This is a genomic window from Leminorella grimontii ATCC 33999 = DSM 5078 (assembly GCF_000439085.1).
Taxonomy (GTDB): Bacteria; Pseudomonadota; Gammaproteobacteria; order Enterobacterales; family Enterobacteriaceae; genus Leminorella; species Leminorella grimontii.
Genome location: NZ_AUUA01000013.1, coordinates 1 through 114505, shown reverse-complemented (window position 1 = coordinate 114505; position 114505 = coordinate 1). Strand labels below are relative to the sequence as shown.

The window sequence follows — 114505 nt, the reverse complement described above, 5'->3', positions numbered from 1 at the left end:
CGCTGCGCCTGACGACCGGCGATCGGGTGCCGGTCGACGGTGAAATGCTCCAGGGCGAAGTCTGGGTGGACGAAGCGATGCTGACCGGCGAAGCCATGCCGCAGCCAAAAGCCGCAGGAAACGCGCTGCACGCGGGTACGGTCGTACAGGACGGCAGCGCCCTGTTCCGCGCTAACGCTATCGGCAACCAAACCACGCTGGCGCGCATCATCAAGCTGGTGCGTCAGGCGCAGAGCAGCAAGCCGGAAATCGGCCGGATGGCGGATCGTATTTCAGCCATCTTTGTACCGGTCGTGGTCGCCATTGCGTTAATTAGCGGTCTGATTTGGTATTTAGTCGGTCCGCAGCCTCAGCTGGTCTATACGCTGGTTATCGTCACTACCGTCCTTATCATCGCCTGCCCCTGCGCGTTAGGGCTGGCGACGCCGATGTCGATCATTTCGGGCGTCGGGCGCGCGGCCGAAATGGGTGTATTAGTCCGCGACGCGGACGCGCTCCAGCAGGCAAGCGCGATAGACACCGTCGTTTTTGACAAAACCGGGACGCTCACCGAAGGCAAACCGCTGGTCAGCGCCATCTACGCCTTTAATCGATACCATGAGTCGCAGATTCTCCAATATGCCGCCGCGCTGGAACAGGGCGCCAGCCACCCTCTGGCCCACGCCATCATGACGAAAGCCCAGGGAATGGCGCTGCCTGACGTTAGCGACTTCCGGACGCTGCGCGGGCTGGGCGTTACCGGCAGGTCTGGCGACGCGTCTTTGCTGCTAGGTAACGAACGCCTGCTGCAGGAACAGCAGGTCGACACGCAGGCCGCCGCCGACGCTATCGCCAAAGAAGCGGCGATGGGCGCAACGCCAGTGCTGCTGGCGGTTAACGGCGCGTTAGCCGCCGTACTGGCAATCCGCGATCCGCTGCGAGAAGACAGCGTTTCCGCCCTGAATCGGCTGCACCAGCAGGGCTATCGGCTGGTCATGCTGACCGGAGACAACCCGGTCACCGCCAATGCGATCGCACAACAGGCCGGTATTGACGAAGTGATCGCCGGCGTATTGCCGGACGGAAAGGCGGAGGCCATCGCGCGCCTGCAGCAGGACGGCCATAAAGTCGCCATGGTCGGCGACGGCATTAACGACGCCCCCGCGCTGGCTCGCGCCGACGTCGGCATCGCCATGGGCGGCGGTAGCGACATCGCCATCGAAACGGCGGCTATCACCCTGATGCGCCACAGCCTTGAGGGCGTCGCCGACGCGCTCGCGCTGTCTAAAGCGACGCTTCGCAACATGAAGCAAAACCTGCTGGGCGCGTTTGTGTACAACTCGCTGGGCATCCCGATCGCCGCAGGCATTTTGTACCCGCTGACGGGAACGCTGCTTAACCCGGTGGTCGCCGGCGCGGCGATGGCGCTCTCGTCGATTACGGTGGTCAGTAACGCGAATCGACTGTTGAGGTTCAAGCCCAGACAATAGCCGTTTTTTACTTCCCGCGGCGCGCTCGTTCTTGAGTGCGCCGCTATTACCTGCTAATACTCTTAGCTATTCACGTAACGACAACTTTTAGGCCTTCAATGAAACGCATTCTGCGGCGTCTGGCCGTCATTCTGGGGCTTACGCCCTCGCTGCCGTACGCCTACCCGGCATTTGACGTCGTCACTGACGGCGGCAGCCGCTTTCATCTGGTCGGCAGCATTCATATGGGCAGCCGGGAGATGGCTCCCCTGCCCCCTTTATTGCGCCAACGAATGGCGCAGGCCGATGCGCTTATCGTTGAGGTCGACATTTCTCAGCCCGTTCGCTTTGACGTTCAGCCCGCCGACGCGCGCCTGACGGAAAGCCTCAGCGGGCAAGAGTATCAGCAGCTTCTTAAACGCAGTCGACAGGTAGGACTTAGCGAAGACAGTCTGGAAAGCAAGCCGGCGTGGCACGTGGCCTTAATGCTGCAGGCGATGCAGGCCGAACGTTCCGGGCTGAAAAGCGAGTTTGGCATCGACTATCAAAGCATTCTGGCCGCCCGCGAGGACGCGCTTTCCGTTATAGAGCTTGAGGGCGCGGAGAAGCAGATGACGCTGTTAAAACGGTTGCCCGCCGAAGGGCTCCCCCTGCTGCGCGACACGCTGGCGCACTGGCAGGACAATCAGCGGCTGATGTTAATCATGGTTCGCTGGTGGCTTAACGAAAAACCGCAGCGCGAAACGCTGCGCCTCCCCTACGGCATGGGAGACGACATTTATCGCATCATGATAACCGAACGAAACCGGGACTGGGCGCAAAAGCTTAAAGCGCTGCCAAAGGGCGACTATGTGGTGGTGGTCGGCGCGCTGCACCTGTTTGGCGAGCATAATTTACCGGCGCTGTTAGGCCGAGCGCCTTAGCCCTTCGTATTTTTAGCGTTGGTGAAAAATTAAAGACCGTTCCCGGCGAGAAAACGCCGCGCCAACGCGCTATCATAACGCGTCCCGATTTGACGATACGCCACTCACACCAAGCAAAAACAGAAAGAGGAAACCGTAATGACGCCGGCCGTTCGCCTGCTGAAACAGCAAAAGGTAAACTACGTTCTTCATCCCTATGACCACGATCCCAACGAAACCAACTTCGGCGACGAGGCGGTAAAAAAACTCGGTCTGGACGCCAGCCGAGTCTATAAAACGCTGCTAGTGAGCCTGAACGGCGATGAGAAGAAGCTGGCGGTCGCGGTGGTGCCCGTTTCGGGCATGCTGGATTTGAAAAAGATGGCTAAGGCGCTGTCAGTCAAGAAAGTCGACATGGCCGACCCGACGCTGGCCCAACGCGTTACCGGCTATCTGGTGGGCGGCATCAGCCCGCTGGCACAGAAAAAGCGGCTGCCTACCGTTATTGACGCAGACGCCGAAAGTTTTGAATCCATGTATGTTTCAGGCGGCAAGCGCGGGCTGGACATTGAGCTGGCGCCTGCCGATCTTTGCCGCATGACGTCCGGGATTTTTGCGCCGATTGCGGCGCCTTAGAAATAAAAGTTACAGCTTCTCACACACACGTCTTTCAATGCGTTGAATGACCACGCTATACTAGGCCGTTTCGCCGATTTTATGGGCAAAATACTTCCGTTTTGCCCGTTTTATTCTATCCGCCGCTCGTAAACACCATTTATCGCCATGACAAACCAGACTAGCAATACGGCCCTGCCCTCGGTCGCTGATAACTCACGCAAAACGTCTTTTCGCATCCTCAGCGCGATCAGCGTTTCCCATATGCTAAACGACATGACGCAGTCCCTGATCGTCGCTATCTATCCACTGCTGCAGGGCGAATTCTCGCTGACGTTTGGCCAAATAGGCCTGATTACCCTGACGTATCAACTCACCGCGTCGCTGCTACAGCCCCTTATCGGCCTGTACACCGATAAGCACCCTAAACCCTACTCTTTGCCTATCGGTATGGGGTTCACTCTTGTAGGGCTGATACTGCTGGCCTTCGCCAGTAACTTCCACATGGTACTGCTGGCCGCCGCGCTGGTAGGCACCGGCTCATCGGTATTCCACCCTGAGTCATCGCGCGTAGCGCGCATGGCCTCCGGCGGAAAGCACGGCATGGCGCAGTCGCTGTTTCAGGTAGGCGGGAACCTCGGCTCTTCGCTGGGGCCGCTGCTGGCGGCAGCGTTTATTACGCCTTACGGCAAGGGTACGCTGACCTGGTTTGCCGTAGCTCCGCTGCTCGCCATCGTCGTTCTGCTGCAAATAGGCCGCTGGTATCAGGCGCAGCAACGTAGCAACGGCGGCAAGCCGTTTAAAGCCGTTGCCGTAAATCGCCTGCCTAATCGCACCATCGTCTTCTCTCTGGGCGTTCTGTTAGTGCTGATATTCTCAAAATATTTCTATTTGGCCAGCATTAGCAGCTATTACACCTTCTATCTGATACATAAGTTCGGCGTAACCGAGCAAAATGCACAGATCCACCTGTTCGTCTTCCTGTTTGCCGTTGCGGCGGGAACCTTTATTGGCGGCCCCGTGGGCGACAAGATAGGGAGAAAATATGTTATTTGGGCCTCAATTCTCGGCGCAGCGCCTTTTACCCTTATTTTACCCTATGCATCCCTCTACTGGACCGGCGTTTTAACGGTAATTATTGGTCTTATCATCGCGTCAGCCTTTTCCGCCATACTGGTCTACGCTCAGGAGCTGATCCCCGGTAAAGTCGGTATGATATCTGGGCTGTTCTTCGGGTTATCCTTCGGCATGGGAGGGCTCGGCGCAGCCGCTCTGGGCTATGTTGCAGACCATAGCAGCATTGAAACCGTTTACCATATTTGTTCTTTCCTGCCACTGCTCGGCATTCTTACCGCTCTATTACCAAATATTGAACACAGCGCGCGATAACTAACGCTTTCCTCGGGGAGAAAAAATTTTTCTCCCCGAGGAAATCCCTTAATCCATCTAACAATAGCCTCTCATTTTTGTAAAAATGCCCTCCTTTAATCGATTCAGTAATGAATGCGCGTTATTTTTCAAAAAAAGCAAATTTTCCCAAGCAAAAAGACGATAAATACCATAAAATTAACTTATTCCCCCAGTCCTAAAGCTAGAAGGAGCATTGATGGATCACGCTACTCCCTTGATAACCACCATTGCCGGCGGCCTCGTTCTCGCCTTTTTGTTCGGTATGATAGCCAATCGCCTGAAGATTTCGCCGCTTGTCGGCTATCTCATCGCGGGCATCGTAGCGGGTAAACATACGCCGGGTTTCGTCGCGGATGAAGCGCTGGCAAACCAGCTGGCAGAAGTGGGCGTGATCTTGTTGATGTTCGGGGTGGGGCTTCATTTTTCGCTAAAAGATCTGCTGTCGGTAAAAAAGATTGCCATTCCGGGCGCTATTGCGCAGATTGCTGTGGCAACGCTGCTGGGGATGGGATTGGCGCATCTGTTAGGCTGGGGTTTATTTAACGGTATCGTCTTTGGCCTGTGTCTTTCCACCGCCAGTACCGTCGTGCTTTTACGCGCGTTAGAGGAGCGGCAGCTGATTGAAAGCCAGCGGGGGAAAATCGCCATTGGGTGGCTCATCGTCGAAGATTTGGCGATGGTCATGGCGCTGGTTCTGCTGCCTGCGGTCACCGGCATTATGCAGCAGGGGCACAGCGATTTCTCTAATCTGGCGATTTCGATGGGCATCACTCTTGGAAAGGTCATCGCCTTTATCGTGCTGATGATTGTCGTCGGACGCCGCGTGGTGCCGTGGCTGTTGGCAAAAAGCGCCAGCACCGGCTCTAACGAGCTGTTTACCCTGTCGGTGCTCGCCATCGCCATGGGCATTGCCTACGGTTCAGTGCAGCTGTTCGGCGCGTCGTTCGCGCTGGGCGCATTCTTTGCCGGTATGGTGCTTAACGAATCGGAACTGAGCCACCGGGCTGCGCAGAACACCCTGCCGCTGCGCGACGCTTTCGCGGTGCTGTTCTTCGTCTCCGTCGGCATGCTGTTTGAACCCATGACGCTTATCGAACAGCCGCTGGCCGTTCTGGCGACGCTGGTTATTATCGTCTTAGGCAAATCGCTGGCGGCGTTTTTTATCGTGCGCCTGTTTGGCCACTCCAAGCGCACCGCGCTGACCATCTCCGCCAGCCTGGCGCAAATCGGTGAATTCGCCTTTATTCTCGCCACGATGGGCGTCGCGCTGGGCGTGCTTGACAGAGACGCACAGAGCCTGATCCTGGCCGGCGCGATTCTGTCAATTCTGCTTAACCCGCTGGTCTTTAATCTGGTCGGTAAGTACCTGAGTAAAACCGAAACCATCGAAGACCAGATTGTCGAAGAGGTGGTGGAAGAGGAAGTGGCGCAGGTGCCGGTGGACATGTGCAACCACGTTATTCTGATAGGCTACGGCCGGGTCGGCAGCATCCTGTGCGAACGCCTGCACATCCTCGACGTGCCGCTGGTGGTGGTGGAAAACTCGCTGTCGCGCGTGGAAATGCTGCGCGAGCGTGAAATCAGCACCGTGCTGGGCAACGCGGGCAGCCACGACATCCTAAGCCTGGCCCGCCTTGACTGCGCCCGCTGCCTGTTCGTCACGACGCCAAACGGCTACGAGGCGGGAGAGATCGTTTCCTACGCCCGCGCTCAGCGCCCTGACCTGCTCATCATCGCCCGCGCCCACTACGATGACGAAGTGGAATACATCTCCGAACGCGGCGCCGACCATGTGATCATGGGCGAACGCGAAATCGCCCAGACCATGCTGGACGAGATGTACAACGGCATTTTAAGCGGCGACAGGAAGGAGCCGGAGGGATGCCCGGTGTAGGCTAGCCTCGCTGGATAGGAAAATACCGAGCATTAGCTCGGTATTTTTTATGGGGAAAGGGGTAGCCGCCGCCGGGACTATTTTCTAAGCCGCCTATGCGGCGGTCAAGATATAGCTCCGCCAGAACCGATCCGTGGTGGATTTTCTAAGCCGCCTATGCGGCGGTCAAGTAGAACAATACCCCACTATCCCCTTGCCGTTAATCACTTTTTCCATTTCTAAGTCCCAAAACCCTTTTTTAAGAGGGTCGATAAGGCCATTTAAAATCAATAGATTATAAACGGCCTTAAAAAAGGGTCTGCACGATGGAGCTACAGGTATGCTTCAACCAGCGCCTGCATTAACTCGATATGTGCCGCAGAATCATTTAACGCGGAAATATAATTAAAGCTTTCTCCTCCCGCCTCCATAAAAAATTCCCGGTTCTGCTTATCGATCTCTTCGATAGTTTCCAGGCAGTCGGCGGAAAAGCCGGGGCAGATGACCTGAACGCGCTTAACGCCCTGTGAGGGCAACAAATGCATGGTTTCATCCGTATAGGGTTGAAGCCATACCTCTTTGCCAAAGCGCGACTGGTAGGTCATTTTGTATTGCGCATCCGTAAGCCCTAGCGCCTTTACCACCGCGTTGGTCGTCGCCTCGCAGCGCTGCGGATAGTCATCGCCCTCGGCGGCGTAGCGTTGGGGAATGCCGTGATAGGAAAACAGCAGCAGGTCAGGCTCTCCGTGCTGAGCAAAAGAGGCCCGAATGGAGTCCGCCAGCGCGGCGATATAGAGCGGGTGCTCCGCATAGTCGCGGATAAAAAACACCTGAGGCAGGTCGCGACGGTGAGAAAACGCCGCCGACAGCGCGTCCCAGGCGGCGGCCGTGGTTGAACAAGAGTATTGCGGGTAAAGCGGCAGCACGATAAGGCGCTTAATGCCCTTGGACTGAAGTCGGGTTAACGCCTCATCGACGGAAGGCGAGCCGTAGGTCATCGCCAATTCAACCGGTACGTCAGGCAGGCGATCGGCCAGCGCCTGCCGCTGGCGACGACTGTAGGCCAGCAGCGGGGAGCCTTCCGGCGTCCAGACTTCCTGATAAAGCTTGGCGACGCGCGGAGCCCGACGCGGCAGGATCACGCCGTTAAGCAGAAAGAACCACAGCAAGGGGTTTGTATCGACTACCCTTCGGTCTTGTAAAAACTGGGAAAGATAGCGCTTTACCGCCGACGCCGTCGGCGCATCGGGAGTGCCAAGGTTAACGAGAAGAACGCCGGTGCTTTGCTGTGACATAGTTGCTTCTATCGCCGCTTTTTCAATAAGTAACATAGCAACAATACTAGCAGCTTGCCGCCAGCCTGCCTACGCCAGAGACGGACGAATGCGCCAAACGATGTGATTAGCCAAGGCTATTAAAAAAGAAATATGACATTGGCTGCAACCAGCAAAGTCAGCTCCCTCCCTGGAGCTAACCTGGGCTATCAGGACGATGGTAATGTCAAAGGAATCGACATTTCATGATGGAAAATATTACTCGGATCTACCGCCTGCTTTGTGGCCACCAAGGCCGCCGCTTTACTTCCATAATATAAAGTCAGCCATCGAGGGTCGACCGCTGCGTGCGTGGAATCGGTGTATTTCATGTCTATATCCGGGTAGTTGATATAGCATCCTTGATAACGACCGCTGCCATCGTCAAACGGTTTTCCGCCCGTCTCGGCGAAATAGGCGGAATACAGGTTCGCCATCCACGACACGCAAAAATCGTCGTCTTCGGCATTGTTCCAGTGAAGCTGGAACTGTGATTTCAGCAAGGAACCGCGTTGATAAACGGCGGTAGGATTAGTGTTCTCATCGTTACTGTTGATACATCCCCCATAAGAATCAACCTGTACCCAAGCCTGGGTCAGCCTGACATCCTCGCTGGCATTCAGATAATTCCAAAGCGCGGTAATTTGCGTATCTGTAAAATCGGCAACGTGATAGGCCGATTTATGCTTATTGCGCATGTTTCCGCCGGAACCGTTAATGGTTTCGGTGAGCCATAGCCAGTCCATCAGTTGAGCATCGCCAACGGGGTCACGCAGCGCTTCCTGCCGATCCTCTGTGCGTGCGACGGCGCCCTGCCACACCGGCTGAGCCTCAATCCTTGGCGCTACGCCAACGATTTCCGTCATTGTCTCAACAAAATCAATGAAGGGTTGATCCTGAGAGCCGCCTACGGTGCCGTCCAATCCGGTGTATTGGATAGTCATCACCACGTCTCCCGTTGAACGGTGCTGCAATTTCAGCAGGGTGAAAAGCCCGCCGTTCGCCAGCGTAGGATCGGTACTGTTCCATTCTCCATCGTGATCGGAGAACCATTGCCAGTAGGTATGCAAGAAATCACCAAACGCAGCCTTTCCCGCATCCCCCGTGCCGAAACTGTCCCACGGCCAGGAAAGCGACAGCAGATACGCCTTCTGAGGCGCCAGAGGAAGATCTTCATAGTAATAATTAAGGATAATACCGTAGTTGCCGCCACCGCCGCCGCGGCAAGCAATGAACAGATCGCGATCGCTGCCTACGCTATTCAGATTAACGTGCTTCACAACAAGGCTACTGCTGCCCGCCGCCTGAGGGACAAGAATATCTACGCCGGAAAGCCAGTCTACCGTTAGGCCATACAGGCGGGACAACAGCCCATATCCCCCGCCAGAAACGTGCCCGCCAGACCCCACAGAGTAACAGGAACCACCGGGAACCGTTTTACCTGACAGTTTGTATAAGCTGACGTAGCCATCCCAGTTCTGGTTTCCGGTAGCGGCGGAAAAACGATAAGAAACGGAGCTGTCCCATGGGGAAACGATACCGCCGGTTGCGCTGTATTGCATTCCTGTCATTAGCCCAAGGTCGATTATCGCCATAGGCCGGCTGCCGTCGCTACTGAGCTTATTTGATACAAAGCCCTCATAGCAGTGTCCACCGCTGCGAACGGTCAGTCGATATCCGGCCTGTAAAGCGCTATTGGCGGCATCGATAACCTCCTGCGCCGTTTTGCATATGTAGATAAAATCCGTACCTTCTCCGACATCCGGAAAGCGCAAATTAAACCCTTTCTTTAAGGTATCGTAACGGGGATTCTGATTATCAATTACAATAAAATCTGACATATTTACGTCCTTATATTCATTTGAATAAAATAACATTATTTATATGCGTATATGATATTAATTAATAGTGGCGCATAGATCACAAATTTGCGAAAACAATAACTTCCATTACATCGCAGAAAATAAATATCTATGCAATTTAAATTTGGTCAAGTAACTTAATCATGTCAATGTTGCTCTTATACTAAAAGTTAATAACATTGATATATAAAAATAATATCAAGCATTCTATAACTAGATTATTACGAATAAGGAAAAACCCCACTCTACGTCTAAATAAATAGAGCCCTTTAAAAAACAGTGAATAGCACTGATATTTTTTCATCCACCATGGGCCTTCCCATCGCTGGGAAAGGCCTATATATTTACCTGGCGACTATAAAAAACCCATTTATTAATAATGAATTATAAAAAATAAAATAAAGTTCTTCTTCAATGAATACTAAGGTGTAATTAGAATTCTTTTTAATTATAAAACTTTAAAACCTAGTAATTTTTACAGCACATATATAGACAAGAGGCCATGAACATCCTATCTGAAGATTCGTGATTTATACGCGAAAATATAAAATCAGTATTTAATATATTGTTACTCGGCTATTTTTAAATTAAAACCCTCATTTACACCTAGCATATTTAACAGTCTTTAATTACCATTAAAATCAAGAAATGCAATAGATATCATAAGCCTTACCATTACTAAATCACATTATTAAAATGCAAATAGTGATATATCGTAATAGAATAAAAACGCTGGAGGGTTCATTAGCGCTTGACTCTTTTTAGTAAAAAACTCAGAGCTTACCGCCACAGCATCTCGGCAATAAATGCTAATCTTATCTCCAGAATTTAGCGCATTTTCCTACGTTAAAATTATCCCTTAGACAAAAATTAGAAATAACCGCAAATTTCTAAATATTAGTTACGGTAAAGCCAGGCAATCATTTAGATATTCCATATAACCTCGCCTATACCTGTCAAACTTACCATATTACAGGACAGTCAAGAAACTTGGCCTTTATATTATAGAAGACGTCCATAGAGATATGTTCAGAGTAAGAAATCTCAAATTTGGAATGATTGAGGGTCTTTCTGCTTTTCGTCATGCAAAACTGATACCCGCTGTCATCGACTCTTTTGAGCGTTATAAACGCATTGCCAAAGGTATCCGATAAAGAAAACTCGGCGTCGTTGTTTTTAAAAGAAGAGATAAAATTACCCAGCTCGCGGTTCGGGATCCATATGTTTCCCTTATATTCAGTAGAATACATCAGGTGGTTTACCCCGATATAGAGATCGAAATTAACGGACGGAATGCGATCGTCAATCTCTATTTCGTTTAGCACTATCTTTACCGGTTCTTCAATAACGATTGCCATAATATCGCTCTCCTTTCGCGAAATGGCCGTAAAAATAGCCCTTTACTGCCCGCTTTCACTTAAAACGCCGAAGGCGAATTATATTCCATAAAGTTTCATGTTGAAACCATATAGTTGTTTACTTTCTCTTTGAGTGCAATCACCGATAAAAAATAAGGCGACCTCTCGGTCGCCTTAAGTTCAACGCTTAATCAGGCCTTAGCCCAAAATCTTCGCCAGCTCTTCGCTAACTTCAGACACTTTACGCGTGCCGTTGAGCTTCACGTACTGGGTGTTGCCGTTTTTGGCTTCGGCGCTGTAGTATTCCACCAGCGGCTTGGTCAGCGTATGGTACTCAACCAGGCGCTTGCGCACGGTTTCTTCCTGATCGTCTTTACGCGTCGTCAGCTCTTCGCCGGTGACGTCGTCTTTGCCTTCTACCTTCGGCGGATTGAACGTGACGTGATAAACGCGGCCTGACGGCGCGTGTACGCGGCGGCCTACGATGCGTTCAACGATAACTTCATCAGGCACGTCGAATTCCAGCACGTAGTCAACCTGAATGCCCGCTTCCTTCATGGCGTCCGCCTGAGGAATGGTGCGAGGGAAACCGTCCAGCAGGAAGCCGTTTTTGCAGTCCGGCTGTGCAATACGCTCTTTGACTAACGCAATAACCAGCTCGTCGGTCACCAGCTTGCCAGCATCCATCAGCGATTTCGCCTGTTGCCCCAGTTCGGAACCGGACTTAACCGCCGCACGCAGCATGTCACCCGTGGAAATTTGCGGGATACCGTACTTCGCCATGATAAACTGAGCCTGTGTGCCTTTACCGGCGCCGGGAGCGCCAAGCAGAATGATACGCATTGCGTAAATCCCCTAGAAATTTTGCTTTTTGTATGTCAATGAAAGAAAACCTGTGAACCTTATCACTCAATGCGTTAATGCTCAAGTGGGAGATGGCTCAAGGCCTGTGTCGGCAGGGATAGTTCGCCCCGCGAATAAACTCCAACGTCGCCGATGGTGCAAACCAACGCATCGATTACTTAGACAATATTTGCAGACGCCATTTGTTAATTTAACAAAACCGACAACGACTTATCTTTTAACACTATCTCAAAATATATAAAAACCGGGAGAAGCTCCCCTCTCCCGGCTTAGACCTATCCCAAACGGCTTACTTAATCAGCAGCTTGTTCATGCGGCGGATAAACTGGTTAGGGTCTTCCAACCCGCCTTTTTCCGCCAAAAGCGCCTGATCGAGCAGCAGTTCAATCCACTCGACGAACTCGGCTTCGTCAGTCACGTTAGACGCCAGCTTAACCAGCGCGTGGTCCGGGTTGAGTTCGAAGACGTATTTGATCTCCGGCATCTTCTGCCCGGCCGCAGCAAACAGTTTGGCCATCTGCGTTGTCATTTCGTCCGCATCGGTGGTCACCACAGCCGGAGTGTCCGTCAAACGGTGGGTCAGGCGAACCTCTTTGATTCGTTCGCCCAGCAGCGTTTTCACTCGCTCAACGAACGGCTCAAGGGCTTTATCCGCTTCTTTTTGCTCATCGCTGTCGGCGTCCGCCAGTTTGTCCAGTGACTCGTCCGCCTTGCTGACGGACTGGAAGGCCTTACCGTCAAACTCGGTCAGGTAGCTCATCATCCACTCGTCGATGCGGTCTGACAGCAGCAGAACCTCAATGCCCTTCTTGCGGAACAGCTCCAGCAGCGGGCTGTTTTTAGCAGCGGCATAGCTGTCGGCGGTAATGAAGTAAATCTTCTCCTGACCTTCCTGCATGCGGCTAACGTACTCTTCCAAAGACACCGTCTGCGCGTCGCTGTCGCTATGCGTTGAGGCAAAGCGCAGAAGCTTGGCGATCGTTTCGCGGTTGGCGCCGTCTTCCGCCGGCCCCTCCTTCATCACCAGGCCGAATTCGCGCCAGAAGTCCTGATACTTTTCGGCGTCGTCTTTAGCCAGCTTCTCCAGCATTTGCAGCACGCGCTTGGTGCAGGCGCTGCGCAGGCTTTGCGTGATGCGGTTATCCTGCAAAATCTCGCGAGAAACGTTGAGCGGCAGGTCGTTGGAATCAATCAGGCCGCGAACAAAACGCAGGTAGTTGGGCATGAACTGCTCGGCGTCGTCCATGATAAAGACGCGCTGCACGTAGAGCTTCAGGCCGTGCTTGTGGTCGCGGTTCCACAGATCCCACGGCGCGCGGGCGGGAACGTAAAGCAGGCTGGTGTATTCTTGCTTGCCCTCAACGCGGTTGTGGCTCCAGGCCAGCGGATCGCTGAAGTCGTGGGAAACGTGCTTATAAAACTCTTTGTACTCGTCTTCGCTGACGTCGGCCTTGTTGCGGGTCCACAGGGCCTGCGCCTTGTTAATCTTCTCCCAGCTCTCGACCGGCTCTTCGCCCTCTTTCTCTTCGGTTACTAAAATTTCAACCGGCAGCGCGATATGGTCGGAGTATTTGCTGATAACGGAGCGCACGCGCCAATCGTCGAGGAATTCGTCCTCGCCGTCGCGCAGGTGCAGCGTAATTTCGGTACCGCGACCGGGCTTGTTGATATCGGCGATGGTGTACTCTCCTTCGCCGGCGGACTCCCAAAATACGCCTTCGTCGGCGCTAGCGCCCGCCGCGCGGGTGCGCACGGTGACCTTATCGGCCACGATGAAGGCAGAATAAAAGCCGACGCCGAACTGGCCGATGAGCTGGCTGTCTTTCGCTTGATCGCTGCCGAGAGACTCTAAAAACGCCTTGGTGCCGGATTTAGCGATGGTGCCGAGGTTATCAATCACCTCGTCGCGCGTCATGCCGATACCGTTATCGCTAAGCGTCAGCGTACGCTTTTCTTTATCAAACGAAACGCGAACGCGCAGCTCGCCGTCCCCTTCGTAGAGATCGGCGTTAGACAGAGCGCGAAAGCGCAGCTTGTCCGCCGCGTCGGACGCGTTGGAAATCAGTTCGCGCAGAAAGATCTCTTTATTGGAATACAGGGAATGAATCATCAGGTGCAGAAGCTGCTTCACCTCAGACTGAAAACCGCGGGTTTCTTGGCCTTTCATACTCATCGCTTACCTCAGTGTGTCGATTTATTCGGGCGGAATACGCTACGCGCCCTTTACGTCAATAGGGAATGGTAAACAGATGGGGATAGAGGGATACAATTTCAAGCGTTAGAAATAAAAAAGGCACCTGAATCAGGCACCTTCATATAAAAAATCAGGTAAACGCGCGATCAGATCCTTATCTGCTGCCGCCCCGCCAGAGAATGAGAGAGCGTCGTACCGTCGACCATTTCTAACTCGCCGCCGACCGGAACGCCGTGGGCGATGCGGCTGGCCATCACGCCGTAAGAGGCGCACATTTCGGCGATAAAGTTAGCCGTCGCGTCGCCTTCTACCGTCGGGTTGGTGGCAAGAATAACCTCGCGGATAGTCTCGTTCGCCAGGCGCTCTTCCAGGCGGTCCAGGCCGATGTCGTTCGGCCCGATGCCGTCCAGCGGGGACAGGTGCCCCATCAGAACAAAGTATCGGCCGGCGAACTGGCCGGTTTGCTCAATCGCATGAATGTCCGCCGGGCTTTCCACCACGCATATCTGGCCGCTGCTTTGACGGCGCTGGTTGCTACAGATGGTGCACACGTCCTCTTCGGTGAAGGTGCGGCAGTCGCGGCAGTGGCCCACCTCCGACATGGCGCGCGTCAGCGCCTGCGCCAGACGCATTCCGCCGCTGCGATCGCGCTGCAGCAGTTGAAACGCCATGCGCTGCGCGGACTTAGGCCCTACGCCGGGCAAGCAGCGCAGCGCCTCCATCAGAGATTCAAGCAGAGGACTGGTTTGCATCAGAACGGCATCTTAAAGCCAGGAGGCAGCTGCATACCGCCGGACACCTGCGCCATTTTTTCTTTCTGCGTTTCTTCAATGCGGCGAGCCGCGTCGTTAAAGGCTGCTGCGATCAGGTCTTCCAGCATCTCTTTATCGTCTTCCAGCAGGCTGGGGTCAATCTCTACCCGGCGGCAGTTGTGCGCGCCGTTGATCGTCACCTTAACCATGCCGGCCCCGGACTCGCCGGTGACTTCCATTTTCGCAACCTCTTCCTGCATCTTCTGCATTTTTTCCTGCATCTGCTGAGCTTGCTTCATTAAGTTGCCAAGTCCACCTTTACCAAACATGTTCGTCTCTCTCTTTGCTAAGGGATTATAGTTACGTTAAACCAAACTCTGCCTCAGACGGGCCGGATGCTGTCTTCATCCAGCTCGGCATCAAAATAGCGGCAAAGCGTTTGAATATGGCCGTCTTCGATAATAGACGTCTTGGCCTGCGCCAGCTTCTCTTCGTAGATTGCCTGGCGGCACTCGAGAGGCGTCTTTATCGAACGATCGTCGTCTTCAACGATCGTCAGGGTAATGGCATGCCCCGCCCGCTGGCTCATCGCTTCGGCCAATGCTTGCTGGGCCGACGCCGAATTGAGATGCCGCTGCCCCGGCCTCAGGTGAAGACAGACTTCACTTTCTGACACCTGCTGTTTGAAAGCGTTCAGCGCCAGCTGCTGCACCAGTTTCGGCAGCGTAAGCTCGGCAACCTCCGCCGCCCAGGCATCGCGCGTCAGGGACTCTTCCACCAGCTTCGCGGCCAGTTCGGGCGTTTTTTCGTGCTCAAGCGCGGAGCGCAGCGCCTTTGGCGTGGCCACCTGCTGGCTTACGGCCTCAAAGTCGTGCTGGGCCTTCCAGCGATAGCTCTCTTTTTTTCCTTCAGGCTTGGACGACTTCACCGATCGCGTCGGAGATTCGCCCTTATTCTCTGTTGCTGCCGCCAGACGTTCGAGCACAGAGGATGCCGGCTTCACTCCCGCAGGCGTGGCCGGCTTACTCTTTTTTGTTTCGCTGCTCTCCTGCTGACGCCGCAGCTGGCTGCGCGCCTGAAGCATCTGGGCCGTCGCCGGCGGCAGATTGGCCGCGCCGTCGTTTCCGACCGGCGCCTCACGAGGCGGCGGCTCTATTAGCCTAGAATTTGCGTAGGCCTCAGGAGCCGGCGCGGGAGGACGTTCGTCGACAAAGGGCACTGCCGCCGCTCTATGCGGCTGCGGCGCCGATGAAGCGTGATTGACTGGCGCAGCGCCGCTTACGGGAGGCGCAGAAATAGAGGTCGGAACCGGCTGAGGAACGGCTTCGGCCAGCGTACCGACGCTTTTCGGATGAAACGCCAGCGCGCGCAGCAGCGTCATTTCTACGCCCATGCGGCCGTCCGGCGCGTAGGGCAGTTCCTTTCTGCCGACCAGCAGGGTTTGGTAATAAAGCTGTAAATCCTGCGGCGCTATCTGCCTGGCCAGCTCGCGCATGCGCGACTCGTTATGCTTTAGCGGATCGAGCGCTGAGGGCAACAGTTGAACCATGGCGATTTGATGCAGCAGCGCCAGCGTCTCTACCAGCAGGCTTTCCCAGTCGATGCCTTTAGCCGCTATCTGATTGACCTGAGCCATCAGGGCTTCGCCGTTGGCATGCACCAGCGCTTCAATCAGAGAAAGCGTGTATTCTTCATCCAACGTCCCGAGCATCGCGCTGACCGATTCGGTCTCCACTCGGCCATCGCCCATGGCGATAGCCTGATCGGTCAGGCTTAGCGCGTCGCGCATACTGCCCTGGGCCGCTCGAGCCAGCAGGCTCAGCGCCTTCGGCTCCGATGGGATTTTTTCTTCCTGCAGGACCTTCTCTAACTGCCCCTTAATCTGCTCAACATCCAGCGCCTTCAGATGAAACTGCAGGCAGCGGGAAAGGATCGTGACGGGCAGCTTTTGCGGATCGGTAGTCGCCAGCAGAAACTTAACATGTTCGGGTGGCTCTTCCAGCGTTTTCAACAGCGCGTTAAAGCTGTGGCGGGAGAGCATGTGAACTTCGTCGATAAGATAAACCTTAAAGCGGCCCCTGGCCGGCGCATACTGCACGTTGTCCAGCAGTTCGCGGGTATCTTCGACCTTAGTGCGGGAAGCGGCGTCGATCTCTAGCAGGTCGACGAATCGCCCTTCTTCAATTTCGCGGCAGTTGGCGCACTTGCCGCAGGGGGTCGCCGTCACGCCGCTTTCGCAGTTTAGCCCCTTCGCCAGCAGGCGGGCGATCGAGGTCTTCCCCACGCCGCGCGTGCCGGAAAAAAGATATGCGTGATGAATTCGCCCGAGCGAGAGGCCGTTGGCGATGGCGGTCAGGACGTGCTCCTGGCCGACAACGTCTGCAAAGCTTTGAGGGCGCCACTTACGCGCCAGGACTTGATAGCTCATCGATATAAGGCAAAGTCAGTTAACACGGTTAGACGCATCTTACCACAGGCCGCCTTTGAACGACGACCTTTGTCGTCAATTAGCGACCGTGGATCAGTGACCGTCAAAAGAGACCAGGCTATAGCACTCGATGTCCAAAGAGGCCAAACGCTCGCGCCCGCCCAGTTCAGGAAGCTCGATAACAAATGCCGCATCGTGAACGATGCCGCCAAGGCGTCGAATCAGCTTGGCCGTCGCTTCAATCGTACCGCCGGTAGCCAACAGGTCGTCAATCACCAGCACCTTTTCATTAGGCTTAATGCTGTCGGCGTGAATTTCCAGCACGTCGGTGCCGTATTCCAACGCATAGGTTTCGCTCAGCGTTTCACGCGGCAACTTTCCTTTTTTGCGTACCGGAACAAAGCCCACGCCCAACGCTAACGCTACCGGCGCGCCAAACAAAAAGCCGCGCGCTTCAGTGCCGACGACCTTAGCGATGCCTTTATCTTTAAAACGCTCGACGATAAGCCGAATAGTCGCAGAAAAGGCGGCCGGATCCTCCAACAGCGTAGTGATATCGCGAAACAGGATCCCCGCCTTGGGGTAGTCGGGGATAGTGACAATGCTGTCCTTAATTAATTGATGCTGTTCAATTGTCGTCATAAATTCAGTGTCCGTGTACTCATTAACCGCAGGCTTCGGGTAGCCGTTTATTAATCACACGCGGTTACCAACGAAAAACGCTCAAATCTATGCAAAGGCGCAGGGAAATGCAACCGCTAGTTATCACAATTGATAAATTATTCCGGAGGGATCCCGCCGTCGTTCTCCGACGCCGCGGGCTGCTGCTTTTTCACATCCACAACCGGCAGGCGCAGCATAAACGTTAGCAAAACGACGAGGATCGCCATCAAAAGTACGCGCACCCACAGCATTGAAACCAGCCACAGAGAAACGGCGAACGTACAGATAATCAGCAAAATCGCCTTGCTTTTTGCGCCGGGCGGCAGACCGCGGTAGGTTTGCCAGTGCCTAAGATAGGGACCGAACCAGGAACGATACAGCAGCCAATCGTGAAAACGCGGGGAAGAGCGGGCAAAGCACCAGGCGGCCAGCAGTAAAAACGGCGTAGTCGGCAGTATCGGCAACAGCACGCCAAGCGCGGCAAGGCCGATAGATAGCCATCCAAGACAGAGAAGAAAAAGCTTATACATAGCGCCGCATCGTCGTTAACCGCAGTCCTTAAATCATATATCCGATCGCGTATCTGAATTATACGCAAGCTACGCGCATCATGATGCCTAGCGTAATCAAAAACCAAGGCCCATACCAGTAAATGATTCTCAATCCGCCCGTAAAAATATCCGCCCTTTCTCCATCCTTGCCGTCTGGGATATGATAACCGATACCTTTATCACTCGCCTTGGCCGGAGCCTCATGAATACCGGAGCCCTATTACAGACGCTGCAAAAACAGGTTCATCAGCTGGCGGCCGCCGTTGCCGCCGCGCCGGCCGCCGCCGTTCTACAGCCTCGCTTTGATGATCGCTTGTTTAATACCCGCGATACTCGCTTAAACCACTGTCTGGCGGAAGTAGAGAACAATCTTGCCCTGCTCACTCAGGCCGCGGAAAAGCGCGCGCTGCAGCAGGTCGCCTTTCTTGCCGAACGTATCGTAGACCAAATTAGCGCCCTGCAAAGAGAGCTGGCGACGCTGCCCGTTCGCGAGCGAAACGCCTTTAACGTCAAGGTAGAACAGGATATCTACCAAACGCTGGCGCGCCATCAGGACTATGAGCGCAGGCTAGTTGCCATGCGGCGCGATAAGGAAAGCCTGCTGGGTAGGCAAACCACCCTCGCAGCCCAGCAGCAGATCCAGAAGGAACTTGCCGCGCTGGAAGGCCGCCTGATGCGATGCAGACAGGCGCTGACCAAGATAGAAAGACAAATAGCCCAGCGTGAGAACGGCGGATAGCCCGTGCCGTTTACGCGACATAATTTACATTTTGTTACATCTTGATGCATGAAACAGACAACTCGAAACATCATTGCCCAATAATGACGGAGCACCCTCAATAAAAGGAGTTATATGATGAATCTGAAATATCTGCTGCCCTCGTTGGCCATGCTGTCCGCTTCGGCCTTTGCCGTCTCTCCCGTACCGCTTCACGTTAACGTGACAACCGAACTGGCGTCGCCGGTCATCTTAGAAAATAGCAAAGAGAACAACTATCTGAAGGTGTCCCTTACCGGATATACGCGGGATGCCTCCAAGCGCACGCCAATCAATCTGGCGCTGGTGATTGATCGTTCAACCTCCATGAGCGGCGACAGGATAGAAAAAGCCCGAGAAGCGGCCATTCTGGCCGTCAACATGCTGCAGGATGACGACATCATTTCTATCATCGCCTACGATAATGATGCTCACGTACTTATCCCTGCCACCAAGGCCACCGATAAAAAGAAGCTTATCCAGATAATCAACGATAAGGTCACGCCTCAAGGATGGACCGCGCTGTTCGCCGGAGTGAGCAAGGGCATAAAGGAGGTCAACAAGAACCTGAAGAAGGATCAGGTTAACCGTATTATTCTACTGTCCGACGGGCAGGCCAACGTCGGCCCCAGCTCAACCAAAGAGCTGGCCGATTTGGGCGTTGTCGCCGCCAAACAGGGTATCGCCGTCACGACCATTGGCCTGGGCACCAGCTACAACGAAGACCTGATGGCCGCGCTGGCAAGCTACAGCGACGGCAACCACGCGTACGTGGAGAAATCCTCCGATCTGGAAGCGGCCTTTATTAAAGAATTTAAAGACGTCATGTCCGTCGTCGCGCAGGAAGTGACCGTCACTATTCGCCTGCAGGAAGGCGTCAAGCCTCTGCGCCTGCTGGGCCGCGAAGGCGACATCACCGGCAATCAGGTCACCGTCAAGCTCAATCAGCTTTACTCCAACCAGGAAAAGTACGTTCTGCTGGAGCTTGAGCCCCCCAAAGGCAAAGAGAATGAGAAAAAGCCGGTTGCTGACGTCTCCGTCACCTACGACAACCTGCAAACCAAGCAGAAAGATAGCGTTAACAACCGCGTCGATATCGCTTACAGTAAGTCCGAGAAGGCCGTAAAGGCGGCAATGCAGGAAGAGATCGTCGTTGACTCCGCCATTCAGAAGGCCAATCTGGAAAACGAGCGCGCCATCAAGCTGCTAGACGCAGGTAAGAAGGACGAGGCCAACCAGATCCTGCAAAGCAACGCCGCCAGCATGGGCGCGTTGTACGACTCCGTCAGCAGCCCGGCGGCCAAAAGCAAAGCGCTGACCAATCAGGAAGACAACAAGCGCCTGGTAACTGAACTGGAAAGCAAAGGCGAAGCGGCCTCGCGCAAGAGCCTGAAGGAAAGCACCTACAAGACGCAAAAACAGCAGTCGAAGTAGCGTTGAGCGAACGACGGGCTTAGCTGGCCCGTCGTTTTACGCGTGGAGAAGGAATGAAAGCCAAACGCCCCTTTTATTTGTTTATCTTTATCACCCTGCTGCTGACGGTACTTATCGGCGGCGTTGGCTTTCGTACGCTCAATCAGGAACAAACCGTCAGCGCCTATCAGGCCGAGCAGCTGGCCAGAAGCCGCGTCGCGCAGACTGAGGGCTTCATCCTGCAGCAGTTGGACCACAAGCAGGTTCGTCTAAGCGCGATGCTGGCCTATTTGAGCCAAGATCCCGATGCGCTTCGCGCGCTGATAGCCCAAGACAGCGACATCGAGGCGATTTTTATACTCAAAAACGGCAGGCTGGCCTTTCCTGACGTTCATTCACCCATCAGCCAAAAAGAGTCTCGCTTTATTGAATCCCTGACGCCGGTGCTTCAGGACCCATCGCAGCTCATCGGCAAACAGCACCGCTCAGACGATAAAACGCCGGACGCAGGCTGGTACCTGATGCAGGAAAACGGCCATCCGCTGCTGCTCTACTGGCAAAAAAACGCAGATGAGACGATTGGCATCAAGCTCAGCTACGCCAAGCTGCTGGCAGACGTTATCGCCAACGTTGACTTTAACTATGCGCCGGACGGATTCACGCTATCCGACAGCGGCCAGCTGTTATACCAATACGCCCCCAGTGGAGAGCTAAACCGGCAGACGCAGCCAACCTATAGTCAGGCGCTCCCCTTCCCCCTGCATAACTGGAAGATAGACTACTACGCCGCGGCGGAAGACCGTTCCGGGCTGTTTTACGCGGGATTGGCCCTCATCGCTTTTATCGTGGTGACCGTCATCGCCGTGGCGTTTCTTCTGTATCGCGAATTTAACCGAGCAACGCTGCTTGCGCGCCAGCAGGTCAGCTTCGTCGGGCAGGTTTCCCATGAGCTGAAGACGCCGTTGACCAACATTACGCTCTACGCAGAGATGCTTAAGGAAATCGCACAGGAAGAAGAGAGTCCGCACGTCCATTACGTTGACGTCATCGTCAGCGAAAGTCGGCGGCTCTCCCGGCTAATTCAAAACGTGCTGACCTTTACTAAAGCGCCCAAGCTCAACCGACAGGAAGTCGACGTCAATCGTCTGCTGGAGCAGGTTAAAGAAATTTTCACGCCGGTCTTTGACGCTAAAGGCATTGCGCTGCATCTGTACGCTGAAGGCGACATCCGCGTTTACAGCGACGTCGACCGGATAACTCAAATTATCAGCAACCTGCTCAGCAACGCCGAAAAATATGCCGCCAGCGGCAAGCGCGTTGAGCTTCGCGTAAGGCAGGACGATGAATACGTTTACCTGTGCGTCAGGGACTACGGCAACGGCCTGCCGGAGCGGGAGCTTAAGGCTATTTTCCAGCCGTTTTATCGCGTGAAGTCCACCATTACGGAGGGCGTAAGCGGTACGGGGATCGGTTTGACCATCGCCCGGCAGCTGGCTGAAAGCCTGTCCGGCACGCTTGAGGCAGAAAATCTGGATGCGGGCATGGCGTTTATACTTACCCTGCCGCGCCGCGGCACGGAGGCATAGCGTGAAAATACTTATTGCAGAAGACGACCTTCACATTCGCAACGGCCTGAAAGACATGCTGTGCCGAGAAGGCTACGACGTACTTACGGCTGAAAACGGCAAAGTCGCGCTGGAGTTATACCGAAACGAGCGGCCGGACTTCGTCATTTTGGACATCATGATGCCGGAAATGGACGGCTACTCGGTGTGTAAGGCCATCAGGGAGCAGGATGAACACACGCCGGTCGTCTTTTTATCAGCCAAAGGAGAAGAGATAGATAAGGTGCTGGGCCTTGAGCTGGGCGCCGATGACTACATCAATAAGCCCTTTGGCATTCACGAAGTCCGGGCAAGGATAAAAACCATCGCCCGCCGCTGCCTGAGGGCAAAGCGCTTCGCACCGGACATCCCCTTTCTCTTTGGCGATTTGGAGGTGTTTCCTTCCGAGCTGTGCGCCAGGCGGCAAAGCCAAACGATTGAGCTTTCCCTAAGAGACATCAAGCTTCTTACCTACCTGTACCAGCATAAAAACCAGGCTGTCGGGCGAGACGCGCTAATTGACTGCGCCTGGGGCTGCGACCACATGCCCAATAGCAGAACGCTGGATCAGCACATATCGCGGCTGCGTAAGCTCATTGAGCCTGACCCGGCAGCCCCAACGCTGATCAGAACCGTTCACGGCTCCGGCTATCGCTATCAGGAGTAACGATCGTCATTGAGATCGGTTAATATGCCCTTCTGTCCGCAATTTGAGATATACCGATGAATCCATCGCCCACACCGCTGGAGCAGGCGCCGGAAGAAGTGAAGCTGGCCGTTGATCTGATTTACCTGCTGGAAACGCACGATATCGCGCCGACTACCGTGCTGGCGGCGCTGAAGATCGTGGAAAAAGACTTTCAGGACAAGCTTAAGGCCGGCAAATAATCCAAAAGCGTCGCCTACAGAACGGGTCGACGGAAGCGAGCGAGCAGGACACCCGCCGTAAACAGCACGTAGGTTAAAAAGGCCATTAGCGCTAAAAGCGTCGGCTCATAGAAAAAGGCATGGCGCCAGAAAAACGGCAGCAGAGCAGCTTCGATCGCCTCCTGCTTCAACGAGCCGAAAACCCCGACCGAAAGCCCATAAATCACGGCGCTATAGCCAATAAACGCCGCAAACGGGCCGTAGCAAAGCCAGCGGCGTACGGGCAGCGCCGCATGCTTACCGTACAGGCTCCCCATAAAAAGCACGCCCAGGCAAAAAATCACCAGGCAGAACCACTTGGTCAAATCTACCTGCGTATCGCGGCTTAACAAAAGCGTCGCGTCATAGGTTAAATCACGACTAAACCAGCAGCTGGAATCCACCAGCATAGAACACAAGAACGCCAGCGCCTGACTGCACAATGGCAATAACAGCACCAGTACGATAATAATGTGCGCCAGCTGACTAAGCGCCGTTCTGGCGGGAGTCGCGTGATTCATCCATGCTCCTGAACGCCTGGGCTCAGCCGGCGTTAAAACGTCAAGACTTTATCGGCTTCCAATGTCCACTGCGCCAGCTCGACCAGCGTACCTATCTCCACGCCGTCAATCAGAGGAAGCGCGCTTATGCCGCGGGCGTCGGTACAGGTTTTACACAATTTTATCGCCACGCCCTGCGCAGTAAGAATTTCCAACATCTGTTGAAGATGATAGCCCTCATGGGGACGCTGATTACAAAGCCCGGCGCTGACGGCGTCAGACATTAAAAAGACCTTCAGCTCACATCCGGCGGTCTGTTCTTTTAGCGCAATAGACAGGCGCAGCGCGTTAAACAGCAGTTCACTGCCGTAAGGCGCGCCGTTGGCGATAACTAAAATACGTTGCATTGAGCTACTCCTGGTATAGGCCAAACGCGATGGCCTCTTATTCTGTCACTACTCGTTTCAGCGCGCTACTTTGTCTTAGAGAATCCAGATAGGCATCGACCAGCCTGGGCGCCTCTTTTTCAAGGCTATAGGCCTGCGGCATGAACAACCAACTGCCGATAAGCCCCCAGATATAGGCCCTCATGGAAATAGCGGCCAAGCGCAGGTCCAGCGTATCGGACAATTGTCCACATTCAACGCATTCCGCAAGCGCCCTTTCAATCTTCTCTTCGTTTTGTAAATAAAGGGATTGATGTATTTGTTGTAGCGAAATAAGTTCGCCAACAAACTCGCACTTATGGAATAATATTCCCAGTAAAATTTTACGACGAGCGTCGGTTTCCGTGAGCTGCAAAACGTAGATTAACGTTTGCCGCAGCGCCTGCATTGGGTTTGAAGAAAACTCATTTCTATATCGCAGGGCTACGTCATCAATGCTAGACTCTACCTGAGCCCACATCGCCGTGAAAATATCGACTTTATTCTTGAAATGCCAATAGATCGCACCGCGCGTGACGCCAGCAGCCAGAGCGATATCATTAAGAGACGTGCTGGTGACCCCCTTGCGGGAAAACTCCTGCATGGCGGCATCAAGGATGTGCTGTCGGGTCTCCAATGACTGCTGTTTTGTATTGCGGCTCATTATTTTATGCTTTTGTGCGGTGTGGTTTTGCCATGTCTTACATACATACATGAATGTTTGTATTATAGCACGCTGAAATATTTATCCTAACTATGTGGTTACCCAAGCATACTTGCCTATATTTACGGTAACTGATATTGAAAATTTGAGGTTAATCTATGAGTAAATACAGAGGACTGAAGCCTCTGGCAGCAGCGCTAATGCTCTCAAGCAGTCTGGCGCTCGTGGGATGCGATAACCAGTCGGGAGATGGCGCTCAGAGGGCTGCACCTAAAGTTGAGGTTGTGACTATCGCATCGCAGCCCGTCAATATCACTACTGAACTTCCAGGACGCACCGCGGCATACCGCATTGCTGAAGTCCGCCCGCAGGTAAGCGGAATCATCCTGAAGCGTCAGTTTACCGAAGGCAGCATGATCGAAGAGAACCAGTCTCTGTATCAAATCGATCCGGCAACCTATCAGGCAACCTACGACAGCGCAGCGGCCGATTTAGCCAAGGCGCAGGCGCAGGCCAATATTGATAACCTGACGGTTAAACGCTACAAGCCGCTGGTCGGCACCAACTTTATCAGCCGTCAGGATTACGACACTGCCGTAGCCAAAGCCCGTCAGAGCGACGCGGCCGTGCTGGCGGCGAAAGCCGCGCTGGACACCGCTCGCATCAATCTCGAATACACCAAGGTGATGTCGCCAATTAAGGGACGCATCGGTAAATCCAACGTGACGGAAGGCGCGCTGGTCAACGCGAACCAGACGACTGCGCTGGCGACCGTTCAGCAGCTTGACCCGATTTACGTTGACGTTACGCAGTCCAGCAATGACTACATGGCGCTGGAAAGAGAGCTCGCCAACGGCACTCTGACGAAGGATAAAGGCGCTAAAGCTCAGGTCAGCCTGGTCTTTGACGACGGCACCGTTTACGAACTTCCGGGTAAGCTGGAATTCGAAGACGTCACGGTTGACGAAACGACCGGTTCAATCACTATGCGCGCGGTTTTCCCTAACCCGAAAAACCAGATCCTGCCGGGCATGTTCGTTCGCGCCAAGGTTGAACAGGGCCTTCGCCCCGACGCTATCCTGGTTCCTCAGCAGGGCGTAACCCGCAACCAACGCGGTGAAGCGACGGTGCTGGTGGTAAATAAGGATAACAAGGTCGAGCAGAAAGTCATTACTACCGGCCAATCCGTCGGCAGCAACTGGCTGGTCACCGGCGGGCTCGATCGGGGAGAAAAAGTGATCGTTACCGGTCTGCAGAAGATTCGAGTAGGGGTAGAGGTCAGCGCATCGGAGTTTTCCGATAAGCCAAATACAGGCGAAGCTCCTAAAGGCGACGCTAAGCCCGAAGCGAAGTAATAATTCATATTGAGTGTAGCAGATGGCCAAATTTTTTATCGATCGCCCAATATTTGCTTGGGTAATCTCCATAATCATCATGCTGGTGGGCCTGCTGGCGATCATACAGTTGCCGATCGCCCAGTATCCGACCATCGCCCCTCCGGCGGTGTCGGTCTCCGCCAACTATCCAGGCGCTGACGCCCAAACGGTACAGGATACCGTGACTCAGGTTATCGAACAGAACATGAACGGTATCGATAACCTGATGTACATGTCCTCAACCAGCGACTCGTCCGGCAGCGCTACCATTACTCTGACTTTCGAAGCCGGTACCGATCCGGACATCGCGCAGGTTCAGGTGCAAAACAAGCTTCAGCTTGCGATGCCCCTGCTACCGCAGGAAGTACAGCAAATGGGTATCAGCGTTGAAAAGGCCAGCAGCAGCTTCCTGATGGTCGCCGGTTTTATTTCTAAATCCGGCGATATGACTCAGGAAGACATCTCTGACTACGTAGGTTCAAACGTCAAAGATACCGTCAGCCGGACCTCCGGCGTAGGTGACGTTCAGCTGTTCGGTTCTCAGTACGCCATGCGCGTCTGGCTGGATCCCAACAAGCTCAACAGCTACTCGCTGACGCCGATTGACGTCAACAACGCCATCAAGATCCAGAATAACCAGATCGCCGCAGGCCAGTTAGGCGGTACGCCGCCGGTCAAAGGCCAGCAGTTGAACTCCTCCATCATCGTTCAAACGCGCCTGACGTCGCCTGAAGAGTTCGGCAAGATTTTGCTGAAAATCAATCAGGATGGTTCTCAGGTTCGTCTGAAAGACGTGGCTGAAATCGAGCTGGGCGGGGAAAGCTACAACGTTATCGCACGCTTTAACGGGCAGCCGGCTTCCGGTCTGGGCATTAAGCTCGCTACCGGCGCAAACGCGTTGGATACCGCTAACGCGGTAAAAAGCGAACTGGCCAACATGTCGAAGTATTTCCCGGCTGGGATGGAAGTTGTTTACCCTTACGACACGACGCCGTTCGTTAAGATCTCTATCAACGAGGTGGTAAAAACGCTGGTTGAGGCCATCCTGCTGGTGTTCCTGGTTATGTACCTGTTCTTACAGAACCTGCGCGCCACTCTGATCCCAACCATCGCCGTACCGGTCGTTCTGCTAGGTACCTTCGCCATATTGTCGGCCTTCGGCTACTCGATAAACACCCTGACGATGTTCGCCATGGTGCTCGCGATAGGCCTGCTGGTGGACGACGCCATCGTGGTGGTGGAAAACGTCGAGCGGATCATGGCGGAAGAAGGCCTGCCGCCGAAGGAAGCAACCCGTAAGTCGATGGGGCAAATTCAGGGCGCATTGGTCGGTATCGCCATGGTGCTGTCCGCCGTATTTATCCCTATGGCCTTTATGGGCGGTTCAACCGGCGCGATTTATCGCCAGTTCTCCATCACCATCGTATCCGCCATGGTGCTGTCCGTACTGGTGGCGATGATCCTGACGCCTGCGCTGTGCGCCACTATTCTTAAGCCGGTTGAGAAAGGCCACCATGAGGTCAAAACGGGCTTCTTTGGCTGGTTCAACAACCTGTTTGAGAAGAACACGCACCACTATACCAACAGCGTCGCTAACATCCTGCGCAGCACCGGTCGCTATATTCTTATCTATCTGGTGCTGTGTATCGGCCTGGTCTTCATGTTTATGCGCCTGCCCTCCTCCTTCCTTCCGGATGAGGACCAGGGCGTATTCATGAACCTCGTCCAGCTGCCGCAGGGCGCGACTCAGGAAAGAACGCAAAAGGTGCTCGATCAGGTGACCCACTACTACCTGAATGAAGAGAAGCACAACGTTGAATCCGTGTTCACCGTTAACGGCTTCAGCTTCAGCGGTCAGGGGCAAAACGCCGGCTTGGCCTTCGTCAGCCTTAAAGACTGGAGCGAGCGCGAAGGCGACGAGAACAAGGTCGGCGCCATCGTTGAACGCGCATCGCGATCTTTTGCAAAAATTCAGGACGGTATCGCTCTTGCGTTTAACTTGCCGCCTATCGTTGAACTGGGTACGGCAACCGGCTTTGACTTCCAGCTTATCGATCAGGGCGGTTTAGGCCACGACAGGCTGACTCAGGCGCGTAACGAACTGCTGGGCAAGGTTGCCGAACATCCTGACCTGCTGGTTAAGGTGCGTCCAAACGGCATGGAAGATACGCCGCAGTTCAAACTGACCGTTGACCATGAAAAAGCGCAGGCGCTGGGCGTATCCATCAGCGATATTAACCAGACGCTGTCTACCGCACTGGGCGGCACCTACGTGAACGACTTTATCGATCGCGGCCGCGTCAAAAAGGTTTACGTGCAGGCGCAGGCGCCGTACCGCATGATGCCGAAAGACATCAACAACTGGTACGTTCGCGGCGCTAACGGCCAAATGGTGCCGATGTCCGCCTTCTCCAGCGCTCACTGGGAGTTCGGTTCTCCGCGTCTGGAACGCTATAACGGCCTGCCGTCTATGGAAATCCTGGGCGAAGCTGCGCCGGGCAAGAGTAGCGGCGACGCCATGAAGATGATGGAGCAGCTGGCTTCGGAGTTACCGGACGGCATCGGCTACGACTGGACGGGGACATCCTATCAGGAACGGCTGGCGGGCTCCCAAGCCCCTACGCTGCTCGCGATTTCAATGATCGTGGTGTTCCTGTGTCTGGCCGCACTGTATGAGAGCTGGTCAATTCCCTTCTCGGTCATGCTGGTCGTTCCTCTGGGGGTCATCGGCGCAGTGCTGTTTACCTCCGTGCGCGGGCTGGAAAACGACGTGTACTTTATCGTAGGCCTGTTGACCACGATTGGACTGTCGGCGAAGAACGCGATACTTATCGTTGAATTCGCCAAAGACCTGATGGACAAAGAGGGCAAAGGCCTTGTTGAAGCGACGTTGGAAGCGGTTCGAATGCGTTTGCGCCCAATCCTGATGACCTCGCTGGCCTTTATGCTCGGGGTTCTGCCGCTGGCGATCAGCAGCGGCGCCGGCTCCGGCGCACAGAACGCCGTAGGTACCGGGGTTCTGGGTGGTATGGTCAGTGCGACAGTTCTGGCGCTCTTCTTCGTGCCGGTGTTCTTCGTCGTCGTTCGCCGCCGCTTCAGCAAGCGTGGTGAAGACATCGAGCATTCACATGCGGTGAATACTGAACACAGCGCTTAACGATAAGACCGTTTAGCAAACAACAACAGGGCCGCAATGCGGCCCTGATTTTTTGGTATTCCATCAGCCGGAGGATTACTATTAGTCAATACCCTCATCTGCAAACGGACAAGACTTATGAAGAACTTTTCCGACCTTTCCGAACGCGAAATTCTGGCGCTCGCTATCTCACTCGAAGAAGAAGACAACAAAATCTACCGCGAATTTGCTGAGGGGCTGCGGGAAACCTATCCTGATTCCGCCAGAATTTTCTCTCTGATGGCGCAGGAAGAGGACGGCCACCGTCACCGGCTGCTCAAGCTTTATAAGGAGACGTTCGGCGACCACATTCCCCTCATCCGCCGTCAGGACGTTAAGGGCTTCGTCGAACGAAAAGCCATCTGGCTTAGCCGCCCGCTGAGCATCGATAAAGTACGCAGGCAGTCAGAAGTGATGGAAATGGAAACCCAGCGCTTTTACGCTCAGGCGGCACAAAGAGCGACCAGCGTACAGATACGCCAGCTTCTGGGCGATTTGGCCGCCGAAGAGTTTCGCCATCAGCAGCGAGCCGAACAGCTCGAACAACAGATCGTCAGCCCTTCAGTCAAGGAAAAGGAAGAGAACACCGGGCGGCGCCTGTTCGTGCTGCAAATTGTCCAACCCTCGCTGGCAGGTCTGATGGACGGCTCGGTTTCTACGCTTGCCCCGGTATTTGCCGCCGCGCTGGCGACAAAGGACAGCTGGCAGGCCTTTCTCGTCGGGTTGGCCGCTTCGATAGGCGCAGGGATATCGATGGCCTTTGCCGAAGCGGTTTCGGACAACGGCTCGCTAACCGGACGCGGCAACCCGTGGCTTCGCGGCGCGTCCTGCGGCGTAATGACCACGCTGGGGGGGCTTGGCCACACGCTGCCCTTTCTTATCAGCGACTTCTGGACGGCGATGACGGTTTCCGCCATCGTGGTGCTCGCCGAGCTGGCCGCCATCTCCTGGATCCGCAATAGGTATATGGACACGCCCCTCTTACAGGCGGCATTTCAGGTCGTGGTAGGAGGCCTGCTGGTATTCGCTACCGGCCTGTTTATCGGCAGCGCCTAACCGTTTTTAAGCACTGTGGAAATATCGAGCGTCGCTCACTTAACGTAAGAGCCCAGCACTTTTAGAATCACGTCGAGGTCGGCTTCGCGCTTGCTTACGTCGTCTTCATGAACGATATGCTCGAGCAGGTGCCCCTTTATGACTTCGTGCATCAGGCCGTTGACCGCGCCGCGGATTGCAGCAATTTGCTGGAGCACGTCCGCGCATTCGTGCGGTTCATCCAGCATCTTTTTTAACGCGGCCGACTGCCCCTCAATTCGGCTGATTCTAGCCTTCAGCTTTTGTTTATCGCGTACCGTATGCGGCATGTCCACCTCTTTAATCGTTAAGACCCGTACTGTTATATCACCTCGGTATACTAGGGGGTAGTATTTATATACCCCAGGGGAGTATAATTCGACAACAATACACTTTCCGATGCGCAATCATGAGCGACTTTACCACCCTGCTACAGCAGGGAAACGCCTGGTTTTTTATCCCCAGCGCCATCCTGCTCGGCGCGCTGCACGGCCTTGAACCGGGCCACTCCAAAACGATGATGGCGGCGTTTATTATCGCCGTTAAAGGCACCGTCAAACAGGCCGTTATGTTAGGCCTTGCCGCCACGCTGTCCCATACGGCGATCGTTTGGCTGATCGCCTTCGGCGGCATGTACGTGAGCCAGAAGTTTACCGCGCAGTCCGTTGAGCCCTGGCTTCAGATGCTGTCCGCCGTTGTTATTCTGGGTACCGCAGGGTGGATGTTCTGGCGCACCTGGCGCGGGGAGAGGGCCTGGTATGCCGCCGCTGAGCATGAGCATGAGCATGAGCATGAGCATGAGCATGAGCATGAGCATGAGCATGAGCATGAGCATGAGCATGAGCATGAGCATGATGAATCAAAAATTATAGAAACGGACCGAGGTCAACTCGAACTGTCTATTTTTGAGCTGTCGCAGCCCCCGCACTTCAGAATCCACCAGAGCGGCGAAGCAAAAAGCGCAGCGAGTGAAATTAAGCTTACGCTGTGGCGCGAAGACGGTTGTGAAGAAAGCTACCGCTTTATTCAAAAAGACGATTTTCTTGAATCAGTAGAGGAGATCCCTGAGCCTCATGCGTTTTCCGTTTCGCTTAAAATAAAGCGCGATGGCAATATCACCGAATACCGAACTGATTTCCACGAACATCATCACCATGAGCTTCAAGGGCTGGAAGTCGGCACCAAAGAGTATCAGGACGCGCACGAACGGGCCCACGCCAACGACATCAAGCGGCGCTTTACCGGCACGCAGGTCACCAACGGGCAAATCCTGCTGTTTGGCCTGACGGGTGGGCTTATCCCCTGCCCGGCCGCCGTGACGATCCTGCTTATCTGTATTCAGATTAAGGCGTTAACGCTGGGGGCTACCCTCGTGGTGTCATTCAGCATCGGGCTTGCGATTACGCTGGTTGCCGTCGGCGTTGGCGCCGCCGTTAGCGTAAGGCAGGCGGCAAAGCGCTGGAGCGGCTTTAATACGATTGCCCGCCGGGCGCCCTATTTTTCAAGCGCGCTGATTGGCATCGTTGGGGTATATATGGGGATCCACGGCTATCTGGGGCTTATGGGATAAACCGCGAGCCGAAGGTCAAAATGGGTGGGGGCCCTGCCAGCTACATCCCGGCACACGCGACGCCTGCTGCGGCTGCTTCCTTCCGGACCTGACCGAGTTCACAGGTTAGCGTTGCGGGAGAACCAACAGAGCCCCCATTGACGGCCCCGGAGAACCGGAGCGGATGGCATTATCCGGCATGCAGGCCGTAATTGCAAGCCGCCGCCGCGCAAGCGCCGCTTTCTTGCCCAAATGCCCCAAGAGCGTCAGAATAGCCGCTATTCATTAGCGCGCATAAGGAACTCCCAGCATGGAGTTTGACGAGCCTTCGTTTCCCGTCCAGGTTTATACCGTCGTCGCCTCTATTCCGGAAGGAAAAGTCACTACTTACGGCAGCATCGCACGCCTGGCGGGCTTTCCTGGCTATGCGCGCCACGTCGGCACGTTGCTGAGTCGGCTACCTAAAGACAGCAGGCTGCCGTGGTTTAGGGTGATTAACTCTCAGGGGAAAATTTCGCTTACCGGGCCGGACTATATTCGTCAGCGGGACGCGCTGCTGGCGGAGGGAATACTGTTTAGCCAAAGCGGACGCGTTAGCTTCAAAAAATACGGCTGGCTGACGGAGCCCTAAGCTCCGCAGCCGCGCCGTACGTCGTTCAGAGGATTAAGGCTGAACGCGTTCCAGCACTACGTCGCGCTGGGCGGGATTGCCGTTGGTCAACACTTCATTGACCTCCGTTGAGGTATAAAGCAGCTTACCGTCTACGGAAATCGTCGCGAACAGAGAAACTCTCTGCGCCCCTGTTACCTGCTCTGGCTTATAGGGAAGAGAGAAGTTAAACGGCACCTGCTTACCTTTCGCGGGGAAGGTAACCGTAGAAATAACCTTTGCCGGCGCATCTGCAAGGGAAATATCGACAAGCGAAACGGTTACGTTCGCATCCGCCGGCAGCGCCATGCGTTCGCGATAGGCGACAGAGCCGGAAACCTGCGGATCCTGACTTTTGGACGTCTGGTCTCCCGCGCTACAGCCCACCAAGGCTACGGCCAATGCCGCACCGCTTAACACCTTTAAAAAATGCATATCAATCTCCTTGTTACATCAGGTTACAGCCTTAACTATAGCGTAAAAAACGTAAAATTTCAGTTAACCCGTCTAAACTAACGTCAGAAAATGATTTTTTTATTCAATTAAGCAGGCTAAACCATCATTAAACACTGAAGCGTTGGTTTTCAATCCACGATAGCATTCCCTGACGAAGATAAATCGCGCTAGACTTAACGTCTGGATTGTTATACTAAAAATCGACGCGATTTAGCATTACACGGGATTAGGCCTCAATGAGTGACGTTTTACAGAATCTACTGACACTGCTGCATTTGGAAAAAATAGGCGAAACGCGGTTTCGCGGTCGGAGCCAGAATCTTGGCCTAAAGCAGCTGTTTGGCGGTCAGGTTATCGGGCAGGCCCTCTCCGCCGCCAAGCAGACCATTCCGCCCGACAGGCGCACTCACTCCTGCCACTGCTATTTTCTGCGCCCCGGCGACGGCAATCAGCCCGTTGACTACGAGGTTGAAATCATTCGCGACGGCAACAGCTTCAGTACCCGCCGAGTAAGCGCCTATCAAAATGAGCAAAACCTGTTTTATATGACGGCCTCTTTTCAAAGCAGCGAGTCTGGCTTTGACCATCAGGCTTTCCCTATGCCAGACGTACCGACGCCGGAATCGCTTATTTCCGAGACGGAAATCGCCAGGAAGATGGCCCACCTGCTGCCGGGGGGGCTTAATAGCCCGTTCTGCCAGGAGATGCCGATTGAAATCCGGCCGGTGAAGTTTTACCCGCTGCACAAAGCAGAAATCGACAAGCCGGTCAGATACGCGTGGTTTAAGGCTAACGGCGCGATGCCGGACGACCCGGGCGTTCATAAATACCTGTTGGGCTACGCCTCCGACTTTCACTTTCTGCTAACCGCGCTTCAACCTCACGGCGCGGCGCTGTTCCAGCCGGGTATGCAAGTAGCCACTATCGATCACTCTATCTGGTTCCACCGTCCGTTCCGCTTTGACGACTGGCTGCTTTACGCCGTCGACAGCCCTTCGGCCAGCGGCGCGCGCGGCTTCGTTCGCGGGCAGTTCTTTACCCGTCAGGGCCTGCTGGTCGCCTCTACCGCGCAGGAAGGGGTAATCCGCCTCCATCAGGAAGACGAATTCGAGTAAATCCTCCCGCATTGCGTTAAATATAAAAATGACCCCGGGCAAGATGCTCGGGGCCATGGGGAAAGTCCGAAATACGTTACGGGTTGTAAGCGCTTTCTCCGTGGCTGTTGATGTCCAGCCCCTCCCGTTCCGTCTCTTCCGAAACCCGCAGCCCCAAACAGATGTCGGCCACCTTATAGGCTACGAGAGCCACGATGCCCGACCACAGCAGGCACACCACCACGCTTGCCGCCTGCACGCCAACCTGTTTAAGCATCGTCACGCCCTCGGCATAGCCCGTTCCGCCCAGCGCCGCCGACGTCAGAATGCCCGTACCGATGCAGCCAACGATCCCGCAGACGCCGTGTACGCCGAATACATCACAGGTGTCGTCGGCCTTAAGCCAGGACTTAAGCACCACGACGCCCCAAAGTCCGGCAATCCCGGCTACGACGCCCAGTACCAGCGCGCCGCCGATGCCGACGGACCCGGCAGCGGGGGTGATAGCTACCAGTCCTGCAATGCAGCCCGAGCAGGCGCCCAGAAGTGAGGGCTTACCGCGCAGAGCCCACTCGGCCCCGAGCCAACCCAGCACTGCGCCTGCCGTCGCAATCACGGTGTTGATAAAGGCCAAAGCGGCGATTTCGTTGGCGCTGCTAGCGGAGCCGGCGTTAAAGCCGAACCAGCCGATGTAGAGGATGGCCGTGCCGACAAACACCATCGGCAGGCTGTGCGGCTTAAACGCCTCGCGGCCGATACCCTTGCGTTTACCCAGCATGTAAGCGCCTACCAGCGCCGCAATGGCTGCGTTGATGTGCACCACCGTGCCGCCCGCAAAGTCAATGGCCCCTAATTTAAACAGGTAGCCGCCGCCCCACACCATGTGCGCCATCGGTACGTAAGCCAGCGTGAACCAAATCAGGACAAAAAGCAGCACCGCCGAAAATCGGATCCGCTCGGCGAATCCCCCGACGATAAGCCCCACGGTGATACAGGCAAATGAGCCCTGAAACGCCACGTGAATAAGCTTATAAAAGGTTCCGGTGACGTCAGTAAGCTGAACGTCCTTAAGCATCACGCCGCTCAGGTTGCCAATAATGTCGTTGCCTTCGCCAAAGGCCAGGCTGTAGCCGTAAACCACCCACAAAACGCTGACTAAAGAGAAGGTCGCAATGACCTGGGTCAGCAAAGAAAGTACGTTTTTCGCCCGCAGCAGACCGCCGTAAAACAGCGCAATGCCGGGAATGCTCATAAACAGCACCATTGCGGTGCTTATCATCATAAAGGCGTTATCCGCCTTATCTGCTGCGGTTTGCGCCGCCGCAACGCCGGGCAGCAGAATCAAGAGGCCGACCGCAGTACGGGATAAATATCGTTTCATTGCCTTCTCCCCTTCCAAAATGATGCTGACGGACCGATATCACAACGCGCCTTCGTCCGTTTCGCCGGTGCGAATGCGTACTACCCGCTGTAGTTCGGTTACAAAAATTTTCCCATCGCCGATCTTGCCCGTATAGGCTGCTTCAGTAATGGCGGCGATGGCGTTATCCACCTGCTCGTCCGTCATCGCAATATCAATCTTTACTTTTGGTAGAAAGTTGACGCTGTACTCCGCGCCGCGGTAAAGCTCCGCATGGCCTTTCTGACGGCCAAATCCCTTAACTTCAGTGACGGTTAACCCTTGAATGCCGATAGACGATAGCGCCTCCCTGACGTCCTCCAGCTTGAAGGGTTTTATAATGACGGTTACCAGTTTCATCGCTCTCTCCCCCTAAATTAAGAAACCACCTCCCGACGGAATCTCGCCCGTCATAAGGAGATGAGCAATTTGCGTGCCAGCATAGGAGAGCGCTAACGTTGGCAAAGACAGAAAGGAGAATGCCGAACATATAACAAATTGATAACTTTTGTGTTTATTAATCAAACAATCACGGAGGGGAACGTTTTATTTTTTGAATGACCGCGGTAAGGCAAGAACAATGCGCCAACGGCGTGCGTTGTTTTTCGTACAGGCACCGAAACTGTGCACGTAAAAAACCCGGCGACAGAGGCCGGGTTTTGTTCAGGACGCTAGAAACGCATAGGGCTTAGACGCCCATTCGCGAACTACTTCGCGGCGGGCTGCTGTGCTTCCTGCTGGGCAGGTTTTTGAGCTTCGGCTTTTTTCTTGGCGTGTTTTTTATGCTGCTTGGTTTTATCTGCCGTCTTGTGCTGGGCCGCTTGCTGGCCTTCAGCGGCCGGAGCGGTGGCGGTTTCCGCAGCGAAGACGGAACTGGACAGAACGAACAGTGAAGCAACGGCTAACGGTAACAGCTTTTTCATGGATTTATCCTCAAGGGAATATGTTTTGTTTGCGACGCGGGATTTCTCCCGCGCTAACGTCTGATTTAGCGCCACATACGTTTTCGTTAAATCTGGAATAGAGAATAGCGCTCGGACTGTCAGAGAGGGTCAAAATAAAGTAATTTCGATGTAAATAATTTGTAAGATAAAGACTGCGTTTATTGAGGAATAAAAAATAATAAAATTCAATGAATAACGAAATCATTTACGTCGTAGCGGTACTTAAAAACGATCGTTGGCATAACCTGACGCGCCTCTGCCTTTAGTTATTATTTGAAAATAAAAGAAAAAGCGTTGCTCATAAAACACTCAAATTGTAACAACGATTATACTTTGTCGATAATTTATTTTTTAACTTGTATAGAAAAGGCATTGAAAACGTGCAGTTATCTCGTTCTCTCACGCCGTAAAGGCCGGCTCATCCAGCGCCGTTGCCGCCAGCTGCAGCTGGTGCATTTGATAATAACGTCCCTTATTTTCCAACAGCTGGGCGTGAGTACCGGATTCAACCACTTCACCGCGATTTAGCACCACGATGCTGTCGGCGTCGACGATGGTAGAAAGCCTGTGGGCAATAACGACCAGCGTCGTGCGATGCCTAATCGCGTTCAGCGCACGATGAATGGCCCGCTCGGTCCCCGAGTCGATATTGGCCGTCGCTTCATCCAGGATCAGCACCTGCGGCGTTTTTATCAGTACTCTGGCCAAAGCCAGCAGCTGCTTTTGGCCTACGGAAAGATTGTTGCCCTGCTCGCCTAATACCGTATTGAGCCCCTGAGGCAGCTTTCTCACTAAATCGCCCAGCTGCGCCAGTTCCAATACCTCCCACACGCGAGACTCGCTGACCTCCCGCCCCAGCGCTACGTTGGCGTAAACCGTATCGGCCAGCACGATCGGGTCCTGCTGCACCATCGCCACACCGTCGCGAAGCGTGCGGTGGCTCAGGCTCGCAAGCGGTCTGCCGTCAAGCTTAATCATCCCCTCGGATATAGGGTAATACCCCATCAGCAGGTGGGCCAGCGTGCTTTTTCCGCTGCCGGTATGCCCTACCAGCGCCACAAAGTGGCGAGAAGGAATAGACAGGTTAACGTCTTTAAGCACTGGCTTTTCCGCATTATAGGCAAAGTTCAGGCCACAAACAGCAATTTCGCCGGAGGACAGCGGCCTGTCGTCATCACCATAACGCTGCCGTTCGCCGTCCATCAGCTCAAAGATGCGCTCGCCGGCCACCACGGCCTGCTGCAACATGGCCTGCTGAGAGGCCAGCTCAATTAGCGGCTCATTCAGACGAGAAAGGTAGTTGATAAAGGCATAAAGCACGCCGACGCCAATGCTGCCCTCTGGGCTTAACCCAAACGTCAACAGCAGCCCGCTCAATATGGTCGCAGATATCAGGCTCAGCAGCGGGCGCAACAACAGGCTCTCAAGCCTGAGCGATTTCAGCCGCATGCGATAGTGAGCCTGATTAACCTCTTCCAGCCGTTCACCAAAGCGCTTTTGCTGCCCAAACTGCTGCAACACCGTCATTCCGCTAATGGCTTCGTTAAAACCGTTGTTGATGTCGGCCAGCAGGCTTCTTACCTGACGGATAACCGGCGTGCTGAAGCGCTGGTAAAGGAGCATCAAAACTAGAACTACGGGGAAAATAATCATGGCGATAAGCGCCATCCGCCAGCTCAGGCTAAACATCGCAATCAGCATCGCGCTTATCAACGCCGCGCTGCGAAGAAGCGTGGCGACTACCGTCACGTAGAGATCTTTAATCACTTCCGTATCGTTGGTCACGCGGGAAATAAGCTGCCCGACCGGCTGAGTGTCAAACACCGAAAGCGGCTGTTTTAATGCAGCGGCCATTACGTCGCTGCGAACGCTTTGCACCACGCCTACCGCTGCGCGGTTAAACAACAGGGCCTGATTGTAGCGTAGGGTTGCAGCCAGAACCTGTAACAGCAAAAACGCCGCCGCTAGCAAAGCGACCTTGTCCATCGGCATCTGGTTTTTTGCCACCATATCGTCGATAAAGTAACTAATCAGCGCCGGGCCGCATACCTCTGCGCCAGCGGCCAGCCACAGCAGCAGCGCTGCCAGCGACAGAGGGCGCTTATAGGGCAAACCGTAGGAAAGCAGGCGTTTTAATGTCGGCCATATATGGCGAAACGGCGGACGCGGCGTTGGCGCTACGTTACTCATCCAGCGCGGCCTCCATCTGCTGATAGCGATACATGTTGCGATACCAGCCCTCTTGCTCGATAAGCGCTGCGTGAGTTCCCCGCTGCGCAACGACTCCGTCCTGTAAAACGAGGATTTCTCCGGCATTCACCAGCCCGGACAGGCGATGAGCGCTGATGATAAGCGTTCGCTCCTGCCCCCACTGGCGCAAGTTTTGCAGAATCTGATATTCCGTACGCCCGTCCACGGCGGACAGCGCGTCGTCCAGGATCAGTATTTCGCTGTCGATTAACAGGGCGCGGGCGATGGCAATACGCTGCTTCTGCCCGCCGGACAGCATCACGCCCCGTTCTCCAACCTCGGTTTCATAGCCTTGAGGGAAATTGAGTATGTCTTCATGCACGCAGGCTAACGCAGCGGCGTGCTCAATCTCTTCCTGAGTCGCATCCGGCCTGCCGAGCGCAATGTTTTCCGCTACGCTTGCAGAAAACAGAAACGGCGTCTGGCTGACAACGGACAGCCTGGCCTGCCATTGCGCAAGCTTGACCTGATTCAGAGGTATATCGTGAAAAGCAATTTCGCCGTCGGTAACGTCAAACTGCCGCTGGATGAGGGCCAACAGCGTACTTTTTCCGGAGCCGATCGGGCCGCACAGGCCGAGCGTTTTTCCAGGCTCCAACCGCACCCTGACGTCTTCCAGCGCGATGCGCTCCGAGCCGGAATAAGAAAAGCGGCGTACGTCCAACGCCAGCGTTCCCCGGCCGTTTGGCAGAGACCGCTCTCCGTCGCTCACGCCCGGAGGCTCCTGCAGCAGTGCGGCGACCCGGCCATAGGCGGCACTGCCGCGTTCAACGATGTTAAACATCCACGCCAGCGCCAGCATCGGCCAAATCATCAGCCCCAGATACATCATAAAGCTGGTTAGCTGACCGAGCGTCATATGGTTATGAATGACCATCCAGCTGCCGCCGCCGACCGCCAGCATGTTGGCGCAGGCCACAGCCAGATAAATGGTGGGGTCGAAACGGGCGTCAATTCGAGCAACCCGCATATTCTTTTGCCCAGCATCGGCCGCCACGTCGGCAAACGCGCTGGACTGATACTCTTCCAGCCCGAAGGCCTTAATCATGCGAATGCTGGTCAGGCTTTCCTGAGTCTTATCATTAAGGGAAGAAAACGCCGCCTGAGCCGCGCGAAAGCGCTGGTGTAGCTCCTCGCCGTAGCGCTTGATAAATATCGCCATAATCGGCATCGGCAGCAGGGAGAACAGCGTCAGCTGCCAGCTGATCTGGCTGCTCATCACCACCAGCACTGCGCATCCCATCACCAGCGAATCAACCAGCGTCAGTACGCCCTCTCCGGCCGCAAACACCACTCTGTCGACGTCGTTCGTCGCGCGGGCGATCAGGTCTCCGGTGCGATGGCGAAGGTAAAAATCGGGATACTGGCGGCAAAGCTGCTGGTAAAGCTGCCGCCTAAGCCTGACGGCCAGCAGATAAGAAGCGCCGAACAGCAAGATACGCCACACGTAGCGCAGCAGATAAATGACTATCGCCGTGAAAATAATCGCGCCAACCCACATCAGCAACGTACCAACGCCCATTTCCCGATGCGTTATGCCGTCAACGACGATGCCTACCAGCCTTGGCGGCAGCAATTGAAGCATGGCTATCAGCGTCAGCAGCGCTACGGCGCCAACATAGCGTTTCCATTCCTGAACGAAAAACCAACGCAATTGGGAAAACAGTTTCACGGTATTTGTTGTATTCGCTGTATTTATTTGCTGGACGATACTGATGGCCTAGGCCATTGGATAGAATTTTCAGACTAGTAAAGCCGGCAAGGATACCACTTTTATCACATCTAAATGAAACAATTTCTCATTTAGACTCATCCATCGGCAGGCAGGTAGTAAACTTAATCTCTTCCATAGCGAAGCTTGACGTCACGTCGCTTAGCCCGCTAACGCTGTTAACCAGACGCTTATAGAAGCGATCGTAGCTCTTCATGTCGGCTATCTGCACCCGCATCAGGTAATCGTACTCGCCGGCCATGCGGTAAAACGCCATGACTTCCGGCATATCGCTGACCCGATCAACGAAGGTTTGGTACCACTCGCTGCTGTGGTGCTGGGTCTTTATCAAAACAAACGCCGTCAGCCCAACGCCCAGCTTCTCGGCATCCAACAGGGCGACTCGATGACGGATAAAACCTTCGTCTTCCAGGCGCTTTAACCGCTTCCAGCAGGGCGTTGAGGTCAGATTCACCTTATCGGCCAACGCCTGAAGAGACAGCGTGCAGTCTCGTTGCAGCATCTCCAGCAGCTTTCTATCAATTTTATCTAGCATTTCGGCACCAAAGAGAAAAAATTTCTCTCATTTAGCGACATCGAAGGATAAATAGCAATAACATTTTCCCCCGATCTGGCTACGCTATCTACAGGCTCTCTCACCGCCTGAAACTTAATATAGTATAGGGGAAAAGTATGACGCGCTCATGGGTCAAACAGGCCATCAGTGAAATCGAAGCGGACTTCCAGCGCTCGGCGGATACGCACCTTATTCGCCTCTGCCTGCCGCAGTTTCCCGGCATCAATATCTATCTTAAGGATGAAAGCACTCATCCGACGGGCAGCCTGAAGCACCGCCTGGCGCGCTCTTTGTTTTTATACGGTTTGTCCAACGGATGGATTAAGCGAGGCACGACGATTATTGAAGCGTCGTCGGGCAGCACCGCCGTGTCTGAAGCCTACTTTGCCCGCCTGCTCGGTTTACCTTTTATAGCCGTCATGCCCGCCAGCACCGCCAGAAAGAAAATCGAACTCATCGAGTTTTACGGCGGCCGCTGCCACTTTGTGAAGCACCCGTCGGAAATCTATCCTGCGTCAGAAGAGCTGGCCCGGTCCCTCAACGGCCATTATATGGATCAGTTCACCTATGCCGAGCGTGCAACCGACTGGCGCGGCAACAATAACATTGCCGACAGCATTTTCCGTCAAATGCAAAAAGAGCCTCATGCAACCCCGGACTATATAGTGATGAGCGCAGGAACCGGCGGCACCTCGGCCACCCTCGGTCGATACATCCGCTATCAGGGGCACGACACTAAACTGGTGGTGGTCGATCCGGAAAACTCCGTGTTTTATCGTTACTACCAAACCGGCGATCGTGCGCCGGGAGAAGCCTGTAGCCGGATTGAGGGCATTGGTCGCCCGCGCGTAGAGCCGTCGTTTATTCCAGAGGTCATTGATGAAATGCTCCACGTGCCGGACGCCGCCAGCATCGAGACCGTTCTCTGGCTTGAAAAAATCCTTGGCCGTAAAACCGGCGCCTCCACCGGCACCAACGTCTGGGGCGCGCTACAGATGGCAAAGCGAATGAAAGAGCGCGGTGAACAGGGCTCTATCGTCACCCTGCTTTGCGACAGCGGCGAACGCTATCTGGACACTTACTACAACCCGGAATGGGTACGGCAACACATCGGCGACCTGAGCGAGTTTCAGCGGCAGCTGGAATCTATGTAGTTAATATCAAAGCAATCAAAAAGAAAAACGCCGCAGCTGCGGCGTTTCATATTTAAGACTCAAGCGGTTCTTCCTTCTTCACCGGCTTTACCTTCCCCTTTGGCCGAATGGTCAACGACGCCCCCATCGAAGCAACGATAATAGCCAAAAGCCCGGACCACTGAAGGAGAGACAGGGTTTCATTGAGGAATATCAGCCCCGACAGCGCCCCCATGGCGGGCTCCAGACTGGTCAACGTACCAAACGTTTGGGCCGGCAGGCGGGTGAGCGCAACCATCTCCAGAGAATAAGGCAGCGCCGTAGACAGAATGGCCACGCCAATCGCGGCGGGAAGAATCGACAAAGAGAACAGATCGCTGCCGGCGTGCATGACGCCGATAGGGAGCGCGATGACCGTAGCAACCATTGCGCCAAAGGCGACAGAGCGCGTACCGTAGTTCTCTCCGGCCCTCTGGCCGAAAATAATGTACAGCGCCCAAAAGACGCCGGCGCCCAACGCGTAGCCAGCGCCGACCGGATCTACGCCGTCGACGGAATCCCGCAGGGGCAGCAGCAGCGCCAAGCCCGCAATCACCAGCGCAATCCAGAGGAAGTCAACGACTCGGCGAGATGAAAACATTGCTACGCTCAGCGGGCCGATAAACTCCAGCGCAACGGCAATTCCCAAAGGTACGGTCTGCAGCGCCATATAAAACAGCAGGTTCATTCCCCCCAGAGAAAGCCCATAGGCCACCAGCCAGCCGCGCGCACCGGGAGCGGGCGTGCGGGTCGCGCTTTTACGCCACGGCCGTAAAAACACCATCAGGATTATCGTTCCCAGGCACAGGCGCAGCGCCGTCATTCCCTGCGCGCCGATAATGGGGAAAAGCGTTTTAGCAAGAGATGCTCCGCTTTGAATAGAGAGCATAGCGATAAGCAATAGCAGCACCGGTACTAACACCGGCGATTTTTTCATCTTCAGGGACATAGATACACTCAGCCGCCGCTGCGCTATCCGTGCTCGGCGGGCCTAATAAATAAGAAACAGGCCGTATGATACCCGATTAAAGGAACGGGTTTTACCCCAGAAGAGAAAAATACCGGCGAACGTCGCCGGTATCGGAAAGTTGATGCAGCCTAGCGGTTGGAGTTTACAAGCACCTCTTCACCAAATATTCCCGCTTTTGGCAAAGGACTGTTCGTTCCATTATCAGGACGCAGCACTCGGATCCCTCTGGCGCCGGCTTCTCTTGCGCCTGTAATATCGCCATTGGAGTCGCCATAGTAGACCTTAATTTTTTTCTCCTTCATGGCGGGAACTTTTAAATTCACCCCTTCTTTTTCGCCGACGAAGATAACCTTATTCATTTTGTCTGCGGGTATATTAAAGTCTTCTTGCAGAACTTGCGTTACGATTTCATTCTTGGTTTGCGGGCGCGCGGTAATAAAATAAATAGCGTCACCTCGTTCTAAATGCATGGAGATTAAAGCTCGACCCGATTCTTTTGGAATACTGAACTTATCCCATTCGCCGTTCATCTTTTCCCAAAACTCCATATTATTTAGAAATTCCGATGAATGAGGAGAAAACTGCTGCTGGCCTCGAAAGAAACCCGGCGAAGAAAACAAAACCGTGTCGTCGATATCAAAGCCAACCGCCATAGCAGGCTTGCCTTCCAGGCTCATTTTAATTTGCTCGACGGAAACCCAATGGACCGGCGCCTGATGAGATATCTGCGCTATATCTACTCCCGGATATAGCGCCGTATCCGGCTGGCTTAAAGCAGAAGCGTTCAAACTGCATGCTAACGATATAGCACCAACGACTAAGGTTAATTTACGCATCATGAAGGCCCTTTATAAAATAAATAGAAAAGGAAATAACAAAATGATACTAATACCCGTCAATGCTAACATAGCGGTAGCGATAAAATAGGGCCTACTTCAAACATCCTCTCTTTTATAAAAATAAAAAATGAGCCTAACATCCTATAAATCAGGCTAAAGAAAGTGATATTTCCGCGCTATTCTCTGCCGCCATTTAATATTGGAAAAATAAAGCAACCTTTTGATAAAAACTCATGTTCAAACGGGAAATTTTATCGAAGTTATTCAGCTAGAACCGAGACAGCAGTCGGAAGGCTCGCTCTCACCAAATAAAAAGCCCCAACCAAAGAGGTCGGGGCCCGTATAACGTTCTAAACGCTTTTACATATGATTAGCGATACTTACGCATAACCAGCGTCGCGTTAGTGCCGCCGAAGCCGAAGCTGTTGGACATCACGGTGGTCAACTCTTGGCGAATCATCTTGGTTATGATGTTCATCCCCTGAGCTTCGGGATCCAACTTTTCAATGTTGATGCTCGGCGCGATAAAGCCGTGTTCCAACATCAGAAGAGAGTAGATGGCTTCATGAACGCCCGCTGCACCCAGCGCGTGGCCGGTCATCGCTTTGGTGGAAGAAATCGCCGGGGTCTTGTCGCCAAACACTTCGCGAATAGCGCCCAGCTCCTTCACGTCGCCAACCGGCGTTGAGGTGCCGTGAACGTTCAGGTAATCGATAGGCGTATCAACGTCCTGCATCGCCATCTTCATGCAGCGAACAGCGCCCTCGCCGGACGGAGCAACCATGTCGGCGCCGTCAGACGTTGCGCCGTAGCCGACGATTTCAGCATAGATATGAGCGCCGCGCGCCAGCGCGTGCTCCAGTTCTTCAACGACAACCATGCCGCCGCCGCCGGAAATAACGAAGCCGTCGCGGTCTTCGTCATAGGTACGGGACGCTTTTTCCGGCGTCTCGTTATATTTGGTGGACAGCGCGCCCATGGCGTCAAACTCACAGGCCAGCTCCCAGCACATCTCTTCGCCGCCGCCGGCAAAAACAACGTCCTGCTTGCCGAGCTGAATCAGCTCAACGGCGTGGCCGATACAGTGAGCTGACGTTGCACAGGCTGAGCTGATGGAGTAGTTAACGCCGCGGATCTTGAAAGGCGTCGCGAGACAGGCGGAAACCCCTGAGGCCATCGCCTTGGTCACCATATAAGGCCCCACGCCGCGGATGCCGCGCGAACGCATGCCGTCAGCGCCGGCGACCTGGCTGCGCGGAGAACCGCCGCCGGAGCCGACCACCAGGCCAGTACGCTCGTTAGACACCTGATCGTCCGCCAGGCCGGAATCTTTAATTGCTTCCTGCATAGAAAGGTAGGCATAAATGGAAGCATCGCTCATGAAGCGAACGATCTTCCGGTCAATTAAGCCTGCCGCATCCAGTTTAACATTACCCCAGACGTGGCTACGCATGCCTGCGTCTTGCAGTTCCTGAGCATGGGTAATACCGGAACGCCCTAGCTCCAGAGATGCCAGAACTTCCTCTTTATTATTACCGATACTAGATATAACACCTAAACCGGTGATAACTGCACGTTTCATCAATGACCTCTTTCTACTTTTTATCATATAACGGAGTTTGGCTAACAGATTAGCTTACAGATGTAAGCTGAACAAGTCCGATCAGCAAAATGATCCGATTAATTGTGTTAATTTCTGTGTAAGTCAGTCATCATTAAACGCTCGTCAGTACTTGAAAAACGGTCTTTTAACGTGAACGCTCCCCCTATAAAACACGCATCTCTTGAATGGAATGAACAGGGTACACCTGTATCCCGAGCGTTTGACGACGTCTACTTTTCCAATCAGGATGGCCCCGAGGAAACCCACTACGTTTTCTTAACCGGCAACGGCCTGCCTGAACGTTTTGCCAAACATAGCGCACGGCGCTTTACTGTCGCAGAAACCGGCTTTGGCACCGGGCTAAACTTTCTTACGCTGTGGCAGGCCTTTCGACAGTTTCGCGATACGAATCCGGACGCACCGCTCGCCGCATTGCACTTTATCAGCTTTGAAAAGTTCCCCTTAAGCCTGAGGGATTTAGAAGAGGTACACCGCGCCTGGCCGCAGTACTTCGAACTTTGTAAAGAGCTACAGCGCGCCTGGCCCCCTGCTCTGCCCGGCTGCCATCGCCTGCTGTTAGACGACGAACGAGTGACGCTCGACCTTTGGTTCGGCGACGTTAACGAAGTTTTGCCGACGCTGGGCGACGGCGTACAGGAACAGGTCGACGCCTGGTTTCTCGACGGCTTTGCGCCCTCAAAAAATCCACAAATGTGGACGCCGCTGCTGTTTGACAGCATGGTGCGCATGGCCGCGCCGTCGGGCACTTTCGCTACATTTACCGCAGCCGGCTTCGTACGCCGCGGGTTACAGCAGGCGGGATTTGACGTTTCCCGCATCAAAGGATTTGGCCAAAAGCGGGAAATGCTGGTCGGCATTCGCCGCAGCGAATTGCCGGTTCCTCTGCGCGACGAGCGCCCCTGGTACCGGACACCCAAGGCTGAAGGCTCTGACGACGTCGCCATTATCGGAGGCGGCATCGCTTCCGCTATGGCCGCCCTGGCGCTGCTGCGTCGTGGAGCGCTAGTCACGCTCTACTGCGCGGATGACGAGCCCGCTCAGAACGCTTCCGGCAACGCTCAGGGGGCGCTATATCCGCTGCTGGCTAAACAGGCCAGCGCGTTGAGCGACGTTTTTACTCACGCTTTTATCTTCGCCCGGCGGCGCTACGATGCGCTTTTACTTCAGGGCATTGACTTCGAACACCAGTGGTGCGGCGTAACCCAGCTTGGCTATGACGAAAAAAGCAGGCAAAAGGTCGCTAACATGCTGGCTTCGGCTCCGCTTCCTGAGCTTGCCCGCGCGGTGACGCAGGAAGAGGCGGAAGCCCTGTGCGGGCTGCCAACGGGCTGCGGCGGCATTCACTATCCGCAGGGCGGGTGGCTGTCGCCCCGCAGGCTGACTCAACGGGCAATCGAAGAAGCGCAAAAAAGAGGAATGAGCGCCCATTATCAACGCCGCCTAACGTCATTAACCCAGTCCGGCGACGGCTGGAAACTCAGGTTTGAAAACGGCGACGTCGTGCGCCACAAAACGGTCATCCTGGCCAACGGCCACCGCCTGCCCGATTTTAACCAAACCGCCTCGCTTGCGCTCACCCCGGTTCGCGGCCAGGTCAGTCAGATCCCCACCTCAAACGAACTTCGCCGCCTTCAGCAGGTTATCTGCTATGACGGCTACATGACGCCGGTCGACGCAGAGGGCCGATTCCACTGCATCGGCGCCAGCTATAGGCGCGATGAGCAAAACACGGACTACCGCGAAGAAGAACAGCAGGAAAACCGCCAGCGCCTGATCCGCTGCCTGCCGAATGTCGAATGGCCCACGCGCGTTGACGTGAGCGCCGGGCTCGCCCGCTGCGGCGTACGAAGCGCAGTGCGCGATCACCTGCCGATGGTCGGCGCCGTGCCCGATACGGAGCGCCTCCTGAACGATTACCAAAATCTGCATGAAAAAATCAGGCGTAAAGAAGACGTCAATGCGGCTCCCGTATGGCGAGGGCTCTACATGTTGGGAGGGCTTGGCTCGCGCGGGCTTTGCTCCGCACCGCTGATGGCCGAGACGCTGGCCAGCCAGATTTTCGGCGAACCGCTGCCTCTGTCGGCGGATCTCGCCTCGGCGCTAAATCCTAACCGACTGTGGGTGCGTAAGCTGCTAAAAGGGACGGCAATATCAGGGTAGCCGCGTGGAATAAACGACAACGGCCCGCGAGGGCCGTTAATTGAAGAACGTCAGGCAACGCGCGCCTTCAAGGCGTTCCACGTTTCAAACACCAGCGCCCTGTCCGGTGGAGACAGTTCTCCTGCCGCAATGGCGCTGTCCAGGCTCTGCTCAATCAGTTCAGAATATGCTTCAAGCGAAGCCTTACCCTGAGCTTCCGCCTGCGCGGCGGCCAGAGTGACGTGGCCGCGCAAATAGCCGCCGGCAAACAGTTCATCGTCGCTGGCGTGCTCAACGTTTTCATCAATCAGCGCCAGAATGCGCTGCTCGAGCTGTGAAATCATGCAGTACCTCAAGTCAACAGGCTATTATTGCCACCCCGCCGGGTATTCCGGATAGGGGAAGTCGTCCGCCGTCAGCGGCTTCGTGTTATAAAACGCCCGCAGCGCGTCAATAAAGCGGGCCGCGCGTTCGGGAATATTGCCATTAGCCAAATAATCTACCACCTGAGCCTGAACCTTGCGCGCGAAGGCGACGCGGTCAGGATCGAAGTTACCGTCTAGATTGTCGCAGCTGACGTTGAACGGGTAGCCTGACGCAACGCAAAACAGCCAGTCCAGCGCCTGCGGCTTAATTTCAACGACTTCAAACTCGGCCTGCTTTTCGGCGCTGCGGCCGTCCGGGCAGTACCAATAGCCGTAGTCCACCAGCTTGCGCCGCTCTTCCCCCGCGATACACCAGTGGGAGATTTCATGAAACGCGCTGGCGTAAAAGCCGTGAGCGAATATGATGCGGTGATAGGGAGAATTCTCGTCCGCCGGCAGATAAATCGGCTCGTCGCCGTCGTTTACCAACTCGGTTTGGTACTGTGCTTTAAACGTCCTGTCGAACAGCTCGACGAGATCCTGAGGATTATGCTTCAACGTCACGGTGATTTACGTCCATTTTGTTATTATTTCAATGCGGATTAACTAAAAAATTGACTCAGCCAACGCTGAATTTCAGCGCCGTGGCTGTCGTAAATAAGCTTAACGCTCATCACAAACGACACGGCGATAAGCATGGGTCGAATCAGCTTCTGCCCCTTGCTCAACACCATCTTGGCGCCGGTGCGGGCCCCGATGACCTGGCCGCACAGCATGACCAGCCCTATGCTCCAGATAACCTTGCCGCCAAGAATAAAAAACAGCAGCGAAGCCAAGTTGGAAGTGAAGTTCAGCACCTTGGCGTGCGCCGTCGCTCGCGTCAGAGTAAAACCCAACAGAGTGACATAGGCCAGTGCGAAAAACGACCCCGAACCGGGGCCGAAAAAGCCGTCATAGAAGCCGACGCAAAAGCCGGCGATAAAGGCAAACGGCCATGTGGTCAGGCGCTGCCTGCGTTCAAACTCACCCACTTTAGGGCAAAACAGAAAATAGAGGCCGATAGCGATCACCAGTATCGGCAACACGGCCCGCAAAATATCAGCCTGGATATGCTGAATCAAAATGGCGCCAATCATGGCGCCAATAAAGGTTAACAGGATAGTCCAACGCTGCCCCTTTAGGTCCACCGCCCTTTGGCGAATGAAATAGAGACTGGCGGAAAACGATCCGCCGATAGACTGCAGCTTATTGGTTGCCAGCGCCTGCGCGGGAGGAAGCCCCACCGACAGCAGCGCCGGCAGGCCAATAAGCCCGCCGCCGCCCGCAATAGAGTCGACAAACCCTGCAATCATCGCAACGAAAAACAGGATAACGTAAACCTCTGCGCCGAGCGGAAACCACTCCATAACCTATTTTGCCTTAAAGTTGTTCACAATTAACGCCTTACAGGAAGCGGGCGGCTCGGGGATAACCGGCGGCTTCGGCTTCGCGTTAGGCAGCTTGGCCGGCGCCTCCAGCCAGCTGGTCAACTCTGCGCCACAGCCGTCCCCTGCGGGTACCGGCGCCTGCTCTTCGCACTCCCGGCTATCGGCCGGGCAGCGCAGGCGAACGTGCATATGGGCGCGATGGCCAAACCACGGACGCACCTTTCTAAGCCAGGTGCGATCGGTGCCGGCCGTCTGGCACAGCTTCTGCTTGATGGCCGGATGTACGAAGAGGCGCGTAACCTCTCTGTCGCTGGCGGCAAGCTTGATAAGCTCGCCCACCTGCGGCGACCACAGGCTTTCAACCACGCTCTTGCCGTCGCCGGAAACCAAGTCTATCGCTTTGGGGCTTTTCAGCTGCGCATTGCTCCAGCGCTCCGTCGGAAGCTGAAGCCAAATATCAACGTCCAATCCGCTCTGGTGGCTGGCATGGCCGGTAGCAAAACGGCCACCGGCGGGCATGCCCATATCGCCAATCAGCACCACGCCCAGCCCTTGCGCCTGAGACTTCTGCGTCAGGCGATCGATAAAGTTCAACAGGTCGGGGTGACCAAAGTAGCGGCGCTTGTCGGTACGCATAACCTGATAGCCGTCGCCCTTAAGCGGCAGAGGCTGCGCGCCAATAATGCAGCCGTTAGAAAAGCCGCCGATCGCCTGAGGGGCGCCGGGAACCGGCTCTTTCACCTTTTGCCACGGCGTGGCTGCCGTTGCAGAAAAGGCGCTTGCCGCCAGTATTACGGCGGCCCAAAACCCATATTTCATTATATCTGTCCTTATGACTTGTCTTTCTGCTGTCCTTAACTACCAGCGAGGAATATCCGTCGTCACGTCCGCACACTGGGCGCGGTGGCGCAAAAAGTGATCCATCAACACGATGGCCGCCATGGCTTCGGCAATCGGCACCGCGCGGATGCCGACGCAGGGGTCATGGCGCCCGCGAGTAACCATTTCTACGGCTTCGCCCTGCATATTGATGGTGCGGCCGGGAACCATGATGCTCGACGTCGGCTTAAGGGCGATGCGAGCGGCGATTTGCTGGCCGCTGCTGATGCCGCCCAGAATACCGCCGGCATGGTTGCTCAAAAAGCCCTGCGGGGTCATCTCGTCTCGATGCTCGCTGCCTCGCTGGCCGATAACGCCGAAACCGTCGCCGATTTCAACGCCCTTCACCGCGTTGATGCTCATCAGCGCATGGGCTAGATCGGCGTCCAGACGGTCAAAAACCGGTTCTCCCAGCCCGACGGGTATGCCGTCGGCGACGACCGTTACGCTGGCGCCGATGGAGTCCCCCGCCTTTTTCAGCTCGCGCATCAGCTCGTCCAGCGCCTCAATTTTATCGACGTCCGGGCAAAAAAACGGGTTTTGCTCTACCTGCTCCCAGTCTTTCAGCTCGCACTGAACGTGCCCCATCTGCGACAAATAGCCGCGAATGCGAACGCCCAGAGTTTCCTGCAGGTATTTCTTGGCAATCGCCCCCGCCGCTACGCGCATGGCGGTCTCCCGCGCTGAAGAGCGACCGCCGCCGCGATAGTCGCGAACGCCGTACTTTTGCTGGTAAGTGTAGTCCGCATGCCCAGGGCGGAACAGGTCCTTAATGGCGCCGTAGTCCTGAGAGCGCTGATCGGTATTTTCAATCAGCAGCCCGATGCTGGTGCCGGTGGTAACGCCCTCAAACACGCCGGAAAGAATGCGTACGCTGTCGGGCTCTCGGCGCTGGGTCGTATAGCGAGACGTCCCCGGCCTGCGGCGATCCAGATCGTGCTGCAGGTCGGCCTCGGTTAACGCCAGCCCCGGCGGCACGCCGTCGACGATACAGCCAAGGGCAGCGCCGTGAGATTCGCCGAATGTCGTCACGCGAAAGAGTTGTCCAATACTGTTTCCGGCCATGGTAGTTCCTCAGGCATTGTCTTTCTTATTACGGTAATTAATCACGATAGGCGCTGAAGTGCTCGCGGCACGCCAGCAGTTGCTCTCTGGTCAACATAAATACGCCGTCGCCGCCGAACTCAAACTCCAGCCAGGTGAACGGAATATCCGGATAGGCCTCATCCAGATGCACCATGCTGTTGCCTACTTCGCAAATCAGCACGCCGTCGTCGCTTAAGAAGTCCGGCGCGCAGGCCAGAATGCGCTTAACCAGATCGAGCCCATCGTGCCCGGCCGCAAGCCCGAGTTCGGGCTCATGATGGTACTCCGACGGCATGTCGGCCATATCTTCGGCGTCCACATAGGGCGGGTTAGTCACGATAAGATCGTAGATCATCGACGGCATGTCGCGAAACAGGTCAGAGCGCATCGGCGTGACCTGATGCTCCATGCGGTGAGACTGAATATTGTATTCGGTGACTTCCAGCGCGTCGGCGGAGATGTCCACCGCGTCCACCTCTGCTTCAGGGAAAGCGTAAGCGCAGGCAATGGCGATACAGCCGCTGCCGGTACACATGTCCAGAATGGCGCGAGGTTCGTGGGGCAGCAGCGACGTAAAGCGCTGCTCGATAAGCTCGCCGATGGGAGAACGGGGAATAAGAACGCGTTCGTCAACGTAAAACTCGTGCCCGGCAAACCAGGCGCTGTTGGTCAGGTAGGCCACCGGCTGGCGCTCTTCGACGCGACGCACTACCCTCTCTACAATCAGCTGGCGCTCGCTTTTCGTGAGGCGAGACAGGTAGACTTCAGGCGGAGAATTCGGCGGCAAAAAGAGCGTAGGCAGCACGAGCTGTACGGCTTCATCCCAAGGGTTGTTAGCACCGTGGCCGTAATACACGCTGGCCTCGCTAAAGCGGCTGACCGACCAGCGCAGCATGTCCTGAACGGTACGCAGCTCGCTAACCGCTTCATCTATAACAATCTTGTCCAATTACCCCTCCGACGGGAAATCTGGCTGGAAATAGCCGAACAGTTTGCCACGAAACGCGCGACAAATCAGCTTCCATCCTTTATTCTTATAGAAAAATTTCCCTTATATTTCGGGCGCCCTGCGCCGATATTTCCGTTTAATTTACGCTAGCGCTATTTTGTGACAAAAAAGAAATTTACGCTCACCGATGAAGAGAGCGCCCAGTTTAAAGACGCCGTTCAGGGTGCGAAGCCTTTGCGACAAACGACTAAGGTGCATAGGCCCGTGCGTAAGGCCAAGGCCGTTTCACCAGAACGCCTGATGCAGGAACAGGTCGACGCATCGTTTTACTTTTCCGACGAATTTCAGCCGCTGCTGAATGAAGACGGCGCGATGCGCTACGTGCGTTCCGACGTCGACCACTACGAGCTGAAAAAGCTGAGGCGAGGAGACTATACGCCTGAACTGTTTCTCGACCTGCACGGCCTGACGCAGGCGCAGGCCAAGCAGGAGCTGGGGGCGCTGATTGCCGCCTGTCGGCGGGAACACGTCCACTGCGCCTGCGTGATGCACGGCCACGGCAAGCACGTATTGAAAAAACAGACTCCACTGTGGCTGGCGCAGCACCCCGACGTACGGGCGTTTCATCAGGCGCCGAAAGAGTTCGGCGGCGATGCGGCCATATTGCTGTTGGTTGAGCAGGAAGAGTAGCTAATCTACCAAGGAAGGATTAATTTATGGAGACTGTGCGTCGCGTTTTGTGCAATACACTGCTGTTTGCACTCATTATGCCGTTTATTGGCGCTATTTTTATTGAGCTTTGTGAATACATTGAACATAGCGATTTCCCTATATTTATCAGTAAACTCTTTTCCCATGACACCTTAAAGATATTACCAATAACGAATACGTTTGGAATTTTATCATCAGTAACTGCCTGCATGACCATCGCCAGCTCTTTTCTGCTATTTATCATAGATCTCTTTTCTTTCGATACCATTGAGTTTTTATTAGTGGCATATGTCTTCGGCACACCATCAGCACTGGTTGCGGGCGCGATCACAGCCATATCGGCCTCTCGGCTTTGGAGTCATCTGGTTATGGCCCTAGCCAGTAGCGGCGTTTTCATACTTCAGCTTATGGCCTTCGACGTAATGAATTCATCTGACATTCTGCCCATGTCTTTATACTTTTTTCTGGCAATTTCCTTCTCATCACTCATCACCAGATTTATCGTACGCCAGCGCCTGTTTTCGTTCGCGCACTAATGGCTATAGAGTGAAAGCAGAATGCCCTTCTCACTCACTTCATCCTATGCACACAAAGCCGCATTAACCTATAAAAACCCCAACGGTATTCACAGGATAAATAGAAAAACCATGCCAACGCCGCGTCACGTACTGCTTAATGCATTCTGGTTCACTGCCATTGGCCCGCTGTTCGGGCTTGTCGCCTGCATCATCATATTAGAAACGATAGGCAAAACGCCATTTAACGCAATTGGGATACTGATTGGAGAACCGCTTCTTACGATCCTGTTCACCTATATATTCGGTGGCCCTGCCGCCCTGTTAACCAGCATTTTCGCCAGCTTCATCAGCCATGGCCCCTACCGCCCTTACGTCATCATCGCGTTTGGTGCGCTCATATCACTGCCTCTGCCGCTCTTTTTCGGTTTGACAACGTTAGCAGGAGATAGGCTTCTAACCTTCTTTCTCTACGCGTTCTCTGGCGCCTTTGCCTCTGCTGGCGCATTGCTGACGTTGATGTATTTACCTTTTCAAACGCAATCCAAAAACGGCTTTAGCGCATCTGATATGGGAGAAGCTTGATGACGCTCACCTACCGCGCTCTGTGCCACGCCTTCTGGTTTTCGCTGATAGGGCCAATCATCGGCTTCCTATACATTGCTTTTGGCGTAATGCTGCCCGGCAGCGAAGACAAAGCCACAACGGTTTCATTCTTCCCCATTCTGTTTTTTATCAGCTATGCGTTCGGCGTACTTCCCGCGCTATTTACGGGCATCGGCGCGGCCTGCCTTCCCGCTAGGCATTACGGTTCAAGGCTTCGCCGAACGGCGTTTTGCGCACTATTGGGCGCGGTGCTGGCGCTCCTCTTTTTCACCGCCGTGTTCGGCGTTCAGGACGTGCTTATCGGTACGGATCGGCCAGGCTCCCTGTTCCATCGCTTTGCGCTTTACGTTGCGCCGGGAATGCTGTCGGGCGCCGTCATGGCGCTCATCACGCCTAAGGGATTCTATTTTGCCGACAGGCCTTAGGCTGTACTTTTCTCTAAATCGCGCTATGATACGCGCGGCTTAGGCCTCTCTGTATTACCGCGGCTGCTGAACCCGGTAAATTCATTCAGAGAGAACATTATGGACAATAACCGCACACGGGCCTGGCGGCTCGCACAGAAAAGTCGCAATCGCTCACGCGACAGTCACCCACCCCGCAGCGACTTTCCCAAAGAAAAGCGCTGGAAGCTGATGTATATCCGCTCAAAGAAGCTTGCCAGAGCGGCTCAACTGGGGATGGACTATCCGAGAGTGCGAAGCGGACAGCTCGCCCGCCGCGCGATGGAAGAATATAAGTAATACACAAAATCATTCAAGGTGCGTCGAGGCGGCAAGTGAGGGAATCCCTAGGAGCGTACAAAAGTACGTGACTAGGGTGAGCGAACGCAGCCAACGAAGAGGCAGCTTGAAGGATGAAGTGTATGAATGTTTTATTTATCTGTAGCCGTAACCAATGGCGCAGCCCAACGGCCGAGCAGGTTTGGCGTAAACATCCGGGGCTTTCCGTGCGTTCCGCCGGCACCAGCCGCAACGCCAGAAAGCCCTTAACGCCGGAAATGTTGCAATGGGCCGACGTCGTCTGCGTGATGGAGCAAAAGCACAAAAGCCGCATTGTCGCGGACTATCGCCGACTGGTGGAGCATAAGCCGATTCACGTGCTGGATATTCCCGACGACTATCAGTACATGGACTCCGAGCTGGTGGCTTTGCTTGAAGAAGTTGTCGCTCACAGGCTGGGGCTATAGACAAAAAGAAATGAGAAAAAAGAGATGCTTAATGCATCTCTTTTTTATTGCCTCAGGCTATATCCCTGGTGCCATCATCCACTCAAACCGCCCTCTCGCGGTTTGGGCATCCAGTTCAACGCAGGCGACCGCAGAGGTTGGAAACATCAGCGAAGCGCTCCCTTGACTAAGCTCGGAAACCAAATAGCTTACCAGCGGCAGGTGGGAAACAATCAATACGGAACCGATGCCCTGCTGTGCCAGCACCGTAAGATAGTCAGCGCACGGCGCGGGGGAGCCGCCGGGGATCAGCGCGGGAAACGTCTCAATGCAGACGGCAGAAGGCAGCGGGAATTCGCGGCGCACGACCTCCAGCGTCTGCTGGGCGCGAACGTAGGGGCTAACCAGAACAAATTCAATGCCGTCTGACTGCTCGCGCAGTCGACGCGTCATGTCCGCCGTTTGTTCAACGCCTCGCTCGGTCAGGCGACGGGCAGGATCGCTGTCTGCATGGAAGCTGGCCTCGCCGTGACGCATAATAAACACCCGCATGGTTTCCCTCCTGGCAAAAAAGTAACGCCGGAAAAACCGGCGTTGCTGTAAGTCACATTTGTAAAAATCTTACTTAGAAAAACTAACGCAGCCCGAGCTGGAAAATCAGCGTTTCAGCCTGGCAGCAGAACGTAAAGTCAGCGGTAAGCTCAACGCCGCCGTTAACGTCAACAATGCTGCTCTTAATATCGCAAGGCTCGGACTCAGTGGCGCGCGCTTTTTCCGTCAACATGTTCAGCATCTTTTCCGCTTCAGCGCGGGACGCAAACTCGCTTTTATAGGACGCCGTCAGGTCGGTATTGTCCATCACTGTCCCTACGTCAACGCAGCAGCAGGCGGCAGTTTCCTGAGCATTGCACTTTAATGAATCTGACATCTCTTTTCTCCTCTATGTAAGGCAGAACAATCTCCGCTTTACGGCTAAGCTGTTATGAGATCTGGCTCAAAAATCGATGATTTTCTTTATACTACGCCTTCCTCTCACGCGATGCATGAATTTTACCATTTATCCCCGCTTAACGGCTACCGCCTCCCCTTCGCTTAATAAACGAAAGTCATTTATTTTATTGATTTATATTGATTTTAGTTAACAACCAGGTGCGTTACATAAAGCGACCATCGGCCTGCTGATAAAAAGCGTTCTCTACTTCAGCGGTTACCACATCAAAATCTCCGCTAAAAACACGCTTTTTAGTCAACTGGTCTAATCTGTCAGCCCTTTAATCCTCCCTAAAATGCGCGCTTCGATTATTACAATTCGTAATAATTCTTATGATTCGTTGAGATTTTGTATGTTTCTAAAAAAGAATTTGAAGAAGTCTATTCTGGCGATTGCCGTCGCCAGCCTTTCGAGCAATTTGTACGCATCCGGTTTTCAGCTGCAAGAATCCTCCGCTTCCGGCCTGGGCCGCGCCTTTTCCGGCGAAGGAGCCATTGCCGATAACGCCTCTTCAGGCAACCGCAACCCGGCCTCGATGACGATGTTCGATCGCGCAACCTTTTCCGGCGGCGCCATCTACGTTCAGCCAGAGGTAGAAATCACCGGCACGTCGCCTCAGGGCAACGACATGCACGCCAACGATATCACGCCTAACGAATGGGTTCCTAACCTGCACTTCGTTCTCCCCATTAATGAAAAATGGGCGCTGGGCGCTTTCGCCACCAGCAACTACGGGTTATCAACCCATTTTAACGACGAATACGCCGCAGGCCCTCTGGCGGGCACAACCAAGCTGCAAACGGGCAACTTCAACCTGAGCACGGCCTACCGCGTCAACGAACACTTCAGCCTCGGCCTTGGCGCTAACGCCGTTTACGCCAAGGCGAAAATCAGACGCTATGCAGGCGAAAGCGCCAGCGGCGCCATGCAGCCAAACTCAACCGTCGCCTACCTGCACGGTGACGAATGGGGCTATGGCTGGAACGCCGGCATGCTGTATGAGATCGATAAAGATAACCGTATCGGCCTAAGCTACCGCTCGAAGATCGATATCGATTTTAAAGGTACGTACAAAAGCGATCTGAGCAGCCGCCTCAACGGCTATCAGCCCATCACCGGCCTGCCCTGGGGCACCGACGGCACGTCTCGTTCCGGTAAGCTGACGCTGACCCTGCCCGAGATTTGGGAGCTGTCCGGCTACCACAAAGTCGCGCCGAAGTGGGCGATGCACTACACCCTAAGCTACACCAGTTGGAGCGAGTTCGAAGAGCTTAAGGCTAAAGACAGCGACGGCAACGTTCTGTTCCAAAAGCATGAAGGCTTCAGGGACGCCTACCGCATGGCGCTGGGAACCACCTATTACCACGACGAAACCTGGACCTGGCGCGCGGGCATCGCCTTTGACGACAGCGCGGTTCCCGCTAGCAACCGCTCTATTTCAATTCCCGATCAGGATCGCCTGTGGCTAAGTATGGGAACGACCTATAACTTCACGCCGGATGCATCGGTCGACGTCGGCGTCTCCTACATGCACGGCCAAAAGGTCAAAATCAGCGAGAAGCAAAACAACTCGGCAAACAGCCCGGTGTATCACTTCGAATCTGAAGGCAAAGCCTGGCTTTATGGCGTTAACCTGAACTATACGTTCTAAGCCGCTTTCTGTGCTGATGATGCAAAAAACCCGTCTTTCGACGGGTTTTTTATTAAATTAGCGTTATTCTGAGTCGATGTCGTCCAACTGATCCTTAAGCGCTTCGGCGTTCGGATTGTTTTCCTCATCAATTTTACCGCCGTTAGCCAAGAAGTCATGACGCTGGAAGTAGGCTTCACGCACGAAGATATACGGATCCGGCGAGTTGGCCAGCATCTGATCCTGATCGAGCAACTGAGCGCGGCTTTCAATGCCTTCTACCGTCCACTTGCCGACCGATCCCCAGAAGGTGAGCCAGCTTAACACCGGATAGGCATAGTCTACATAGCCGCCGCCTTCGTCGCGCACGGTCGCAGAACCGTAAGCGGGCAGAACGGCGTACGGCCCGTAGGGCACGTTATAGTGGCCAAGCACCTGGCCGAACTCTTTATTGTAATCCTTCTTCAGCTTGTCGTTCGACATGCCCGCCACGTCCATAAAGCCGCCCATCCCCAACAGGGTGTTGACGAAGAAGCGGTTGAAATGGCGGAAACCGTCGTAAATGTTTCCCTGAAGAAAGTTGTTGACCATCGAGGCGGGTTCGCCCAAGTTGCTGGTGAAATTGCTCAATCCGCTGCGCGCCGGCTGCGGCATATAGTCGCGCCAAACGACGGCGACAGGACGCACGACGTACGGATCCATATAGTTGTAGTTAAAGTTGAACATGGTGCGGTTAAAACCCTCTAGCGGGTCTGGCCGCGTACCGTCTTCGTTCAGGCTGCCGCTGTTAACGCAGCCCGTCAGCATCGCTGCAGCAAATACACAACTGACCAATCGGCTTTTCATTTTCTTCTCCCTCAAATGCTGGCCTTGATAGCCACAGCGCTTACTGTTCAATTCGCTCAATCGTAACGTCCACGCTCTCTTTGCCGGTGAACGAATAAACGCGACTCTCTCCAATCATCCGCCGTTTATCCGCCTCATCACCGCTGGTAACGGTAGCTATTATCTTTACCTGTTTCAGGCCGGAAAGCAAACGGGAGGGCATCATCGCGTTACTGTCGTCCAGCTCAACCTTAAGCGGAAACGTTCCTAACTGTAACTGCTTTACGGCTACCGGAACGGTGGACTTACCGTCGGTCACCGCAATCAGCACGCCGCCCTGAGCCGGCAGCTGGGCCGCTACGTCGGGTGAAACGGAAATCGTCACGCCCAGGTGAACGCCGTTGGACGTTACCTGTGACTTGGCGTAGGCCAGACTTTGCCTGATAACGTCAGCGCCTTTGGCGTCCGGCGGCATCAGGGTCAAAACCTTTTCCCAAGCGGCGATAGCTTCGTTAAAGTTCCCCTGCCCAAAGGCGTTCATCGCCAGCGCGGAAAGCGCATCCACGTTATCCGGCTCAGACTTGAGCAGCGTTTTCAGAATGCGGCTTGCTTGAGCTACGTCTTCCGGGTTGTTGGAGCGCGTTAGCAGCTTAGCGTAAATAATCTGGATATAGCCGTCGTTTGGCGACAGTTCATACGCTTTTTCATAAGACTGTAGCGCCATTTCGCCGTTGCCCAAGCGCAGCCCGGCCAAACCAAGCATAGTCCAATCGCGAACGTTTGTCGGATCGGTCAGCAGGCTGGTGCGCAGCCCCAGTGCAAATCGGGCAATCTCCTCGGGTTCGTTCAGTTGGCCGGCATCGGCCTTCTGCCGCAGTTCGGGCATGTTTTTTACTACCTGCCGCCACTGGGAAACCTGAGTCATCCCACCGGTATACACGTATAATCCAACGGACACGGCCACAAGCAGCAATACGCCCGGCAGCAAAACCGTCAGGCTAAAGGGGGCGCGCTTACGCGTACCGGCTCGAGCGGGAATGTCTTCCAACAGGTTATGCTGAAGCTCCGCTACCATGGCGTCTCTTTCACCGACGACGCCCAATGCCTCGTCGTCCTCAAGCTCGTTTAAGCGCTGCTGATAGTAGGCCTTATTTAGCGCATCTCTGTCTGCATCTGCCTTTTCATTTGGACCTTTAAGCGTCGGCAAGATAAACAGCGCCGTCGCCGCAATCAGCAGCAGGGCCGCGATAAGCCAAAATATCATCATGATGCTTTACCGCCCTTTGCGCCCTTATCTTCATTTAACAGGCGCTGAAGCCTACGCTGTTCTTCTACCGACAGCGCTGCGCCACCGGCAGCCGCCGACGTTCTTCGCCGACGGGACAGCATCACAATAGCAACAATGCCAAACACGACGCACAAAGCGGGAACTATCCACAGAATGAGGGTTGCAGCCGTCACCGGGGGTTCGTAGGTCACAAAATGGCCGTAGCGATCGACCATGTAGTCAACGATCTCTTGTCTGGACTGCCCCTGCTCCATCAGCTCAAACACTTTATTGCGCATATCGGTTGCGATTGGCGCATTGGAGTCGGCGATGCTGTTGTTTTGGCATTTCGGGCAGCGCAGCTGGCCGGTAAGCTCGCGAAACTGCTGCTCTTCTTCTACGGACTTGAAGTTATAGGTATCTATCGCCGCGTGAACGCTAAACGCCATAAGCAGCGTAAACAGCATGGCTGAAAGTGACTTCATCATTGGGAAACCTCCCCCTGATATTTAAGCCATAGAGGCTTAATTTCTTCGTTCCAAACCTTATCGTTTAAATCACCGGCGTGGCGATAGCGGATAATCCCCTTTCCATCGATAAGAAAGGTTTCCGGCGCGCCATAGACGCCGAGATCCAGCCCCAGCATGCCGTTGTTATCATACAGGCTAAGGGAGTAAGGATTTCCCAAGTCTTGGAGCCACTTGATGGCCTTTCCCCGCTCATCCTTATAGTTCAGACCTACTACGCGAATGCCTTCCGCCGACAGGCGGTTTAAGAACCGATGTTCGGCATAGCAGGTCGGGCACCAAGTCGCCCAGACGTTAAGCAGCAGCGGTTTGCCGTCGTTTAGCGCCTCCTGCTCGTACACTTTACCGGGTATATCCAGCGACTCCAGCTTAAACTTTGGCACCGGCTTACCGATAAGCGCGGACTCAAGGGAGGTTGGGTCATCGCCCTCGGCATTGCGCTGCAGCTGCACCATAAAGGCAATCACCATGCCTAAGAAGACGACTAATGGAATAAACAGCAGTTTCTTGTTCACACTGTTTCCTCGCGTGTTGGATGTTTCTTAATACGATAGCGCGGATCGAGAATGCACAGCAGGCCGCCAAAGGCCATAAACAGGCCGCCAAACCAGATCCAGCGAACAAACGGTTTATAGTAGATACGCACCGCCCAGGCGCCGTCTTCCAACTGTTCGCCCAGCGCGGCGTAAAGGTCGCGGGTAATGCCGCCGTCAATCGCAGCTTCGGTCATCATGCTGCCTGCAACCTTATAGTAGCGCTTCTCTGCGTGCAGCGTGGCTTCCGGCTTGCCGTTACGCGTGATTTCCAGCTCGCCCGCCCCGCCCGTATAGTTGGGCCCTTGAATTTCGCGTACGTCGCGGAAGGTGAAGGTATAGTCGCGGATCGCTACGCTGTCGCCATCCTTCAGCCGAACGTCTCGTTCGATGCTGTAGTTCTGACTAAAGGCAATGCCAAACACGGTGATTGCAACCCCAAGGTGGGCTAACGCCATACCCCAGTGGCTGCGGGGAAGCTGAGCCAATCCCTTAAAGAAGCCGTGGCGGTAGGTCGCTCGCTCATGCAGCTCCATCAGCGTCAGCACGATGACCCAAACTGCCATCATCAGGCCCAGCACCGTCATGGCGATAATATTATCCTGCAGCCACCAAGGCAGAATAAACGAAGCGGCGAGCGTAACCACCAGAGCGACCGCCAAGCGCTTGAACAGCTTGGAAGGCTCGTCGCGACGCCAGCGCACCAGCGGCGCCACGCCCAGCAGCAATGAGAACGGCACCATCAGCCAGATGAACATCGTGTCAAAGAACGGCGCGCCAACGGAAATAGAGCCAAGCCCCAGCTGCTTATGCACTAAAGGCAGCAGCGTTCCCAACAGAACCACCATCATGGCGGCCATCAGCAAAATATTGTTGCCTAACAAAAAGGATTCGCGTGAAAAGAACTCATGATGAGCCCGCGTTTTTCTCACTCGACTGCCGTTAATCGCATACAGCAGCAGCGAGCCGCCGATCACCACGATTAAAAACGCCAGAATGAACATGCCGCGTGCGGGGTCTGAGGCGAACGAGTGGACGGAAACCAGAATGCCGGAACGAACCAGGAACGTGCCCAGCAGGCACAGCGAGAACGACACAATCGCCATCAGCACCGTCCAGGCTTTGAACGAACCTCGCTTCTCGGTCACCGCCAACGAGTGCAGCAGCGCAGTGCCGGTGATCCAGGGCATCAACGAGGCGTTTTCTACCGGATCCCAGAACCACCAGCCGCCCCACCCCAGTTCGTAATAGGCCCAGTAGGAGCCCAGCGCAATACCCAGAGTAAGGAAAACCCACGCGGCGGTCGTCCACGGGCGAGACCATCGCGCCCAGGCGGTATCGAGCTTACCGGCCATCAAAGAAGAAATAGCGAAAGCGAACGCAACGGAGAAACCCACGTAGCCCATATAAAGCAGCGGCGGATGGAAAATCAGCCCGACGTCCTGCAGCAGCGGGTTCAGGTCGCGACCGTCAATAGGGATCATCGGCAGCGCGCGCAGGAAAGGGTTAGAGGTCAAAATGACGAACAGCAAAAAGCCGACGTTTATCATGCCAAGCACGGACAGCACGCGCGCGACGGCGTCCATCGGCATTTTGTGGCTAAACGCCGCGACCGCGCCGGTCCAGAGAGACAGCAGCACAATCCACAGCAGCAGAGAACCTTCATGCGAGCCCCAAACCGCCGCCATGCGGAAGTAGACGGGAAGCTGGCTGTTAGAGTTGGCCGCAACGTAAATAACGCTAAAGTCGTTGACGATAAACGCATAAACCAGGCTGCCGAAGGCCAGCAGCGTTGCCGCCAGCAGGCCGTAAGCCAGAGGGCGAGCTACCGCCATCATCCGCATGTCCTGTCGATAGGCGCCGAGCAGCGGATATATGCTCAACAACAGCGCCAGTCCCGTCGCCAGCGCGAGGGAAAAAGTGCCGAGTTCAGGGATCATTGCTTTTTCCCCTGCATCTCGGCCTCTTTTTTATAGCTTTCAGCCGGACGGTGGTGGTTATCCTTCATCGCCTCTTCAACTTCCGGCGGCATATAGTTTTCGTCGTGCTTAGCTAACACTTCCTTGGCGGTAATCACGTCGTCTTCACCGTATACGCCCTGCGCAACGACGCTCTGATCTTCGCGGAAAAGGTCAGGCAAAATGCCGTCGTAGCGAACGTCGATCGCCGCGCGCGCATCGTAAACCTTAAAGGTCACCTTTAAAGACGTAGGGTCACGCACGACGGAACCGGGCATCACCATACCGCCGATGCGCAGGCGCTGCCCCGGCTCTGGCTTAATCTTGTCCTCGCCCTTGCCGTAAACCACCTCGCCCGGCGTATAGAACAGGTCGATGTTGGAGCGCAATGCATACAGTACGAGCGAAATCGTGACGGCCATGCCGATAAGAATGGCGATCGCCAAAAACATTCTATTCTTGCGACGTGGATTCATAGGACGGCCTCCTGTTCCCGTTTTGCGTTCTCAATGCGCGCCTCGCGCGATTTCCGGCGTTGGATTTCGTTTAGCAGCTTTTTACGCTGCCAGCGCGTGTGCCACACTAAAATAAGCAGAGGCAAAATCGTGGCCGATACCGCCAGCCAAACGTACAGGCCATAGCCCCCCATCGCGAAAAATTCCTGCCATGAAGAAAATGCCGGTGTCATTAGCGCGCCCCCTTGGTGACTAGCGACTCAACCCAGGGCTTCTGGCGGTCGTGGCTTAAAATCAGGTTACGCATGCGCATCAGCGTCAGCGTAATAAAGAAGAAAAGGTAGCCAAAAATGGCCAGGCGCAGAGGCGCTCGCATGCTTGGGTCGATAGACTGCTGCATATTGGTCGAGCCTTGGTGCAGCGTGTTCCACCACTCAACCGAGAAATGAATTATCGGCAGGTTAACGACGCCCACCAACACCAGAATGCCCGCCGCGCGCCCGGCGAGACGGCGGTCTTCAAACGCGTTATACAGCGCGATAACGCCGAGATAGAGAAACAGCAGCACCAGCTCAGAAGTTAAACGCGCGTCCCACACCCACCAGGTTCCCCACATGGGCTTACCCCACGCGGACCCCGTCGCCAGAGCAATGAAAGTAAAGACGGCCCCTACGGGCGCCATCGCTGAGGCTACCATGTCGGCTGACTTCATCTGCCAAACCAGTCCGATAAAGGCGGCGATCGCCATCGAACCGTAGATCCCCATCGACCAGATGGCCGCAGGAACGTGGATATAGATAATCCGGAAGCTGTCGCCCTGCTGGTAGTCCGCCGGGGCAAAGCCAAATCCCCAGGTCCAGCCGCCTAACAAGAGAACCGTACCGGCAATGGCCGTCCACGGAATGAACCTCCCGCACAGACGATACATCGTCTCGGGTTTAGCGAGGGAATGTAGCCATTTCCACATAGTCGTTACGCTCACATTTAAAATAAAAAATCGCTACGCTGCCGTTACTGTACGCTCACTCTCAGCGCTGCGGCGGCGGCAAACGGCGCCAGCGTCGCAGTCCCTGCAAGGATAGCGCCTAAAATCGCCAGATATCCACCGATAGGCAGCAGCATTGACGCCGCATCGATCGCCGACGTGGCGAAAATCAAAACCGGGATATACAGAGGCAACACCAATAAACTCAGCAGGACGCCGCCCTTACGCAGCCCCACCGTTAGCGAAACGCCGATGGCGCCAATAAAGCTCAGCGTCGGCGTTCCTAAAAGCAGCGTTAGCGCAACGGCGCGCCAGGTAGAAAAATCGAAAGAAAGCAGCAGCGCTACCAGCGGCGACAGAATCAAAAGCGGCAGGCCCGTCAGCAGCCAGTGCGCGCAGACCTTCGCCAGAATGGTCACCGGCAGCGGAACGGGCAGCAGCATGAGTTGTTCAAGCGAGCCGTCAAGAAAATCGTCGCGCAGCAGGCGCTCAAGAGATAAGAGAGAAGACAGCAGCGCCGCCACCCAAACGACGCCCGGCGCGATGCGCGACAGAAGCTGAGGTTCGGGGCCAATGCTTAGAGGAAACAGCGTGACGACAATCAGGAAAAACCACAGCGGGTTGACGATCTCCGCCCCTTTGCGAAAGGCGATTTTCAGCTCACGGTGAAGGATGGAAATAAACATTAGCGCCACACCCCGCCGTCAAGCTTGATTTTGCGGATAGGGCAGCGCGCGCTAATCATATCCTGATGGGTCGTCAATATCACAATGCCGCCGCTTTGAGCGTGCTCTTCAAACAGACGAGTCAGGTGCTCAACGCCCTGCTTGTCTATCGCCGTCAAAGGCTCATCTAAAATCCACAGCGGCGCGCTGCTTAACCACAGCCTGGCCAACGCCACTCGACGGTGCTGCCCGGCCGAAAGCTGCGCTACGGGCACGTCCTCATAGCCAACCAGCCCAACCTTCGCCAGCGCGTCCCAAATGGCGCTATCGTCGGCTTTACCAGACGCTTTCTGAAAGAAGGAGAGGTTTTCATAAGGAGTAAGCACGGCCTTTACGCCAGGGTGATGGCCGATATAGAGGAGGTCATTATGATAACCGTCGCGAGAGCGGCGGGTTTCTTCCCCTTTCCAGAGGATTTTACCGCCGTCGCTGCTGGCAAGCCCGGCTAAAATGCGCAGCAGGCTGGTTTTACCCGCACCGTTGGGCCCTTCAACCTGAACTAGCTCACCGGGATGTATGACAAAACCAAGCTCGGTGAACAGAGCTCTTTCATCTCGGATACAGTTTAGTCCTTGTACTTCCAGCATTGCTTACATTACACGTTGTCGATGAAAAATTGCCGTTATCATAACATAGCCTTGTCTGGGCTCGTAGCGTACACCCCGTGCCAAAAGTACCTATTTATGAGTAAAATAGGGTGTCAGATCAAAGCCTATGGGAGAAAGTCTGCAGAATGTGAAGCCTATCAAAAAACCGCCTTTTACCCGCAGACAGGCGATAAGTTAGACAAACGAACACTGAACTGCTGAAACGAATAGAAAAAGCGGATATAATGCCAGCCTGCTTTTGAGTCCCCGTAGTTAAATGGATATAACGAGCCCCTCCTAAGGGCTAGTTACAGGTTCGATTCCTGTCGGGGACGCCATCTATTTTCCTCTAGCTCTCACTATTAAACCAGATTTCTAAAAAAGAGAAGGCGATTGCTTCAATAGCCAATTCTTATCTGTTTAGGTCTTTAACGTCTTCAAATTTCGTTATTTATAGGCAACAAACGCAAGCACGAGAAATACAGCGGCATAGCTATGTCGATGTAAAAAACGCAAACGATTGAAAGAATGATGGGTTTGAAAAAAGGGATTTAGATAGAAAGAAAAGGTGGCGCACCCGAGAGGATTCGAACCTCTGACCGCTCGGTTCGTAGCCGAGTACTCTATCCAGCTGAGCTACGGGTGCATCCGATAAATCTACCGATTAACCCTCACGCTGAGGACAACGGCGCTAAGCATTATGCATTTGATTAACTTACGCTGCATGACGCTTAGAAATAAAGTGGCGCATCCGAGAGGATTCGAACCTCTGACCGCTCGGTTCGTAGCCGAGTACTCTATCCAGCTGAGCTACGGATGCACATTGAATAACTGAAGTGAGCGTTACGACTACGTTCACTGGCGTATCGCATTATAGCGATACCTTACTAAGATGGCGCACCCGAGAGGATTCGAACCTCTGACCGCTCGGTTCGTAGCCGAGTACTCTATCCAGCTGAGCTACGGGTGCAGTTCGTAAATGGCGGTGAAGGAGGGATTCGAACCCTCGATGCAGCTTTTGACCACATACTCCCTTAGCAGGGGAGCGCCTTCAGCCTCTCGGCCACTTCACCATATCTACTATCAGCAAAACCTCAAGCAGCGTTAGCGCTTATCAGTTCTGCGTGGCGCACATATTACTTTCCCGGCCCTATAAGTCAAATACTTTTTCGCGCATCCCGTCCGTTTGAGCACTAAGCAAACAACCCGAACACTTTGCCAGCAAAAAAACAAATAACAAAAGTAAAAACGCCCGTTTCGGCGCGCCTGAGCGTGAGAAAATAAAATTAAAAAATGACTATAGGAAAGGCATTAACGCACCCGCCAGACAGCGCCGGGTGCGTCAATTGCTTAAAAAGTCGACTGCTGAGACTTTTCAGCCTGAATTCGCTGGTAAATTTCTTCACGATGAACAGAAACTTCTTTTGGCGCGTTAACGCCGATACGAACCTGATTACCTTTAACGCCTAAAACCGTTACGGTAACTTCGTCACCAATCATAAGCGTTTCACCAACTCGGCGAGTTAGAATAAGCATTCGTTACTCCTTGACAGATTAAACAAACCATTGCTTCTCTTGTGCATCCAGCCCATTATCCATGATATAGCCTAAGAACGTAAGCTGCGGTATTTAATAAATATTAAATATCGCCGAGACCTATGCTCATTCTATACATACCCCAGATAAGAACAGGTATATGCCTAAGTTTAGCTAATTATATTAAGTTTATACTACACGACGTGCTAAAAAATACTGGAGAAAGGTACACTTTCGCGCCAAGCGCCGCCAAACGGCGCTTGGACAAAAGCGACAATCTTTCAGTTACAGTTTTGCAGCCACCCAACCTTCAACCGAGGCCAGGGCTGCGGGTAAAGCATTACAATCGGTGCCGCCGGCCTGCGCCATATCCGGACGGCCTCCTCCCTTACCTCCCACCATCTGGGCTACGGGAGCAATCAGCTCTCCGGCCTTCAGGCGATCGACCAGGTCCTTGGTTACACCGGCAATCAGGCTAACCTTATCGTCATGGACAGTCGCCAAAACGATAACGCCCGACCCCATCTGATTCTTGATGTCGTCAACCATGGTTCTCAGCATTTTCGGCTCTACGCCGCTAAGCTGACTAACCAGGAGCTTGACGCCCTTAACTTCAACGGCCTTGCTGACCAGAGATGAACTTTCCTGAGCAGCCTGCTGCTCTTTAAGCTGCTGTAGCTCTTTCTCAACCGATTTAGCATGCTCAATCAGCCCCTTAATCTTCTCGATCAGGTTGCTGCTATCGCCCTTAACCAGTGAGGAAACTTCGCTTAAAACGTCGCTTTGCTGATGCATAGCGCGAATTGCGTTGTCTCCCGTGACGGCCTCTATACGGCGCACGCCGGCGGCAATGCCGGACTCAGAGGTAATGTGGAACAGGCCGATATCGCCGGTAGCGGCAGTGTGAGTACCACCACAAAGCTCCGTAGAGAAATCGCCCATAGAGAGAACGCGGACCTTGTCATCATACTTTTCGCCGAACAGGGCCATCGCCCCTTTGGCTTTAGCCGCTTCCAGATCCATCTCCTGAGTCTCGACGGGAAGATTGCGACGGATTTGCTGGTTCACCAGATCTTCAACCGCACGGATTTGTTCCGGCTTCATCGCTTCAGTATGCGAGAAATCGAAGCGCAGGTAGCTATCGTTCACCAAAGATCCCTTCTGCGCGACGTGAGCGCCAAGCACTTGGCGAAGCGCCGCGTGCAGCAGGTGAGTAGCCGAATGGTTCAAACGGATACGGTTGCGGCGAGCTCCGTCAACAACGGCGTCTACGCTGTCGCCTACTTTCAGCTCGCCCTGCGTCAACTGCCCGATATGGCCAATCGCCTGTCCGTATTTTTGCGTATCCTGAACGTCAAAGCTTGCCGTCAGCGCGCGCAGTTGGCCCACATCGCCAACCTGGCCGCCTGACTCGCCGTAAAATGGCGTGTTGTCCAAAATCACTACGCCGTTTTCACCGGACTGAAGCTTCTGTACCTCGTTGCCGTTCACGAACAGCGCCGTTACGCGAGAAGACTGCTCCAGACGCTCGTATCCGCTAAAGCCGGTCTCCTGCTCAACGCGGATAAGCTTGCTGTAGTCAACGCTAAAGCCGCTCGATTCGCGGGCCCGACGGCGCTGCTCTTCCATCGCTTTCTCGAAGCCTTCTTCATCAACCTTGATGTTGCGCTCGCGGCACACGTCGGCGGTTAAGTCTAGCGGGAAGCCGTAGGTATCATAGAGGCGGAATGCCGTCTCGCCAGAAAGCGTGTCGCCCTCAACCTGCGCCAACGCATCGTCTAACAGAGCCAGACCGCGCTCCAGAGTGCGGGCAAACTGTTCTTCTTCCGTTTTCAGCACCTGCTCTACCGCCGACTGCTGTTGCTTCAATTCGTCGGCGGCGCTGCCCATTACGCCAATCAGAGGCGCAACCAGCTTATAGAAGAACGTCTCCGTTGCGCCCAGCATGTGCCCATGACGTACGGCGCGGCGGATAATGCGGCGCAGCACGTAGCCGCGGCCTTCATTTGACGGCATAACGCCGTCGGAGATAAGAAACGCACAGGAACGAATGTGGTCGGCAATAACGCGCAGAGACTTACTGCTCAGATCCGTTGCTTTCGTCACCTTGGCCGCTTCGGCAATCAGCGTGCGGAACAGATCGATATCGTAGTTGGAGTTCACGTGCTGCAACACGGCGGAAATGCGCTCCAGCCCCATTCCGGTATCGACGGAAGGCTTGGGCAGCGGCAACATCGTACCGTCAGGCTGACGGTTGAATTGCATAAAGACGATGTTCCAGATTTCAATGTAGCGGTCGCCGTCTTCTTCCGGCGATCCCGGAGGGCCGCCCCAGATGTGGTCGCCGTGGTCATAGAAAATTTCGGTACACGGGCCGCACGGGCCGGTATCGCCCATTTGCCAGAAGTTGTCGGAAGCGTAAGGCGCGCCCTTGTTGTCGCCGATGCGGATAATTCTTTCTTTCGGCACCCCAACTTCGCTGGCCCAGATGTCATAGGCTTCGTCATCGCTCTCGTATACCGTGACCCAAAGCCTGTCTTTTGGCAGGTTAAACCACTCGGCGCTGGTCAAAAGCGCCCAGGCAAAGCGGATGGCGTCGTGCTTAAAGTAGTCACCGAAGCTAAAGTTGCCCAGCATCTCGAAAAAGGTGTGGTGGCGGGCGGTATAGCCTACGTTTTCCAGATCGTTATGTTTGCCGCCGGCGCGCACGCAGCGTTGCGAAGTCGTCGCTCGCGTATAGGCGCGCTTATCCAATCCCAGAAATACGTCTTTAAACTGGTTCATGCCCGCATTGGTAAATAGCAATGTCGGATCGTTATGGGGAACTAAAGAACTGCTGGCAACAACCTGATGCCCTTTACTATTAAAGAAATCGAGAAACGCTTGACGGATCTCAGCGGTGCTCTTGCTCATATAAATTCCAATATCTGGCTATCGATAGAATGAAGGCGGTACGTAACTGAATATTGAGTTGGAAAAAACGACCGGCTTACGCTTTAAAAAAGTAGGCATAAGATAAAATTTCTTGAGAGGGAAGTAAATCAGCAGAGGCGTTAATATTCAGAATCGCTGAAAACGGCGCGGATCTCATCCTGACGAAATCCCCGTTGAGCAAGATGGCGCTGCAGCTTGGCCTTTTCTTTCCAGTCCGTCGGCATCCTTCTTCCCACTTTTTTTGTGGCGACGTCTCTGGCTATTTCAAACCAGTCTATATCACAGGAAGCCAATGCGGCCGAGGCTTCCTCCTGTGAAATGCCCTTCTGCTGCATTTCAAACTGAATACGCTGGGGGCCGTATCCTTTTCTGCTTCGGCTTTCAACAAACTTTTGCGCATAGCCTGTGTCGTTAAGCCAGCCGTGCTGGCGACAGTATTCGATGACGCTATTGACGTCGTCGGCGGAGACCGGTTCCTGTTCTTCTCGCCCCCGAAAAGAAGAATGCGCCGTAAGAAGCTTACGACGCATCTCAGCCTCACTGTAATCCCGCTGGGATAATATCCGCATAGCGCGGGATAACAGTGAGTTCATGAACGGCTAATTCCGATTAAGGTCGGCAAACCGACATTAAAACTCTTCGCCTTCCGGCATTTCTGAATCCTCGTCTTCCGATGCAGAAATAACGGGATTGTTTGTCAAAAGCAGCTCGCGTAGGCGTTTTTCCAGTTCGGAAGAAATTGCAGGGTTTTCCTGCAGGAACTTCATTGAATTAGCCTTACCCTGACCAATCTTGTCGCCATTATAGGAATACCAGGCGCCTGATTTATCGACCAGCTTGTGCTTCACGCCCAGATCGATAAGCTCGCTCTCTTTTGAAATTCCCGCACCGTAAAGGATCTGGAAGTCAGCCTGACGAAACGGCGCAGAAATTTTGTTTTTCACTACCTTCACGCGAGTTTCGTTACCAACAACCTCTTCACCGTCTTTGATTGCGCCAACGCGGCGAATGTCCAGGCGAACGGAAGAATAGAACTTCAGCGCGTTACCGCCGGTCGTCGTTTCGGGGTTACCGAACATGACGCCGATCTTCATACGAATTTGGTTGATAAAGATAACCAGACACTTGGCGTTCTTGATGTTGCCGGTCAGCTTACGCAGCGCCTGGGACATCAGGCGAGCCTGCAAACCTACGTGCGAATCGCCCATCTCGCCTTCAATCTCGGCCTTCGGCGTCAGCGCCGCTACGGAGTCGATGATGATGACGTCAACCGCGCCGGAGCGAACCAGAGCGTCGCAAATTTCCAGCGCCTGCTCACCGGTATCCGGCTGAGAAATCAGCAGATCGTCAACCTGAACGCCCAGCTTGGCGGCATAGACAGGATCGAGCGCGTGTTCGGCATCGATGAACGCACAGGTTTTTCCCTCTTTCTGCGCCTGAGCGATAACGGACAGGGTCAGCGTGGTTTTACCGGAAGATTCCGGCCCGAAGATTTCAACAACCCGGCCCATAGGCAGGCCGCCAATGCCGAGCGCAATGTCCAGACTCAGGGAGCCGGTTGAAATGGACTCGACGTCAAGCGCCTGAGTATCCCCCAAACGCATGATTGAACCTTTACCAAACTGCTTCTCGATTTGCCCTAAGGCAGCGGCAAGTGCTCTTTGCTTATTGTCATCCATTATACGGCTCCACGATTTTCAAACAGGGTCATAAATTTATAAGGCGCCTTTGCGCCGTTGATGAAATCATTATACTGTATAGTCATACAGTATCAAGACAATTTAAAGAAATTTTTCCAGCACCACGGTCAGCGCGTGCCGCGCCGCCTGCTGGCGAACGCAGTGACGATCGCCGTCAAACTGGCGAACTTCACTCAATACAAGCCCGTCTTTGCTTGTCCAGCCAAACCAAACTGTGCCCACCGGTTTCTGCTCCGTTCCGCCATCCGGCCCGGCAATGCCGCTGATGGAAAGCGCCACCTCGGCCTGAGCCGCCTTCAGCGCGCCTTTCGCCATTTCAATCACCGTTTGCGCACTGACGGCGCCGTGGTTTTCCAGCGTAGTCGCGCTTACCTCCAGCAGTTCTTGCTTAGCCTGATTGCTGTAGGTGACAAAACCGCGTTCAAAGTAGGCCGAGCTGCCGGCGATTTCCGTCAGATAGGCGGCGACCAACCCTCCAGTGCAGGACTCCGCGCAGGTTATCGACCATCCTCTAGCCTTCAGCCTCTCCCCTACGGTTTTACTCAACTGGCAGATTTGCTCGTCCACGGGCCACATCCTCACGTTTACTTTACGGTATCGCCAAAATTCTGCCGCTAAACATAAAAAAGAAGCGCGCCGAAATCAAACGACTTTCTAAGGGAATGGGGAATATGTTCCAGATTCAGCCCCAGCGCCTTCTTTTATCAATAAGTTCACTCTTGGCCCAATTCCATCTTAATTTGGCCATCAGGCCACTCATTCCGTTGAGTGCGCTCGCTTTACACTGTCTTTATGTGTCGTAACGCTTAATAACAACAGGAGCCCCTAATGAACCTCACCCAAATACGCAACGCCACCATAAGGCTGGAATACGGCGGTAAACGCTTTCTTATCGACCCGATGCTGGCGGATAAAGGCGCTTATCCTGGCTTTACCGGTACGCTTAACGCTCATCTGCGCAATCCGCTCGTTGCGCTTCCAATGCCTATAGCGCAAATCGTTGACGTCGATGCGGTTATCGTCACCCATACTCATCCCGACCACTGGGACGATGCGGCGGCGCAGGCGCTGCCGAAAGATAAACCGATCTTCACCCAAAATGAAGGAGATGCGGAGATCGTTCGGGCTGCGGGATTTCGCCATGTGGAGGTGTTATCGAACCGTACCGAATATGAAGGCGTTATGTTGGTCAAAACTTCCGGGCAGCATGGAAGCAATGAAGCCTATGCCAATGCGGATATGGTGAAGCGCTTGGGCGAAGTTTGCGGGATCGTCTTTAAGCACTCTCGGGAAAAAACGCTGTACGTCGCTGGCGATACCGTTTGGAACCAGCACGTCGCCAACGCGCTATCAGAACACGCTCCTCAGGCCGTCGTTCTGAACGCCGGATTTGCGCAGGTCGACCGCTTTGGCGCGATTATTATGGGAGCAGAGGACGTTTTTCGCGTTCATCAAGCGTCGCCAAACGCCACGCTGATTGCAACGCATATGGAAGCTATCAATCACTGCGCGCTTTCCAGAACCGAACTGCGTCAATTTGCCCTCAAAAAAGGCTTTAGCCACCGCCTGCTTATTCCTGAAGACGGCGGATCCTGTACACTGTAGGCTGCTTACGCTTATTTTCGGGAGCCCGTATGTCCGTGCCGTCCGTTGCCGTCGTCGCTACCGACGGCTTTAGCCCTTTTCACTTTTCCGTGCCTTGTACTATTTTTGGCAGCATCCTGCCAGACCAAAAGTTGTACAACCTTCTCATTTGCGCTCAGGCCCCCGGACCGGTTCGCTCCACGATGGGACTTACGCTGACGGCGGAACACGGGCTTGAGGCATTGGAAAAAGCCGATACGATCGTCATTCCCTTTTGGCCTCACCCAGAAGAAAAGCCAGCTCAGGCGCTACTCGATGCGCTGATTAAGGCGCGCGACCGAGGGACCTCGATTGTCGGGCTATGCCTGGGCACCTACGTTCTCGCCTATGCGGGCCTGTTGGCCCACCGACGCGCCGCGACCCATTGGGAATATGAGCAGGATTTTTGCCAGCGTTTTCCCGATGTACGGCTGGACACCAATGCGCTCTACGTCAACGACGATGGGTTAATCACTTCGGCGGGAACGGCCGCCGGACTTGACTGCTGCCTCTATATCGTCCGAGAACGCTATGGAAGCGCTATCGCCAACCGTATCGCCAGACGAATGGTCGTCCCTCCCCACAGGGAAGGCGGACAGGCTCAGTTTATCGATCGCCCGCTTCCGCTCTCAACCAAAGACGTGCGCATCAATACTTTACTGGCGTTCTTGAGAAAGAATCTGCAGCAGCCCCACAGTCTCGATGCCTTGGCCAAACGCGTTATGATGAGCCGCAGAACGTTTACCCGCCAGTTTAATCAGGCGACCGGCATGTCAGTGGGCGAGTGGCTGGAGACGGAACGCCTTCAGCGCGCTCAGGAGCTGCTGGAATCGGCCAATCAGTCAATAGAAAGCGTCGCTCAGGCCGTTGGCTTTCAGTCGCCGATATCGTTTCGACAGCGTTTTAAGGCGCGCTATCGCATAAGCCCCAGCGACTGGCGTCGCGCCTTTCGGGGAAAGGCGCTTTAGCCTGCGCGCCTGATTCACAAAATGCGGGCCATCTCATATCAAGCGACATACCGATGGTTAGAAACGCCTTCCACTTTTACCACTCGCTTTTTCTTCGCCGCACTTTTTAATTTATTGCCACGTTTCCTTGTTTTATCATAACCTTCTTTACCATTTGGCCATTATCCGGCCGTCGCCGCTTGCCACGGCCTCGCGTATGGCCTACGGTATCGTCCATATATTTATACTGCGTTTATCGCAACCGCCGGGAGCCGAATAGATCGCCTCGCGCCAACCGCTGAATTCAAGGGATTAACAAGACTACCTCTATGAATGAGAAGACAAATTTAGACGCCCATACCCCCATGATGCAGCAGTACCTTAAGCTAAAGGCACAGCATCCCCAGATCCTGCTGTTTTACCGCATGGGCGACTTTTATGAACTGTTTTACGACGACGCCAAGCGGGCGTCCCAGCTGCTGGACATTTCACTGACCAAGCGCGGCGCCTCCGCCGGAGAGCCAATCCCCATGGCGGGCGTTCCCCACCATGCGGTGGAAAACTATTTAGCGAAGCTGGTTCAGCTTGGCGAATCCGTGGCGATATGCGAACAAATCGGCGATCCGGCCACCAGCAAAGGCCCGGTAGAGCGTAAAGTCGTTCGCATCGTAACGCCGGGCACGGTCAGCGACGAGGCTCTGCTTCAGGAACGGCAGGACAACCTGCTGGCGGCCATTTGGCAGGAAGGAGCCCGCTTTGGTTATGCAACGTTGGACATCAGCTCCGGCCGCTTTCAGGTCGCGGAACCGGCTGATAAAGAAACCATGGCGGCAGAGCTGCAGCGAACGAATCCCGCGGAGCTGCTCTATCCGGAAAACCTCGAAGCGATGGATCTTATCGAGAACCGTCGCGGCCTTCGCAGAAGGCCAATGTGGGAATTTGAAATCGATACCGCCCGCCAGCAGCTTAACCTGCAGTTTGGCACAAAGGATCTCAACGGATTCGGCGTTGAAAAATCGGCCCATGCCCTGCGCGCCGCGGGCTGCCTGCTGCAGTATGTAAAAGACACCCAGAGAACCGCGCTGCCCCATATTCGCAGCCTGACGCTGGAACGCCAGCAGGACGGCATCATTCTCGATGCCGCAACGCGTCGCAATCTTGAGCTGACGCAGAACCTGTCCGGCGGGAGCGAAAATACGCTGGCGGCCATTCTCGATCGTACGGTAACGCCGATGGGCAGTCGGATGCTCAAGCGCTGGATCCATGCGCCAACCCGAAATCATGCCGTATTGCGAAACCGCCAAACCGCGATTACGGAACTACAGGGCGTTTACACCGATATTCAGCCATACCTTCGCAGCATCGGCGACTTGGAACGCATTCTGGCCCGCCTGGCCCTTCGCACCGCGCGCCCTCGCGATCTCGCCCGCATGCGTAACGCTTTCCAGCAACTGCCCGACATTCACGCCCTGCTTGCACCGCTAGCAAGCCAGGCAGTGCTGTCGCTTAAGCAGCAAATAGGTGAGTTTGACGAACTTAAGGACCTGCTGGAGCGAGCCATTATTGAGTCTCCGCCGGTGCTTATTCGCGACGGCGGCGTCATCGCTCCCGGCTACAATGCAGAGCTTGATGAATGGCGCGCTTTGGCGGACGGTGCGACCGATTATCTCGACAGGCTGGAGGTTCGCGAGCGAGAAAAGCTCGGCCTCGATACCCTCAAGGTCGGCTTTAACGCGGTTCACGGCTATTACATTCAGGTCAGCCGCGGCCAAAGCCACCTGGTGCCGATAAACTACGTTCGCAGGCAGACGCTGAAGAACGCCGAGCGCTACATTATCCCCGAGCTGAAAGAGTACGAAGACAAGGTTCTTACCTCAAAAGGGAAGTCGCTGGCGCTGGAAAAAGGCCTGTACGACGAGCTGTTCGACCTTCTGTTGCCTCATCTTGAGACGCTACAACAAAGCGCCGCGGCGCTGGCCGAGTTAGACGTGCTCAGCAGCCTGGCAGAGCGGGCCTACGCGCTGAACTACGTTTGTCCGACGCTTTCAGACCGGCCGGGGATCCAAATCGCCGCCGGTCGTCACCCGGTAGTGGAGCAGGTTATCAGCGAGCCCTTCATCGCCAACCCGCTGCAGCTCTCCCCTCAGCGCAGGATGCTTATCGTTACCGGCCCCAACATGGGCGGTAAAAGCACCTACATGCGCCAGGCGGCGCTTATCGTGCTGATGGCGCACATCGGCAGCTTCGTGCCGGCGGAAAGCGCGACCATAGGCCCGGTAGACCGCATCTTCACCCGCATCGGCGCGGCGGACGACCTAGCGTCGGGTCGCTCAACCTTCATGGTGGAAATGACGGAAACGGCCAATATATTGCATAACGCCACCGAGCAAAGCCTTATCCTGATGGACGAAATCGGCCGCGGCACCTCAACCTACGACGGCCTGTCGCTGGCATGGAGCTGTGCGGAAAGTCTGGCAAATAAAATTAAAGCCATGACGCTGTTCGCCACCCACTACTTTGAGCTGACGACCCTGCCCGAACGTATGGAAGGCGTGGAAAACGTTCATTTGGATGCCGTTGAGCACGGGGACACCATCGCCTTTATGCACTGCGTTCAGCCCGGCGCGGCCAGCAAAAGCTACGGCCTGGCGGTGGCGGCGCTGGCCGGCGTGCCGCGCGACGTCATCAAGCGGGCGCGCCAAAAGCTTAAAGAGCTGGAGAGCCTGTCCGCCAGCGCGGCCAACGGCTCGACCGAAGGCGCTCAAATGGCGCTGCTGACGGTTGAAGAAGAAGCGCCGCCGGTCGTGGAAGCGCTGGAAGCGCTCGACCCCGACGCGCTTTCGCCCAAGCAGGCGCTGGAGTGGATCTATCGCCTGAAGGGGATGCTGTAGCGCAAGCGGTAATGCAGTAAATACAGAAAAGGTCGGAATGCTCCGACCTTTCTTTTTTAATCCGACATCCTGTTTTGGTGAAAGTCGATAATATCCTTCAGCAGCGGCGCCTTGTCTTTATTACTCTGGCTTTCGCTTTCCCACAGCTTTGCCAGCGAAACGGCCTGACCGCAGTGAATAAAGGCCTCTTCAACCTCAACGACGATGGTGCACTTCACCTTCTTACCGGTTTCGCTAAAAAAATCGCTCAGCGACGGATCAAGCGACAGCCGCGCCTTACCGTTGACGCGGAAAGCTTCGCTCACGCCAGGAACGAAGAACGTCAGGCCTACCTGCGGGTTATCAATGATGTTCTGCAGGCCGTCCAGACGATTGTTTCCCGCATAGTCAGGGATAAGCAGCGTCTTTTCGCCGACCGTTTTAACAAACCCGGGCACACCGCCCTTTGGCGAAACGTCAACGCCCTTTTCCCCTACCGTCGCCAGCACCATAAAGGGCGACAGCGAGATCATTTTCGCGCCGTAGGGCGCCAGAAAGTCCAGCTGCTTTTTAATTACGATGTCGTTCGGCATGGCATAGTGCTCGCGCAGCTGCTCTTTAGACGCCACCAGATGTTCGGGTCGAATATACATAACGCTATCTCTGTAAAGTAGTCCAATAGGTTCCCGTTAAAGGAACCGGAAGAAAACGCTGATTCATCTCATCCATCGTTTTTTGCGGATCGACATCCTGATAAAGCTGAGGCTGTATCCACTTGGCCATTACCTCAGCCCCCACGACGTTAAAAGGCGAACCGGTAAAATAGTTCCAAAAACCGTGCACTCTGCCGTTTTTGACCGCGTCAAAGGTGCTAATACCCTTTTGCTCTACCAGCGCTTTCAGCTGCCGCTGGCTTAGCGCCGGATCTACGCTTGTTCCCATCGGCAGAGCTTTGTTGGGGTCTACCGCCGAATGGCCGGTGGCGATGTACACCTGCGGATCTTTTTTAATCACGTATTCCAGACTCAGTAGCCCGCCGTTGGCGGTTGGAAATTTGTCAGCGCCGATATTTTCCCCTTTAAACAGGGAAATATATTCGCCAAGTCCGCCGGCTCCGCTGCTCCAGCAGCAGTCCCATACGCCGGGATAGGCGTGCAGCAGCACTCGCGGATGGGACAGATTTTTGTCGTTTAGCCGCTCGGTAAGCCTCGCCATGTGCTGCTGATAAAAATCGATGACCGCCTCAGCCTTCTCTTCTCTGTCCAGCAGCTGCCCTAAAAGACGGGTCGACGGAACGGTATTTTTCATCGGCTCCTGATAGTAGTCGATAACGGCAACCGGTATCTTGCTCTTTTGCAGCAGCTCGATAAGCGACTTAGAGCGCGGCACCTGCCAAGCTTCAAATATCACCAGGTCCGGCGTTAAAGAAAGAAGCGTCTCCAGCGAAAGCTCATCGCCGCTTCCGCTACCGATGGTTTTCAGCGCAGCCAGCTTTGGAAAAGTCTTCAGAAAAAGCTTATAGGTCGCTTCATCAAACCTTTTAAGCTCGCTGCCCCAGCCAACCAGCACGGCCGTCGGGTCCTCATGTACAAATGAAAACGCCAGCAGGCTGTAGCCCGACGCCAGTATCACTCTCTGCGGCTTTTGCTTTAGCACGACCTTCTGACCGGAAACATCCACCAGCTCTTTAGGCCATTCGCCCGCCGTGGCCGCTGACGCACAAAAAATCAGAGCCATAAGTAAGTAACGCACGCCTTTGTACATGAAATCATTAATCCTTTTTAAATAGCAAAGCACTACCGCGCTTCGGCCAAAGTCATAGTGTAGATGATATCACTTCATTCGTAACGATAACCATTCTCTATGTTTGCATCAGGATGCGATCTTTTATCTTTGCTATCGGTATCCGCACAAAACGTTCCCATTGACAGTCGCTAACAAATCAAAAGAAAATAGCTATGATAACAATTATCATTTTTAACAATAACGGGAAGAACATACCTATGAACAAACAAGTCGCACCGTATAGTCCGACCTATAAGCCTTTGGCTTATGCCGTACTCTTAGGGCTGGCGGCGGCTTCACCGGCCATGGCGGAGGAAAAACAGCAAAACGCCGAGGCGGGTGAGACCCTTATCGTTACCGGTACCAATACCGCAATGAAAATTGATACGCCGGCAGCGGAAACGCCCCGCTCCGTATCGGAAGTCACGCTGGAAGACATCAAAGATCGCGGCGCTAAAAAAATCGACGAAGCCCTGCGCTACAGCGCCGGCATTCAGACGGGCCAATATGGTGCGGATAACAGAACCGACTGGCTGATTATCCGCGGCTTCGAATGGGCGCCTTATCAAAACGGGCTGTCTACGATTTACAATGAAGCGGGGTTCTACTCCTGGCACCAGGAAACCTACGGCATCGAGCGCCTTGACGCGCTGAAAGGGCCTGCGTCCATGCTGTATGGCCAAAACCCTCCCGGCGGCCTGGTAAACGTGATTACCAAGCATCCTACTCGCCTAAAGCAGGGTGAAATTGACGTTTCTTACGGTTCGAACGACTATCGGCACTTCGGTTTAGACACCTCCGGCCCGCTCAACGAAGAAGGGAACGTGCTTTATCGCTTCGTCGGCTTCGCCAAAAAAGACAACGGCCCGGTAGACGGCGCGTCCAACGAACGCTATTACTTTGCGCCCAGCATTTCTGTCGATTTCAACGACAAAACCAGCCTGACCGTGCTTACCAGCTACATGAAAGACAATTCCAACCCCACAAGCGGCTTTAAGCTGCCTTACGGTACGCTGCACGGCACGCCTTTTGGCAAGGTAGATAAAGACACCAGCTTCGGCGAACCGGACTACAGCAAGGGCGATTCTGAGCAGTTCAACATCAGCTATGAGCTGAGCCACATGTTCAACGACACCTGGACGTTTAAGCAAAACGCCTCTTACAGCTATCTGAATCTGCTGCTGCGCAACGTCTACGGCTCATATATGCTTGATGACAGAAACGTTCAGCGCGGCCTGACCTATCGCGACGGCAGCGCGCAAAACTATGCCATCGACAACCGTCTGGTAGGTAACTGGACGATAGACAATTTTGAAAACACCCTGCTGTTAGGCACCGACTACACAACCATTAACTCGCGCGGTAAAGACGGCAACGTTTATGGCTTCGGCTCTCCTCTGGATATCTTTAACCCCGTCTACGGCAACTATACGCCCGTCAGCGACGACGAGCTGTTTAGCCACCGTACCAAGCGTTTTCAAACGGGGGTATACGTTCAGAACCAGCTGAAGTTCGACGATAAGTGGATACTGCTGCTCGGTGGCCGCTACGACAAGGCGCGCTCCAGCGATATCATATCAAACGCGGGTGTAAACAGCGGCGCCACCGAAGGCCGTATCGATATGGATGACCATAAGTACACCAAAAGCGCGGGCCTGATGTACCTTGCCGACAACGGCCTTAACCCGTACATCAGCTATTCGGAATCCTTCCAGCCGCTGTCCGGGCGCGACGGCTACGGTAGCCCTTATAAGCCGCAGACCGGCCAACAGACGGAAGTCGGCGTTAAATATGTCCCTGAAGGTTTCAACGGCTACTTTAACGCGGCCCTGTTTGAAATGTACCAGAAGAACATTTTGACGACGTCTAACGATCCGAAAATCAACTATGCTCAGGTTCAAACGGGGATGGCGCGCTCTCGGGGTCTGGAACTGGAAGGCGTAGGCCACGTAACTGACTCCCTTCAGATCCACGCTAACTACACGCTAAACCGCGTAGAAACCATCCGTTCCGGCGACAGCGACGAAATCGGCAACCGCCTGCCGTTAACGCCGCTGCACATGGCGTCCCTGTGGGCAAACTACTCCTTTAACGGCAAGCTTGAAGGGCTGACTATTGGATCCGGCGTTCGCTACATCGGCAGCACCTACGGCGATAAAACGAACGATAAGGATCTGAAAGTTCCCGCCTATACCCTGTGGGACGCAATGGTTCGCTACGACATTAACAAAGAATGGCAGGTACAGGTCAACGCCAGCAACCTGACGGATACCAACTACGTTAGCGGCTGTAACTACTGGTGTTACTACGGCGAAGGCCGCACCGTAACGGCGAAGATCAACTACCACTGGTAATGTGACGCGCGAATTACACGCATAAGAAAGCCGGCTCCAAGCCGGCTTATTTATTTCCAGAAAAGCGCCGTTAAGGCGATTACTCTTGGAACAGCGCCTCAATATTCAGCCCCTGCTTGACCAGAATTTCGCGCAGCTGGCTTAAACCCTCAACCTGAATCTGGCGAACTCTCTCTCGGGTCAGGCCGATTTCGGCGCCGACGTCTTCCAGCGTTGCAGCTTCATAGCCTAAAAGGCCAAAGCGGCGAGCCAGCACTTCACGCTGTTTTGGATTAAGTTCAAACAGCCACTTAACGATGCTCTGCTTGATATCATTATCCTGAGTGGTGTACTCGGGATCGTTGTTGTACTCATCCGGCAGAATGTCCAGCAACGCGCTGTCGGATTCGCCGTTCAGCGGTGAATCCACGGAGGTGACGCGCTCATTGAGGCGCAGCATCCGGCTTACGTCTCCGACGGACTTATCCAGCTGATGCGCGATATCTTCGGCTCGCGGTTCGTGGTCCAGCTTTTGGGACAGCTCGCGCGCGGTGCGCAGGTAAACGTTAAGCTCTTTAACGATATGAATCGGCAGGCGGATGGTTCTTGTCTGGTTCATAATGGCCCGCTCGATCGTTTGGCGGATCCACCAGGTTGCGTAAGTAGAGAACCGGAACCCGCGTTCAGGATCGAATTTCTCTACGGCGCGAATAAGCCCAAGGTTGCCTTCTTCAATCAAGTCCAGAAGCGCTAAGCCGCGATTATTGTAACGGCGGGCAATTTTGACGACCAAACGCAGGTTGCTTTCAATCATTCGGGTACGCGCGGCGGCATCACCGCGTAGCGCACGGCGAGCGAAGTAAACTTCTTCCTGCGCGGTTAGAAGGGGTGAAAAACCAATTTCTCCGAGATACAGCTGTGTCGCATCCAGCACATGTTGAGTCACATCTTGTGAAAGCAGTATATCGTCCGCAGAGCTGTCGTCTTCAACGACATCAATCGACGCTTTCTCATCAAACTCTGCGGGTTCACTATCATCGAAATCGGCATTTTCGGGCCATTCGTTGACTTTCAGCGTATTGGAACTCATATTTTTTCCTACCCGTAGTTGCGACATTTCGGGCAGGAAAAAAGGAGTTCCTACCCACTCAACGCTGCGGCAAGTGCTGCAGCGGGTTAACGGACTTACCTTTGTAGCGGATTTCAAAATGCAATCTTACAGAGGTCGTTCCCGTACTGCCCATTGTTGCTATTTTTTGACCTGCTTTGACTTCTTGCTGCTCGGCCACGAGCATTGAGTCATTATGTGCATAAGCACTCAGATAATCATCATTATGCTTGATAATGATGAGGTTACCGTAACCCCGTAACGCATTGCCTGCATACACGATACGACCGTCAGCGGCGGCGACTATCGGCTGGCCTCGGGATCCGGAAATATCAACTCCCTTATTGCCCCCTTCCGATGTTGAGAAGTTGTCAACCACTTTCCCTTCCGTCGGCCAACGCCAGCGAACGCCGGATACGCTGCTGGAAGCTGTCGTTCCGGTTGCCGCCGAAGTCGTTGATCCGGCAGTCGGTTGAGAAGATGGTAACGTTTTATCAACATTTTGTTTACTAGTGTCAGTGTACGCCCCTGAATTTTGAGAATCAACACCCGCCGTCCGATTTTGTGTTGCATTCGGGGAGGTCGTAGTGGACGTATTTGAGGCGACCACCGAGCCGTTATTTACGCCGTTGCCCACGTTCAGGGTTTGGCCTACGGTCAGCGCGTAAGGCTCAGCAATGCTGTTGCGCTGCGCCAGTTCGCGATAGTCATTTCCGGTGATCCAAGCGATGTAGAATAAGGTATCGCCGCGAGAAACGGTATAGGTTGAACCGCCGTTATAAGATCCCTTTGGAATATCTGAGTAGCGGCGGTTATAAACGATGCGTTCACCGGAAGCCGCCGCGCTGCTGCTCGCAACGGGTCCGCCCTGGAAAGGATTGCCGCTGCTCTGCGCCGCTGCCGTAGAGGTAGAAGAACCGCCCTCATTGGAAATGTTAGGGCGGCTGGTATCCATCGCCATCGTATTCTGAGAAGAAGCGCCTGCCGCACCTGCGGAAGAACTACTCGAAGAACCGCCGGAAGTAGCCGGTGAAGAAGAATAGGTTCCGCTGCTCCCGTTAATAGAAGTAATAGGCGCGGGCTTATTCGGCTCACTTTTACAGCCGACTAACGCTGCGCTGATGATTACGCCTAACGCTATACGCCGATATGTCATCATCGGGCTTCCTTTATTCATGCTTCCCCCACCATAGCAGAATTAATCATTTCAATATCCGGTTGCTAAATATACAGCAAAAACGGCCAGACGATGCCGCCTATGCCGTCGAAACTCATCGAATTATTCACTCTCTCTTCATAAATGAGAGACTTTCGCAATTTGAACCCTATATCTATCCCCATCCTTCGTCAAATGTGAATGGATAAATTTACTTATCTCTACAATCAGCCCGTGTGCGCAAAGCCAACGATATAAAGCGGATGGAATCAGGCCAGATCGCCCTTTAGCATGGGGACAAAGCGCACCATCTCAATCGTATCGGCAACGAACCGATCGCCCTGGCGCTGCACCAGCTGCAAAAGCTGAGACTGCTGGGGTTCACCTACCGGCAACACCATGCGGCCGCCGTCGGCCAGCTGTTCTATCAGCGACTGCGGGATCTCGTCGGGCGCCGCGGTGACAATAATCGCGTCAAACGGCCCGCGAACCGCCCATCCTTCCCAGCCATCGCCGTGGCGGGTTGAAACGTTGTGTAAATCCAGCTGCTTCAAACGCCTTTTCGCCTGCCACTGCAGGCTTTTTATTCGCTCAACGGAGTAAACGTGCCGCGCCAGGTTCGCCAGCACGGCGGTCTGGTAGCCAGAGCCGGTACCGATTTCCAGTACGGTTGAATCCGGCGTCAGCTTCAAAAGCTCCGTCATTTTCGCCACGATGTAAGGCTGAGAAATAGTTTGCCCTGCGCCAATCGGCAGTGCGGTATTGTCATAAGCCTGATGGGAAAGCGCTTCGTCAATAAATCGCTCTCTGGGAACCGAAGCCAAAGCCTGCAGGACGCGCTCGTCGCGGATCCCCTGGCCGACAAGCTGCTTTAGCATTGTCTGTACGCGTTTACTCGGCATACTTGGCATACTCAGATAACCTTCACTTGCGTTAACCATTGATGAATAACATCTTGAGCGGCATAGGCCGTTAAATCAACCTGCAGCGGCGTAATTGAGACATACCCCTGCTCTAGCGCGGCAAAATCAGTATCCTCACCTGAATCGTCCTTCTCTCCGGGCGGCCCTATCCAATAAAGGTCATTACCGCGGGGGTCAGTCTGGCGGATCACGCGCTCAGCCGGATAGCGGCGGCCGCAGCGGGTAACCCTGAAACCTTTAATCTCATCCAAAGGCAGGTCTGGAACGTTAATATTCAATATTCGCCCGGTGCGAAGCGGCTCCTGAGACAGCGCCTTTAAGAGGCGACAGGTCACCGCGGCAGCGGTATCAAAATAGCGGTGCCCATCGAGAGAAACGGCCAGCGCGGGCAGCCCAAGGTGGCGCCCCTCCATCGCGGCGGCGACGGTCCCTGAGTAAATCACGTCGTCACCGAGGTTAGCGCCGGCGTTAATGCCCGAAACGACGATGTCCGGGCGCGGCGTCATTAGCGCGTTAACGCCCAGATAGACGCAGTCGGTAGGCGTACCGCGTACGGCAATGTCGCCGTTACTCAGCGAATGGATCTTCAGGGGCATTTCTAGCGTTAAAGCGTTGGAGGAACCGCTGCAGTTGCGGTCTGGAGCGACAAGCTGTACCTGAGCAAACCGGCGTAAAGATTCGGCCAGCGTCTGGATCCCCGGAGCGCTTATGCCGTCATCGTTGCTCAGAAGTATTCTCATGGTATCAATCAGGCCCGTACATTTCGAAGGGAGGCCGCGGCAAAGCCGCAGCCGAAACTTTTTCGATTATAACCTCATCTTTGCGCTCAGGAAAACGGGCAACGCGCCTGAACGATGAGGGATTAGGCGTCGATCGGGAAATCTGATTGAGAACGCACCAGCTCGCGCACGACGCTGGTGGCGAAACTGCCGGCAGGAAGCTCAAAACCAAGCCGGAGGGTTTCGTCGTCCAGCCAGCGCCACGTCATGCTTTCCGGCACGACAATCAGCGCGCGTCGCGCTGGCGCTACGCGCTCTCTGGTCATCAGAGACAGAAAATCGCCGCTTGCCTCCAGCGCCTTTGTTTCAAGCGCCAGCGCCTCGCCTTGGCTACCCAAAGCGCCGTCCCCAGGAAGCGGCGCCGTCAGGTAGACGTCACCCTCGGCCAAACGCTTTTGCACGCTCTCAAGCTCGCCTTCAGCCACGGTAAACCAGCTGCCGCTGCCGGCAAGCCCTACGGCGTCGCCCAACAGCACCTGTCGATGATGGCCGCTCTCAATGCGTGCGCTTGTCGCCTGGTTAAACATGGCGCTTCGGGCGGCGGATAGATAGAAGCTGCGCTTGCCCCGCTCCTTCACCACAATTTCGTCATTGGCCCACTTGCGGGCCATTATCAGATTGTTGCCGCTGCGGCCAAACCGCTGCTCGCCAAAATAGTTGGGAACGCCCTGGGTTTGGATTTGTTCAAGCCGCACTTCAACGTCGGCGCGATGGCTTATTTGCCGCAAAACCAGCGTAAAACTGTTGCCTTTCAGCGCGCCGATCCGAAGCTTGCGCCGGTGGCGGGCCGTTTTAAGCACTTCGCAGCCTTCCTGCTTAAAGCGGGAAAAATCCGGCGTTTCTTTCCCCGGCATCTGCAGACAGAACCACTGCTCGGTAACCGCGTGGCGATCTTTAAGCCCCGCATAGCTCACGGCGCGAGCCGAAATGCGAGCAAACTTGGCCAGCGCGTCGGCGACAAACTGGGTGTTGCAGCCGGTTTTACGCAGGTAAACCAGCACGTGTTCACCCTCGCCGTCAAAGGAAAAACCTAAATCCTCCTGAACGCAGAAGTCTTCCGGCTCCGATTTAATGACCCCGGTAGATACAGGCTGCCCGTAAAGCCAAACGGGTTCAGTCACGAAACCGCTCACGCCTTCACCAACAGGGCGACGGCTTCACAGGCGATCCCCTCTTTACGGCCGGTAAAGCCGAGTTTTTCAGTGGTGGTCGCCTTCACGTTGACGTCGTCAACATGACAGCCAAGATCTTCGGCAATATTGACGCGCATTTGGGGAATATGGGGCAGCATCTTGGGCGCCTGTGCGATAATCGTGACGTCGACGTTGCCGACCCGATAGCCTTTCTCTTTAATTTGGCGAAAGGCTTCTCTTAGCAGAACGCGGCTGTCCGCTCCCTTATAGGCCGGATCGGTATCGGGAAACAGCTTGCCGATGTCGCCCAGCGCGGCGGCGCCCAGCAGGGCGTCTGTCAGGGCGTGAAGCGCAACGTCGCCGTCGGAGTGCGCCAGCAGGCCAAACTCATAGGGGATAGCGACGCCGCCAATGATAATCGGCCCTTCTTCGCCAAACTTATGAACGTCAAAACCGTGACCAATACGCACAGGCATACTCCTTCTATGCTTCTATGATTGATGGGTAAGATAAAACGTGGCCAGCGCCAGATCTTCCGGGCGCGTAACCTTTATATTGTCAGAGCGCCCCGGCACCAGCAGGGGGTGAAATCCGCAGTGCTCCAGCGCAGAGGCTTCGTCAGTCAGACTGACGCCCTCATCGAGCGCCCGGGCCATGCAGTCGTAAAGCAGCTCAAGCGGGAACATCTGCGGCGTCATGGCGTGCCACAGGCCCTCGCGATCGACCGTATGAGCAATGCTCGACTCGCCGACGGTTTCCCGCTTCATCGTGTCTTTCGCAGGCATCGCCAGGATCCCGCCCTGTCGACCTTCATATACGGTCGTCATCAGAGCGTCTAAATCTTCGTAGCGTAAACACGGACGGGCGGCATCGTGCACCAGCACCCAGCGCGCGCCCATGCCTTTGGCGCAGTTCAAACCGGCCATAACCGAATCGGCCCGCTCGGCGCCGCCCGTTACGGTGGAGACGCGGGTATCGGCAGCAACGGGCAACGAAGAAAAGTATGAATCTTCAGGATGAAGCGCAACGATAACGCGCTCAACGGCAGGATGCTCAAGCAGTGCGCCTATGGCGTACTCGATAATCGTTTTCGTACCGATGGTTAAATACTGTTTGGGGAGATCGCAGCGCATCCGGCTGCCTATACCGGCGGCGGGCAAAATGGCGACGGTATGAAAAGAAGGGGAAGCCGCCTGGGACATCTACTTTTTACCGCCCTGTTCGGGAATAATGCGATAGAAGCTCTCGCCGGGCTTGATCATGCCCAGCTCGCTGCGCGCGCGTTCATCAATGGCTTCCTGCCCGCCTTTCAAATCGCTAATTTCAGCAAACAGCCGCTCGTTACGCGACTTCAATTTGGCGTTGTTGCCCTGCTGGAGCGCGATATCCTCTTTCACGCGGGCATAATCGTGCAGCCCGTTTTTGCCGAGCCACAGCGAATACTGTAGCCAGCCCAGCAAAACAATCAGTAACAGCGTAAGTTTCTTCATCCTATCCCCCAAAAAACCGGCTAATCATCCCATAACTCGTCGGCAGACTCCATATGGAAAGTTGAGGAAAGGGAGAGAAACTCCCGTAGTTGAAGCGCCGTCGGCAGCGCGCTCCACGCGCCTTTCTGCGTCGTTGCCAGCGCGCCGCAGGCGCTGGCCCGATTTATCAAGGCTCGCAGCGCCTCTTTGTTCTGAGGAAACCCGCTTTGGGCAATGCCGGACAAAAGCCCCGCCATAAAGGCGTCCCCTGCGCCGGTCGTATCAATGCAGACAACCTCATAGGCATTAAAACGAAACGCCTCTCCCCGCCAGAGTACAACGCCGCCTTCCCCGCCGCAGGTGATGACTTTCAGTTCGGCGGGATAGTCGCTCACCGCCTTCAGCGCCTTTTCCCATTCCCCTTCTGCAACCGACGTGAGCCAAAACAGCTCATCTTCGGATAGCTTCAGTACGTCGGCCTGGAAAGCGTAGTCAACGATAGACTGACGCATGGCCGCTTTGTCGTCCCACATTTGGCTGCGCAGATTGACGTCAAAGCTGACGGCACCTTGCTGCGCCTTCGCCTGCGCCGTCAGCGCCCACACCGCGTCGCGGCACGGTTCGCCCACCAGCGCCAAAGAACAGGTATGAAGCAAACACGCCTCTTCTGAAGGAAGTCGGCGAAGCTCAAGAAAGCGGTCCGCCGCAGGATTAACTAAAAAAGTAAAGCTGCGTTCGCCGCTTTCGTCCAACGAGACCAGCGTAGTGCTGGTGCGATGGAGGGTGTCCAGCTCGACGAGCCGACAGTCTACGCCGTTCTCCTCCAATGCCTGCTGCATAAAGCGGCCAAAGGGATCGTCGCCGACGCGGCCGATAAAACCGGATGACGCCCCCAGTCTGGCGGCGCCGACCGCCACGTTGGCCGGTGCGCCGCCGGCGCAGGCCTCATACTGCTGGTTGCCCAGCGGCAGTAAATCCACGACCGCATCGCCTAACGCCCAGATTTTCATATCAAGCCAGCCCTTTTCTTTTTATTTCGCTCACAGTGTAATCTTAACGCGGCTCTCACGCCTGCGGGCATAAAAAAACGGTCGCCGTAGGAGCGGAGACCGTTTTTTACTCTGAACTTACCGTTCGCTAGCTACAGCACCTTACTTAAGAAAGCGCGGGTTCTTTCGTTTGCAGGCGACGTGAACAGCTTTTCAGGCACGTCTTCTTCCTGAATAACGCCCTGATCGATAAAAATCACCCTGTCGGCGACATCCCGGGCAAAGCCCATTTCGTGGGTGACAACCACCATAGTCATCCCCTCGTGGGCCAGCGACTTCATGACCGCCAGCACTTCCCCCACCAGCTCTGGGTCAAGCGCGGAAGTCGGTTCGTCAAACAGCATCACTTTAGGCTCCATCGCCAACGCGCGCGCAATGGCCACCCGCTGCTGCTGGCCGCCGGAAAGCTGGCTAGGATAGGCGTCTATTTTGTCTAACAGGCCCACCTTTTGTAAAAGCTTCTCCGCTCTCTCAATCGCTTCGGTTCGGGAGAGCTTTTTGATGTCCATCGGCGCCAGAATCAGGTTTTCTAAAACCGTCATGTGGGGGAACAGGTTAAAGCGCTGGAACACCATGCCGACGCTTTCCCGCAGGTGATTGAGATTGGTTTTTTTATCGTGTACGGCAAACCCGTTAATATAAATCTCGCCGTCGGTCATCTCCTCCAGCGCGTTCATGCAGCGCAAAAAGGTGCTTTTACCCGAACCGGAGGGGCCAATGATGCACACCACTTCATTCGCGGCAATATCGCAGGAGATGCCGCGCAGAACGTGTATTTTGCCAAACTGCTTTTGTAAATTACGGATCTTAATCACTTTTGCCTAGCCTCTTTTCCATCTGCCTTACCATCAAAGAGAGTAAGAACGTAATCACCCAGTACACGATAGAGATAGTCAAATAGGGCTCCCAGTAGGTGGCGTAGGCCCCCGATACGGTTCTGGCGGCATAGGCCAGGTCGGCAAGCCCGATGGCGGACGCCAGCGAAGAGTCCTTAACGATCGCGATAGCGTTATTTCCCAGCGGCGGCAGCATGCGGCGAAACGCCTGCGGAAGAATGATTTTACGCATGGTCTTGCCGTAGGTCATGCCCAGAGAGCGTGCCGCTTCCATCTGCCCTTTGTCTATCGATTCAATGCCCGCACGGAAAATCTCTGACACATAGGCGCCGGCATTGAGCGTAATCGCCACTATGCAGGAGAGAAACGCGCCGTACTCCGAACGCAGCATGCGCGCGAAGTCCACCGACATAATGCCGCTGGAAACCAGCAGTCCGTCTCGCGGGTTGATAAGCAGTGGGATAAGCGCAAAGTGCACGACCATGATTTGCACGAACAGCGGCGTACCGCGAAAGGCGCTAACGTAGATTTTAACCGGCGTTTGTACGAAAGCCCGTAAGAAGAAATCCATACCGGGGCTGCGCGGCGCGCGCGCCAGTCGACCAAGCCCTAAGGCTAATCCCCACGTGACGCCTAAAATGACACAAATGATGGTGCACTTGACGGTCATCCACGCCCCGTCGGCAAACAGCGGGGCGTATTCCTGGATTATCTCCCAGCGAAATCCTGACATAAAAAAGAACCCGTAGTTAAAAAGCGTTCAGGGCGAATCAATCGCCCTGAACGTTGTGACTAAAAGAAAAATTATTCCGCAGGCAGGGCCGGCACGTCGTTATCAAACCACTTCTGATAAATTTTGGCATAGGTGCCGTCGGCGATAATCTTTTTCAAACCGGCGTTGATCTTACCGCGCAGCTCTTCGTTGCCTTTCGCGACCGCAATGCCGAAGTACTGACGTTCAAACTTGGCGTCGGACACCAGGTTAAACTCTTTTTCCGGATGGTTTTTGATATAGAACTTGGCGACGCCCACGTCGCCTACCGCCGCGTCGATGCCGTCTTCATACAGCTCTTGCAGCATCAGAGGCGTATTATCAAATCGCTTGATAGCGGTGCTGTTTTTACCCAGCACGTCAGAAACGACGATGTCGCCGGTGCTGGAGTTCACGACGCCCACTTTCAGCGGCTTCAGATCGGCAATACCGCCGATAGTCTTGCCCTTAGGCACGACGATGGCCTGCTCGGCTGGGAAGTACGGGGCGGAAAAGTCGACCATCTGCTTACGTTTTTCCGTAATGGTGATGCCGGAAATAATAATGTCGCGATCGCCGCTTCCTAATGTCGCAAAAATGCCTTCCCAAGGCGTGTTAACCAGCTTGATGTTAAAGTTTTCTGCTTTGGCTATAGCGGTAATAACGTCAATGTCGAAGCCTTCCAGCTCTTTCTTGCTGTTTTCAAATTCAAACGGGCGATAGGTCCCGCCGGAGCCGACAACGTAGGTAGGTTCTGCGGCGTTAGCAGCCGGCAGCGCGCACAAGGCGGCGGCCAAACAGGCGCCGAAAATAGAAAGACGTTTAAACATAGCTTTATCCTTATCGTTAACTTTCTTATGGCGAATGGCCGAAGTATGCACGAATAACGCATAAAAATACATAAACCGAGGAAGAAATGACGACATTATGAGATAAAAGTCTATCCGCCGCGCCCATTCAGTCACATCGTCTATTCGATACAAATAAATTAACAAATTGGATACATCAGCAGAAACTTTTTATCAACCGTATAGAAAGCGCGCGGTTGAATCGTAAATATCACAGAAGCGTGATCTACAGCACTTCCAATTTTGATAGAAATCAAAAAAATGATGAAGGGAAGTAAAGATAATTGACGATCAAATAATTACAGTGTGTTTTTTCATCAGGGAACTTCATATGTCTCAAGAAAGCTCTAAGCCGGCTCAACCTGAGGAAGCTAAGGTTGGCATCGGCGCTTACATTTCACTTATTTTCGCCATGGTATTCTTTTCCGGCCTGCTGGGGGGTAAAGAATGGTGGTCCGTTTTCGACTTTACGACGCTCAACGGCGCGTTTGGTAAGGTAACTGCCAACGTCACTCAGGCAGACGGGGCGCTCAACGTCGCCAAGACCACGTTCCGCGGCGCTGGCGGTAACGGCGCAATGGACGGCTTTCTGTTTGCTTTTGGCCTGATCCCTTCCGTTATGTTCGCTCTGGGCATGATCAACGTGCTGGAGCACTACGGCGCGCTTAACGCCGCCCGCAAGCTGCTTACGCCTCTGTTGCGCCCTCTGCTGGGCATCCCTGGCTCAACCGGCCTGGCAATTATCGGCAGCCTGCAAAGTACCGACGTCGGCGCCTCCTTGACCCGTTCACTGGTTGACGAAGGCCAGCTTAATGAAAAAGAAAAGGATCTGATCACCATGTTCCAGTTTTCCGCTGGCGCAATGATCACCAACTTCTTCTCCTCCGGTGCGGTGCTGTTTACGCTGATGACCGTAGACAATACGCCCGCCGTGCCGGCCTCCATCGGTCTGTGCATTTGCGTTATGTTCGTGATGAAAATCGTCGGAACGAACATTTTCCGACTCTATCTGGGCCTGACAACTAAAAAAGAAGCGACTAACGCATAAACCCATACCGAATTTAAGGATATCAAGATCATGTCAAATGAAAGCAAACCCATGATTACCGACGTATTCGTCGCCGGCGCTCGTAAAGGATGGGGAATTGCCACTTCCAGCACTCTGCCAAACGTACTGATGGCCTTCGTTATCATCAAAGCGCTGGAAATTACCGGCGCGCTTAAAGGGTTGGGATTCGTTTTTGCTCCACTGATGAACCTGTTCGGCCTGCCCGGCGAAGCCGCTGCCGTACTTATCGGCGGCTGGATGTCTATGGGCGGCGGCATCGGCGTTGCCGTCAGCCTGTACGCCAACGGCACGCTCAGCGGTGAACACCTGGCGATTCTGGCTCCGGCCATCTACCTGATGGGCTCACAGATCCAGTACGCAGGCCGCATTCTGGGCGTTATCGGCACCAAGGCCAGCAAGATCCCGGTAATGATCGTCGTTTCTGTCATCAACGCCTTTATCGCTATGTTCCTGATGAAGATCTTCGTCGGCTAACGCTCCCTCTCTTCTGCTCTACGGCTGTAAACCTTGCCGCTGCGCTCAGCGCAGCGGCTTCAAAAAAGTAAGGACATATCATGCAGTTAGAAAACTACCTTGACGAACTACGCCCACTGGTCAACGTTGACTGCGGCACTCAAACCGTTGAAGGCGTCGCCGTCATTGCCGACATCATGGCAAAAAAATATAAGGATATGGGCTGGCACGCAGAAATCGTCGATCTCGGCAAAGAAGTCGGACCGGGCGTTTTCGCAACCAATAAGCCGAATGCAAGCCAGTATGACGTCCTGCTAGTAGGCCATATGGACACCGTATTCCCGCCGGGAACTGCCGCAGAGCGCCCAATGTCAACGGACGCAACCCGCCTGTACGGCCCTGGCGCTGCCGACATGAAGTCCGGCCTGATGAACATCCTTTGGGCGCTGCGCGCGCTGGACGATAAAGACGTTGAGCGTCTGTCTATCGCTGTAACCATGAACCCGGATGAAGAGACCGGCTCCGTTTACTCCCACGAGTGGATCGGCAAGTACGCCAAGCAAAGCCGCTGCGTGCTGGTAGCCGAAGCTGCGCGCGCCGACGGTTCGCTGGTTAAGGCCCGTAAAGGAATGGTTCGTTACAACATCGACTTCCACGGCCGCGCCGCTCACGCGGGCAACGCGCCGGAAAAAGGCCGCTCTGCGATCACTGAACTGGCTAACTGGGTGCTGGCGATTAACCAGCTGGGCGATAAAGAGCTGGGCACTACGCTGAACGTCGGCGTCATCAAAGGCGGCGATGCGGCCAACATCGTTCCTGATAAAGCTCAGGCCGTCGTTGACGTCCGCTTTTGGGACAACAACGAGTATGACCGCATCAACAAGGCCATGCACGAGATGACCAACCGCGCCTACGTAGAAGACGTTACGGCGACCGTGACCCAAATGGCCCATACGCCCGCCATGTCTCCGAGCGAAGAAACGGAAAAACTGATGGCGCTGGTGGAAAAATGCGGTAACGAAGAGAATATCGCCATTAACTGGCTGGCCGTGGGCGGCGGTTCTGACGCCAACCACACCGCCGCGCTGGGCGTGCCTTCTCTGGACGGCTTCGGCCCTATCGGCGCTGACTTCCACAGCCCGGCAGAATACGTTGAGCTGGACAGCATCATCCCACGCATCAAGCTATTGAGCCGGATAGTGAAGTCGCTCTAACGATGTAGCTTCAAGCTTCAGACCCAAACGCCTGCAAATGCAGGCGTTTTTATTTGCCTGAAAGATAAAACAAAGCGGACGCCGCCTGATGGCGACGTCCGCTTTCTGAATGGCTTTCTATTGCGGCGCTGTAGGATCAGCAATCGCCGATAGGCTTAACGAAGGTAATGCCCATATCCCACGGCTGTTCAATCCAGGTATCCTGCGGGATATCGACGACATAGTCGTCAACCAGCGGCTTACCGGCCGGCTTGGCAAAAATGGTAACGAAACGGGCTTTAGGATACATTTCGCGAATGGCTTTAGCCGTTCCGCCGGTATCAACCAGATCGTCAACGACGATAAAGCCTTCACCGTCACCCTCTGCGCGTTTAAGCACGTTCATCTCACGCTGATTGTCGTGGTCATAGCTGGAAATACAAACCGTATCCACATAGCGGATGCTGAGCTCACGCGCCAACAGCGCAGCGGGGACCAGACCGCCGCGGCTAACGGCGATAATGCCTTTCCACTGTTCTCTCGGCAGCAAGCGACGCGCAAGCTTACGGGCCTCAATTTGCAACATATCCCAGGTGACGATGTATTTTTCGCTCATATAAATCGAATCCCAGCCGACGCTAGACGGCTTTAACTAATGAATCAGGGGGAAAAAAGTTGACGGGAATTATAAAGATCGCCGCCCATAAAAACCAGCGCTTCTGACAGAGAATAATGCATAAGTCTCTTCATTCTTTCTACCTCCCTTCCGCCAACCCAAAATATCTTTCTATAGGGCACATTACAGCCAAAAATGGCTACCTCTAAAGCCTCATCTGTGGTTAATATGCTGCTTATGTAAATTGAAAACCTATTTCCTACGGCAGCGGCCGTTTCCGACTCTCGTTGAAAAAAGAAATCGTTACAGGAGATTCATCGTGTCTGACTTATCACAACTTACTCCACAGCATCTGTGGCAGCACTTCGCAACCATCTGTTCCATACCCCACCCGTCTAAACATGAAGAAGCGCTGGCTCAGCATATCGTTAGCTGGGCGAAGGAGAGAAAGCTGTTTGCTGAGCGCGATGCCGTTGGTAATATCCTGATCCGTAAGCCGGCGACGCCGGGTATGGAAAACCGTAAGTCCGTCGTTCTTCAGGCCCACCTCGACATGGTGCCGCAAAAAAACAACGACACCGAGCACGACTTTGAAAAAGACCCCATACAGCCCTACGTCGACGGCCAATGGCTGAAAGCGCGCGGCACAACGCTTGGTTCCGATAACGGCATCGGTATGGCTTCTGCACTGGCGGTGCTTTCTGACGAGAGCTTGGTTCATGGTCCCATTGAGGTTCTGCTGACCATGACGGAAGAAACCGGTATGGATGGCGCATTCGGGCTTCAGCCCAACTGGCTGAAAAGCGAAATTCTTATCAACACCGATTCAGAAACCGAAGGCGAAATTTACATGGGATGCGCCGGCGGCGTCGACTGCATCACTACGCTACCGCTGAGCCGCGAAGCGCTTCCGGCTGGCTATGAAACCTTCAAAATTTCGCTCAAAGGCCTTAAGGGCGGCCACTCCGGCGGCGATATTCATTTAGGACTCGGCAACGCCAACAAGCTGATGGCCCGCTTCCTGGCCGCACAGACCAGTGAGCTGGAACTGCGCCTGCTCTCCTTTACCGGCGGTACGCTTCGTAACGCTATCCCCCGAGAAGCCACTCTGGTGGTCGCAGTGCCTCAATCCAAGGTCGGCGCATTGAAGCAGGCCGCCGCGGACTATCTGACGCTCATCGGCCATGAGCTTTCCGCCGTAGAAAAAGGCATCTCCCTACAGGTTGATGCTTTTGAATGTGGTTCCAAAGCGCTAACGCAAGACAGCCAAAACCGCCTTGTCGGCCTGGTGAATGCCAGCCCTAACGGGGTGATGCGCATGAGCGACTCCGTTAAAGGCGTCGTGGAAACGTCTCTCAACGTCGGCGTTGTGACGACGGAGCAGGACTGCGCGCAGGTGCTGTACCTTATCCGCTCTCTTATCGACAGCGGTAAACAGTACGTTGTTGAAGTGCTGATGTCTCTGGGCCAGCTGGCCGGCGCCGAAGTGAAAACCAAAGGCGGCTATCCGGGATGGGAACCCAACCCTGAGTCACCGGTAATGAATCTGGTGAGCGAGAGCTATAAGAAACTGTTCGACACCACGCCTCACGTTATGGTGATCCACGCGGGCCTGGAGTGTGGGCTGTTTAAACGCCCCTATCCGGACATGGACATGGTTTCTATCGGGCCAACCATTACCGGCGCGCACTCTCCGGATGAGCAGGTTCACATTCCTAGCGTGAGCCGCTATTGGCAGCTTTTGACTCAGGTGCTGAAGTCTATTCCTGAGAAAGGCTAATCGCGCTTGTGATTGCGAGAAAAACGGCGGGTAACCGCCGTTTTTTTATGGTCTAGGTAAACAGAGCCAGCTGCTTTTCCATCTGGGGATCCAGCAGCGTGACGTGTAGCCCAACCAGGCGAACGCCTCTGCCCTGCCGACGTTCCTGCCAAACCTGTTCGGCGGTCTCCAGCAGATCGCCTTTATCCAACTGCTGCCAGACGTGCTCCTGCGTAGTTAGTTGAAAATCATCAAACTTAAGCTTGACGCCCTGGCGGGCGATGCGCAGATCCGGCCTTGCCTTGCTGAGCCTACGCTCCAATTCAGGATAGAGCCGCTCTATCACCGCCAGACACTCCGCCCAGCTATAGATATCTACCGACAGCGTAGTTTCAACGCCGATAGACTTACGCTGGCGGTCACTGCATACCTCTCGGTCATCGATGCCGTTGCAGCGCTCATAAAGCACCCGGCCAAATTTGCCAAAGCGGCGCAGGAGAGAAGCCAGATCGTACTGCTGAACGTCTTTACAGGTATGCAGACCAAGATCGGCCAGCTTTTTACCGGTCACGCTGCCGACGCCGGAAATTTTGGTCAACGGCAGCGTTGATAAAAACTCCCCAATCTGCTCGGGCGCAATAACAAACTGACCGTTGGGCTTATTCATATCCGACGCAATCTTTGCTAAAAACTTGACTGACGCCACGCCAGCCGAAGCGGTAAGGCCCAGCTCGCGGTGAATCGCCGCGCGAATATCTCTGGCGATCAGCGTCGCCGAGCCGTTAAACGCCGAGCAGTCAGTGACGTCGAGGTAGGCTTCGTCCAGCGACAGGGGCTCAATCATCGAAGTGTAACGGCGGAAAATAGCGTGGATCTGCTGAGAAATTTCTTTATACAGCGCCATTCTCCCCGGAAGAACTTTTAGATGCGGGCACAGCTTGAGCGCCTGTGCGACCGGCATGGCGCTGTGTACGCCAAAACGCCGGGCCACGTAGTTAGCGGTGCTTATCACGCCCCGCTGCTCTCGGCTCCCGCCGACCGCCATCGGAATATCAACCAGCGAGGGATCGTCGCGCATCTCAACGGCGGCATAAAAGCAGTCCATATCGACATGAATGATCTTGCGCACGACGAACTCCTGAATCAGAAACTGTACAAATATACAGTCAAGATTAGCATTCCTCAAGCGAAACGACGCTTAGTGCATCAGGGCGCAACCAGAAAGGGCTTAAACGCCGACGAAAAGTGTTCGGTAAATCCCTCTGGCGTCGAAGAAATCATCATTACGGGAAGGCCGAGCGACTCCGCCAGCGCCATTCCCTCCTTGACACCCAAGACGGTCAGCGCCGTTGCCCAGCCGTCCGCCGTCATACAGGATGGGCTAATCACCGTAACGGAAACGACGTCGCTCATTATCGGCCTGCCGGAACGGGGATCGAGGGTATGGGAATAGCGTATGCCGTCCGCGTCAAAGAAGTTACGATAGCTGCCCGAAGTCGCCATCGACATGTTCCCTGGCTCAACGACGCGCTGTACCTGCTGTTCAACCCCGGTAACCGGCTTTTCAACCGCGATTCGCCAAAGTTTTTTCCGCTCGTTCAGCCCGCGGGTTCGAACCTCGCCGCCAATATCGACCATATAGTTCTGAATGCCTAACGACTCCAGATACTCCGCCACGGCGTCGACGCCATAGCCTTTTGCAATAGCCGACAGATCGAGATAAAGCTCCGGCACGCGCTTTATCAGGCTCTGCCCCTGAACTTCAAGTTTATCCATACCGACCCAGGCCCGGCGCTGGGCGATTTCAGCTTCATCGGGCGGCGCATCCGGTCTGGCTTCTGGGCCGAACCCCCACAGGTTCACCAGCGGCCCGACGGTAACATCGAGCGCACCCTGACTCAACCTACTGATACGAAAAGCTTCGTTGACTACGCGGACGGTGGCCGCAGAAACGGGAAACGGCTGATTCACCACTCGGCTTTGATTGAATCGGCTGAGTTCAGAAGCCGGCCTGTAGGTGGACATCTGGTCGTTAACCTCTTCAAGCAATGCGTCAATTTTTTGCTTTAGCGGCTCGGCGCCCGGCGCGCTCGGCGCGGGAAGATATTTGATGGAGTAATAGGTCCCCATCGTCTTACCGTCCAGAGAGACCCGTTCAGGCTGACAGCCAAAAATAAAAAGCAGCGAAACGGCGACAGCAAAGGGCGCCAGCCTACGAGAAAACCAATTCAACCTTCCACCTCAGTCAATACAATAAAAACTCACAAAAGAGCATCGCCATTTTTACATGGAAAACGACATCTTTTACACCCTACGTTCCGAATGGACACATTAATGCCGATTTTGAAACTCGAAATCTCGTGAAGCCCCCTAAATATGGGCGATTGCGCTAAAAATCGTTGCTCTTTTTTCATCGGCTGGCATACACTATCGTCCATCGTATGCGCGGCGTTTGCCGCCGTTTTTGTTTACTAATTCGATTTGTTATGGAATACGCTTTTACAACAGGAAAGAAAATGGGCAAAACCCTGCTGCTGCTCAGCCTGCTGCTCCCTTTGACGGTGTTTCAAACCTATGCTCAACCGACTCTCTCTCAGGAGCAGGAGTCATACCCGATTTCGCCGCAAAAGCAGCGCTTTCTGGGCAAGCCGGTATATATCCGCATTATTAAAGAAGAAAAGAAGCTGGAACTGTTCGTTAAAGATCGGGGAAACTTTCAGCTCATACAGACATATCCTATCTGTAACTACTCCGGCGGCCTCGGGCCCAAACGCTTCCAGGGTGATTTCAAGAGCCCTGAGGGCTTTTATCAGGTCACGATGGGCAGCCTGAACCCCAACAGCAAGTTTTACCGTTCTTTTAACCTCGGCTACCCCAACCAGTTTGACAAAGAGCATGGTTTTACCGGTAAGCATCTGATGGTGCACGGCGACTGTGTGTCAGAAGGGTGCTATGCCATGACCAACCGGCAGATTGCCGAAATTTACCAATTTATTGAGTATGCGCTGATCGGCGGACAGCCTCAGGTCGACGTCGGCATTTTCCCCTTCCGCATGACGGAAGAGAACATGCAGCGCTACAGCCATTCGGTACACTATGACTTCTGGCAGCAGCTAAAGCCTGGGTACGACTTCTTTGAGCGCACCCACCAGCCGCCCAGCGTTACCGTGGCGAACGGGCGCTACAGCCTGGAATCTCAGGAGCTGTTGGCTAACCGTAAGACAACCGACAGCCGAAATCCTTTCGCCCAATAATTCAGCTTAAAGAACGCGCTCTCCCAGATGGAACAGCGCGAACTCACCGGGCTCAATCTTTTGCCACTGCTCGTTTCCCGTTAGCGGCTGAGTGGCAATCACGGTAACGACGTCGTTTGGCGTCGTTTCTCGCTGAAAGTCTATTTCAACGTCTTCATCAAGCAGCGTCGCTTTGCCAAAAGGGGCGCGGCGCGTTAGCCAGTGCAGCCGGGTGGAGCAATAGGCCATCACATAGTCGCCGTCAGACAGCAGCATGTTGAAAACGCCCTTCTTCCTAAGCTGCCCGGCGCAGGACGCGATAAAGCGAAATACGGCAGGCCAGTTGGACGGGCGCCTTGGATAGCGCTGTTTGAGCTGTTCCAACAGCCAGCAAAAGGCGTATTCGCTGTCCGTCTCGCCAATGGGAATAAACGACGGGTTCTTCAGGCTGCGGTAGCCTTTTAGCTGACCGTTATGGGCGAAAGTCCAATTCTTTCCCCACAGCTCCCGGGTAAACGGGTGCGTGTTTTCCAACGCCACCGCGCCCCGATTAGCCTGACGAATATGAGAAACGACGGCGCAGGACTTTATAGGATATTCCTGCACCAGGCGAGCGATAGGCGAATTGTAGCCGGGATTGGGATCGCGGAAGGTTCGACATCCCTTCCCCTCGTAAAAGGTGATGCCCCACCCGTCTTTATGCGGACCGGTGCGGCCGCCGCGCTGAATCAGGCCGGTGAAGCTAAAGCAAATGTCGGTCGGCACATTGGCGCTCATTCCGAGTAACTCACACATACCGCCCTCCTCAATCACACAACGCCATCGGCCCGAACGTCAAAACGACTTTTCCATCTCTTTTTCAACCAGCAGCATCAGGATGTGAATCACCTTAATGTGCACTTCCTGGATGCGGTCTGCGTAACCAAAGTGCGGCACGCGGATCTCGACGTCGGCCATACCGTTCATCTTGCCGCCGTCCTTGCCGGTCATCAGGATAACCTTCATTCCTTTGGCGCGTGCGGCGTCGATCGCCTTTAAAATATTGGCGGAATTACCGGACGTCGACAGGCCAAACAGCACGTCGCCTTCGCGCCCTACGGCTTCAAGATAGCGAGAAAACACGTAGTCAAAGCCAAAGTCGTTGCTGACGCAGGAGAGATGGCTGGGATCGGAGATAGCGATAGCCGGATAGCCGGGGCGATTTTCGCGGTAGCGTCCGGTCAGCTCTTCGGCAAAGTGCATCGCATCGCAGTGTGAACCGCCATTACCGCAGGACAGCACCTTTCCACCCGACTTGAAGGACTCCGCCAGCAGTAAAGCAGCGCGTTCGACGGCCGCAATGTTCGCATCATCGCTAAGAAACTTATTTAACACCTGAGCCGCTTCGTTTAGCTCGCTGCGAATAAGATCCTGATACATATCACACCTCTTGGGTAATCAAATAAAATCAATCAATGCCGGGCAGTTTAACGGATGGCCGCAGCAGCGAAAAGGGCTATTCGGCTGGTGGAGAAGAATCAGGCCGCCCGCCGCCAGAACCGCTCGAATAATAGAGGTTACTAAGCTGTTGGCGGTTAAAGGCCCAAACCAGCGGCAGCAGTAATAGAGAAGAAATAGCGGTCGCTATTATCGTTAAAATCCAAAACGTCGCGCACAGGCTGCGCGCCGTATGTGACCAGTTAGCGCTGTAGCTTGTCACCATCATCGCCGTCATGATAAGCACGGCGCCTACGAGAACAATATAGACGCTGGCTAAGGTTTCTTCCCCGGCGCGCGCCGTTATCGTTCCGAAGGCAAGGATCAGATAGAGAACAAGGCAGACGACGCCGATGGCGTATCCCGGCTTTTCTTTGCCAAGCTGAAAACGCATGGCCGTTTCCTGCAGCGCGGGACGATCCTCACCCGCCCCGAAGAGGTCAATCCATCCATTGCGAGGATTTTGACAAAAAAGCGTACGCTTCCCGCGCTTGATAACCGCCGACGTGGCGTCGCTTTTCGCCACGATGCTTCCCCCCTTTTTCCATACGAGCTCAAGTTCAGGAATACGAGCAGAAAGCGCCTCAAAAAAGGCCTCAACAAAGCCGGCGTCAAACGTCTTTTTAAAAAGAAACTTAAGAAACCACATGCGGACAGTCCGATAAATTGGCAATGGGAGTAATGTAGCGGAAGCGCGGGGGCAAAGGCAAAGGGAACTGGGGATATGACAAAAGAAAAAGGCCTGCGTTAAATAATAACGTAGGCCTTAAATAAGTGGCGGAACGGACGGGACTCGAACCCGCGACCCCCTGCGTGACAGGCAGGTATTCTAACCAACTGAACTACCGCTCCACTCGAATGTGGCAGATACTAAGGCCCAGCCCCTTTCCCGTCAACCTAAATTTATCAAAACGAAATCAATTGCGCATAAATTCAACGAAATGCGCATAACCCACGCTAATTAACCGTGTCGCCCTCCTGCGGCGTGCGCCACAGGCAGCTTCCCCCCTTCTTCGCCACCAGGTCCAATCGAGACTCGTGCTGACTTAGTTCTTCTTCGCTGGCGTAGATAACCTTCATGGCAAAGTCCGTACGGGCAATTCTCTGGATCTCGGAACCTTTATTATCTGACTGCGTCTCCCCCTCCATCGCAAACGACAGGGAAGTTTGACCGCCGGTCATCGTCAGATAGACGTCTGCCAGAATTTCGGAGTCGAGAAGAGCGCCGTGCAGCGTACGGCGGCTGTTGTCGATATCCAAGCGGCTGCAGAGCGCGTCCAGGCTGTTACGCTTGCCAGGGAACATTCTGCGAGCCAGCTGCAGTGAGTCCGTCACCGTACAAAACGACTCAACCTTCGGGTGATCAGGGCGCAGCTTGCGAAATTCGTAATCCATAAAGCCGACGTCGAACGATGCGTTATGGATAACTAACTCAGCGCCTTCAATGAACGCCAGGAACTCATCGGCAATGTCGGCAAACGAAGGCTTATCGGCCAGAAACTCGTCGCTGATGCCGTGTACCGCAAAGGCCTCGGGATCGACTAAACGGTCCGGCTTGATATAGACGTGAAAATGCCTGCCGGTCAGGCGGCGGTTAATCACTTCCACCGCGCCAATCTCAATAATACGGTGGCCTTCATAGTGCACGCCGACCATGTTCATACCGGTTGTTTCGGTATCGAGCACGATCTGGCGCGTAATTTCAGTGCTTATTGGTTCCATTTTATGTCAGACTTAGGCTTTTAAACTGAAAGATGAGTCTACCAGAGATGTTAAAGCAGGTAGAAATATTCACCGATGGCTCCTGTCTGGGAAATCCAGGCCCCGGAGGCTACGGTGCTATTTTACGCTATAAACAGCACGAAAAAACCCTTAGCGCGGGATATTTCCTGACGACCAACAACCGGATGGAACTTTTGGCCGCCATCACTGCGCTGGAGTCGCTCAAATCGCCCTGTCAGGTCAGCCTGAGCACCGACAGTCAATACGTGCGTCAGGGCATCATGAGCTGGATCCACAACTGGAAAAAGCGCGGCTGGAAAACGGCCGACAAAAAGCCCGTCAAAAACGTCGACCTTTGGATGCGGCTTGATAGCGCTATCGGCCACCATCAGGTGGAGTGGCACTGGGTTAAGGGACACGCAGGGCACGAAGAAAACGAACGCTGCGACGAACTGGCGCGAACCGCCGCCTCTTCGCCGACGCTGACCGACGAAGGATATACGCCCGAAGGCTGATTGAAAGCGGCGAACTAATCTCCCCGATAGATATTTTTCGTCGCCCCCAGCGCGCCCGGCCTGACCTTAAAGCGCTTTCGAAACAGAGAAACCGGATTAATCGTTAAGGGGATTGTCCGCTTTCTCGCGACAATCAGGCTCTGACAGCCCAAAATAGGAAACGACATTCCCGGCCTGCAGACGGACGGCGTCCAGGGAAGGGGCTGAAAGTGGCTATGGGACAGCACCTCATAGTTTAGAAGGCTCAGCCAGTCCATCAGCCGCATATTGGTAAACATACGAGAAGTATAGGGATGGCGCTGCCGAACCAAAGGAACAAGCTTCCCCACGCCAACGGCGCTTATCGGATTAAAACCGCTGATAATTAGCCAGCCGTCGTCAATCAGTACGCGATCGACCTCTCGCAGTACCTGATGAGGATCTTCCGAATACGCCAGCGTATTCGCCAACAGGCAGGCGTCTATCGATTTATTCAAGAAAGGCAGCTGAAGGCTGTCGGCGTAAACGTGAAGATCGCTTCCCTTTGAGGCCGCATGAATATGATGAGCTATTTGGCATCTGGCCGTATTAACATTTACGCTCAACTCGCCAAGTTTCAGCAAGTGAAAGCCAAACAGCTTCTGCCACCAGGGTTCAAGCTGCTGCTCCAACGCGGATAAAAGGGCGCCGCCACAAGATAACTCATCCCATGACGCGGGCGGTGCTACAATCTTCTCGATACGAGCGGCTCTCATGGATTATCATCTCTTTATGTCTAACGTTAACCTTAAGGACATCTCTATGCATCTTATCAGCATTCCCGCTTTTCAGGACAATTACATTTGGCTACTGACGAATGGTCAAGATATCAACGTCGTGGTCGATCCTGGAGAAGCCGGGCCGGTTATCGATTTATTAGATAAAAAGTCCATCGCGCCCTCGGCCATACTGCTAACCCACCACCACAACGACCATACGGGGGGCGTCGCGGCGCTGTGCGAACGCTATCCCGGCATTGAGGTTTACGGCCCGCAGGAGACGCAAAGTAAGGGCGCAACAAAAATAGTCAAAGAAGGCGACAAAATAGATCTGGCTTCGCTGTCATTTCAGGTTATCGAAGTTCCAGGCCATACGCTGGGGCACGTAGCCTACTACTGTGCGCCCTACCTGTTCTGTGGCGATACGCTGTTTTCCGCCGGCTGCGGCAGAATTTTTGAAGGTACGGCAAAGCAGATGTATGAGTCGATAGAAAAACTGGCCGCGCTCGCAGATGACACTATCGTATGCTGCGCTCACGAATATACGCTATCGAACCTGCGCTTTGCCCACCACATTTTACCGGAAGATAGCGAAATTGAAACATATGTGAAACAAATTGAGCAACTCCGCTCAGAAGGGCAACCTTCTGTACCCACAACGCTGGAAAAAGAGAAAAAAATCAACCTTTTCTTAAGATGCCATCAGTCTGATTTACAAAGAAAGTTAGGCTTTAATACTACAACTATGGCGACCTGGCAGGTTTTTGAGCGATTAAGAGCCCTGAAGGACAGTTACTGACGCTTTTTGTTGAGTTATTCGGCCAGCCAAAGTATTATCGGTCGACTTTTAAACAAATAACAACGTGAGTACATGAAGATAAGAGCGATTCTATTCGCCTCTGTATTGCTCGTTGGCTGTCAGACGACCAATAATCAGGTATCCCAGCCCGACACAGGCAAGCAGAACTCTTCTTCCGCCAGCGACTTTTTTGCTAAACACTCTCAGGGTGGCAGTCTGGATTGGCTTATGGCCGAGGACGGCCAGTCAGAAAAAAACCTGTGGCAAGCGGTCAGCACCGAGCTGAAGATGGAGGTCCCGGAAAACGCCCGGGTTCGCGATCAAAAGGATTATTACCTAAAGCATAAGAGCTATCTCCAGAATGTCGCCGTTAGGGCGGAGCCCTACATGTATTGGATTGTCAGCGAAATTAAAGAACGCGACATGCCGATGGAACTGGCACTACTGCCCATAGTGGAGAGCGCTTTTAACCCTAATGCCACCTCACCGGCCAGCGCAGCGGGCCTTTGGCAAATCGTGCCCACGACAGGGCTCTACTACGGCCTTAAGCAAAATCGCTGGTACGACGGGCGGCGCGATCTTGCTGAATCCACCGACGCCGCGCTAAACCTTCTTGAACGCCTTAACGGCATGTTCGACGGCGACTGGCTGCTTACTATTGCTGCCTATAACTGCGGTGAAGGATGCGTACTTAAGGCAATCAAAGAAAACGAAAGAAAGAAGCGCCCAACCGACTATTGGTCGCTAAACCTGCCGAAGGAAACTACTGCCTACATTCCTAAGCTTTTGGCCCTGAGCAGCATCATTAAAAACAGCGCCAGCTATGACATCGAGCTTCCGCACGGCAACGTAAGCCGCGCGCTTACGCGTATCGAAGTCGGTCAGCAAATAGAGCTGGAACAGGCGGCCAAAATGGCCGATATCCCTCTTCAAAAACTGAAGACCTATAACGCTGGCTATAAGCACAACTTTACGGCGCCAAACGGGCCGCATTCCATCACCCTACCGGTGCAGAATGCCCAAAAGCTTACGGCATCGCTGAAAAAAGGCGACGTCAATCTGGTCAACTGGGGTCAACACCGCGTCGTAGAAGGGGAAACCGTTGAAATTCTGGCCCAGCGCTATGGCATTAAGGCCAGCGAAATAAAAGAGGCCAATGCGCTGACAGAGCCGGTCGTCGCTGGGCAGCTCATTACTCTGCCGGTTTCCGCCGAGTACATGAGCCAGCTGGCGCTTCAGCAGGCACAGAGCTCACAGGTTGCAAAAAGCAGCGCTACGTCAACGTCAAAGTATAAAGTTCGCTCCGGCGATACCCTCTCTTCCATCGCTAAACGTCATAAGGTAAAAACCAGCGACATTCAGCGTTGGAACAAGCTGGCGAAAAACGGCAAGCTGAAGGTTGGGCAAACGCTGCAGATCGTCAGTTCCGGCGGTTCTCGCAAAAGCATTACTTATCGAGTACGCAAAGGCGACTCTCTGACCAGCATCGCAAGGCGCCATAACGTTGATATTAATGACGTTCTCAAATGGAACACGGCCCTTGAAGACGTCCACAACCTACAGCCCGGCGATACCTTAACGCTTTACAAACGCTAACTGTCGAAGATGCCGGCTTCATCTGGAGCCGGCATAAAACTTGACCAGCAGAGGATTATGATCCGACGCTTTCGTTACCAGCACCGACGCCTCTATGACCTCCAATCCACGGTAAAACACAAAGTCCAGCGGGCGGCCAAAGGCGCGCTTGCGCCAGTCTTGAGTAAAGCGAACTTCCTGTAGCCCGGTTAGCGTAGAGAAGCGATAAAGGGAACGAATGCGCTGTTTGCTCCAGGCGTTAAAATCACCGGCCAAAATCACCGGCCCTTTATGCTGCAAGATTTGCTCTCCGATGGGCTTAAGCTGCTGTTGATAGATGTCTACGCCAAAGCTGAAGTTAACGGCATGAATATTAGCCACCATAAGCTGACGGCCATCATCCAGCGGGTACACCGTCACCAGCGCGGATTTTGACAGGCGAAGAAGCGGCTCCTTCTCGCGAAGCGGGCAGCAATAGACGGGATTTGCCGAAGCCAACGTCATCACCCCCAGAGAATACTGAGGCAGCATGATGGCCGGCACCTGATCGGCTGTAAGGTAGTTAGAGGTGGCAAATCGGATAAGCTCAGGAGAGGTTTGCGCTTCCTGTAAAAGTACCAGCTGATTTTCAACACCGTGCCTTTTTAACACGTTAAGCCAGTCCGCCCTCTGCTGCTTGAAAATGTTCCATACCATGACGTTCAAAACGTCATGGGTCGGAAACGCCTGCAGCGGCGCGACGATAGTTGGATTAAGCTCGTTCAGGACACCCGGAAACACGCGCTCGGCTGGCACGCCGGCGGAATAACGCAGGGCATAATTTCTTTTTCGCACGCTCACTACCTATTAATAGCCCAGCATCTCCCTATGCGCTACATCGGCATCCCGAGCCGATAACGTCCTTTTGTTTAATTTATAAAAAGCCGCTGGGGAAAAGTGCGACTCTACAGCCAATAACAGAAAATAGCTGATTATTAAAAATTAGACCATTAACGACAAGCGTTGTTCCCCAAAATTCCTGTAGGAAGGCGAGCCATTGGTGAAGCCATCGTATTTAGCGCAAATCGTTAAAGTTCCACGTTAAGGTTACGCTAAAGCGCCAGTCTCGGTCGCGGCTGTCGCTTGGTTTGTCCGCGAGCGGTCTGGCCCCTTCAACCGACAGCGTATAGTGCCGGTTATCGCCAAACATAACGCCCGCAGCGGCAGAGGCCAACTTTTTCTCGCCAAGGCCGCTCTGATTAAAACGCGTTCGCGCAGTATCGGTCAATACATAAGGCTGAACGGTGGCCAACCACTGGCTCTCAGCGCGTGAAATGATATAGCGCAGCTCCAGCTGGCCGCCATAACCATAGTCGCCGCTGGCCTCTCCGTCTGGATAACCGCGCCCGTAGCGAAGCGCCCCAAAGCTGGCGCGTTCGGACTCCGGTAAGCTATCGTTACTCCAATCGCCTTCCCAAGAGGTCGAAAGCCGCCAGGCGTCAGTCATTGACCACGCCCCGTCGAAGCCGCCCTTCCATCGCGTGAAGCTTAAATCGGCACTGTCTTTAGGAGAGATATCGGCGCCAGCGCCATTAATTCCTTGGCGCATCGCGACGCGCGCGCTGGCCGATACCTTTTCCCATTCCTGATAGCCGTTGATGCCCAATTCGGCGGCAGGATATCGAACATGCTGGCGCACCGTCGATAAGTCAACAGTATTACCAAAACCGTTGGCGCGAAGGCGATAGTCATTATGCTTATCCACATAGTCAAGCTCGGTCGATATCCCAAGCTGCCTCTGCCGCTCCAGCACCAGCGGATAGTTAAGGGCCACGCCTCCCGTGTACTGAGTCTGTTTTTGACGCGACTCAACGTTGATATCCGGCGTTAGCTGAAGAAGCTGAGTGTAGCTGCGGGGATCCTCCTGATAGAAGCTTCCTTTAAGCTGTAGCTGTAAGCCTTCATCACTCAGATATTGCTGGTAGTTCATACCCACGTAGTTCTTGCGGGCGGTCTTATCGAGCGGAACCAGAACCGCCAGCCCAAGCTGATCGCCCCATGATGTAATATTGCTCAGTGAGCCGTTAAGCATCGCCAGATTCTGCCCTTTGCGTGAGTCCAGCGTTGAAGACACATCCCACCGCCGGGGCTGCACCGCATTCACGCTCATTGTCGCCGCACCGTAAATATTTGCTGGAAGTTGGGCGTTAGCCTCTACTTTAGCGGCAGGCGTTCGCGTCATTAAAAGGCTGTAGCGATCGAATGTACGCTGCGACAGCGGCTTTTCCTGCATCATCTTTTCAGCCAGTCGCTTCACGCGCTCTGCAATTTGTGGGCTATCGCTGTTAATCTGGCTATGGGCGATATAGCCCTCAACCAATACGACGGTGACGGTCCCATTCTGGAAGTTATTATTGGGCAAGAAAGCAAAAGAGAGCGGATAGCCATCATCCCTATAGCGTTGAGTAATAGCCGACGTCAGCTTGAGTAGCTTACTCAATGGAACAGTTTTACCTATCAGCGGGCGAAACGGCCCAACGAGCGAAGGCAGAGAATAACGCGAGCCTCCTACAAACTGAATCCGTCCGACCTTGATCTCCGTTTGCGGCGTCAGTGCAGGAGCTTCAGCGTCAACGGTGACGGTCGGAACCGAAGCGCTCGCTTTTGGTGGAGCCACACCGGGAGAAGGTTTGGCGGGGTTATTGGGGTCAATAAGCAAAGGGGTCGTATCTGCGCGAACGGCGCCTATCATTACGCTCAGCACAAGCGTCACTGACGTCAGCTGTTTCATAAACTGTCTCGTATTAAAACGGCAGAAAAGAAGCGCTCCCGACAAGTGGGAGCGCTTATATATTTATTTTTTATTGAGATTTGACAAACTCGAAGTCAAATTAGTAATAAGATTTGGGCTTTGAGTACCCGGCGTTGAACTTCCGGCGCCCGTACCGCTACCGCCAGCTGCCGTTGTGGTCGTTAACGTCGAGGTTAGGCCTGAGGTTAAACCGTTTAAAGTTGAACCCAGTCCACCGCTTCCCGCCCCCGCGCTGCCTGACGTACTGCCTCCGTCGGTAGTAGATATCGGTTTAACTAATCCGCCGGTATCCACAACGGCCTGACCGACCCCTTGAACCAACTGGCCAGCGCCGTTAAGCGCAGGCGAAGTAGCTCCCACCTGAGATCCAACGTTGCTAACCGTTGTGCCTACGGCGGTCAAAACGGTATTAACGGGAGAACCAATCCCGGTTGCCGTACCCACGGTTTGAGTGACTTTCTGCGTATCGGCCAGCGTCGTATTCAGTACGGTCGTTGTCCCCGTCGTTAACGTACTTACAGGTTCGCTTTGAACGACGGAAGTCAGCGTATTTCCAACGCCGTTCACTGCCTTGCCCGTCGTATCAACAACGCCGCCCACCAGTGCCGTCGTTCCTTTTAGCGGAGTATTAGCCGTCGTATCCGCCAGATTATTTCCTACGGCGGAAACCGTTGTCCCAAGGCCGGAAACCGTATTGGTCACTCCGGTCAAAGTCGTTCCAACGCCGTTAGGATTGTTAACATCTCCAATTCCGTCTTTAAGGCCTGAACTTACGGTTGTAACGGCATCACCAACGCCACTAACCGTTACCGCAACCGTAGACGTAACGGGATTGTCCTTAAGCGGAATCCGATCGGCGATATCATTAATCGCGCCGCCAAGACCGTTCCCCGCCGTACCCAAATCGCTAACAACATTATTTACGGCAGAGCCGTTAGCCACAGTTCCCGTCCCGCCATCGCCAGGATCTGTTCCCCCGTCGCCAGGATCTGTCCCCCCGTCGCTCCCACCACCATTAGAACCATCATTTCCACCGTTAGAACCGCCTGAATCCCCGCTTCCACCATCGCTATTGGTATATTTTCCGTCAGAACCAATATCGCTGGAACCACCGCTTCCGCTGCAGGCCGAAAGGGAGAACGCAACGGCTATCGCCAGCGCTAGCGCGCCAAGGCGATTTAGGTTACTTGTGCTCATGACATCACCCCACGAATAAATACGCCGGTCGACGTAACCATGAGTATAAAAAGAGGCTATAAAGTCGCCGCGCTAAAGCATGATTTTTTAGCGCTATCAGAGATATACATAAATAGAGCACTACCGGAAAGTTATCTTTGCCGAACCACGTTTGCCAAAAAATAAAAACAACATGAAGCATGTGCCAATAAAGTTATTTAGCATCAGTTAATTACAACAATAAAAACGTTTTTAAAAAACGAAGGAGTTTAAAGAAAATAATAAGAAACCCAACAAATAGTTACGGCATTCATGAATAGAATTGTTCTCTTTCAATTTATTCAAGCCAGAAAAACATATAAACAAAAAGCCGCATTTGTTAAAAAAGATACGGCCTTTCATTAATCAAACATGGGCTACCTTATCTTAGAACGTATTAGCTCATGGCAGCCCTTACTGTCTTATCCATGCGTCCGCTAAAGCCGGTCAGCATAAATGCTGCCAGAACGATGGCTGCGCCAATCCATGGCGTTTGCGACAGGCCATAATGCTCTACCGTTTGTCCGCCAATGACCGACCCAATAGCGATGCCAATATTAAAAGCGGCAATATTTAATCCAGACGCTACGTCAACGGCGTTAGGGGCATACTGTTCCGCTTTTTGGACTACATAGACCTGCAGGCCAGGAACGTTGCCAAACGCAAAGACGCCCATAATCAACACCGTCACCAGCGCCGCATATTGAACTGAAACAGTGAATTGAAGAATCAGCAACAATAATGCTAAAGCGGCAAAAATAAACTTCAGTGCAGTAACGGCTCCGTGCTTATCGGCAAGCTTACCGCCCCAAACGTTGCCTACGGCCACTGAAACGCCATAGCCCAACAGGATCCAGCTTACAGAACCGGGCGAGAACCCCGCCAGCTCCTGCATCATTGGAGCAAGAAAAGTAAAAGCGGTGAACACGCCTCCGTAACCCAGCGCAGTTATGGCATAAATTATCAGCAGGCGCGGATGAGTAAGAACTCTCATCCGCTCGCGCAGGCTGGCTGCGGCGCCGCCGGAAATATTACCCGGCACCAAAATAAAGCTGCCGATAAGCGACACCACCCCCAGCAGGGATACCGCTAGAAATGTCTCGCGCCAACCGAAATGCTGTCCGATAAATGTCCCTAAAGGAACCCCCGTTACGAGCGCAACCGTCAGGCCGCCAAACATAATGGCAATTGCAGATGCGGCTTTCTCTTTCGGTACCAAACTGGTCGCTATCGTCGAACCAATCGAGAAAAACACGCCGTGCGCCAGCCCGGTCAGCAGGCGAGCTACCACCAGCACGCCATATCCAGGTGCCAACCATGCCAGCAGGTTACCGGCAGTAAACAATACCATCAGCGCCAGCAGCAGCTGTTTACGCGGTAGGCGGCCGGTCAACGCCGTCAGCACTGGCGCACCAACCGCCACGCCAAGCGCATAGATAGAAACCAAAAGCCCAGCCGACGGCAGGGAAATGGATAACTGTTCAGCAATGGTGGGAACCAAACCCACAATCACAAACTCAGTGGTACCGATTGCAAAGGCTCCGATAGTTAAGGCAAGTAACGCCAACGGCATAGTTCACTCCGTATCAACAAGATTAAGATGACACGTAGTATGCATAGGTGTTTAAATAACAAAAACCGTCAAAATCTCAATAAAATTTTGCTTCAGGAGCAATAATGAGAGCTACATCGGAAGAAATTGCCATCTTTGTTGCCGTCGTAGAAAGCGGAAGCTTCAGCCGCGCAGCAGAACAGCTGGGGCTGGCTAATTCAGCCGTTAGTCGCTCGGTCAAAAAGCTGGAATCCAAACTGGGCGTTAGCCTGCTCAATCGCACCACCAGGCAACTCAGCCTGACGGAAGAAGGCGAACGCTATTTTCGTCGCGTTCAGGCTATCTTGCAGGAAATGGCGGCCGCCGAAAATGAAATAATGGAAACCAAAAGAACGCCGCGCGGGCTATTACGCATCGATGCGGCGACGCCGGTGATGCTCCATTTTCTGATGCCGCTGATTAAGCCATTTCGCGAACGTTACCCGGAGATTACGCTCTCTCTCGTTTCGTCGGAGACTTTCATTAACCTTATTGAGCGAAAGGTAGACATAGCAATCCGTGCAGGAACCCTGACGGACTCCAGCCTGCGCGCCCGCCCCCTGTTTACCAGCTACCGCAAGATAGTGGCTTCTCCGGACTATCTTGCGCGTAGGGGGACGCCGCAAACGATCGAGGATCTCAAAGAACATGACTGCCTGGGCTTTACAGAACCCGCCTCGCTAAATATTTGGCCGGTCTCCCGTGGTGACGGCCAGCTCTTTGAAATTACCAGCTCGTTGTCATCCAACAGCGGCGAAACCATTAAACAATTATGCTTAAGCGGTAATGGTATAGCCTGCTTGTCAGACTATATGATTGACGGGGAAATCGAACGAGGTGAGTTTATGGAACTGCTGCCGACGCACCGTTTACCTATCGAAATGCCGTTTAGCGCAGTTTACTATAGCGACAGAGCCGTCAGCGCCCGTATTCGGGCCTTTATTGATTTTTTAAGCGAGCGGCTCAGCTAGCTGCGAAGCCGCTCATAATATTATTTACTTATCCCATATTGGAGCCAGCCCTTCTGGACTCACCAAACGGTCGTTACAATCGAGCGTGGCGATAGCCTTTCTGTCTTCACCGTCCAGCCGGAGGTCAACAGATAACAAATTGCTTGCCAAATTTTCGCGCTTCGTTGAAGAAGGGATAACAGAATAGCCCTCTCCCATCGCCCACGCCAAAATAACCTGAGCTGGCGTAGCGCCGTGTTTGGTAGCAATACGAGCAATCAGCTCATCTTTTAGCGCTTTGCCGTAAGCCAGCGTCATATAAGACGTGATATGAATACCGTGCTGCTTAGCCCAGTCAACCACCTTGCGGTTCTGCAAGTATGGAGACAGCTCGATCTGATTGGTCGCAATATTATTCACTCCCACTGCCGCAATGGCTCTTTCCATCAAAGGGATTGTGAAGTTGGAGATACCAATTTCACGCGTCAACCCTTCCGTTTTTGCATCAAGAAGCGCCTGCATAAACTCTTCAACGGAAACCGCATCATTCGGAGACGGCCAGTGAACCAGAGTCAGATCAACGTAGTCAGTACGTAACTTTTTCAGACTCTCTTTCAGGCTAGGAATTAGCTTTTCCTTACTAAGGTTTTCAGTCCAGATTTTAGTCGTGAGGTACAGCTCACCGCGCGGCACGCCGCTTTCGGCTATAGCCAGCCCTACGGCCGCCTCATTATCATAAATTTGTGCCGTATCAACGGCACGATAACCGAGTTCCAGCGCCGTTTTTACAGATGCGATAACGACATCATCTTTCAGACGAAAAGTACCAAGGCCAAATGCGGGGATTGTCATTGCGTTTCTCTTTCTCTCTGTGTTTGTTAAGTAAAGAGATTATGACCAACACATTCAAGAAGAAAAAGAGCGATAAATGCAGAGGATTTTTGCCTAAAAAGCAACAATAGGGTTATAAGCAAGAAAAAAGCCCTGAGTACATACTCAGGGCTTTTAATAAGTGGCGGAACGGACGGGACTCGAACCCGCGACCCCCTGCGTGACAGGCAGGTATTCTAACCAACTGAACTACCGCTCCACCGAATTTTTGTCTCACCAGAAGCGCTCTGGCTTACTTCTCGTACTTCTTTAAATTAAAAGCCTGGCAGTTTATGAACCTCTTCGAGGTTCATCCTTCGGGCCGTTGCTTCGCAACGTTCAAAAGGCCTTGCCTTTTGTCCTACTCTCTATCGAGTAGCGAACTGCCCAAACATCTGCGTACTTCTTTAAATTAAAAGCCTGGCAGTTCCCTACTCTCGCATGGGGAAGCCCCACACTACCATCGGCGCTA

At 54.2% G+C, this 114505-nt stretch carries 112 protein-coding genes, 7 tRNA genes and 1 other RNA gene (1 of these 120 cut by a window edge); 39 read left to right on the top strand and 81 right to left on the bottom strand.

Annotation, left to right across the window (positions count from 1 at the left end):
- From copA to ybaL, 5 genes are all read left to right on the top strand, one after another.
- Positions 1 to 1469 carry the 3' portion of a copper-exporting P-type ATPase CopA gene (gene copA / locus G544_RS0114335; RefSeq protein ID WP_027275241.1) on the top strand. Its footprint begins 1441 nt before the window's first position, so 1469 of the gene's 2910 nt are visible here — the last part of the coding sequence; its start codon lies beyond the left edge, outside the window; its stop codon occupies positions 1467 to 1469.
- Positions 1470 to 1567: 98 nt separating this feature from the next.
- On the top strand, positions 1568 to 2371 hold the full coding sequence (locus tag G544_RS0114330) for a TraB/GumN family protein (protein WP_027275240.1): 804 nt from the start codon (positions 1568 to 1570) through the stop codon (positions 2369 to 2371).
- 138 nt (positions 2372 to 2509) lie between these two features.
- Positions 2510 to 2986 carry a Cys-tRNA(Pro)/Cys-tRNA(Cys) deacylase YbaK gene (gene ybaK / locus G544_RS0114325; protein WP_027275239.1) on the top strand — a complete coding sequence of 159 codons (477 nt, stop codon included), beginning with the start codon at positions 2510 to 2512 and terminating at the stop codon, positions 2984 to 2986.
- A 147-nt stretch (positions 2987 to 3133) separates the two neighbouring features.
- A complete protein-coding gene (locus tag G544_RS0114320) occupies positions 3134 to 4354 on the top strand; it encodes an MFS transporter (protein WP_027275238.1) in 1221 nt (406 codons plus the stop codon).
- A gap of 217 nt (positions 4355 to 4571) precedes the next feature.
- On the top strand, positions 4572 to 6269 hold the full coding sequence (ybaL, locus tag G544_RS0114315; RefSeq protein ID WP_027275237.1) for a YbaL family putative K(+) efflux transporter: 1698 nt from the start codon (positions 4572 to 4574) through the stop codon (positions 6267 to 6269).
- 311 nt (positions 6270 to 6580) lie between these two features.
- On the opposite strand, the gene hemH is transcribed toward ybaL, so the two are convergent.
- From hemH to G544_RS20670, 10 genes are all read right to left on the bottom strand, one after another.
- Positions 6581 to 7543 carry a ferrochelatase gene (hemH, locus tag G544_RS0114310; protein WP_027275236.1) on the bottom strand — a complete coding sequence of 321 codons (963 nt, stop codon included), beginning with the start codon at positions 7541 to 7543 and terminating at the stop codon, positions 6581 to 6583.
- Between the two features lie 188 nt (positions 7544 to 7731).
- A complete protein-coding gene (locus G544_RS0114305) occupies positions 7732 to 9402 on the bottom strand; it encodes a BBE domain-containing protein (protein WP_036024173.1) in 1671 nt (556 codons plus the stop codon).
- A 983-nt stretch (positions 9403 to 10385) separates the two neighbouring features.
- Complete coding sequence (locus G544_RS0114300) at positions 10386 to 10781, bottom strand: hypothetical protein (protein ID WP_027275234.1); 396 nt, start codon at positions 10779 to 10781, stop codon at positions 10386 to 10388.
- Positions 10782 to 10979: 198 nt separating this feature from the next.
- On the bottom strand, positions 10980 to 11624 hold the full coding sequence (adk, locus tag G544_RS0114295; RefSeq protein ID WP_027275233.1) for an adenylate kinase: 645 nt from the start codon (positions 11622 to 11624) through the stop codon (positions 10980 to 10982).
- A gap of 310 nt (positions 11625 to 11934) precedes the next feature.
- Positions 11935 to 13812, bottom strand: coding sequence for a molecular chaperone HtpG (htpG, locus tag G544_RS0114290; protein WP_169445914.1), 1878 nt, complete (start codon positions 13810 to 13812; stop codon positions 11935 to 11937).
- Positions 13813 to 13985: 173 nt separating this feature from the next.
- Positions 13986 to 14591, bottom strand: a complete 606-nt coding sequence (gene recR, locus G544_RS0114285) for a recombination mediator RecR (RefSeq protein WP_027275231.1) — start codon at positions 14589 to 14591, stop codon at positions 13986 to 13988.
- Positions 14591 to 14920 (bottom strand): YbaB/EbfC family nucleoid-associated protein, encoded by a 330-nt coding sequence (locus G544_RS0114280; RefSeq protein WP_027275230.1) that lies wholly within the window; start codon positions 14918 to 14920, stop codon positions 14591 to 14593. The genes recR and G544_RS0114280 overlap by 1 nt, the downstream gene beginning before the upstream one ends.
- A gap of 53 nt (positions 14921 to 14973) precedes the next feature.
- Positions 14974 to 17019 (bottom strand): DNA polymerase III subunit gamma/tau, encoded by a 2046-nt coding sequence (gene dnaX / locus G544_RS0114275; RefSeq protein WP_027275229.1) that lies wholly within the window; start codon positions 17017 to 17019, stop codon positions 14974 to 14976.
- A 93-nt stretch (positions 17020 to 17112) separates the two neighbouring features.
- Complete coding sequence (apt, locus tag G544_RS0114270; protein ID WP_027275228.1) at positions 17113 to 17661, bottom strand: adenine phosphoribosyltransferase; 549 nt, start codon at positions 17659 to 17661, stop codon at positions 17113 to 17115.
- A 137-nt stretch (positions 17662 to 17798) separates the two neighbouring features.
- Positions 17799 to 18212: a DUF454 family protein gene (locus G544_RS20670; RefSeq protein WP_036024171.1), complete on the bottom strand. Its 414-nt coding sequence runs from the start codon at positions 18210 to 18212 to the stop codon at positions 17799 to 17801.
- A 223-nt stretch (positions 18213 to 18435) separates the two neighbouring features.
- Here G544_RS20670 and priC point away from each other — a divergent pair, with 223 nt between their 5' ends.
- From priC to rsmS, 5 genes are all read left to right on the top strand, one after another.
- On the top strand, positions 18436 to 18972 hold the full coding sequence (gene priC, locus G544_RS0114260) for a primosomal replication protein PriC (protein WP_027275227.1): 537 nt from the start codon (positions 18436 to 18438) through the stop codon (positions 18970 to 18972).
- 114 nt (positions 18973 to 19086) lie between these two features.
- Positions 19087 to 20424 carry a vWA domain-containing protein gene (locus G544_RS0114255; protein WP_248616908.1) on the top strand — a complete coding sequence of 446 codons (1338 nt, stop codon included), beginning with the start codon at positions 19087 to 19089 and terminating at the stop codon, positions 20422 to 20424.
- 53 nt (positions 20425 to 20477) lie between these two features.
- Entirely contained in the window at positions 20478 to 21989 is a 1512-nt protein-coding gene (locus tag G544_RS0114250) for a sensor histidine kinase (protein WP_027275225.1), read from the top strand.
- A 1-nt stretch (position 21990) separates the two neighbouring features.
- Positions 21991 to 22674, top strand: coding sequence for a response regulator transcription factor (locus G544_RS0114245; protein WP_027275224.1), 684 nt, complete (start codon positions 21991 to 21993; stop codon positions 22672 to 22674).
- 56 nt (positions 22675 to 22730) lie between these two features.
- Positions 22731 to 22895, top strand: coding sequence for a pleiotropic regulatory protein RsmS (gene rsmS, locus G544_RS0114240; protein WP_027275223.1), 165 nt, complete (start codon positions 22731 to 22733; stop codon positions 22893 to 22895).
- A 14-nt stretch (positions 22896 to 22909) separates the two neighbouring features.
- On the opposite strand, the gene G544_RS20665 is transcribed toward rsmS, so the two are convergent.
- From G544_RS20665 to acrR, 3 genes are read right to left on the bottom strand one after another with little or no spacing between them, the layout of a single operon-like run.
- On the bottom strand, positions 22910 to 23434 hold the full coding sequence (locus G544_RS20665) for a hypothetical protein (protein ID WP_036024170.1): 525 nt from the start codon (positions 23432 to 23434) through the stop codon (positions 22910 to 22912).
- Positions 23435 to 23466: 32 nt separating this feature from the next.
- Positions 23467 to 23820 (bottom strand): DsrE/DsrF/TusD sulfur relay family protein, encoded by a 354-nt coding sequence (locus G544_RS0114230; RefSeq protein WP_027275222.1) that lies wholly within the window; start codon positions 23818 to 23820, stop codon positions 23467 to 23469.
- A 37-nt stretch (positions 23821 to 23857) separates the two neighbouring features.
- On the bottom strand, positions 23858 to 24502 hold the full coding sequence (gene acrR / locus G544_RS0114225) for a multidrug efflux transporter transcriptional repressor AcrR (RefSeq protein WP_027275221.1): 645 nt from the start codon (positions 24500 to 24502) through the stop codon (positions 23858 to 23860).
- A 158-nt stretch (positions 24503 to 24660) separates the two neighbouring features.
- On the opposite strand from acrR, the gene G544_RS0114220 reads away from it, so the two are divergent.
- From G544_RS0114220 to mbfA, 3 genes are all read left to right on the top strand, one after another.
- A complete protein-coding gene (locus G544_RS0114220) occupies positions 24661 to 25857 on the top strand; it encodes an efflux RND transporter periplasmic adaptor subunit (protein WP_027275220.1) in 1197 nt (398 codons plus the stop codon).
- Positions 25858 to 25879: 22 nt separating this feature from the next.
- Positions 25880 to 29035 (top strand): efflux RND transporter permease subunit, encoded by a 3156-nt coding sequence (locus G544_RS0114215; protein WP_027275219.1) that lies wholly within the window; start codon positions 25880 to 25882, stop codon positions 29033 to 29035.
- Positions 29036 to 29152: 117 nt separating this feature from the next.
- Complete coding sequence (mbfA, locus tag G544_RS0114210; protein WP_027275218.1) at positions 29153 to 30109, top strand: iron exporter MbfA; 957 nt, start codon at positions 29153 to 29155, stop codon at positions 30107 to 30109.
- A 35-nt stretch (positions 30110 to 30144) separates the two neighbouring features.
- Here mbfA and rcnR read toward each other — a convergent pair whose 3' ends face one another.
- Complete coding sequence (rcnR, locus tag G544_RS0114205) at positions 30145 to 30417, bottom strand: Ni(II)/Co(II)-binding transcriptional repressor RcnR (RefSeq protein ID WP_027275217.1); 273 nt, start codon at positions 30415 to 30417, stop codon at positions 30145 to 30147.
- 119 nt (positions 30418 to 30536) lie between these two features.
- Between rcnR and G544_RS0114200 the strand changes: the two genes are divergently transcribed.
- Entirely contained in the window at positions 30537 to 31697 is a 1161-nt protein-coding gene (locus G544_RS0114200; RefSeq protein WP_027275216.1) for a nickel/cobalt efflux protein RcnA, read from the top strand.
- A 31-nt stretch (positions 31698 to 31728) separates the two neighbouring features.
- Here G544_RS0114200 and ffs read toward each other — a convergent pair.
- Positions 31729 to 31825: signal recognition particle sRNA small type (gene ffs / locus G544_RS21785), an RNA gene on the bottom strand.
- Positions 31826 to 31986: 161 nt separating this feature from the next.
- On the opposite strand from ffs, the gene G544_RS0114195 reads away from it, so the two are divergent.
- Positions 31987 to 32307, top strand: a complete 321-nt coding sequence (locus G544_RS0114195; RefSeq protein ID WP_027275215.1) for an MGMT family protein — start codon at positions 31987 to 31989, stop codon at positions 32305 to 32307.
- 33 nt (positions 32308 to 32340) lie between these two features.
- On the opposite strand, the gene G544_RS0114190 is transcribed toward G544_RS0114195, so the two are convergent.
- Complete coding sequence (locus tag G544_RS0114190; protein WP_027275214.1) at positions 32341 to 32760, bottom strand: YbaY family lipoprotein; 420 nt, start codon at positions 32758 to 32760, stop codon at positions 32341 to 32343.
- 257 nt (positions 32761 to 33017) lie between these two features.
- Between G544_RS0114190 and tesB the strand changes: the two genes are divergently transcribed.
- A complete protein-coding gene (tesB, locus tag G544_RS0114185; RefSeq protein ID WP_027275213.1) occupies positions 33018 to 33896 on the top strand; it encodes an acyl-CoA thioesterase II in 879 nt (292 codons plus the stop codon).
- 76 nt (positions 33897 to 33972) lie between these two features.
- Here the strand turns inward: tesB and amtB are convergent, their stop codons facing one another.
- The 6 genes from amtB to G544_RS0114155 all read right to left on the bottom strand — a co-directional run bounded on the left by amtB (position 33973) and on the right by G544_RS0114155 (position 40735).
- Positions 33973 to 35256 carry an ammonium transporter AmtB gene (gene amtB, locus G544_RS0114180; RefSeq protein ID WP_027275212.1) on the bottom strand — a complete coding sequence of 428 codons (1284 nt, stop codon included), beginning with the start codon at positions 35254 to 35256 and terminating at the stop codon, positions 33973 to 33975.
- Positions 35257 to 35295: 39 nt separating this feature from the next.
- Positions 35296 to 35634, bottom strand: coding sequence for a P-II family nitrogen regulator (gene glnK, locus G544_RS0114175; RefSeq protein WP_027275211.1), 339 nt, complete (start codon positions 35632 to 35634; stop codon positions 35296 to 35298).
- Between the two features lie 347 nt (positions 35635 to 35981).
- Entirely contained in the window at positions 35982 to 36197 is a 216-nt protein-coding gene (locus G544_RS0114170) for a hypothetical protein (RefSeq protein WP_027275210.1), read from the bottom strand.
- 420 nt (positions 36198 to 36617) lie between these two features.
- Positions 36618 to 38408, bottom strand: a complete 1791-nt coding sequence (locus G544_RS0114165; protein WP_051155770.1) for a SmdB family multidrug efflux ABC transporter permease/ATP-binding protein — start codon at positions 38406 to 38408, stop codon at positions 36618 to 36620.
- A complete protein-coding gene (locus G544_RS0114160; RefSeq protein ID WP_027275208.1) occupies positions 38401 to 40140 on the bottom strand; it encodes a SmdA family multidrug ABC transporter permease/ATP-binding protein in 1740 nt (579 codons plus the stop codon). The genes G544_RS0114165 and G544_RS0114160 overlap by 8 nt, the downstream gene beginning before the upstream one ends.
- Positions 40141 to 40267: 127 nt before the next feature.
- Positions 40268 to 40735, bottom strand: coding sequence for an Lrp/AsnC family transcriptional regulator (locus tag G544_RS0114155; RefSeq protein WP_027275207.1), 468 nt, complete (start codon positions 40733 to 40735; stop codon positions 40268 to 40270).
- Positions 40736 to 40872: 137 nt separating this feature from the next.
- Here G544_RS0114155 and G544_RS0114150 point away from each other — a divergent pair, with 137 nt between their 5' ends.
- Positions 40873 to 41910, top strand: a complete 1038-nt coding sequence (locus tag G544_RS0114150; RefSeq protein ID WP_027275206.1) for a PLP-dependent cysteine synthase family protein — start codon at positions 40873 to 40875, stop codon at positions 41908 to 41910.
- Between the two features lie 52 nt (positions 41911 to 41962).
- Here G544_RS0114150 and rhtA read toward each other — a convergent pair whose 3' ends face one another.
- The 3 genes from rhtA to fabB all read right to left on the bottom strand — a co-directional run bounded on the left by rhtA (position 41963) and on the right by fabB (position 45319).
- Complete coding sequence (rhtA, locus tag G544_RS0114145) at positions 41963 to 42877, bottom strand: threonine/homoserine exporter RhtA (RefSeq protein ID WP_027275205.1); 915 nt, start codon at positions 42875 to 42877, stop codon at positions 41963 to 41965.
- A gap of 149 nt (positions 42878 to 43026) precedes the next feature.
- Entirely contained in the window at positions 43027 to 43734 is a 708-nt protein-coding gene (gene aphA / locus G544_RS0114140) for an acid phosphatase AphA (protein ID WP_027275204.1), read from the bottom strand.
- A gap of 373 nt (positions 43735 to 44107) precedes the next feature.
- Entirely contained in the window at positions 44108 to 45319 is a 1212-nt protein-coding gene (fabB, locus tag G544_RS0114135; RefSeq protein ID WP_027275203.1) for a beta-ketoacyl-ACP synthase I, read from the bottom strand.
- A 171-nt stretch (positions 45320 to 45490) separates the two neighbouring features.
- On the opposite strand from fabB, the gene mnmC reads away from it, so the two are divergent.
- Positions 45491 to 47521: a bifunctional tRNA (5-methylaminomethyl-2-thiouridine)(34)-methyltransferase MnmC2/FAD-dependent 5-carboxymethylaminomethyl-2-thiouridine(34) oxidoreductase MnmC1 gene (gene mnmC, locus G544_RS0114130; RefSeq protein ID WP_027275202.1), complete on the top strand. Its 2031-nt coding sequence runs from the start codon at positions 45491 to 45493 to the stop codon at positions 47519 to 47521.
- A gap of 50 nt (positions 47522 to 47571) precedes the next feature.
- On the opposite strand, the gene G544_RS0114125 is transcribed toward mnmC, so the two are convergent.
- The 6 genes from G544_RS0114125 to prmB are packed head-to-tail and all read right to left on the bottom strand — an operon-like array spanning position 47572 to position 52206.
- Entirely contained in the window at positions 47572 to 47844 is a 273-nt protein-coding gene (locus tag G544_RS0114125; protein ID WP_027275201.1) for a YfcL family protein, read from the bottom strand.
- A gap of 24 nt (positions 47845 to 47868) precedes the next feature.
- Complete coding sequence (locus G544_RS0114120; RefSeq protein WP_373876158.1) at positions 47869 to 48423, bottom strand: elongation factor P hydroxylase; 555 nt, start codon at positions 48421 to 48423, stop codon at positions 47869 to 47871.
- A 44-nt stretch (positions 48424 to 48467) separates the two neighbouring features.
- Entirely contained in the window at positions 48468 to 49271 is an 804-nt protein-coding gene (locus tag G544_RS0114115) for a TSUP family transporter (protein WP_027275199.1), read from the bottom strand.
- Positions 49272 to 49274: 3 nt separating this feature from the next.
- Complete coding sequence (gene mepA, locus G544_RS0114110; protein WP_027275198.1) at positions 49275 to 50111, bottom strand: penicillin-insensitive murein endopeptidase; 837 nt, start codon at positions 50109 to 50111, stop codon at positions 49275 to 49277.
- A 39-nt stretch (positions 50112 to 50150) separates the two neighbouring features.
- Complete coding sequence (gene aroC, locus G544_RS0114105; RefSeq protein WP_027275197.1) at positions 50151 to 51236, bottom strand: chorismate synthase; 1086 nt, start codon at positions 51234 to 51236, stop codon at positions 50151 to 50153.
- Between the two features lie 37 nt (positions 51237 to 51273).
- Entirely contained in the window at positions 51274 to 52206 is a 933-nt protein-coding gene (gene prmB / locus G544_RS0114100; RefSeq protein ID WP_027275196.1) for a 50S ribosomal protein L3 N(5)-glutamine methyltransferase, read from the bottom strand.
- A 159-nt stretch (positions 52207 to 52365) separates the two neighbouring features.
- Here prmB and smrB point away from each other — a divergent pair, with 159 nt between their 5' ends.
- From smrB to G544_RS0114070, 6 genes are all read left to right on the top strand, one after another.
- Positions 52366 to 52896 carry an endonuclease SmrB gene (smrB, locus tag G544_RS0114095; protein ID WP_027275195.1) on the top strand — a complete coding sequence of 177 codons (531 nt, stop codon included), beginning with the start codon at positions 52366 to 52368 and terminating at the stop codon, positions 52894 to 52896.
- Positions 52897 to 52922: 26 nt separating this feature from the next.
- A complete protein-coding gene (locus G544_RS0114090; RefSeq protein ID WP_027275194.1) occupies positions 52923 to 53453 on the top strand; it encodes a hypothetical protein in 531 nt (176 codons plus the stop codon).
- A 21-nt stretch (positions 53454 to 53474) separates the two neighbouring features.
- Complete coding sequence (locus G544_RS0114085; protein ID WP_134389003.1) at positions 53475 to 54017, top strand: hypothetical protein; 543 nt, start codon at positions 53475 to 53477, stop codon at positions 54015 to 54017.
- Positions 54017 to 54463 (top strand): inner membrane protein CbrB, encoded by a 447-nt coding sequence (gene cbrB / locus G544_RS0114080; RefSeq protein WP_027275192.1) that lies wholly within the window; start codon positions 54017 to 54019, stop codon positions 54461 to 54463. The genes G544_RS0114085 and cbrB overlap by 1 nt, the downstream gene beginning before the upstream one ends.
- 99 nt (positions 54464 to 54562) lie before the next feature.
- Complete coding sequence (locus tag G544_RS0114075; RefSeq protein WP_027275191.1) at positions 54563 to 54781, top strand: hypothetical protein; 219 nt, start codon at positions 54563 to 54565, stop codon at positions 54779 to 54781.
- A 122-nt stretch (positions 54782 to 54903) separates the two neighbouring features.
- Positions 54904 to 55227: a low molecular weight protein tyrosine phosphatase family protein gene (locus tag G544_RS0114070; protein WP_027275190.1), complete on the top strand. Its 324-nt coding sequence runs from the start codon at positions 54904 to 54906 to the stop codon at positions 55225 to 55227.
- A 57-nt stretch (positions 55228 to 55284) separates the two neighbouring features.
- Here the strand turns inward: G544_RS0114070 and sixA are convergent, their stop codons facing one another.
- Positions 55285 to 55758: a phosphohistidine phosphatase SixA gene (gene sixA, locus G544_RS0114065; protein ID WP_027275189.1), complete on the bottom strand. Its 474-nt coding sequence runs from the start codon at positions 55756 to 55758 to the stop codon at positions 55285 to 55287.
- Positions 55759 to 55840: 82 nt separating this feature from the next.
- Positions 55841 to 56134 (bottom strand): YfcZ/YiiS family protein, encoded by a 294-nt coding sequence (locus G544_RS0114060; RefSeq protein ID WP_027275188.1) that lies wholly within the window; start codon positions 56132 to 56134, stop codon positions 55841 to 55843.
- A 415-nt stretch (positions 56135 to 56549) separates the two neighbouring features.
- Here G544_RS0114060 and fadL point away from each other — a divergent pair, with 415 nt between their 5' ends.
- Positions 56550 to 57848 (top strand): long-chain fatty acid transporter FadL, encoded by a 1299-nt coding sequence (fadL, locus tag G544_RS0114055; protein ID WP_027275187.1) that lies wholly within the window; start codon positions 56550 to 56552, stop codon positions 57846 to 57848.
- Between the two features lie 63 nt (positions 57849 to 57911).
- Here fadL and mlaA read toward each other — a convergent pair whose 3' ends face one another.
- From mlaA to ccmA, 10 genes are read right to left on the bottom strand one after another with little or no spacing between them, the layout of a single operon-like run.
- On the bottom strand, positions 57912 to 58673 hold the full coding sequence (mlaA, locus tag G544_RS0114050; RefSeq protein WP_027275186.1) for a phospholipid-binding lipoprotein MlaA: 762 nt from the start codon (positions 58671 to 58673) through the stop codon (positions 57912 to 57914).
- 40 nt (positions 58674 to 58713) lie between these two features.
- Positions 58714 to 59919 carry a c-type cytochrome biogenesis protein CcmI gene (ccmI, locus tag G544_RS0114045; RefSeq protein ID WP_245614563.1) on the bottom strand — a complete coding sequence of 402 codons (1206 nt, stop codon included), beginning with the start codon at positions 59917 to 59919 and terminating at the stop codon, positions 58714 to 58716.
- Positions 59916 to 60404: a cytochrome c-type biogenesis protein gene (locus tag G544_RS0114040; RefSeq protein WP_027275184.1), complete on the bottom strand. Its 489-nt coding sequence runs from the start codon at positions 60402 to 60404 to the stop codon at positions 59916 to 59918. The genes ccmI and G544_RS0114040 overlap by 4 nt, the downstream gene beginning before the upstream one ends.
- Positions 60404 to 60961, bottom strand: a complete 558-nt coding sequence (locus G544_RS0114035; RefSeq protein ID WP_027275183.1) for a DsbE family thiol:disulfide interchange protein — start codon at positions 60959 to 60961, stop codon at positions 60404 to 60406. The genes G544_RS0114040 and G544_RS0114035 overlap by 1 nt, the downstream gene beginning before the upstream one ends.
- Complete coding sequence (locus tag G544_RS0114030; RefSeq protein WP_027275182.1) at positions 60958 to 62919, bottom strand: heme lyase CcmF/NrfE family subunit; 1962 nt, start codon at positions 62917 to 62919, stop codon at positions 60958 to 60960. The genes G544_RS0114035 and G544_RS0114030 overlap by 4 nt, the downstream gene beginning before the upstream one ends.
- Complete coding sequence (ccmE, locus tag G544_RS0114025) at positions 62916 to 63413, bottom strand: cytochrome c maturation protein CcmE (protein ID WP_027275181.1); 498 nt, start codon at positions 63411 to 63413, stop codon at positions 62916 to 62918. The genes G544_RS0114030 and ccmE overlap by 4 nt, the downstream gene beginning before the upstream one ends.
- Positions 63410 to 63625 (bottom strand): heme exporter protein CcmD, encoded by a 216-nt coding sequence (gene ccmD / locus G544_RS0114020; protein ID WP_027275180.1) that lies wholly within the window; start codon positions 63623 to 63625, stop codon positions 63410 to 63412. Before ccmD ends, ccmE begins: the two co-directional genes overlap by 4 nt.
- Positions 63625 to 64359, bottom strand: coding sequence for a heme ABC transporter permease (locus G544_RS0114015; RefSeq protein WP_027275179.1), 735 nt, complete (start codon positions 64357 to 64359; stop codon positions 63625 to 63627). Before G544_RS0114015 ends, ccmD begins: the two co-directional genes overlap by 1 nt.
- A 44-nt stretch (positions 64360 to 64403) precedes the next feature.
- The gene (gene ccmB / locus G544_RS0114010; RefSeq protein WP_027275178.1) at positions 64404 to 65063 is read right to left on the bottom strand and encodes a heme exporter protein CcmB; all 660 of its coding nucleotides are present in this window, start codon (positions 65061 to 65063) and stop codon (positions 64404 to 64406) included.
- The gene (gene ccmA, locus G544_RS0114005) at positions 65063 to 65689 is read right to left on the bottom strand and encodes a cytochrome c biogenesis heme-transporting ATPase CcmA (RefSeq protein WP_027275177.1); all 627 of its coding nucleotides are present in this window, start codon (positions 65687 to 65689) and stop codon (positions 65063 to 65065) included. Before ccmA ends, ccmB begins: the two co-directional genes overlap by 1 nt.
- 263 nt (positions 65690 to 65952) lie before the next feature.
- Here ccmA and G544_RS0114000 point away from each other — a divergent pair.
- Positions 65953 to 66027, top strand: a tRNA-Arg gene (locus G544_RS0114000).
- 231 nt (positions 66028 to 66258) lie between these two features.
- On the opposite strand, the gene G544_RS0113995 is transcribed toward G544_RS0114000, so the two are convergent.
- The 9 genes from G544_RS0113995 to pncC all read right to left on the bottom strand — a co-directional run bounded on the left by G544_RS0113995 (position 66259) and on the right by pncC (position 72426).
- A tRNA-Arg gene (locus G544_RS0113995) sits at positions 66259 to 66335 on the bottom strand.
- 97 nt (positions 66336 to 66432) lie between these two features.
- Positions 66433 to 66509: transfer RNA gene (locus G544_RS0113990), tRNA-Arg, on the bottom strand.
- Between the two features lie 73 nt (positions 66510 to 66582).
- Positions 66583 to 66659: transfer RNA gene (locus G544_RS0113985), tRNA-Arg, on the bottom strand.
- Positions 66660 to 66669: 10 nt separating this feature from the next.
- Positions 66670 to 66762, bottom strand: a tRNA-Ser gene (locus G544_RS0113980).
- Between the two features lie 277 nt (positions 66763 to 67039).
- Positions 67040 to 67225, bottom strand: a complete 186-nt coding sequence (csrA, locus tag G544_RS0113975; protein ID WP_027275176.1) for a carbon storage regulator CsrA — start codon at positions 67223 to 67225, stop codon at positions 67040 to 67042.
- Positions 67226 to 67510: 285 nt separating this feature from the next.
- Positions 67511 to 70138, bottom strand: coding sequence for an alanine--tRNA ligase (gene alaS, locus G544_RS0113970; protein WP_027275175.1), 2628 nt, complete (start codon positions 70136 to 70138; stop codon positions 67511 to 67513).
- 140 nt (positions 70139 to 70278) lie between these two features.
- Positions 70279 to 70752, bottom strand: a complete 474-nt coding sequence (locus G544_RS0113965; protein ID WP_027275174.1) for a regulatory protein RecX — start codon at positions 70750 to 70752, stop codon at positions 70279 to 70281.
- Between the two features lie 36 nt (positions 70753 to 70788).
- Positions 70789 to 71838 carry a recombinase RecA gene (gene recA / locus G544_RS0113960; RefSeq protein WP_027275173.1) on the bottom strand — a complete coding sequence of 350 codons (1050 nt, stop codon included), beginning with the start codon at positions 71836 to 71838 and terminating at the stop codon, positions 70789 to 70791.
- Positions 71839 to 71940: 102 nt separating this feature from the next.
- On the bottom strand, positions 71941 to 72426 hold the full coding sequence (gene pncC / locus G544_RS0113950; protein WP_027275172.1) for a nicotinamide-nucleotide amidase: 486 nt from the start codon (positions 72424 to 72426) through the stop codon (positions 71941 to 71943).
- 261 nt (positions 72427 to 72687) lie between these two features.
- Here pncC and G544_RS0113945 point away from each other — a divergent pair, with 261 nt between their 5' ends.
- The 3 genes from G544_RS0113945 to mutS all read left to right on the top strand — a co-directional run bounded on the left by G544_RS0113945 (position 72688) and on the right by mutS (position 77320).
- Positions 72688 to 73464: an MBL fold metallo-hydrolase gene (locus tag G544_RS0113945; RefSeq protein ID WP_027275171.1), complete on the top strand. Its 777-nt coding sequence runs from the start codon at positions 72688 to 72690 to the stop codon at positions 73462 to 73464.
- 29 nt (positions 73465 to 73493) lie between these two features.
- Positions 73494 to 74450: a GlxA family transcriptional regulator gene (locus tag G544_RS0113940; RefSeq protein WP_027275170.1), complete on the top strand. Its 957-nt coding sequence runs from the start codon at positions 73494 to 73496 to the stop codon at positions 74448 to 74450.
- A 308-nt stretch (positions 74451 to 74758) separates the two neighbouring features.
- Entirely contained in the window at positions 74759 to 77320 is a 2562-nt protein-coding gene (gene mutS, locus G544_RS0113935) for a DNA mismatch repair protein MutS (RefSeq protein ID WP_027275169.1), read from the top strand.
- 56 nt (positions 77321 to 77376) lie between these two features.
- Here mutS and G544_RS20660 read toward each other — a convergent pair whose 3' ends face one another.
- Together G544_RS20660 and G544_RS0113925 are read right to left on the bottom strand one after the other, a co-directional pair.
- On the bottom strand, positions 77377 to 77952 hold the full coding sequence (locus tag G544_RS20660; RefSeq protein ID WP_036024162.1) for an MSMEG_1061 family FMN-dependent PPOX-type flavoprotein: 576 nt from the start codon (positions 77950 to 77952) through the stop codon (positions 77377 to 77379).
- A gap of 4 nt (positions 77953 to 77956) precedes the next feature.
- Positions 77957 to 79036: an ABC transporter substrate-binding protein gene (locus G544_RS0113925; protein WP_161624121.1), complete on the bottom strand. Its 1080-nt coding sequence runs from the start codon at positions 79034 to 79036 to the stop codon at positions 77957 to 77959.
- 266 nt (positions 79037 to 79302) lie between these two features.
- Here G544_RS0113925 and G544_RS20655 point away from each other — a divergent pair, with 266 nt between their 5' ends.
- Complete coding sequence (locus tag G544_RS20655) at positions 79303 to 81438, top strand: TonB-dependent siderophore receptor (protein ID WP_245614562.1); 2136 nt, start codon at positions 79303 to 79305, stop codon at positions 81436 to 81438.
- Positions 81439 to 81517: 79 nt separating this feature from the next.
- Here the strand turns inward: G544_RS20655 and rpoS are convergent, their stop codons facing one another.
- The 12 genes from rpoS to G544_RS0113860 form a co-directional block, all read right to left on the bottom strand.
- Positions 81518 to 82507 carry an RNA polymerase sigma factor RpoS gene (gene rpoS / locus G544_RS0113915; RefSeq protein ID WP_027275167.1) on the bottom strand — a complete coding sequence of 330 codons (990 nt, stop codon included), beginning with the start codon at positions 82505 to 82507 and terminating at the stop codon, positions 81518 to 81520.
- 58 nt (positions 82508 to 82565) lie between these two features.
- Complete coding sequence (nlpD, locus tag G544_RS0113910; protein WP_027275166.1) at positions 82566 to 83702, bottom strand: murein hydrolase activator NlpD; 1137 nt, start codon at positions 83700 to 83702, stop codon at positions 82566 to 82568.
- A 248-nt stretch (positions 83703 to 83950) separates the two neighbouring features.
- Positions 83951 to 84583, bottom strand: coding sequence for a protein-L-isoaspartate(D-aspartate) O-methyltransferase (locus tag G544_RS0113905; protein WP_027275165.1), 633 nt, complete (start codon positions 84581 to 84583; stop codon positions 83951 to 83953).
- 11 nt (positions 84584 to 84594) lie between these two features.
- Positions 84595 to 85344 carry a 5'/3'-nucleotidase SurE gene (gene surE, locus G544_RS0113900; protein ID WP_027275164.1) on the bottom strand — a complete coding sequence of 250 codons (750 nt, stop codon included), beginning with the start codon at positions 85342 to 85344 and terminating at the stop codon, positions 84595 to 84597.
- Between the two features lie 122 nt (positions 85345 to 85466).
- On the bottom strand, positions 85467 to 86504 hold the full coding sequence (truD, locus tag G544_RS0113895) for a tRNA pseudouridine(13) synthase TruD (protein ID WP_036024161.1): 1038 nt from the start codon (positions 86502 to 86504) through the stop codon (positions 85467 to 85469).
- A gap of 8 nt (positions 86505 to 86512) precedes the next feature.
- The gene (gene ispF / locus G544_RS0113890; RefSeq protein ID WP_027275162.1) at positions 86513 to 86986 is read right to left on the bottom strand and encodes a 2-C-methyl-D-erythritol 2,4-cyclodiphosphate synthase; all 474 of its coding nucleotides are present in this window, start codon (positions 86984 to 86986) and stop codon (positions 86513 to 86515) included.
- 21 nt (positions 86987 to 87007) lie between these two features.
- Positions 87008 to 87718 (bottom strand): 2-C-methyl-D-erythritol 4-phosphate cytidylyltransferase, encoded by a 711-nt coding sequence (gene ispD / locus G544_RS0113885; protein ID WP_027275161.1) that lies wholly within the window; start codon positions 87716 to 87718, stop codon positions 87008 to 87010.
- Positions 87719 to 88006 (bottom strand): cell division protein FtsB, encoded by a 288-nt coding sequence (gene ftsB, locus G544_RS0113880; protein WP_027275160.1) that lies wholly within the window; start codon positions 88004 to 88006, stop codon positions 87719 to 87721.
- A gap of 20 nt (positions 88007 to 88026) precedes the next feature.
- Positions 88027 to 88995 carry an aminoimidazole riboside kinase gene (locus G544_RS20650; protein WP_051155768.1) on the bottom strand — a complete coding sequence of 323 codons (969 nt, stop codon included), beginning with the start codon at positions 88993 to 88995 and terminating at the stop codon, positions 88027 to 88029.
- Between the two features lie 131 nt (positions 88996 to 89126).
- A complete protein-coding gene (locus G544_RS0113870; RefSeq protein WP_027275159.1) occupies positions 89127 to 89849 on the bottom strand; it encodes an amino acid ABC transporter ATP-binding protein in 723 nt (240 codons plus the stop codon).
- Positions 89842 to 90603: an amino acid ABC transporter permease gene (locus tag G544_RS0113865; RefSeq protein WP_027275158.1), complete on the bottom strand. Its 762-nt coding sequence runs from the start codon at positions 90601 to 90603 to the stop codon at positions 89842 to 89844. Before G544_RS0113865 ends, G544_RS0113870 begins: the two co-directional genes overlap by 8 nt.
- A gap of 71 nt (positions 90604 to 90674) precedes the next feature.
- On the bottom strand, positions 90675 to 91451 hold the full coding sequence (locus tag G544_RS0113860) for a basic amino acid ABC transporter substrate-binding protein (protein ID WP_027275157.1): 777 nt from the start codon (positions 91449 to 91451) through the stop codon (positions 90675 to 90677).
- Positions 91452 to 91800: 349 nt separating this feature from the next.
- Between G544_RS0113860 and G544_RS0113855 the strand changes: the two genes are divergently transcribed.
- The 3 genes from G544_RS0113855 (at position 91801) to G544_RS0113845 (ending at position 94205) form a co-directional block, all read left to right on the top strand.
- Positions 91801 to 92517, top strand: a complete 717-nt coding sequence (locus tag G544_RS0113855; protein ID WP_027275156.1) for a nucleoside recognition domain-containing protein — start codon at positions 91801 to 91803, stop codon at positions 92515 to 92517.
- A gap of 30 nt (positions 92518 to 92547) precedes the next feature.
- Positions 92548 to 93012: a YjiG family protein gene (locus G544_RS0113850; RefSeq protein ID WP_036024160.1), complete on the top strand. Its 465-nt coding sequence runs from the start codon at positions 92548 to 92550 to the stop codon at positions 93010 to 93012.
- An 80-nt stretch (positions 93013 to 93092) separates the two neighbouring features.
- Positions 93093 to 94205 (top strand): M20 family metallopeptidase, encoded by a 1113-nt coding sequence (locus G544_RS0113845; protein WP_027275154.1) that lies wholly within the window; start codon positions 93093 to 93095, stop codon positions 94203 to 94205.
- A 136-nt stretch (positions 94206 to 94341) separates the two neighbouring features.
- Here G544_RS0113845 and gpt read toward each other — a convergent pair whose 3' ends face one another.
- Positions 94342 to 94800: a xanthine phosphoribosyltransferase gene (gene gpt, locus G544_RS0113840; RefSeq protein ID WP_027275153.1), complete on the bottom strand. Its 459-nt coding sequence runs from the start codon at positions 94798 to 94800 to the stop codon at positions 94342 to 94344.
- Between the two features lie 319 nt (positions 94801 to 95119).
- On the opposite strand from gpt, the gene G544_RS0113835 reads away from it, so the two are divergent.
- Positions 95120 to 96580 carry an aminoacyl-histidine dipeptidase gene (locus tag G544_RS0113835; protein WP_027275152.1) on the top strand — a complete coding sequence of 487 codons (1461 nt, stop codon included), beginning with the start codon at positions 95120 to 95122 and terminating at the stop codon, positions 96578 to 96580.
- A 52-nt stretch (positions 96581 to 96632) separates the two neighbouring features.
- Here G544_RS0113835 and dinB read toward each other — a convergent pair whose 3' ends face one another.
- Positions 96633 to 97688, bottom strand: coding sequence for a DNA polymerase IV (gene dinB, locus G544_RS0113830; RefSeq protein ID WP_027275151.1), 1056 nt, complete (start codon positions 97686 to 97688; stop codon positions 96633 to 96635).
- A 77-nt stretch (positions 97689 to 97765) separates the two neighbouring features.
- Positions 97766 to 98791: an FAD:protein FMN transferase gene (locus G544_RS0113825; protein ID WP_051155767.1), complete on the bottom strand. Its 1026-nt coding sequence runs from the start codon at positions 98789 to 98791 to the stop codon at positions 97766 to 97768.
- Positions 98792 to 99075: 284 nt separating this feature from the next.
- Between G544_RS0113825 and G544_RS0113820 the strand changes: the two genes are divergently transcribed.
- Positions 99076 to 99813, top strand: a complete 738-nt coding sequence (locus G544_RS0113820) for a L,D-transpeptidase family protein (protein WP_027275149.1) — start codon at positions 99076 to 99078, stop codon at positions 99811 to 99813.
- 6 nt (positions 99814 to 99819) lie between these two features.
- Here G544_RS0113820 and G544_RS0113815 read toward each other — a convergent pair whose 3' ends face one another.
- The 5 genes from G544_RS0113815 to dnaQ form a co-directional block, all read right to left on the bottom strand.
- The gene (locus G544_RS0113815) at positions 99820 to 100587 is read right to left on the bottom strand and encodes a class II glutamine amidotransferase (protein ID WP_027275148.1); all 768 of its coding nucleotides are present in this window, start codon (positions 100585 to 100587) and stop codon (positions 99820 to 99822) included.
- Between the two features lie 39 nt (positions 100588 to 100626).
- On the bottom strand, positions 100627 to 101211 hold the full coding sequence (gene lpcA / locus G544_RS0113810) for a D-sedoheptulose 7-phosphate isomerase (protein WP_027275147.1): 585 nt from the start codon (positions 101209 to 101211) through the stop codon (positions 100627 to 100629).
- Positions 101212 to 101287: 76 nt separating this feature from the next.
- Positions 101288 to 101917: a hypothetical protein gene (locus G544_RS0113805; protein ID WP_027275146.1), complete on the bottom strand. Its 630-nt coding sequence runs from the start codon at positions 101915 to 101917 to the stop codon at positions 101288 to 101290.
- A gap of 126 nt (positions 101918 to 102043) precedes the next feature.
- Positions 102044 to 102120 (bottom strand) — tRNA-Asp (locus G544_RS0113800).
- 105 nt (positions 102121 to 102225) lie between these two features.
- Positions 102226 to 102990 (bottom strand): DNA polymerase III subunit epsilon, encoded by a 765-nt coding sequence (gene dnaQ / locus G544_RS0113795; RefSeq protein ID WP_134389001.1) that lies wholly within the window; start codon positions 102988 to 102990, stop codon positions 102226 to 102228.
- 47 nt (positions 102991 to 103037) lie between these two features.
- On the opposite strand from dnaQ, the gene rnhA reads away from it, so the two are divergent.
- Complete coding sequence (gene rnhA, locus G544_RS0113790) at positions 103038 to 103505, top strand: ribonuclease HI (protein ID WP_027275144.1); 468 nt, start codon at positions 103038 to 103040, stop codon at positions 103503 to 103505.
- Positions 103506 to 103519: 14 nt separating this feature from the next.
- Here the strand turns inward: rnhA and G544_RS0113785 are convergent, their stop codons facing one another.
- Complete coding sequence (locus G544_RS0113785; protein ID WP_027275143.1) at positions 103520 to 104239, bottom strand: class I SAM-dependent methyltransferase; 720 nt, start codon at positions 104237 to 104239, stop codon at positions 103520 to 103522.
- Between the two features lie 46 nt (positions 104240 to 104285).
- On the opposite strand from G544_RS0113785, the gene gloB reads away from it, so the two are divergent.
- Both gloB and mltD read left to right on the top strand, forming a co-directional pair.
- A complete protein-coding gene (gene gloB / locus G544_RS0113780) occupies positions 104286 to 105041 on the top strand; it encodes a hydroxyacylglutathione hydrolase (protein WP_027275142.1) in 756 nt (251 codons plus the stop codon).
- Between the two features lie 72 nt (positions 105042 to 105113).
- Positions 105114 to 106637 carry a murein transglycosylase D gene (gene mltD / locus G544_RS0113775; RefSeq protein WP_027275141.1) on the top strand — a complete coding sequence of 508 codons (1524 nt, stop codon included), beginning with the start codon at positions 105114 to 105116 and terminating at the stop codon, positions 106635 to 106637.
- Positions 106638 to 106655: 18 nt separating this feature from the next.
- On the opposite strand, the gene G544_RS0113770 is transcribed toward mltD, so the two are convergent.
- The 4 genes from G544_RS0113770 to G544_RS0113755 all read right to left on the bottom strand — a co-directional run bounded on the left by G544_RS0113770 (position 106656) and on the right by G544_RS0113755 (position 112195).
- Positions 106656 to 107450: an endonuclease/exonuclease/phosphatase family protein gene (locus G544_RS0113770; protein ID WP_036024179.1), complete on the bottom strand. Its 795-nt coding sequence runs from the start codon at positions 107448 to 107450 to the stop codon at positions 106656 to 106658.
- A gap of 220 nt (positions 107451 to 107670) precedes the next feature.
- The gene (locus G544_RS0113765) at positions 107671 to 109386 is read right to left on the bottom strand and encodes a ShlB/FhaC/HecB family hemolysin secretion/activation protein (protein WP_027275139.1); all 1716 of its coding nucleotides are present in this window, start codon (positions 109384 to 109386) and stop codon (positions 107671 to 107673) included.
- Between the two features lie 63 nt (positions 109387 to 109449).
- The gene (locus G544_RS20645) at positions 109450 to 110604 is read right to left on the bottom strand and encodes a collagen-like triple helix repeat-containing protein (protein ID WP_081650799.1); all 1155 of its coding nucleotides are present in this window, start codon (positions 110602 to 110604) and stop codon (positions 109450 to 109452) included.
- A gap of 415 nt (positions 110605 to 111019) precedes the next feature.
- Entirely contained in the window at positions 111020 to 112195 is a 1176-nt protein-coding gene (locus G544_RS0113755; RefSeq protein WP_027275138.1) for an MFS transporter, read from the bottom strand.
- Positions 112196 to 112299: 104 nt separating this feature from the next.
- On the opposite strand from G544_RS0113755, the gene yafC reads away from it, so the two are divergent.
- Positions 112300 to 113184: a DNA-binding transcriptional regulator YafC gene (gene yafC, locus G544_RS0113750; protein ID WP_027275137.1), complete on the top strand. Its 885-nt coding sequence runs from the start codon at positions 112300 to 112302 to the stop codon at positions 113182 to 113184.
- 24 nt (positions 113185 to 113208) lie between these two features.
- On the opposite strand, the gene dkgB is transcribed toward yafC, so the two are convergent.
- Entirely contained in the window at positions 113209 to 114015 is an 807-nt protein-coding gene (dkgB, locus tag G544_RS0113745; protein ID WP_027275136.1) for a 2,5-didehydrogluconate reductase DkgB, read from the bottom strand.
- A 161-nt stretch (positions 114016 to 114176) separates the two neighbouring features.
- Positions 114177 to 114253: transfer RNA gene (locus G544_RS0113740), tRNA-Asp, on the bottom strand.
- Positions 114254 to 114505 lie beyond the last annotated feature (252 nt).

Bases quoted from the DNA above. Each gene is read 5' to 3' on its own strand.
- ybaK (WP_027275239.1), top strand. From the start codon at position 2,510: ATGACGCCGGCCGTTCGCCTGCTGAAACAGCAAAAGGTAAACTACGTT.
- G544_RS0113865 (WP_027275158.1), bottom strand. From the start codon at position 90,603: ATGTCAGGATTTCGCTGGGAGATAATCCAGGAATACGCCCCGCTGTTT.
- G544_RS0114040 (WP_027275184.1), bottom strand. From the start codon at position 60,404: ATGAAGTCACTTTCAGCCATGCTGTTTACGCTGCTTATGGCGTTTAGC.
- adk (WP_027275233.1), bottom strand. From the start codon at position 11,624: ATGCGTATCATTCTGCTTGGCGCTCCCGGCGCCGGTAAAGGCACACAG.
- ccmD (WP_027275180.1), bottom strand. From the start codon at position 63,625: ATGACACCGGCATTTTCTTCATGGCAGGAATTTTTCGCGATGGGGGGC.
- rsmS (WP_027275223.1), top strand. From the start codon at position 22,731: ATGAATCCATCGCCCACACCGCTGGAGCAGGCGCCGGAAGAAGTGAAG.
- surE (WP_027275164.1), bottom strand. From the start codon at position 85,344: ATGAGAATACTTCTGAGCAACGATGACGGCATAAGCGCTCCGGGGATC.
- G544_RS20650 (WP_051155768.1), bottom strand. From the start codon at position 88,995: ATGAAAATCTGGGCGTTAGGCGATGCGGTCGTGGATTTACTGCCGCTG.
- G544_RS0114170 (WP_027275210.1), bottom strand. From the start codon at position 36,197: ATGAAAAAGCTGTTACCGTTAGCCGTTGCTTCACTGTTCGTTCTGTCC.
- G544_RS0113820 (WP_027275149.1), top strand. From the start codon at position 99,076: ATGGGCAAAACCCTGCTGCTGCTCAGCCTGCTGCTCCCTTTGACGGTG.
- G544_RS0114060 (WP_027275188.1), bottom strand. From the start codon at position 56,134: ATGTCAGATTCATTAAAGTGCAATGCTCAGGAAACTGCCGCCTGCTGC.
- G544_RS0114165 (WP_051155770.1), bottom strand. From the start codon at position 38,408: ATGAGTAACGTAGCGCCAACGCCGCGTCCGCCGTTTCGCCATATATGG.
- G544_RS0113940 (WP_027275170.1), top strand. From the start codon at position 73,494: ATGTCCGTGCCGTCCGTTGCCGTCGTCGCTACCGACGGCTTTAGCCCT.
- rcnR (WP_027275217.1), bottom strand. From the start codon at position 30,417: ATGCCGCATACGGTACGCGATAAACAAAAGCTGAAGGCTAGAATCAGC.
- mlaA (WP_027275186.1), bottom strand. From the start codon at position 58,673: ATGAAAAGCCGATTGGTCAGTTGTGTATTTGCTGCAGCGATGCTGACG.
- htpG (WP_169445914.1), bottom strand. From the start codon at position 13,812: ATGAAAGGCCAAGAAACCCGCGGTTTTCAGTCTGAGGTGAAGCAGCTT.
- G544_RS0114125 (WP_027275201.1), bottom strand. From the start codon at position 47,844: ATGATTTCACAGCTCGAGCAGCGCATTCTGGCGCTGATTGATGAAAAC.
- priC (WP_027275227.1), top strand. From the start codon at position 18,436: ATGAATACCGGAGCCCTATTACAGACGCTGCAAAAACAGGTTCATCAG.
- G544_RS0114305 (WP_036024173.1), bottom strand. From the start codon at position 9,402: ATGTCAGATTTTATTGTAATTGATAATCAGAATCCCCGTTACGATACC.
- dkgB (WP_027275136.1), bottom strand. From the start codon at position 114,015: ATGACAATCCCCGCATTTGGCCTTGGTACTTTTCGTCTGAAAGATGAT.
- G544_RS0114190 (WP_027275214.1), bottom strand. From the start codon at position 32,760: ATGCATTTTTTAAAGGTGTTAAGCGGTGCGGCATTGGCCGTAGCCTTG.
- G544_RS0113845 (WP_027275154.1), top strand. From the start codon at position 93,093: ATGCAGTTAGAAAACTACCTTGACGAACTACGCCCACTGGTCAACGTT.
- recR (WP_027275231.1), bottom strand. From the start codon at position 14,591: ATGCAAACCAGTCCTCTGCTTGAATCTCTGATGGAGGCGCTGCGCTGC.
- G544_RS0114320 (WP_027275238.1), top strand. From the start codon at position 3,134: ATGACAAACCAGACTAGCAATACGGCCCTGCCCTCGGTCGCTGATAAC.
- G544_RS0114015 (WP_027275179.1), bottom strand. From the start codon at position 64,359: ATGTGGAAATGGCTACATTCCCTCGCTAAACCCGAGACGATGTATCGT.
- G544_RS0113850 (WP_036024160.1), top strand. From the start codon at position 92,548: ATGTCAAATGAAAGCAAACCCATGATTACCGACGTATTCGTCGCCGGC.
- G544_RS20655 (WP_245614562.1), top strand. From the start codon at position 79,303: ATGAACAAACAAGTCGCACCGTATAGTCCGACCTATAAGCCTTTGGCT.
- rpoS (WP_027275167.1), bottom strand. From the start codon at position 82,507: ATGAGTTCCAATACGCTGAAAGTCAACGAATGGCCCGAAAATGCCGAT.
- G544_RS0113905 (WP_027275165.1), bottom strand. From the start codon at position 84,583: ATGCCGAGTAAACGCGTACAGACAATGCTAAAGCAGCTTGTCGGCCAG.
- dnaQ (WP_134389001.1), bottom strand. From the start codon at position 102,990: ATGGAACCAATAAGCACTGAAATTACGCGCCAGATCGTGCTCGATACC.
- mepA (WP_027275198.1), bottom strand. From the start codon at position 50,111: ATGAAATATGGGTTTTGGGCCGCCGTAATACTGGCGGCAAGCGCCTTT.
- lpcA (WP_027275147.1), bottom strand. From the start codon at position 101,211: ATGTATCAGGATCTTATTCGCAGCGAGCTAAACGAAGCGGCTCAGGTG.
- ccmA (WP_027275177.1), bottom strand. From the start codon at position 65,689: ATGCTGGAAGTACAAGGACTAAACTGTATCCGAGATGAAAGAGCTCTG.
- G544_RS20660 (WP_036024162.1), bottom strand. From the start codon at position 77,952: ATGTATATTCGACCCGAACATCTGGTGGCGTCTAAAGAGCAGCTGCGC.
- aroC (WP_027275197.1), bottom strand. From the start codon at position 51,236: ATGGCCGGAAACAGTATTGGACAACTCTTTCGCGTGACGACATTCGGC.
- G544_RS0113945 (WP_027275171.1), top strand. From the start codon at position 72,688: ATGAACCTCACCCAAATACGCAACGCCACCATAAGGCTGGAATACGGC.
- G544_RS0114280 (WP_027275230.1), bottom strand. From the start codon at position 14,920: ATGTTTGGTAAAGGTGGACTTGGCAACTTAATGAAGCAAGCTCAGCAG.
- G544_RS0113965 (WP_027275174.1), bottom strand. From the start codon at position 70,752: ATGAACTCACTGTTATCCCGCGCTATGCGGATATTATCCCAGCGGGAT.
- G544_RS0113855 (WP_027275156.1), top strand. From the start codon at position 91,801: ATGTCTCAAGAAAGCTCTAAGCCGGCTCAACCTGAGGAAGCTAAGGTT.
- mutS (WP_027275169.1), top strand. From the start codon at position 74,759: ATGAATGAGAAGACAAATTTAGACGCCCATACCCCCATGATGCAGCAG.
- fabB (WP_027275203.1), bottom strand. From the start codon at position 45,319: ATGAAACGTGCAGTTATCACCGGTTTAGGTGTTATATCTAGTATCGGT.
- G544_RS0114030 (WP_027275182.1), bottom strand. From the start codon at position 62,919: ATGATCCCTGAACTCGGCACTTTTTCCCTCGCGCTGGCGACGGGACTG.
- G544_RS0114200 (WP_027275216.1), top strand. From the start codon at position 30,537: ATGAGCGACTTTACCACCCTGCTACAGCAGGGAAACGCCTGGTTTTTT.
- cbrB (WP_027275192.1), top strand. From the start codon at position 54,017: ATGACGCTCACCTACCGCGCTCTGTGCCACGCCTTCTGGTTTTCGCTG.
- fadL (WP_027275187.1), top strand. From the start codon at position 56,550: ATGTTTCTAAAAAAGAATTTGAAGAAGTCTATTCTGGCGATTGCCGTC.
- G544_RS0114115 (WP_027275199.1), bottom strand. From the start codon at position 49,271: ATGGAGTGGTTTCCGCTCGGCGCAGAGGTTTACGTTATCCTGTTTTTC.
- G544_RS0114330 (WP_027275240.1), top strand. From the start codon at position 1,568: ATGAAACGCATTCTGCGGCGTCTGGCCGTCATTCTGGGGCTTACGCCC.
- sixA (WP_027275189.1), bottom strand. From the start codon at position 55,758: ATGCGGGTGTTTATTATGCGTCACGGCGAGGCCAGCTTCCATGCAGAC.
- dnaX (WP_027275229.1), bottom strand. From the start codon at position 17,019: ATGAGCTATCAAGTCCTGGCGCGTAAGTGGCGCCCTCAAAGCTTTGCA.
- G544_RS0113785 (WP_027275143.1), bottom strand. From the start codon at position 104,239: ATGAGAGCCGCTCGTATCGAGAAGATTGTAGCACCGCCCGCGTCATGG.
- acrR (WP_027275221.1), bottom strand. From the start codon at position 24,502: ATGAGCCGCAATACAAAACAGCAGTCATTGGAGACCCGACAGCACATC.
- ftsB (WP_027275160.1), bottom strand. From the start codon at position 88,006: ATGAAGAAACTTACGCTGTTACTGATTGTTTTGCTGGGCTGGCTACAG.
- G544_RS0114155 (WP_027275207.1), bottom strand. From the start codon at position 40,735: ATGCTAGATAAAATTGATAGAAAGCTGCTGGAGATGCTGCAACGAGAC.
- alaS (WP_027275175.1), bottom strand. From the start codon at position 70,138: ATGAGCAAGAGCACCGCTGAGATCCGTCAAGCGTTTCTCGATTTCTTT.
- glnK (WP_027275211.1), bottom strand. From the start codon at position 35,634: ATGAAACTGGTAACCGTCATTATAAAACCCTTCAAGCTGGAGGACGTC.
- csrA (WP_027275176.1), bottom strand. From the start codon at position 67,225: ATGCTTATTCTAACTCGCCGAGTTGGTGAAACGCTTATGATTGGTGAC.
- gloB (WP_027275142.1), top strand. From the start codon at position 104,286: ATGCATCTTATCAGCATTCCCGCTTTTCAGGACAATTACATTTGGCTA.
- G544_RS0114085 (WP_134389003.1), top strand. From the start codon at position 53,475: ATGCCCTTCTCACTCACTTCATCCTATGCACACAAAGCCGCATTAACC.
- tesB (WP_027275213.1), top strand. From the start codon at position 33,018: ATGAGTGACGTTTTACAGAATCTACTGACACTGCTGCATTTGGAAAAA.
- rnhA (WP_027275144.1), top strand. From the start codon at position 103,038: ATGTTAAAGCAGGTAGAAATATTCACCGATGGCTCCTGTCTGGGAAAT.
- G544_RS0114255 (WP_248616908.1), top strand. From the start codon at position 19,087: ATGATGAATCTGAAATATCTGCTGCCCTCGTTGGCCATGCTGTCCGCT.
- aphA (WP_027275204.1), bottom strand. From the start codon at position 43,734: ATGCGTAAATTAACCTTAGTCGTTGGTGCTATATCGTTAGCATGCAGT.
- G544_RS0114195 (WP_027275215.1), top strand. From the start codon at position 31,987: ATGGAGTTTGACGAGCCTTCGTTTCCCGTCCAGGTTTATACCGTCGTC.
- mltD (WP_027275141.1), top strand. From the start codon at position 105,114: ATGAAGATAAGAGCGATTCTATTCGCCTCTGTATTGCTCGTTGGCTGT.
- G544_RS0113815 (WP_027275148.1), bottom strand. From the start codon at position 100,587: ATGTGTGAGTTACTCGGAATGAGCGCCAATGTGCCGACCGACATTTGC.
- ccmE (WP_027275181.1), bottom strand. From the start codon at position 63,413: ATGAATCCACGTCGCAAGAATAGAATGTTTTTGGCGATCGCCATTCTT.
- G544_RS0114150 (WP_027275206.1), top strand. From the start codon at position 40,873: ATGACGCGCTCATGGGTCAAACAGGCCATCAGTGAAATCGAAGCGGAC.
- G544_RS0114075 (WP_027275191.1), top strand. From the start codon at position 54,563: ATGGACAATAACCGCACACGGGCCTGGCGGCTCGCACAGAAAAGTCGC.
- recA (WP_027275173.1), bottom strand. From the start codon at position 71,838: ATGGATGACAATAAGCAAAGAGCACTTGCCGCTGCCTTAGGGCAAATC.
- apt (WP_027275228.1), bottom strand. From the start codon at position 17,661: ATGACGACAATTGAACAGCATCAATTAATTAAGGACAGCATTGTCACT.
- G544_RS0114300 (WP_027275234.1), bottom strand. From the start codon at position 10,781: ATGGCAATCGTTATTGAAGAACCGGTAAAGATAGTGCTAAACGAAATA.
- mbfA (WP_027275218.1), top strand. From the start codon at position 29,153: ATGAAGAACTTTTCCGACCTTTCCGAACGCGAAATTCTGGCGCTCGCT.
- G544_RS0114230 (WP_027275222.1), bottom strand. From the start codon at position 23,820: ATGCAACGTATTTTAGTTATCGCCAACGGCGCGCCTTACGGCAGTGAA.
- G544_RS0114250 (WP_027275225.1), top strand. From the start codon at position 20,478: ATGAAAGCCAAACGCCCCTTTTATTTGTTTATCTTTATCACCCTGCTG.
- G544_RS0114070 (WP_027275190.1), top strand. From the start codon at position 54,904: ATGAATGTTTTATTTATCTGTAGCCGTAACCAATGGCGCAGCCCAACG.
- G544_RS0113805 (WP_027275146.1), bottom strand. From the start codon at position 101,917: ATGTGGTTTCTTAAGTTTCTTTTTAAAAAGACGTTTGACGCCGGCTTT.
- G544_RS0113765 (WP_027275139.1), bottom strand. From the start codon at position 109,386: ATGAAACAGCTGACGTCAGTGACGCTTGTGCTGAGCGTAATGATAGGC.
- ispD (WP_027275161.1), bottom strand. From the start codon at position 87,718: ATGTCCCAGGCGGCTTCCCCTTCTTTTCATACCGTCGCCATTTTGCCC.
- G544_RS20670 (WP_036024171.1), bottom strand. From the start codon at position 18,212: ATGTATAAGCTTTTTCTTCTCTGTCTTGGATGGCTATCTATCGGCCTT.
- G544_RS20665 (WP_036024170.1), bottom strand. From the start codon at position 23,434: ATGAATCACGCGACTCCCGCCAGAACGGCGCTTAGTCAGCTGGCGCAC.
- G544_RS0114220 (WP_027275220.1), top strand. From the start codon at position 24,661: ATGAGTAAATACAGAGGACTGAAGCCTCTGGCAGCAGCGCTAATGCTC.
- G544_RS0113755 (WP_027275138.1), bottom strand. From the start codon at position 112,195: ATGCCGTTGGCGTTACTTGCCTTAACTATCGGAGCCTTTGCAATCGGT.
- amtB (WP_027275212.1), bottom strand. From the start codon at position 35,256: ATGAAACGATATTTATCCCGTACTGCGGTCGGCCTCTTGATTCTGCTG.
- G544_RS0114090 (WP_027275194.1), top strand. From the start codon at position 52,923: ATGGAGACTGTGCGTCGCGTTTTGTGCAATACACTGCTGTTTGCACTC.
- nlpD (WP_027275166.1), bottom strand. From the start codon at position 83,702: ATGAATAAAGGAAGCCCGATGATGACATATCGGCGTATAGCGTTAGGC.
- rhtA (WP_027275205.1), bottom strand. From the start codon at position 42,877: ATGTCCCTGAAGATGAAAAAATCGCCGGTGTTAGTACCGGTGCTGCTA.
- gpt (WP_027275153.1), bottom strand. From the start codon at position 94,800: ATGAGCGAAAAATACATCGTCACCTGGGATATGTTGCAAATTGAGGCC.
- ccmI (WP_245614563.1), bottom strand. From the start codon at position 59,919: ATGATGATATTTTGGCTTATCGCGGCCCTGCTGCTGATTGCGGCGACG.
- yafC (WP_027275137.1), top strand. From the start codon at position 112,300: ATGAGAGCTACATCGGAAGAAATTGCCATCTTTGTTGCCGTCGTAGAA.
- G544_RS20645 (WP_081650799.1), bottom strand. From the start codon at position 110,604: ATGAGCACAAGTAACCTAAATCGCCTTGGCGCGCTAGCGCTGGCGATA.
- ybaL (WP_027275237.1), top strand. From the start codon at position 4,572: ATGGATCACGCTACTCCCTTGATAACCACCATTGCCGGCGGCCTCGTT.
- ccmB (WP_027275178.1), bottom strand. From the start codon at position 65,063: ATGTTTATTTCCATCCTTCACCGTGAGCTGAAAATCGCCTTTCGCAAA.
- G544_RS0113860 (WP_027275157.1), bottom strand. From the start codon at position 91,451: ATGTTTAAACGTCTTTCTATTTTCGGCGCCTGTTTGGCCGCCGCCTTG.
- hemH (WP_027275236.1), bottom strand. From the start codon at position 7,543: ATGTCACAGCAAAGCACCGGCGTTCTTCTCGTTAACCTTGGCACTCCC.
- G544_RS0113925 (WP_161624121.1), bottom strand. From the start codon at position 79,036: ATGGCTCTGATTTTTTGTGCGTCAGCGGCCACGGCGGGCGAATGGCCT.
- G544_RS0114215 (WP_027275219.1), top strand. From the start codon at position 25,880: ATGGCCAAATTTTTTATCGATCGCCCAATATTTGCTTGGGTAATCTCC.